General features: G+C 70.6%; 107 protein-coding genes, 1 tRNA gene and 3 pseudogenes (1 of these 111 running past the window's edge). 52 read left to right on the forward strand and 59 right to left on the reverse strand.

Annotated elements, in window-relative coordinates; translation table 11 throughout:
- The 20 genes from QIT00_RS07915 to QIT00_RS08010 form a co-directional block, all read left to right on the forward strand.
- A protein-coding gene (locus QIT00_RS07915; protein WP_282534403.1) for an SDR family oxidoreductase crosses the window boundary here: on the forward strand, positions 1–286 show its 3' end. The gene continues 422 nt to the left of window position 1, outside the view; only the last 286 of its 708 coding nucleotides appear in the window; the start codon falls outside the window, past its left edge; it ends in the stop codon at positions 284–286.
- Between the two features lie 373 nt (positions 287–659).
- Entirely contained in the window at positions 660–1,859 is a 1,200-nt protein-coding gene (locus QIT00_RS07920; protein ID WP_282534404.1) for an IS701 family transposase, read from the forward strand.
- A complete protein-coding gene (locus QIT00_RS07925; protein ID WP_282534405.1) occupies positions 1,856–3,331 on the forward strand; it encodes a maltokinase N-terminal cap-like domain-containing protein in 1,476 nt (491 codons plus the stop codon). Before QIT00_RS07920 ends, QIT00_RS07925 begins: the two co-directional genes overlap by 4 nt.
- A 49-nt stretch (positions 3,332–3,380) precedes the next feature.
- A complete protein-coding gene (locus QIT00_RS07930) occupies positions 3,381–4,808 on the forward strand; it encodes a phosphomannomutase/phosphoglucomutase (protein WP_282534406.1) in 1,428 nt (475 codons plus the stop codon).
- On the forward strand, positions 4,793–5,746 hold the full coding sequence (locus tag QIT00_RS07935; RefSeq protein ID WP_282534407.1) for an NAD(P)/FAD-dependent oxidoreductase: 954 nt from the start codon (positions 4,793–4,795) through the stop codon (positions 5,744–5,746). Before QIT00_RS07930 ends, QIT00_RS07935 begins: the two co-directional genes overlap by 16 nt.
- Positions 5,747–5,873: 127 nt before the next feature.
- The gene (locus tag QIT00_RS07940) at positions 5,874–6,578 is read left to right on the forward strand and encodes an EthD domain-containing protein (protein WP_282534408.1); all 705 of its coding nucleotides are present in this window, start codon (positions 5,874–5,876) and stop codon (positions 6,576–6,578) included.
- 101 nt (positions 6,579–6,679) lie between these two features.
- Positions 6,680–7,516, forward strand: a complete 837-nt coding sequence (locus QIT00_RS07945) for a type 1 glutamine amidotransferase domain-containing protein (protein WP_282534409.1) — start codon at positions 6,680–6,682, stop codon at positions 7,514–7,516.
- A 56-nt stretch (positions 7,517–7,572) separates the two neighbouring features.
- The gene (locus QIT00_RS07950; RefSeq protein WP_282534410.1) at positions 7,573–9,219 is read left to right on the forward strand and encodes a thiamine pyrophosphate-binding protein; all 1,647 of its coding nucleotides are present in this window, start codon (positions 7,573–7,575) and stop codon (positions 9,217–9,219) included.
- Complete coding sequence (locus QIT00_RS07955) at positions 9,212–9,811, forward strand: DJ-1/PfpI family protein (protein WP_282534411.1); 600 nt, start codon at positions 9,212–9,214, stop codon at positions 9,809–9,811. The genes QIT00_RS07950 and QIT00_RS07955 overlap by 8 nt, the downstream gene beginning before the upstream one ends.
- A 5-nt stretch (positions 9,812–9,816) precedes the next feature.
- Positions 9,817–11,664, forward strand: a complete 1,848-nt coding sequence (locus QIT00_RS07960) for an AGE family epimerase/isomerase (protein WP_282534412.1) — start codon at positions 9,817–9,819, stop codon at positions 11,662–11,664.
- Positions 11,661–11,996, forward strand: coding sequence for an STAS domain-containing protein (locus tag QIT00_RS07965; protein WP_282534413.1), 336 nt, complete (start codon positions 11,661–11,663; stop codon positions 11,994–11,996). The genes QIT00_RS07960 and QIT00_RS07965 overlap by 4 nt, the downstream gene beginning before the upstream one ends.
- Positions 11,993–14,149 carry a glycogen debranching protein GlgX gene (gene glgX / locus QIT00_RS07970; protein WP_282534414.1) on the forward strand — a complete coding sequence of 719 codons (2,157 nt, stop codon included), beginning with the start codon at positions 11,993–11,995 and terminating at the stop codon, positions 14,147–14,149. The genes QIT00_RS07965 and glgX overlap by 4 nt, the downstream gene beginning before the upstream one ends.
- A 76-nt stretch (positions 14,150–14,225) precedes the next feature.
- Positions 14,226–14,537 (forward strand): anti-sigma factor antagonist, encoded by a 312-nt coding sequence (locus QIT00_RS07975; RefSeq protein WP_282534415.1) that lies wholly within the window; start codon positions 14,226–14,228, stop codon positions 14,535–14,537.
- A gap of 14 nt (positions 14,538–14,551) precedes the next feature.
- The gene (locus tag QIT00_RS07980) at positions 14,552–15,064 is read left to right on the forward strand and encodes an ATP-binding protein (protein WP_282534416.1); all 513 of its coding nucleotides are present in this window, start codon (positions 14,552–14,554) and stop codon (positions 15,062–15,064) included.
- A 10-nt stretch (positions 15,065–15,074) separates the two neighbouring features.
- Complete coding sequence (locus QIT00_RS07985) at positions 15,075–16,316, forward strand: PP2C family protein-serine/threonine phosphatase (protein ID WP_282534417.1); 1,242 nt, start codon at positions 15,075–15,077, stop codon at positions 16,314–16,316.
- A gap of 71 nt (positions 16,317–16,387) precedes the next feature.
- Positions 16,388–17,155, forward strand: a complete 768-nt coding sequence (locus tag QIT00_RS07990; protein WP_282534418.1) for a MinD/ParA family ATP-binding protein — start codon at positions 16,388–16,390, stop codon at positions 17,153–17,155.
- A gap of 101 nt (positions 17,156–17,256) precedes the next feature.
- A complete protein-coding gene (locus QIT00_RS07995; RefSeq protein ID WP_282534419.1) occupies positions 17,257–19,290 on the forward strand; it encodes an alpha-1,4-glucan--maltose-1-phosphate maltosyltransferase in 2,034 nt (677 codons plus the stop codon).
- A complete protein-coding gene (gene glgB / locus QIT00_RS08000; RefSeq protein ID WP_282534420.1) occupies positions 19,287–21,491 on the forward strand; it encodes a 1,4-alpha-glucan branching protein GlgB in 2,205 nt (734 codons plus the stop codon). The genes QIT00_RS07995 and glgB overlap by 4 nt, the downstream gene beginning before the upstream one ends.
- 23 nt (positions 21,492–21,514) lie before the next feature.
- Positions 21,515–22,000 carry a cation:proton antiporter regulatory subunit gene (locus tag QIT00_RS08005; RefSeq protein ID WP_282534421.1) on the forward strand — a complete coding sequence of 162 codons (486 nt, stop codon included), beginning with the start codon at positions 21,515–21,517 and terminating at the stop codon, positions 21,998–22,000.
- 4 nt (positions 22,001–22,004) lie between these two features.
- On the forward strand, positions 22,005–23,270 hold the full coding sequence (locus QIT00_RS08010; RefSeq protein ID WP_282534422.1) for a cation:proton antiporter: 1,266 nt from the start codon (positions 22,005–22,007) through the stop codon (positions 23,268–23,270).
- Between the two features lie 209 nt (positions 23,271–23,479).
- Here the strand turns inward: QIT00_RS08010 and QIT00_RS08015 are convergent, their stop codons facing one another.
- The 19 genes and pseudogenes from QIT00_RS08015 to QIT00_RS08105 all read right to left on the reverse strand — a co-directional run bounded on the left by QIT00_RS08015 (position 23,480) and on the right by QIT00_RS08105 (position 40,357).
- Positions 23,480–24,100: a GlcG/HbpS family heme-binding protein gene (locus tag QIT00_RS08015; protein ID WP_282534423.1), complete on the reverse strand. Its 621-nt coding sequence runs from the start codon at positions 24,098–24,100 to the stop codon at positions 23,480–23,482.
- 13 nt (positions 24,101–24,113) lie between these two features.
- The gene (locus QIT00_RS08020; protein ID WP_282534424.1) at positions 24,114–25,505 is read right to left on the reverse strand and encodes an FAD-binding oxidoreductase; all 1,392 of its coding nucleotides are present in this window, start codon (positions 25,503–25,505) and stop codon (positions 24,114–24,116) included.
- 148 nt (positions 25,506–25,653) lie between these two features.
- Positions 25,654–26,745, reverse strand: a complete 1,092-nt coding sequence (locus tag QIT00_RS08025) for an IS630 family transposase (protein WP_282534425.1) — start codon at positions 26,743–26,745, stop codon at positions 25,654–25,656.
- A 243-nt stretch (positions 26,746–26,988) separates the two neighbouring features.
- On the reverse strand, positions 26,989–27,285 hold the full coding sequence (locus QIT00_RS08030) for an antibiotic biosynthesis monooxygenase family protein (RefSeq protein WP_282534426.1): 297 nt from the start codon (positions 27,283–27,285) through the stop codon (positions 26,989–26,991).
- Positions 27,286–27,339: 54 nt separating this feature from the next.
- Entirely contained in the window at positions 27,340–28,113 is a 774-nt protein-coding gene (locus tag QIT00_RS08035; RefSeq protein WP_282534427.1) for an SDR family oxidoreductase, read from the reverse strand.
- A 100-nt stretch (positions 28,114–28,213) separates the two neighbouring features.
- The gene (gene mdlC / locus QIT00_RS08040; RefSeq protein ID WP_282534428.1) at positions 28,214–29,866 is read right to left on the reverse strand and encodes a benzoylformate decarboxylase; all 1,653 of its coding nucleotides are present in this window, start codon (positions 29,864–29,866) and stop codon (positions 28,214–28,216) included.
- Between the two features lie 46 nt (positions 29,867–29,912).
- Positions 29,913–30,536, reverse strand: a complete 624-nt coding sequence (locus tag QIT00_RS08045; protein ID WP_282534429.1) for an NADPH-dependent F420 reductase — start codon at positions 30,534–30,536, stop codon at positions 29,913–29,915.
- Positions 30,537–30,548: 12 nt separating this feature from the next.
- Positions 30,549–30,938 (reverse strand): cupin domain-containing protein, encoded by a 390-nt coding sequence (locus QIT00_RS08050; protein WP_282534430.1) that lies wholly within the window; start codon positions 30,936–30,938, stop codon positions 30,549–30,551.
- An 11-nt stretch (positions 30,939–30,949) separates the two neighbouring features.
- Positions 30,950–32,206 carry an MFS transporter gene (locus tag QIT00_RS08055; RefSeq protein WP_282534431.1) on the reverse strand — a complete coding sequence of 419 codons (1,257 nt, stop codon included), beginning with the start codon at positions 32,204–32,206 and terminating at the stop codon, positions 30,950–30,952.
- 48 nt (positions 32,207–32,254) lie between these two features.
- On the reverse strand, positions 32,255–32,707 hold the full coding sequence (locus QIT00_RS08060) for a nuclear transport factor 2 family protein (RefSeq protein ID WP_282534432.1): 453 nt from the start codon (positions 32,705–32,707) through the stop codon (positions 32,255–32,257).
- 22 nt (positions 32,708–32,729) lie between these two features.
- A complete protein-coding gene (locus QIT00_RS08065; protein ID WP_282534433.1) occupies positions 32,730–33,209 on the reverse strand; it encodes a nuclear transport factor 2 family protein in 480 nt (159 codons plus the stop codon).
- 52 nt (positions 33,210–33,261) lie between these two features.
- Positions 33,262–33,963 (reverse strand): SDR family oxidoreductase, encoded by a 702-nt coding sequence (locus QIT00_RS08070; RefSeq protein WP_282534434.1) that lies wholly within the window; start codon positions 33,961–33,963, stop codon positions 33,262–33,264.
- 16 nt (positions 33,964–33,979) lie between these two features.
- A complete protein-coding gene (locus tag QIT00_RS08075) occupies positions 33,980–34,288 on the reverse strand; it encodes a muconolactone Delta-isomerase (RefSeq protein ID WP_282534435.1) in 309 nt (102 codons plus the stop codon).
- A gap of 29 nt (positions 34,289–34,317) precedes the next feature.
- Entirely contained in the window at positions 34,318–35,352 is a 1,035-nt protein-coding gene (locus QIT00_RS08080) for an ankyrin repeat domain-containing protein (protein WP_282534436.1), read from the reverse strand.
- Positions 35,352–35,798, reverse strand: a complete 447-nt coding sequence (locus tag QIT00_RS08085) for a nuclear transport factor 2 family protein (protein WP_282534437.1) — start codon at positions 35,796–35,798, stop codon at positions 35,352–35,354. The genes QIT00_RS08080 and QIT00_RS08085 overlap by 1 nt, the downstream gene beginning before the upstream one ends.
- 124 nt (positions 35,799–35,922) lie before the next feature.
- Entirely contained in the window at positions 35,923–36,399 is a 477-nt protein-coding gene (locus QIT00_RS08090; RefSeq protein WP_282534438.1) for a nuclear transport factor 2 family protein, read from the reverse strand.
- A 47-nt stretch (positions 36,400–36,446) separates the two neighbouring features.
- On the reverse strand, positions 36,447–37,640 hold the full coding sequence (locus QIT00_RS08095; protein WP_282534439.1) for a low temperature requirement protein A: 1,194 nt from the start codon (positions 37,638–37,640) through the stop codon (positions 36,447–36,449).
- 218 nt (positions 37,641–37,858) lie between these two features.
- Positions 37,859–39,079 (reverse strand): glycogen synthase, encoded by a 1,221-nt coding sequence (glgA, locus tag QIT00_RS08100; protein ID WP_282534440.1) that lies wholly within the window; start codon positions 39,077–39,079, stop codon positions 37,859–37,861.
- Between the two features lie 271 nt (positions 39,080–39,350).
- A pseudogene (locus tag QIT00_RS08105) lies at positions 39,351–40,357 on the reverse strand (hypothetical protein).
- A gap of 55 nt (positions 40,358–40,412) precedes the next feature.
- On the opposite strand from QIT00_RS08105, the pseudogene QIT00_RS08110 reads away from it, so the two are divergent.
- Positions 40,413–41,248, forward strand: a pseudogene (locus tag QIT00_RS08110) (DUF5655 domain-containing protein).
- Between the two features lie 374 nt (positions 41,249–41,622).
- Here QIT00_RS08110 and QIT00_RS08120 read toward each other — a convergent pair.
- The 3 genes from QIT00_RS08120 to QIT00_RS08130 form a co-directional block, all read right to left on the reverse strand.
- Entirely contained in the window at positions 41,623–43,443 is a 1,821-nt protein-coding gene (locus tag QIT00_RS08120) for a glycoside hydrolase family 3 protein (protein ID WP_282534442.1), read from the reverse strand.
- A 234-nt stretch (positions 43,444–43,677) separates the two neighbouring features.
- Complete coding sequence (locus tag QIT00_RS08125; protein WP_282534443.1) at positions 43,678–44,478, reverse strand: sugar phosphate isomerase/epimerase family protein; 801 nt, start codon at positions 44,476–44,478, stop codon at positions 43,678–43,680.
- Between the two features lie 326 nt (positions 44,479–44,804).
- Positions 44,805–45,845, reverse strand: a complete 1,041-nt coding sequence (locus QIT00_RS08130) for a LacI family DNA-binding transcriptional regulator (protein WP_282534444.1) — start codon at positions 45,843–45,845, stop codon at positions 44,805–44,807.
- Positions 45,846–46,094: 249 nt separating this feature from the next.
- On the opposite strand from QIT00_RS08130, the gene QIT00_RS08135 reads away from it, so the two are divergent.
- Genes QIT00_RS08135 through QIT00_RS08145 form a run of 3 tightly spaced genes read left to right on the forward strand, consistent with a single transcriptional unit; the run spans position 46,095 to position 49,260 of the window.
- On the forward strand, positions 46,095–47,246 hold the full coding sequence (locus QIT00_RS08135) for a Gfo/Idh/MocA family protein (RefSeq protein ID WP_282534445.1): 1,152 nt from the start codon (positions 46,095–46,097) through the stop codon (positions 47,244–47,246).
- Entirely contained in the window at positions 47,243–48,424 is a 1,182-nt protein-coding gene (locus QIT00_RS08140; RefSeq protein ID WP_282534446.1) for a dihydrodipicolinate synthase family protein, read from the forward strand. The genes QIT00_RS08135 and QIT00_RS08140 overlap by 4 nt, the downstream gene beginning before the upstream one ends.
- A 32-nt stretch (positions 48,425–48,456) precedes the next feature.
- The gene (locus QIT00_RS08145) at positions 48,457–49,260 is read left to right on the forward strand and encodes a sugar phosphate isomerase/epimerase family protein (protein WP_282534553.1); all 804 of its coding nucleotides are present in this window, start codon (positions 48,457–48,459) and stop codon (positions 49,258–49,260) included.
- Positions 49,261–49,557: 297 nt separating this feature from the next.
- Here the strand turns inward: QIT00_RS08145 and QIT00_RS08150 are convergent, their stop codons facing one another.
- Complete coding sequence (locus QIT00_RS08150) at positions 49,558–50,160, reverse strand: DUF937 domain-containing protein (RefSeq protein WP_282534447.1); 603 nt, start codon at positions 50,158–50,160, stop codon at positions 49,558–49,560.
- Between the two features lie 387 nt (positions 50,161–50,547).
- On the opposite strand from QIT00_RS08150, the gene recD2 reads away from it, so the two are divergent.
- A complete protein-coding gene (recD2, locus tag QIT00_RS08155; RefSeq protein WP_282534448.1) occupies positions 50,548–52,791 on the forward strand; it encodes an SF1B family DNA helicase RecD2 in 2,244 nt (747 codons plus the stop codon).
- 220 nt (positions 52,792–53,011) lie between these two features.
- Entirely contained in the window at positions 53,012–54,301 is a 1,290-nt protein-coding gene (locus QIT00_RS08160; RefSeq protein ID WP_282534449.1) for a citrate synthase, read from the forward strand.
- A 602-nt stretch (positions 54,302–54,903) separates the two neighbouring features.
- On the opposite strand, the gene QIT00_RS08165 is transcribed toward QIT00_RS08160, so the two are convergent.
- The 4 genes from QIT00_RS08165 to QIT00_RS08180 all read right to left on the reverse strand — a co-directional run bounded on the left by QIT00_RS08165 (position 54,904) and on the right by QIT00_RS08180 (position 59,351).
- Positions 54,904–57,243: a heavy metal translocating P-type ATPase gene (locus QIT00_RS08165; RefSeq protein ID WP_282534450.1), complete on the reverse strand. Its 2,340-nt coding sequence runs from the start codon at positions 57,241–57,243 to the stop codon at positions 54,904–54,906.
- A gap of 77 nt (positions 57,244–57,320) precedes the next feature.
- Positions 57,321–57,626, reverse strand: a complete 306-nt coding sequence (locus QIT00_RS08170) for a heavy-metal-associated domain-containing protein (protein WP_282534451.1) — start codon at positions 57,624–57,626, stop codon at positions 57,321–57,323.
- 247 nt (positions 57,627–57,873) lie between these two features.
- Positions 57,874–58,071, reverse strand: a complete 198-nt coding sequence (locus QIT00_RS08175) for a helix-turn-helix transcriptional regulator (RefSeq protein ID WP_282534452.1) — start codon at positions 58,069–58,071, stop codon at positions 57,874–57,876.
- Between the two features lie 374 nt (positions 58,072–58,445).
- Positions 58,446–59,351 (reverse strand): sugar phosphate isomerase/epimerase family protein, encoded by a 906-nt coding sequence (locus tag QIT00_RS08180; RefSeq protein WP_282534453.1) that lies wholly within the window; start codon positions 59,349–59,351, stop codon positions 58,446–58,448.
- Positions 59,352–59,502: 151 nt separating this feature from the next.
- Between QIT00_RS08180 and iolC the strand changes: the two genes are divergently transcribed.
- From iolC to mmsA, 5 genes are all read left to right on the forward strand, one after another.
- Positions 59,503–60,504 (forward strand): 5-dehydro-2-deoxygluconokinase, encoded by a 1,002-nt coding sequence (gene iolC / locus QIT00_RS08185; protein ID WP_282534454.1) that lies wholly within the window; start codon positions 59,503–59,505, stop codon positions 60,502–60,504.
- Between the two features lie 183 nt (positions 60,505–60,687).
- A complete protein-coding gene (locus QIT00_RS08190) occupies positions 60,688–61,587 on the forward strand; it encodes a Cgl0159 family (beta/alpha)8-fold protein (RefSeq protein WP_282534455.1) in 900 nt (299 codons plus the stop codon).
- Between the two features lie 29 nt (positions 61,588–61,616).
- Complete coding sequence (gene iolB, locus QIT00_RS08195) at positions 61,617–62,417, forward strand: 5-deoxy-glucuronate isomerase (RefSeq protein WP_282534456.1); 801 nt, start codon at positions 61,617–61,619, stop codon at positions 62,415–62,417.
- Positions 62,414–64,336, forward strand: a complete 1,923-nt coding sequence (iolD, locus tag QIT00_RS08200) for a 3D-(3,5/4)-trihydroxycyclohexane-1,2-dione acylhydrolase (decyclizing) (RefSeq protein WP_282534457.1) — start codon at positions 62,414–62,416, stop codon at positions 64,334–64,336. Before iolB ends, iolD begins: the two co-directional genes overlap by 4 nt.
- A 52-nt stretch (positions 64,337–64,388) precedes the next feature.
- Entirely contained in the window at positions 64,389–65,891 is a 1,503-nt protein-coding gene (gene mmsA / locus QIT00_RS08205) for a CoA-acylating methylmalonate-semialdehyde dehydrogenase (protein ID WP_282534458.1), read from the forward strand.
- 57 nt (positions 65,892–65,948) lie between these two features.
- On the opposite strand, the gene QIT00_RS08210 is transcribed toward mmsA, so the two are convergent.
- On the reverse strand, positions 65,949–66,260 hold the full coding sequence (locus tag QIT00_RS08210; RefSeq protein WP_282534459.1) for a CBU_0592 family membrane protein: 312 nt from the start codon (positions 66,258–66,260) through the stop codon (positions 65,949–65,951).
- Between the two features lie 142 nt (positions 66,261–66,402).
- Positions 66,403–66,837: a GNAT family N-acetyltransferase gene (locus QIT00_RS08215; protein WP_282534460.1), complete on the reverse strand. Its 435-nt coding sequence runs from the start codon at positions 66,835–66,837 to the stop codon at positions 66,403–66,405.
- Between the two features lie 117 nt (positions 66,838–66,954).
- Here QIT00_RS08215 and QIT00_RS08220 point away from each other — a divergent pair, with 117 nt between their 5' ends.
- The 3 genes from QIT00_RS08220 (at position 66,955) to QIT00_RS08230 (ending at position 72,315) form a co-directional block, all read left to right on the forward strand.
- Complete coding sequence (locus tag QIT00_RS08220) at positions 66,955–69,609, forward strand: alpha/beta fold hydrolase (RefSeq protein ID WP_282534461.1); 2,655 nt, start codon at positions 66,955–66,957, stop codon at positions 69,607–69,609.
- Positions 69,606–70,499, forward strand: coding sequence for an ABC transporter permease (locus QIT00_RS08225; protein ID WP_282534462.1), 894 nt, complete (start codon positions 69,606–69,608; stop codon positions 70,497–70,499). The genes QIT00_RS08220 and QIT00_RS08225 overlap by 4 nt, the downstream gene beginning before the upstream one ends.
- A gap of 106 nt (positions 70,500–70,605) precedes the next feature.
- Positions 70,606–72,315, forward strand: a complete 1,710-nt coding sequence (locus QIT00_RS08230) for a hypothetical protein (protein ID WP_282534463.1) — start codon at positions 70,606–70,608, stop codon at positions 72,313–72,315.
- Positions 72,316–72,434: 119 nt separating this feature from the next.
- Here QIT00_RS08230 and QIT00_RS08235 read toward each other — a convergent pair whose 3' ends face one another.
- The 3 genes and pseudogenes from QIT00_RS08235 to QIT00_RS08245 all read right to left on the reverse strand — a co-directional run bounded on the left by QIT00_RS08235 (position 72,435) and on the right by QIT00_RS08245 (position 75,378).
- On the reverse strand, positions 72,435–74,147 hold the full coding sequence (locus QIT00_RS08235) for a YfbK domain-containing protein (RefSeq protein ID WP_282534464.1): 1,713 nt from the start codon (positions 74,145–74,147) through the stop codon (positions 72,435–72,437).
- 187 nt (positions 74,148–74,334) lie between these two features.
- Positions 74,335–74,891: pseudogene (locus tag QIT00_RS38725) on the reverse strand (acyl-CoA dehydrogenase family protein); the annotation flags it as partial.
- A gap of 7 nt (positions 74,892–74,898) precedes the next feature.
- Complete coding sequence (locus QIT00_RS08245; RefSeq protein WP_282534466.1) at positions 74,899–75,378, reverse strand: SCP2 sterol-binding domain-containing protein; 480 nt, start codon at positions 75,376–75,378, stop codon at positions 74,899–74,901.
- A 195-nt stretch (positions 75,379–75,573) separates the two neighbouring features.
- Between QIT00_RS08245 and QIT00_RS08250 the strand changes: the two genes are divergently transcribed.
- A complete protein-coding gene (locus tag QIT00_RS08250) occupies positions 75,574–77,502 on the forward strand; it encodes an AMP-dependent synthetase/ligase (protein ID WP_282534467.1) in 1,929 nt (642 codons plus the stop codon).
- A gap of 120 nt (positions 77,503–77,622) precedes the next feature.
- Here QIT00_RS08250 and QIT00_RS08255 read toward each other — a convergent pair whose 3' ends face one another.
- The 5 genes from QIT00_RS08255 to QIT00_RS08275 form a co-directional block, all read right to left on the reverse strand.
- The gene (locus tag QIT00_RS08255; protein WP_282534468.1) at positions 77,623–78,261 is read right to left on the reverse strand and encodes a class F sortase; all 639 of its coding nucleotides are present in this window, start codon (positions 78,259–78,261) and stop codon (positions 77,623–77,625) included.
- A 226-nt stretch (positions 78,262–78,487) separates the two neighbouring features.
- Positions 78,488–79,111, reverse strand: a complete 624-nt coding sequence (locus QIT00_RS08260; RefSeq protein ID WP_282534469.1) for a hypothetical protein — start codon at positions 79,109–79,111, stop codon at positions 78,488–78,490.
- 175 nt (positions 79,112–79,286) lie between these two features.
- Entirely contained in the window at positions 79,287–79,700 is a 414-nt protein-coding gene (locus QIT00_RS08265) for a VOC family protein (protein ID WP_282534554.1), read from the reverse strand.
- A gap of 305 nt (positions 79,701–80,005) precedes the next feature.
- The gene (locus tag QIT00_RS08270) at positions 80,006–82,057 is read right to left on the reverse strand and encodes a serine/threonine-protein kinase (RefSeq protein WP_282534470.1); all 2,052 of its coding nucleotides are present in this window, start codon (positions 82,055–82,057) and stop codon (positions 80,006–80,008) included.
- 158 nt (positions 82,058–82,215) lie between these two features.
- Positions 82,216–83,979 (reverse strand): serine/threonine-protein kinase, encoded by a 1,764-nt coding sequence (locus QIT00_RS08275; RefSeq protein ID WP_282534471.1) that lies wholly within the window; start codon positions 83,977–83,979, stop codon positions 82,216–82,218.
- A 751-nt stretch (positions 83,980–84,730) separates the two neighbouring features.
- Here QIT00_RS08275 and QIT00_RS08280 point away from each other — a divergent pair.
- The gene (locus QIT00_RS08280; protein ID WP_282534472.1) at positions 84,731–85,291 is read left to right on the forward strand and encodes an HD domain-containing protein; all 561 of its coding nucleotides are present in this window, start codon (positions 84,731–84,733) and stop codon (positions 85,289–85,291) included.
- Here the strand turns inward: QIT00_RS08280 and QIT00_RS08285 are convergent.
- Both QIT00_RS08285 and QIT00_RS08290 read right to left on the reverse strand, forming a co-directional pair.
- Positions 85,279–85,749 (reverse strand): NUDIX hydrolase, encoded by a 471-nt coding sequence (locus QIT00_RS08285; protein ID WP_282534473.1) that lies wholly within the window; start codon positions 85,747–85,749, stop codon positions 85,279–85,281. The genes QIT00_RS08280 and QIT00_RS08285 overlap by 13 nt on opposite strands.
- Positions 85,750–85,783: 34 nt before the next feature.
- Entirely contained in the window at positions 85,784–86,515 is a 732-nt protein-coding gene (locus tag QIT00_RS08290) for an XRE family transcriptional regulator (RefSeq protein WP_282534474.1), read from the reverse strand.
- Between the two features lie 160 nt (positions 86,516–86,675).
- Between QIT00_RS08290 and QIT00_RS08295 the strand changes: the two genes are divergently transcribed.
- The 13 genes from QIT00_RS08295 (at position 86,676) to QIT00_RS08355 (ending at position 93,812) form a co-directional block, all read left to right on the forward strand.
- Positions 86,676–87,038 carry an SCO3933 family regulatory protein gene (locus QIT00_RS08295; protein WP_282534475.1) on the forward strand — a complete coding sequence of 121 codons (363 nt, stop codon included), beginning with the start codon at positions 86,676–86,678 and terminating at the stop codon, positions 87,036–87,038.
- A 2-nt stretch (positions 87,039–87,040) separates the two neighbouring features.
- The gene (locus tag QIT00_RS08300) at positions 87,041–88,396 is read left to right on the forward strand and encodes an FtsK/SpoIIIE domain-containing protein (RefSeq protein ID WP_282534476.1); all 1,356 of its coding nucleotides are present in this window, start codon (positions 87,041–87,043) and stop codon (positions 88,394–88,396) included.
- Between the two features lie 84 nt (positions 88,397–88,480).
- Positions 88,481–88,654, forward strand: coding sequence for a hypothetical protein (locus tag QIT00_RS08305; RefSeq protein ID WP_282534477.1), 174 nt, complete (start codon positions 88,481–88,483; stop codon positions 88,652–88,654).
- A gap of 75 nt (positions 88,655–88,729) precedes the next feature.
- Positions 88,730–89,401, forward strand: coding sequence for a DUF2637 domain-containing protein (locus QIT00_RS08310; RefSeq protein ID WP_282534478.1), 672 nt, complete (start codon positions 88,730–88,732; stop codon positions 89,399–89,401).
- Between the two features lie 19 nt (positions 89,402–89,420).
- Positions 89,421–89,615, forward strand: coding sequence for a mobile element transfer protein (locus QIT00_RS08315; protein ID WP_282534479.1), 195 nt, complete (start codon positions 89,421–89,423; stop codon positions 89,613–89,615).
- A gap of 14 nt (positions 89,616–89,629) precedes the next feature.
- Positions 89,630–89,785: a hypothetical protein gene (locus QIT00_RS08320; protein ID WP_282534480.1), complete on the forward strand. Its 156-nt coding sequence runs from the start codon at positions 89,630–89,632 to the stop codon at positions 89,783–89,785.
- Between the two features lie 20 nt (positions 89,786–89,805).
- Positions 89,806–90,132: a SpdD-like protein gene (locus QIT00_RS08325; RefSeq protein ID WP_282534481.1), complete on the forward strand. Its 327-nt coding sequence runs from the start codon at positions 89,806–89,808 to the stop codon at positions 90,130–90,132.
- A gap of 93 nt (positions 90,133–90,225) precedes the next feature.
- Positions 90,226–90,408, forward strand: coding sequence for a hypothetical protein (locus QIT00_RS08330; protein WP_282534482.1), 183 nt, complete (start codon positions 90,226–90,228; stop codon positions 90,406–90,408).
- 5 nt (positions 90,409–90,413) lie between these two features.
- The gene (locus QIT00_RS08335) at positions 90,414–90,653 is read left to right on the forward strand and encodes a hypothetical protein (RefSeq protein ID WP_282534483.1); all 240 of its coding nucleotides are present in this window, start codon (positions 90,414–90,416) and stop codon (positions 90,651–90,653) included.
- Entirely contained in the window at positions 90,646–90,840 is a 195-nt protein-coding gene (locus tag QIT00_RS08340; protein ID WP_282534484.1) for a hypothetical protein, read from the forward strand. The genes QIT00_RS08335 and QIT00_RS08340 overlap by 8 nt, the downstream gene beginning before the upstream one ends.
- Before the next feature lie 4 nt (positions 90,841–90,844).
- Positions 90,845–92,224, forward strand: a complete 1,380-nt coding sequence (repSA, locus tag QIT00_RS08345) for a replication initiator protein RepSA (RefSeq protein ID WP_282534485.1) — start codon at positions 90,845–90,847, stop codon at positions 92,222–92,224.
- Between the two features lie 23 nt (positions 92,225–92,247).
- Positions 92,248–92,418, forward strand: a complete 171-nt coding sequence (locus QIT00_RS08350) for a helix-turn-helix transcriptional regulator (protein WP_408909740.1) — start codon at positions 92,248–92,250, stop codon at positions 92,416–92,418.
- Positions 92,418–93,812 carry a tyrosine-type recombinase/integrase gene (locus QIT00_RS08355; protein ID WP_282534487.1) on the forward strand — a complete coding sequence of 465 codons (1,395 nt, stop codon included), beginning with the start codon at positions 92,418–92,420 and terminating at the stop codon, positions 93,810–93,812. Before QIT00_RS08350 ends, QIT00_RS08355 begins: the two co-directional genes overlap by 1 nt.
- 177 nt (positions 93,813–93,989) lie before the next feature.
- On the opposite strand, the gene QIT00_RS08360 is transcribed toward QIT00_RS08355, so the two are convergent.
- Positions 93,990–94,062 (reverse strand) — tRNA-Arg (locus tag QIT00_RS08360).
- 197 nt (positions 94,063–94,259) lie between these two features.
- Between QIT00_RS08360 and QIT00_RS08365 the strand changes: the two genes are divergently transcribed.
- The gene (locus tag QIT00_RS08365; protein ID WP_282534488.1) at positions 94,260–95,162 is read left to right on the forward strand and encodes a DUF5655 domain-containing protein; all 903 of its coding nucleotides are present in this window, start codon (positions 94,260–94,262) and stop codon (positions 95,160–95,162) included.
- 221 nt (positions 95,163–95,383) lie between these two features.
- On the opposite strand, the gene QIT00_RS08370 is transcribed toward QIT00_RS08365, so the two are convergent.
- Together QIT00_RS08370 and QIT00_RS08375 are read right to left on the reverse strand one after the other, a co-directional pair.
- On the reverse strand, positions 95,384–96,205 hold the full coding sequence (locus tag QIT00_RS08370; RefSeq protein ID WP_282534489.1) for a hypothetical protein: 822 nt from the start codon (positions 96,203–96,205) through the stop codon (positions 95,384–95,386).
- A gap of 16 nt (positions 96,206–96,221) precedes the next feature.
- Positions 96,222–98,090, reverse strand: a complete 1,869-nt coding sequence (locus tag QIT00_RS08375; protein WP_282534490.1) for an acetate and sugar kinases/Hsc70/actin family protein — start codon at positions 98,088–98,090, stop codon at positions 96,222–96,224.
- A gap of 240 nt (positions 98,091–98,330) precedes the next feature.
- Here QIT00_RS08375 and QIT00_RS08380 point away from each other — a divergent pair, with 240 nt between their 5' ends.
- Positions 98,331–98,627 (forward strand): hypothetical protein, encoded by a 297-nt coding sequence (locus QIT00_RS08380; protein ID WP_282534491.1) that lies wholly within the window; start codon positions 98,331–98,333, stop codon positions 98,625–98,627.
- A gap of 176 nt (positions 98,628–98,803) precedes the next feature.
- On the opposite strand, the gene QIT00_RS08385 is transcribed toward QIT00_RS08380, so the two are convergent.
- The 12 genes from QIT00_RS08385 to QIT00_RS08440 form a co-directional block, all read right to left on the reverse strand.
- Positions 98,804–100,165 carry a DUF317 domain-containing protein gene (locus QIT00_RS08385; protein WP_282534492.1) on the reverse strand — a complete coding sequence of 454 codons (1,362 nt, stop codon included), beginning with the start codon at positions 100,163–100,165 and terminating at the stop codon, positions 98,804–98,806.
- Positions 100,166–100,229: 64 nt separating this feature from the next.
- Entirely contained in the window at positions 100,230–101,345 is a 1,116-nt protein-coding gene (locus QIT00_RS08390) for a DnaB-like helicase N-terminal domain-containing protein (RefSeq protein WP_282534493.1), read from the reverse strand.
- Positions 101,345–102,616, reverse strand: coding sequence for a DNA cytosine methyltransferase (locus QIT00_RS08395; protein WP_282534494.1), 1,272 nt, complete (start codon positions 102,614–102,616; stop codon positions 101,345–101,347). Before QIT00_RS08395 ends, QIT00_RS08390 begins: the two co-directional genes overlap by 1 nt.
- Positions 102,613–103,374, reverse strand: a complete 762-nt coding sequence (locus QIT00_RS08400) for a hypothetical protein (protein ID WP_282534495.1) — start codon at positions 103,372–103,374, stop codon at positions 102,613–102,615. Before QIT00_RS08400 ends, QIT00_RS08395 begins: the two co-directional genes overlap by 4 nt.
- A gap of 325 nt (positions 103,375–103,699) precedes the next feature.
- A complete protein-coding gene (locus tag QIT00_RS08405; RefSeq protein WP_282534496.1) occupies positions 103,700–103,825 on the reverse strand; it encodes a hypothetical protein in 126 nt (41 codons plus the stop codon).
- A complete protein-coding gene (locus QIT00_RS08410) occupies positions 103,822–105,606 on the reverse strand; it encodes a type IV secretory system conjugative DNA transfer family protein (protein WP_282534497.1) in 1,785 nt (594 codons plus the stop codon). The genes QIT00_RS08405 and QIT00_RS08410 overlap by 4 nt, the downstream gene beginning before the upstream one ends.
- A gap of 30 nt (positions 105,607–105,636) precedes the next feature.
- A complete protein-coding gene (locus QIT00_RS08415; protein WP_282534498.1) occupies positions 105,637–106,410 on the reverse strand; it encodes a DUF317 domain-containing protein in 774 nt (257 codons plus the stop codon).
- A gap of 2 nt (positions 106,411–106,412) precedes the next feature.
- Complete coding sequence (locus tag QIT00_RS08420) at positions 106,413–106,925, reverse strand: hypothetical protein (RefSeq protein ID WP_282534499.1); 513 nt, start codon at positions 106,923–106,925, stop codon at positions 106,413–106,415.
- Positions 106,926–106,997: 72 nt separating this feature from the next.
- Positions 106,998–107,855 carry a DUF317 domain-containing protein gene (locus tag QIT00_RS08425; RefSeq protein ID WP_349017165.1) on the reverse strand — a complete coding sequence of 286 codons (858 nt, stop codon included), beginning with the start codon at positions 107,853–107,855 and terminating at the stop codon, positions 106,998–107,000.
- On the reverse strand, positions 107,837–108,193 hold the full coding sequence (locus QIT00_RS08430) for a hypothetical protein (protein WP_282534500.1): 357 nt from the start codon (positions 108,191–108,193) through the stop codon (positions 107,837–107,839). Before QIT00_RS08430 ends, QIT00_RS08425 begins: the two co-directional genes overlap by 19 nt.
- Before the next feature lie 28 nt (positions 108,194–108,221).
- Positions 108,222–109,022 carry a DUF317 domain-containing protein gene (locus tag QIT00_RS08435; RefSeq protein ID WP_282534501.1) on the reverse strand — a complete coding sequence of 267 codons (801 nt, stop codon included), beginning with the start codon at positions 109,020–109,022 and terminating at the stop codon, positions 108,222–108,224.
- Positions 109,019–109,402, reverse strand: a complete 384-nt coding sequence (locus QIT00_RS08440; RefSeq protein ID WP_282534502.1) for a hypothetical protein — start codon at positions 109,400–109,402, stop codon at positions 109,019–109,021. Before QIT00_RS08440 ends, QIT00_RS08435 begins: the two co-directional genes overlap by 4 nt.
- Here QIT00_RS08440 and QIT00_RS08445 point away from each other — a divergent pair.
- Complete coding sequence (locus QIT00_RS08445; protein ID WP_282534503.1) at positions 109,401–109,589, forward strand: hypothetical protein; 189 nt, start codon at positions 109,401–109,403, stop codon at positions 109,587–109,589. The genes QIT00_RS08440 and QIT00_RS08445 overlap by 2 nt on opposite strands.
- Before the next feature lie 464 nt (positions 109,590–110,053).
- On the opposite strand, the gene QIT00_RS08450 is transcribed toward QIT00_RS08445, so the two are convergent.
- From QIT00_RS08450 to QIT00_RS08470, 5 genes are all read right to left on the reverse strand, one after another.
- On the reverse strand, positions 110,054–110,704 hold the full coding sequence (locus tag QIT00_RS08450; protein ID WP_282534504.1) for a hypothetical protein: 651 nt from the start codon (positions 110,702–110,704) through the stop codon (positions 110,054–110,056).
- Positions 110,701–111,462, reverse strand: a complete 762-nt coding sequence (locus QIT00_RS08455; protein WP_282534505.1) for a hypothetical protein — start codon at positions 111,460–111,462, stop codon at positions 110,701–110,703. The genes QIT00_RS08450 and QIT00_RS08455 overlap by 4 nt, the downstream gene beginning before the upstream one ends.
- A 299-nt stretch (positions 111,463–111,761) precedes the next feature.
- Positions 111,762–112,607: a relaxase/mobilization nuclease gene (locus QIT00_RS08460; protein WP_282534506.1), complete on the reverse strand. Its 846-nt coding sequence runs from the start codon at positions 112,605–112,607 to the stop codon at positions 111,762–111,764.
- Entirely contained in the window at positions 112,604–113,029 is a 426-nt protein-coding gene (locus tag QIT00_RS08465) for a hypothetical protein (RefSeq protein ID WP_282534507.1), read from the reverse strand. Before QIT00_RS08465 ends, QIT00_RS08460 begins: the two co-directional genes overlap by 4 nt.
- A gap of 98 nt (positions 113,030–113,127) precedes the next feature.
- A complete protein-coding gene (locus QIT00_RS08470) occupies positions 113,128–113,625 on the reverse strand; it encodes a hypothetical protein (RefSeq protein ID WP_282534508.1) in 498 nt (165 codons plus the stop codon).
- Positions 113,626–113,647 lie beyond the last annotated feature (22 nt).

The following is a 113,647-nucleotide window of genomic DNA, read 5'->3' on the forward strand; positions in this document are numbered from 1 at the left end:
GGACGCGGTACGTGAATCGGGGCTTCCGTACACAGTCGCTCGGCCCAGCTGGCTCACGGACGACGCGGTCGCGGGAGGACGCGTCCGGCTGGAGCAGGACGACCGGGGCGAGGGCTGGGTGTCCCGCAGCGCGGTGGCCGAGGCGTGTGTGCAGGCGCTGTACAACCCGCAGGCCGTGGGCAAGTCCTTCGAGATCTACAACGAGCCGGGTGAGGTGCCCGCCGACTGGACGGCACTGCTCGGCCGACTCAGGCCCGACCGCATGCTCGCGCTCGGGGCCGCGTAGGGCGGTCGTACGTGCCTCCGACCAGGGCGTGCGTACGTCACCTGTGCCGGGCAACCGAGGCTGCTCCGGCCACGCTTGGGCCGACAAGACCTGATCGCGGGGACCCGAGGGTCCCCTGAACGACGAGTGCGGGCACCCTGACCGCCCGCCTCGTCACCGTGCCCGTCGGCCTCCATCCCCCGTGCCGACGGGTCCCCCTGGAACCGGGGCCGGTAGCGGCCCGTAGTGCCTGCCGGCCCCGGTTGCCAGTGCACCGTCCCCGACTGCCGGGCCGACGGCGCGTGTTCGCCCCTGCATCTCGCCGATGAGTTGTCCGGGCGCATGAATCCACCCGGAGAACCGTCCCCCCGAGAAATAGGGAAAGGGCTGAGCCATGTCTGCAGAACCACAAAACGTCCTGCCCGCCGGGATTTCACCGAGAGCCGTATCCGAATTGTTCGAAAGGGCACTCCACACCCTTCCGCGAAGCGATCAGCGCCGCTGGGGTGCGCTGTATGTGAGAAGTCTTCTCTCGGTCGAGGGAAAGAAGACCATGCGGGCCCTCGCGAACGGTGCGGGCGGCTCCACTGAACAGAGCCTGTATCAGTTCATAAGCAAGTCTCCCTGGGACTGCGATCCGATCCGCCGGACGGTGGCGCAGCTCTTCCGGGAACGGACGCAGCCGCGCGCCTGGGTCGTTCATCCGCTGGTTGTCGAGAAAGTCGGACAGCATTCCGTCGGCGTGGAACGGCGGTGGGTGTCTCAAATCCAACGGCTCGTCAACTGCCAGCAGAGCATGAGTACATGGCTGGTTTCCGATCAGGCGAGCTGCCCCGTCGACTGGCGTCTCGCGCTGCCCGAGTGCTGGACGGACGAGCCCGATCTGCGTCGGCGTGCGGCAATCCCGGAGGACGTCGGTGCCTGCCCACCCGAGCAGTGCGCGGTCGGCTCCCTCGCCAAGCTGACCGACACCTGGGGGATGGAGGCCCACCCCGTGGTGATCGACCTGCGGGAGACCGATCCGTCCCCGATCTGCGCGGAGTTGGCGCAGCGCAGGATCCCGTTCGTGGTCCGCGTCGACCCCGCCGCGCGCTTCACCTCCCTCGAGCTTCCCGGGCCGCGCCGCACCGGAATCGGACCGAATGACGCCGTGAACGAGCTGGTCACCGCCCTGAGTTGGAATGCGATGCCCGTGGAGTGGTTCGACCACGGCTCCGAGACGGTGCGGGCCACGGCGATCGGCACCACCAAGGTCCGGCTGCGCCGCCAGGAACTCACGCTGCTCGGCGCCTGGGCCGGACGTGGGCAGCGCACCCCGAGCGAGTACTGGCTGTCCAGCCTCTCCCACCAGCAGCCCGGCACGGTGTTCCGCACGGCCATGCTGAGCCGCCGCGTCGAGCGGGACCTGACGCAGGTGAGCGTGCCGCTGGGCGTACGGGACTTCGAGGGACGTTCCTTCCGGGGCTGGCACCACCACATGACCATGGTGTCGCTGGCGCACGCCGCGACCATGCTGTCCACCGTGCCGCGGGCCGCCACGGCCCGGATGCCCGGAGCAGCCAAGGGCACTACGACGAAGGCGGTCGCCGCATGACCACGACTCCGGCCCGGTACACGGCGTCCGACACCGAGCTCGTCGCAGCGGAGCTGCGACAGCGGCTTCCCGCATGGCTGGTCTCCCGCCGCTGGTTCGAGGGCAAGGACGCCGCGCTGCCCACGGTGGAACCGCTGCTCGTGGAGGAACTGGCCGCCGGCGACGCCACCTTGCTGCTTGCCGTGGTCCGCGCGGGGCAGGACGCGTGGTACCAACTGCTGCTCGGCCTGCGGCACGATCCGGGCCCGCTGCCCGACGAGCTCGCCGACGGACGGATAGGCGCCTGCGCCGACGGACGCGAGCTCTACGAGGCTACGGCCGACCCGGAGTTGATGGGGCGCCTGCTCGACCGGTTGGCCACGGGCGAACCGGCCGACGCCGGCGCCGATGCCGGCTCCCATGCCTCTGTACGGTTCCGCCGCACCCCCGGCGCGCACATCCCGACCGGCCTGCCCGCCGAGCTGAGCACGGCCGAGCAGTCCAACACCTCCGTCGCCTTCGGCGGCCGGATGATGCTCAAGGTGCTCCGGCACCCGGCACCGGGGCCCAACCCCGAGCTGGAGCTGCTCTCCGCCCTCGGGCGGGTCGGCGGCGTACCCAGCGCGGCGCCGCTCGCCTGGATCGAGACGTCCGCGGACCTGCCGGGCGGTGCGACCACGCTCGGCATCCTGCAGGAGTTCGTGCCCAACCGGGGCGACGGCTGGGCCCTCGCCGTGGCCGAGGCCCGCGCCTGCATCGTGGGGGAGTGCGAATCGGTGGCACCGCTCGGCGGCTTCGCCGACGATGCCCACGCGCTCGGCCAGGCCACGGTGCGGGTGCACGCGGCGCTCGCGAGCGGCCTCGGGACCCGTGAGCTCGGCCCGCCCGAGGTGGAGGAGCTGGTCGGCGTCCTGCAGTCGCGGCTGGCGAGAGCGGTCGCGCAGGTGCCGCAACTGAGCGCGTTCGAGAGGAAGTTGGGAGACATCTACCGGGAGCTCGGCGAGGTCGCCGGGCGCGGGGAGCCGCTGCTCGCCCAGCGGGCCCACGGTGATCTCCATCTGGGCCAGGTGCTGCGCGCCGACGACGGCTGGGTGCTGATCGACTTCGAGGGGGAGCCGGGGCGGCCGCAGGACGAGCGCCGGCGGATGCAGCCCGCGATCCGAGACGTCGCCGCAATGCTGCGCTCCTTCGACTACGCGGCCCACCACGCCCTCGCCGACGTGCTCGGCCGGCCGCCGGGCGAGCAGTCGCCGCAGGATCTGCGGGCCACGCGGCTGGCCCGCCGGGCCTCGGCCTGGGCGGTGCACGGGAGGCGGGCGTTCTGTGCCGGCTACGCCGATGCGGGAGGGGTGAACCCGCACGGCCGGCCGGTGTTGCTACGGGCCTTCGAGGCCGACAAGGCGGTGTACGAGGCGGTGTACGAGGCGCACAGCAGGCCCGCGTGGCTGCCCATCCCGATGGCGGCGGTCCGCCGCCTCGCCGGGCGGGCTTGAGTTGCCGCCGCCCGGACCCCACCTGCGACCACGAACACGAAGAGGAGCCATGAGCCCGACACCTGAACCGCACGTGTCATCCGAAGCGCACGCCTCATCCGAAGCACAGGCGTCCGCCGAACCTCGCACCGCCGAGCGCTACGCCGGCCTCGTCAAGGCGTACGACATCCGCGGGATCGTGCCCGAGGAGTTCGACGAGACGGCCGCGTACACGATCGGGGCCACCTTCGCGGCGCTGACCCGGGCGGACCGGATCGCCGTGGCCCACGACATGCGCGGCACCTCGCCGGCGCTCGCCGCGGCCTTCACCGAAGGAGTGCTGTCCCAGGGCGGGCACGTGCTGGACGCCGGTCTCGGCTCGACGGACTACCTGTACTACGTGTCCGGGAGCCTGGACATCCCCGGCGCGATGTTCACCGCGAGCCACAACCCGGCCCAGTACAACGGCATCAAGCTGTGCCGGGCCGGGGCCGTACCCATCGGGGATGGCAGCGGCCTGGAGCGCATCAGGGCCGGGCTCGTGGAGGGCGTGCCCTCGTGCGGCAGGGCCCGGGGAACCGTGATGAAGCTGGGGCTGCTGGAGCAGTACGCGGCGCATCTGCGCACCCTCGTGGATCTCGCCGGCAGCCGCCCGCTGAAGGTGGTCGTCGACGCGGGTAACGGGATGGCAGGGCTCACCGTGCCCCAGGTGCTCGACCATTCCCGACTCGACGTCGTTCCGCTGTACTTCGAGCTCGACGGGACCTTCCCGAACCACGAAGCCGACCCCATGAAGCCCGCGAACGTCGCGGACCTGAAAGCCCGGGTGCTCGCCGAGGGCGCGGATCTGGGGCTGGCCTTCGACGGGGACGCCGACCGCTGCTTCGTGGTCGACGAGCGCGGCGAGGCGGTCGACCCCTCTCAGGTCATCGGGCTCATCGCCGAACGTGAACTGGCCCGGCACCCGGGCGAGGCCGTGGTGCACAACCTGATCACCTCACGGGCGGTGCCCGAGGTGATCGCCGAGGCTGGCGGTACCCCGATCAGATCCCGGGTCGGGCACTCCTTCGTGAAGGCGCTGATGGCGGAGCACGGCGCCGTGTTCGGCGGGGAGCACTCGGGCCACTACTACTTCCGCGACTTCTGGTTCGCGGACACCGGGATGCTGGCCGCGCTGCACGTGCTGGCCGCACTGGGTGAGCAGGACCGTCCGATGTCCCAACTGATGGCCCGTTACCGCAGATATGCCGCCTCCGGAGAGATCAACGTCGTGGTCGAGCACCCGGCGACGGCGCTCACCGAGGTGGCGAACGCTTTCTCCGGGGACCGGGCCGAGATCGACCGGCTCGACGGGCTCACCGTGCGGCTGGCCGACGGGAACTGGTTCAACCTGCGGGCCTCCAACACCGAGCCCGTGCTCCGGCTGAACGCCGAAGGGCCCGAGGCGAGCACGGTCGCCGAGTTGACCGACGAGGTGCTGGCATGCCTCAAGAAGTAGCGCCCGCCGGTCACTCGTCTGCCGACGACGTCGTCGACGCAGCGGTGGTCGGCGGCGGTCCTGCGGGGCTCTCGGCCGCGCTCTGCCTCGCCCGCTACAACCGCGACGTGCTGGTCTTCGACACCGGGCACGGCCGCTCCACCCACCACCAGGTCAACCACAACTACCTGGGTTTCCCCGGCGGGATAGCAACGACCGACCTGCGCAAGCTGGGCGTCGAGCAACTGGGCGCCTACCGCAACGCCCGCGTCGTGCGCCACCAGATCACCGCCGTCGAGGGGGACGCCGAGCGTGGCTTCACGCTGCGCTCCCAGGGGCACGCCTGGCAGGCGCGGACCGTGCTGCTCGCCACCGGGGTGCTGGACCACTTCCCGCACTTCCCGAACTGGCAGGAGTACGTGGGCCGTTCCATGTTCTGGTGCATCGCCTGCGACGGGTACGAGAACCGCGGCCGGAACATCGTCGTCGCCGGGCACACCGACGCCGCGGCCGCCGAGGCGATGCAGCTGCACAGCCTCACCGACCGGGTGCGGCTGCTCACCAACAGCCGCAGCGATGAGATCGGCCCAGTGCTGCGGCGGCGGCTGAGCGCCGCCGGCATCCCCGTCGTCCACGACCGGATCAAGGAGACGGAGGGGGTGGACGGCAGACTCACGGCGCTGCGTACCCGCGGCGGGCTGCGCCTCGAACTCGACGCGCTCTTCTCCGTCCAGGGCGCGACACCGGAGACGGCCCTGGCGCGCGGGCTTGGCGTCGCGCTGCAGCCGTCCGGATACATCCGGGTCGACTCCGAGCAGCGGACCTCCGTCGCCGGTGTGTACGCGGCCGGCGACGCGACCGCGCTGCATTCCCACCAGGTGGCGGCCGCCGTGCACGAAGGCGCCCAGGCCGCGTCCGCTGCCAACTCCTTCCTTTATCCGGCGGAGCTCAAAGCCTAGTTCAGGAAGTACAGGGCTTGTCTTTGCCCGCCGTCGAAGCCACCGCACATGATGGTCGAGCACGTTCCGGAATAGATTCTGCCGCGCGTGTACCCCTTTCGCGCCGCGGACGGAAAAGGAGATTTCAGTGATCCATCAGTTCATTTTTGCGGCGCCCAAGCCGGGAATGACCGCCCAGGAATTCCAGGACTATTGGGTGAACGTGCACGCGGTGAAGTACGCCGCGAAGATCCCGCAGATCAGGAAGTACATGGTCGACACCGTCGTCGACATCGAGGACAACCTCGGTACGCCCGCGCTGCCGCACCAGGGCATCGCGGAGATCTTCCTGGCCAATGGCGAGGAGCAGCTGGCCTCGCTGCAGACCGAGGAGTTCCTACAGGGCGCCCGGCTCGACGAGCCCAACTGGGCCGCGTTCTGGCAGACCATCGTGGTCGACACCAACGCCCACGAGATCGTCCCCGGCCCGGCGCTCAGCAGGGACCAGGACTGGGTCAAGCTCACCGTGCTGATCAAGCGCTGGCCCGGCCTCGCCCTCGACGACTACCGCAAGCAGTCGCTCGACGCGTACGCCGGCGTGGTCAAGGAGACCCCCGGCCTGCGCCGCTACCTGCACGCGCACACCGTGGACGGTGCCTACGTCTTCGGCGAGTCCGGCTTCGACAGCGTCGAGCAGCTCTGGTTCGACGACGTGAACGCCCTGCAGGAGGCGCTGCGTTCGTCGTACTTCACCGAGCAGGTCCAGGCGGCCCGGGACGCGATCGCCGACCCGAAGTACGTCTTCTCCGTCGCCGCGAAGGAGAACTGGGTCATCGGTCCGCAGGCCCGCTGATCCGTCCGCTGATCCGCCCACTGAGGAGGCTGCTGCACCACCGGCGTGCACTCGCGCCGGCAGCGGCTCCGATTCCCGCACCGCATACCGAAGGAGCAGGCGTGGCCAGAAGGAACGCCAAGAAGATCCTCGTGATCCTGTCGGAGTACGGCTACTGGGGCGAGGAGCTCGTCGGGCCCTTGCACCACTTCGACCAGCGCGGTTACGAGACCGTGTTCGCCACCCCCACCGGCAAGCGGGCGCACGCCCTGCCGCCGTCCATGGACCCGGCGTACATCGACCCGCCGCTCGGCCGCTCGGTCACCTCCGAAGAGGTCGCCGAACTGACCCGCAAGATCGACGACTCGGACCGGCTCGACGACCCGATCGACATTTCCAGCTGGGTGCCGGAGCGGCCCTACACCGCGGACGACGACTACCTGCGCAAGCTGGAGGCGTATCACCGCGCGCTCGACGTGGTGGCCGGTGAGCTCGACGAGTACGACGCGCTGCTGATCGTCGGCGGCAGCGGTCCCGTGGTGGACATCGCCAACAACGAGCGCATCCACCAGCTCATCCTGGCCTTCGTCGAGGCCGACAAGCCGGTCGGCGCCGAGTGCTACGGGGTCGCCCCGCTGGCGTTCGCCCGCGACTGGGAGGACCGCAAGTCCATCATCTGGGGCAAGCACGTCACCGGTCACTGCAAGGAATACGACTACAAGGACGGCACCGGATTCCTGGGCACCGATTTCGTCATCGGTCCGCCGCCGTACCCGCTCGAGTACATCCTGCGTGACGCCACGGGCCCCGAAGGCCGCTATCACGGCAACTTCGGCAAGGAGACCTCGGTGATCGTGGACTACCCGTTCATCACCGGGCGTTCGACCCCGGACTCCTATCTGACGGGCGAAAAGGTCGTCGAGGTTCTTGAGGACGGACTGCGTCGCTTCGGCTGGTAATGCCACAGCAACGATCGGCAGGCCAAGAGTGAGACCGGGATCGAGAGAAGGAAGACATGGCCAGGCAGGGTAATGCGGCGATCATCGAGCAGTTCCTCGCCGATGGAATTCCGTTTATGTTCGGCAATCCAGGAACGGTCGAGCAGGGATTCCTGGACGCACTGGAGAACTACGACGACCTCCAGTACATCCTGACGTTGCAGGAGACGGTCGCCGCCGGCATCGCGGACGGATACGCCCGTGCCACCGGACGGCCCGCGCTGCTGCAGCTGCACAGCGGGGTCGGGCTCGGCAACGCCATCGGCATGCTCTACCAGGCCAAGCGCGGCCACTCACCGCTCGTGGTGATCGCGGGCGAGTCGGGCGTCAAGTACGAGTCGATGGACGCCCAGATGGCGGCCGATCTGGTCGCGATGGCCAAGCCGGTCACGAAGTATGCGACCCGGGTCACCGACCCGGGATCGGTGCTCCGCACGCTGCGCCGCGCCATGAAGATGGCCATGACGGCGCCCCGCGGACCGGTCTTCGTCTCCCTTCCGATGGATGTGCTCGACGCGGTCAACACCGAGCCGGTGCTGCCCAGCACGTTCCTCGACACCCGGGCCCTGCCGGTGCCCTCCCTCGTGGAGCAGGCGGCAGAGCTGCTCGCCGGCGCCGAGAGGCCGCTCGTCCTCGTGGGCGACGGAGTCTCGGCGTCGGGCGGGCAGGACGAACTGGTGCTGGTGGCCGAGCAGTTGGGCGCCGATGTGTGGGGCGTGGACTTCTCGGAGGTCAACCTGGATGCCCGGCACCCGCTCTACCGGGGCCAGTTGGGCCATATGTTCGGCGAGGTCAGCGCGGATGTCGTCAAGGACGCCGACGCCGTACTGATCGTGGGGACCTATGTGTTCCCCGAGGTGTTCCCCGTCCTGTCCAGCCCGTTCCGGGACGACGCGAAAATCGTGCACATCGATCTCGACGGCTACGAGATCGCCAAGAACCACCCGGTGACCCTGGGGCTCGTAGCCGACCCCAAGGCCAGCCTCGCGGCGCTCGCCGACGGGCTCGACGAGCGGCTCTCCGCGGAGGACCGGGCGAATGCCGCCGAGCGGCTGGAGGCCCGCCGCCGCGCACAGCCCGACCGGTCGGCCGACGACGGCTCGCTGCTGCACGCGTTCCTGCGCGAACTGGCCGCGCAGGTGCCCGAGGACGTCATGGTCTTCGACGAGGCGCTGACCGCGGCCGGACCGCTCAATGCCCATCTGCCGGGCCGGCTCCCCGGGCACTGGTTCTCCACCCGCGGCGGCTCGCTCGGCGTGGGGATCCCCGGCGCCCTCGGCATCAAGCTCGCCCACCCGGACAAGACGGTGCTCGGCTTCACCGGCGACGGCGGCTCCATGTACACCATCCAGGCGCTGTACACCGCGGTCCGGCACGGCATCGGCGCCAAGTTCGTGATCTGCAACAACCGCAGCTACAAGCTGCTCGACCTGAACATCGAGCAGTACTGGCGCGAGCGGGACATCCCCGAGCACGCGCACCCGACGCCCTTCGACCTCTCGGACCCGGATCTGGGCTTCGCCGAGATCGCCCGCGGCTTCGGGGTCAACGCCCTGCGCGTGGACGACCACGAGCAGGTCACCGAGGCCGTCAAGCGGATGCTCGCGGACGATAAGCCGTTCCTGATCGACCTGCGCACCACCGAAGGGGGAAGCCGTGGCTGACGTACCAGGCCGCGAAGGGGTGCTCTCCGGACGGAAGATCGCCGTCCTGGCCGAGAGCGACTTCTACGAGCCCGAAATCGCCTACTACCAGCGCCGGTTCGCCGAAGAGGGCGCCCGCGTCGACTACGTGACCCGCCTCTGGGGCAATAAGTCGATCACCTTTACGGGCCACGAGTACCGGGCGCCGCTCACGGTGACCCGCAGCCTGGAGGACCTGGACGACCGGGCACTGCGCGAGTACAGCGCGCTCATCGTGCCCTCCGGCATGGTCGCCGACCGGCTGCGCTACACCGAGGACATCGAGCGCCTCGCGCCGGCCACCGACCTGCTGCGCCGGGCCTTCGCCCGCTCCGGAGTGGTCAAGGGGATCATCTGCCACGGCATGTGGCTCGCCTCGTCCATCCCGTACGTCGTGCGCGGCCGCAAGGTCGTCTGCCACAACAACCTGCTCGGCGACGTCCGCAACATGGGCGCCAGCTACGTGGACCAGGACGTCGTCGTGGACGGCGACCTCGTCACCGCGCGCACCGGGGACCACTGCCATCTGTTCGCCAGAACCATCATCGACGAGCTCGTGCTGCGAGGGGCGTGACTGACATGACTGAGACGTCTGACATCGTGAACTTCACGTTCTCCGACACCATCGCGGGCCGGGTGACGGCCTTCGACCGCGCGGCCCGCGTCTTCACCGTGACCACGGCCGACGGGCGGAGCTTCGACATCGCGCTCGACGGGGGCCCGAGTGCGGAGCTGCTGCACAACCTCGGCGAGCCCTACCAGGACGCCTCGGGCCATATCGACGAGCTGCTCGAGGACGGGGCCTTCGTCCTCGCGTACGGCATCTTCTACCCGCACGGCGACGGCCTGCGCTTCGAGGCCAAGCGGCTGATCTTCGTGGGCCGCAACGTCGACGACTACCGCTTCGAGGAGGGCGGCTGGTGGGTGAAGCAGATCGAGGAGATCGCCGCCTTCTACCGCAAGGCCCAGTTCGGCGACGGACCGGTCGACTTCTCCGAGTACCGGACCGAGATCCGGCTCGGAGGTGAGAAGACCGCGAGCCATGTGCAGGAGACCGACACCATCTCCCGCCTCGTCTACGGCATGGCCTCGGCCTTCCTGCTGACCGGGAACGACGAGTACCTGGAGGTCGCCGAGCGCGGCACCGAGTACCTGCGCGAGCATATGCGCTTCGTCGACACCGACGAGAACGTCGTGTACTGGTACCACGGCCTGAGCATCGACGGCGACATCGAGAAGAAGCTGTTCACCTCGGAGTTCTCCGACGACTACGACGCGCTGCCAGCGTACGAGCAGATCTACGCCCTGGCCGGCCCCGTGCAGACCTACCGCGTCACCGGCGACCCGCGGATCAAGAACGACGCCGATGCAACGCTGCGGCTGTTCGACCGCTTCTACCTCGACCCGGAGCACGGCGGCTACTTCTCGCACATCGACCCGATCCTGCTCTCGCCCGAGCACGACTCGCTCGGCCCCAACAAGGCGCGCAAGAACTGGAACTCGGTCGGCGACCACGCGCCGGCGTATCTGATCAACCTGTACCTGGCGACCGGCGAGAAGAGCTACGCCGACATGCTGGAGTACACCTTCGACACGATCGTCAAGCGCTTCCCCGACACCGCGAAGAGCCCGTTTGTGCAGGAGCGGTTCCACAAGGACTGGTCCGCAGATACCAAGCACGGCTGGCAGCAGGACCGGGCGGTCGTCGGACACAACCTGAAGATCGCCTGGAACCTGCTGCGGATGCACTCGCTGCGCCCCAAGGACGCCTACATGGACACGGCCGCCGCCATCGGCGAGACCATGCCCGAGGTGGGCGGCGACCGCCAGCGCGGCGGCTGGTACGACGTGGTCGAGCGGGTCAAGGCCGACGGCGAGGACCGGTTCCGGTTCACCTGGCACGACCGCAAGGCGTGGTGGCAGCAGGAGCAGGCGATCCTTGCCTATCTGATCCTGCACGGCCTCACCGGCCGCGACGAGTTCCGCACCGAGGCCCGGGACGCCCAGTCCTTCTACAACGCGTTCTTCCTCGACCACGACGAGGGCGCCGTCTACTTCAACACCCTGGCGAACGGCCTGCCGTACCTGCTCGGCGTGGAGCGGCTCAAGGGCAGCCACTCGATGTCCATGTACCACTCGGCGGAGCTGTGCTACCTCGCGGCGGTCTACAACAACCTGCTGATCGACGGCCGGCCGATGAACTTCTGGTACAAGCCGGACCCGGCCCTGATCGAGGACCGCGTGCTGCGGGTCTCGCCGGATCTGCTGCCGCCCGGCTCCGTGCGGATCGAGTCTGTCGAGATCGAGGGCGAGCCGCACACCGACTTCGACGCCGAGGGCCTGTTCGTACGGCTCCCCGAGACCTCGGGGCGCGTCAAGGTCAAGGTCCGGCTGTCCGGCACCTCGCGTACGGAGGCGGCCGGATGACGGTGAAGGTGCAGACGCACAACGAGGGTTCCCGCACGGTGATCGTCCTCGACGGGGAGATCAACAGCACCACGTCCGGCGGGCTGCAGGCGCAGCTGCTGCCGTTCATCAAGGCGGGCAGCGAGGTTCTGGTCGACCTCACCGGTGTCTCTTACGTCTCCAGCGCGGGCCTGCGCACGCTGCTGATCGTGCACCGGCACGCCCAGCAGCTGGAGGCCGAGATCACGCTGTCCGGGTTGTCGGAAGAGGTGCGGTTCGTGATGAGCGCGACCGGCTTCCTGGACTTCTTCCGGATCGGCGACGCCACCGAGGGAGAGCGTGCCGGGCGATGAGCGTTCAGGACATGTCCGAGCGGGAGCGCGTCGACGCGTTCCCCACCCGCACCATCGGCGGCTACCGGGTACGGGCGGGGCGCCCCTTCCCGTACGGCGCGACACCGGTGCCCGGCGGCGTCAACTTCTCGGTCTACTCCGACCGCGCCACCGCGATGAGCCTGGTGCTCTTCGAGCGCGGCGCGAAGGAGCCGACCGCGGAGCTGGAGTTCCCCCAGGAGTTCCGGACCGGCAGCGTGCACGCGATGACGGTCTTCGGGCTCGACCTGGAGAACCTGGAGTACGGCTTCCGCGCCGACGGGCCCTTCGACCCCGAGGCCGGCGACCGCTTCGACGCTCGCCGCATTCTCGGTGACCCCTACGCGCGGATCGTCTCGGGCCGCGACGTGTGGGGCGAGGAGCCCGACTGGGACAACGTGTACCCGTACCGCTCCCAGGTGCTGAACGACGACTTCGACTGGGGCGACGACACTCCGCTGCGCATCCCCACCGAGGACCTCGTCATCTACGAGACCCATGTGCGCGGCTTCACCCGCCATCCCTCGTCCGGGGTGCGGGCACCGGGCACCTACGCGGGCCTGCGCGAGAAGATCTCGTACCTCAAGGAGCTCGGCGTCAACTGCGTGGAGCTCCTGCCGGTCTTCGAGTTCGACGAGCTGGACAACCCGCGCACCGACCCGGTCAGCGGCGAACGGCTGCACAACTACTGGGGCTACAACACCGTCTCGTTCTTCGCCCCGAAGGCGGGCTACGCGGCGACCGGACGCTTCGGCATGCAGGCCGACGAATTCAAGTCCCTGGTGAAGGAGTTGCACCGGGCGGGCATCGAGGTCGTCCTCGACGTGGTCTTCAACCACACCGCCGAGGGCAACGAGAACGGTCCCACCATCTCGTTCCGCGGCCTCGACAACGCCACGTACTACATGCTCACCGACCGGGGTGAGTACTACAACTTCAGCGGCACCGGCAACACGGTCAACTGCAACCACCCCGTCGTACGGGACTTCGTCCTGTCCTGCCTGCGCTACTGGGTCGCCGAGTACCACATCGACGGATTCCGCTTCGACCTCGCGGCCATCCTCGACCGGGCCCCGGACGGCACTCCGCTGCCCAACCCGCCGCTCCTGGAGCAGCTCGCCCACGACCCGGTGCTGCGGCACACCAAGCTGATTGCCGAAGCCTGGGACGCGGCCGGCCTCTACCAGGTCGGGCATTTTCCCAACTACGGCCGCTGGTCCGAGTGGAACGGCCAGTACCGCGACGCCGTACGCCGGTTCATCAAGGGCGAGCCCGGTCTCGTCGGTGAGCTCGCCACCCGCATGGCCGGCTCGCCCGACCTGTACCAGGGGCGTACGGCGTCGGCCTCGGTCAACTTCATCACCGCGCACGACGGCTTCACCTTGAGCGATCTGGTCTCGTACAACGACAAGCACAACGAGGCCAACGGCGAGGGCAACGGCGACGGCGCCAACGACAACCACAGCTGGAACTGCGGTGAGGAGGGCCCCAGCGCCTCCGCCCACGTCCGCGACCTGCGGCTGCGCCAGACGAAGAACATGCTGGCCATCCTGCTCACCAGCCAGGGCGTCCCGATGATCCTGGCGGGCGACGAGGCGGGGCGCACCCAGCTCGGCAACAACAACACGTACTGCCAGGACAACGACCTGTCCTGGTTCGACTGGGGCCTGGTCGAGGGGCCGACCGCGAACACCGAACTACTCGAGTTCACGAAGGCGTTGATCGCCTTCCGGCACGCTCACCCGGTGCTGCGCACCGCCGACCATCCGACCGGCGTGGACCGCGTCGGCAGCGGCTACGCCGACGTCAGCTGGCACGGCGTGCAGGCATGGATGCCGGACTGGGCGGAGCACAGCCGGGTGCTCGGCATGATGCGCTGCGGCCGGCACGCCAAGGGCGGCGGGACCGTAGCCGACGACCACATCTACGTGGCGGTCAACGCCCACTGGGAGGCGCACGACCTCGAACTGCCCGGGCTGCCGCCCGGCCAGGAGTGGCACCTCTTCACGGACACCGGGGCGCTGATGTCCTACGGGCTGCACCCGCCGGGGTCCGAGCCGCGCCTGGAGCACCCGGGCCGGTATCACCTGGGCCCGCACTCGGTCGTGATCCTCGTCGGCCGCGCCACGCACTGACCGGCACCCCGCAGGCCGGCGCCGCTGCCGGCAGCACGACCGCAACCCACGTAACCACGCAGAAGGAGGGGCCACTGTGGCTTTCGACGTAAGGCTGAGGGTCAACGAGCGCGTCGCGACGATCGAGCTCAAGGGCGAGCTCGACGCAGGCACTGCCGCCCGCTTCCACGAGACGGTCGACGAGGCCGCCGCCACCGGCGCGATCGAGCTGGTGATCCGCGCCGAGCAGCTGTCCTACCTGGCCAGCGCCGGGCTGCGGGCTCTCGTCTTCGCCCGTCAGAAGATGGGCGACGACGTGCGGATCGCCGTCGTCGGTGCCACCGAGCCGGTCGCCCGCACCATCAAGCTGGCCGGCTTCGACCACAGCATCGACCTCGTCGACGCCTGAGGGGGCACGGAGCGATGGCGTTCGACATAGGTGCCGCGGCCGACCGTCCCGGCCGCTCGGGGCACACCGTCACGACGGCCGACTGCGTCCGGCTGGCGCCGCGGCGGTCACCCGCCGCGCTGCGTATCCCGGCGGAGCTCGCCGTGCTCGACCAGGTCGCCGACTTCGTGCTCCGGCTCGGCCACCGTGCCGGGCTGGAGTCGAACGCCCTCTACCGGCTGCGGCTGGCCGCCGACGAACTGGCGACCAACATCGTCATGCACGGTTACCGGGGGGCCACCGGCGAGATCGCGGTGGACGGCGGCATCGACCCGGACCAGGTGTGGGTGCGCTTCGAGGACGACGCCCCTGCCTTCGACCCGCGCGAGGGCATGCGTGCCCCCGCGCTCGACGTGCCACTCGCGGAGCGGGAGATCGGCGGACTCGGGGTGTACCTCGCGTTCACCTCTGTGGACTGCTTCGCGTACGAGTTGGTGGCCGGGCGCAATGTCAGCACGCTCGTGATGCGTCGCTCGGCGACGCGGTAGATGAGGCGAAATGGAACCGACCAAGGTGCTGGTGCTGGATGAGCGCCGCGACGCGCCTCCAGAGCTGCTGACCGCCCTGGACAAGCTGGGGACCGTTGTACACGTCCGGACTCCGGGTGACGTACTGGCGAAGGAAGTCGGCCAACTGCCCGACACAGACGTGCTGCTGGCGTACGCCGGGCTCTCCCCGCACACAGTCCGGGCCGTGGCCCGGCGGCTTGACGACGAGGACCAGCGCCCCACGGTGGTGGCCTTCGCGGAGCACGACCTGCATCTTCTGGGCAGCCATGTGCACGCGGGATCCGACTACCTCGTGCCGCCCTTCCACCCGGACCTGGTCCGGGCCAGGCTGCGCGACTGCCATGAGCGGGCCACCTTCAGCCGGACGATGGAGGACGTCGCCGCGCATGCCGAACTCCTCAGCTACGAAAGGGAGCTGGAGATCGGCCGGGAGATCCAGATGGGCTTCCTGCCGGACTCGCTGCCCAGCCCGGACGGCTGGGAGATCGACGTCCGGTTCCGCCCGGCCAGGACGGTCGCCGGGGACTTCTACGACGTCTTCGAACTGGTCAACCGGCGCCGGCTGGCCCTCGTCGTCGCCGATGTCTGCGACAAGGGTGTGGGCGCCGCGCTGTTCATGGCGTTGATCCGCAGCCTGCTGCGGCACACCGCCGAACAGAGCGGACTGCAGAGCCTGATCGCCGCCGATCTGCTCGGCGAGGAGACCGACTGGGAGGAACACAGCCGGGCCATTCCAGTGGTGGGCGCGACGCCGCTGCTCAACGCCGTGGTGGGCACCAACAACTACCTGACCCGCAACCACATCCGGCAGGGCTACTTCGCCACCATGTTCTTCGGCGTCCTCGACCCGGTCACCGGCAATCTGGTCTACATCAACGGCGGCCACAATCCGCCCGTCCTGGTACGCGCCGACGGCGGTGACCCGGTGCTCCTGGAGCCGACCGGGCCGGCCGTCGGAGTCATCCCGGACGTCGCCTTCTCCCTGGGCTACGCACAGATCAGCCCCGGGGACACGCTCTTCATCTACACCGACGGCGTGACCGAGGCGCGCTCGGTGCCCGGGCACTTCTTCGGCGAGGACCAGATGATCAAGCAACTCGGCGAGGGGGCGGCCCGCGGCGAAGAGCTGCTCGACCACATGGACGGCGCCCTCAGCGAGTTCGTCGGACCCGCCGAACAGTCCGACGACATCACGATGATGGCCGTCCACTGGCGGGACCCCGAGGCGTAGGCCCTGCGTAGGCCCCGTCCTCCGGATCAGCCCCGTCCCGACCTCGACTCGAGAACTACCGGGTGGAATTCATGTCGCAGATCATCACCGTGCACTCCTACCGAGGAGGTACGGGCAAGTCCAGCATGGCCGCGAACCTCGCGCTGCTCCTGGCCTCCGCGGGCCGCAGGGTTGCCTTGGTGGACACGGACATCCAGACGCCCGCCCTGGACGTCATGTTCGGCGACACGGTGACGACGGTGCCGCGCTCGCTCACCGACTACCTGATCGGGCGCTGCGAGATCGAGGACGCCGCCTATCCAGCCAAGGCCGACGCGGGCCACGACGGCCTCTTCCTGGTGCCGGCCAGGAGCCGGGCCGCGGGCATCAACGAGATCATGGGCCGCGGCTACGACGTGGGGCTGCTGCGGGAGGGCTTCGACCGGCTCATCGACTCACTGGCCCTCGACGTACTGCTCCTGGACACGCACGCCGGGTTCAACAACGAGACCGTCACCGCGATGGCCAGCTCGGACGCGCTGGTCATCGTGACCCGGGCCGACCGGCTCGACCTCGCCGGGGCCCGGGAGACCATGGCGCTGGCCAACCGGCTCGGCTGTCTGCGCCTCAGCGTGGTCGTGAACATGGTGCCGGACGGTGTGGTGCGCGAAAGGCTGCGCGGCGAGGTCGAGTCCGCCTACGACACCCGGCTCACCGCCGTCCTTCCCTACGCCCCCGAAATGGCCTCGCTGGCCGGGGAACGGCTCTTCGCCACCGCCTATCCGCAGCACCCGCTGGTGGCGGGCTACCGCCGGATCATCTCCGAGGTCAGTAACGGCACGAGCGGGATACGCCGTTGAGCCCGGGCCCGCACACGACCCCGTCACCGGGCCCGGCCCCGGACCCCGCCCTCAACCGTGAATCTTCCAGCAACCGCACCCCGGTGCGAGGAGGCAAGAACATGACAGGCACGCCCGCAGCCCGGCGGTTCACCCCGGCCGTCGGCCGTATCCCGATCGAGGAGATACGCCCCCAGGTCGACGCGGGCCGCCGCCCTGCCAGAGCCGTGCCGGGAGAGGTGTTCGAGGTCTCGGCGACGGTGTTCCGCGAAGGGCACGACTCCGTCGCCGCCGATGTCGTCCTGACCGACCCGGACGGTGTCGATGGTCGGCGGATCCCGATGCGGCTCGTCGCCCCCGGCACCGACCGCTACGCGGCGCAGGTCAGCGCGGCACGCGAGGGGGACTGGAGCTACCGGGTCGAGGCGTGGACCGACCCCGTGGCGACCTGGCGGCACACCGCCGAGATCAAGATCCCGGCCCGTATCGACGTGGAACTCGTCCTGGCCGAAGGCGCGTTGCTGTTGGAACGGGCCGCAGCGGGGATCGAGGACGAGCCGGCGCGCGCCGCGCTCGCCGAGACTCGCGACCGCCTCATGGACGACCGCACCACCCCGGAGGAGCGGCTCGCCGCCGCACTGGACCGGGACGTCACTGCGCTGCTCACCGCGCACCCGCCGCGCGACCTGGTCACCGCATCCGCCGAGCTGCCGCTGCGGGTGGACCGCAAGCGGGCGCTGTACGGCGCCTGGTACGAGTTCTTCCCGCGCTCCGAGGGCGCCGTGCCCGCGGTGCAGAACGCCGAGGGCGTACTCGAACCGCCGCGTTCCGGCACGCTGCGCACCGCCGCGGAACGTCTCGACGGCATCGCCGACATGGGCTTCGACGTGGTCTATCTGCCGCCCGTGCACCCCATCGGCACCACTCACCGCAAGGGTGCCAACAACGCTCTCACCGCGGGTCCCTACGACCCAGGCTCCCCCTGGGCGATCGGGTCGCCGGCTGGCGGGCACGACGCGATTCACCCCGACCTCGGCACCCTCGACGACTTCGACGAGTTCGTGGCCCGGGCCGGTGAACTGGGCTTGGAGGTCGCTCTCGACTTCGCGCTGCAGTGCTCGCCCGACCATCCCTGGGCCAAGGAGCACCCGGAGTGGTTCAAGCACCGCATCGACGGCTCCATCGCGTACGCCGAGAATCCGCCCAAGAAGTACCAGGACATCTACCCCATCGACTTCGACACCGACCCGGACGGGTTGCACGAGGAGTGTCTGCGCATCCTGCGGCACTGGATGGCGCACGGCGTACGGATCTTCCGGGTCGACAATCCGCACACCAAGCCGGTGGCGTTCTGGGAGCGGCTCATCGAGGCCGTGCACGCGAGCGATCCCGACGTGCTGTTCCTCGCCGAGGCGTTCACTCGCCCGGCGATGATGCGCAGCCTCGCACGGGTCGGCTTCCACCAGTCGTACACGTACTTCACCTGGCGCAACTCCAAGGAGGAGGTGGAGTCGTACCTCGCCGAACTGGCCGGACTCGACAGCAGCGAGAGCGCGGCCTATCTGCGGCCGAACCTCTTCGTGAACACCCCGGACATCCTCAACGCCTTCCTGCAGTACGGAGGCAGGGCGGCCTTCGAGATCCGCGCGGTGCTCGCCGCGACGGCCGCGCCCACCTGGGGCGTGTACGCGGGCTTCGAACTCTGCGAGAACGTTCCGGCCGGACCCGGCAGCGAGGAGTACCTCGACTCGGAGAAGTACCAGTACCGGCCCCGGGACTGGAAGGCCGAGGAAGCTGCGGGCCACTCGCTCGCCCCGCTGCTGCGCACCCTCAACCAGCTGCGCCGGGCCCACCCGGCCCTGCACCAGCTGCGCAATCTGCACTTCCACCGCACGGCCGACGACGCCGTCGTGGCCTTCTCGAAGCGGCTCGGCGAGGACTGGGTGCTCGTGGTGCTCAACCTCGACCCGCACAGCTGCCGCGAGACGACCGTCTCGCTGGACCTGCCGGCCCTCGGCCTGGAGCGCACCGACACCTTCCAGGTCCATGACGCGCTTACCGGGGACAGCTACGCCTGGGACCGGGATAACTACGTACGGCTCGACCCGCAGCACCGGGTGGCCCACATCTTCACGGACAGGAAGCTGCAGTCGTGAGCCTCGCACCGAACCGCCACATCGCCGCGGCAGCGCCGCACCTGCTCGCCCCCACCGACCTCAAGCGCCTCACCACCGGTGAGGTCAGCGATCCGCACGCCCTGCTCGGCCCGCACCTCAGGTCCGACGGCGTGACCGTGCGGGTGCTGCGCCCCCTCGCGGACGGGGTGTGCCTCACCACGGCGTCCGGCGAGCTGCTCGCCGAGCTGGCCCACGAGGGCGAGGGCGTCTTCTCCGGGGTGCTGCCGGGCCGGGAGGTGCCCGACTACCGGGTCGCCGCGCACTACGGCGAGCACGTCTTCACGTACGACGACCCCTACCGCTATCTGCCCACGCTCGGCGAACTCGATCTGCACCTCATCGTGGAGGGCCGGCACGAGCAGCTCAGGCAGGTGCTCGGGGCCCGCACCTGTGAGCAGGAGTCCGGGTGGGGCCGGGCGCACGGCAGCTCGTTCGCGGTGTGGGCGCCAAACGCGCGCGCTGTGCGGGTGGTCGGCGACTTCAACCACTGGGACGGCAGGGCGCATCCGCTGCGTTCGCTCGGTGAGAGCGGGGTCTGGGAGCTGTTCGTGCCCGGCGTCGGTGACGGCTGCCGCTACAAGTTCGAGCTGCTCACCCCGGCCGGCGACTGGGTGCAGAAGGCCGACCCGATGGCCGCCTCCGCCGAGCCGGCCCCGGGCACCGCCTCCCGGATCTTCACCTCCGACTACACCTGGGGCGACGGCGACTGGCTCGCCGCCCGCGGCGCGACCACCGCCGAGCAGGCGCCGATGAGCGTGTACGAGATGCACCTCGGCTCCTGGCGCCCCGGGCTCGGCTACCGCGAACTCGCCCGTGAACTGCCCGCCTACGTCAAGGCGCTGGGCTTCACGCACGTGGAATTCCTGCCGGTCGCCGAGCACCCCTTCGGCGGCTCCTGGGGCTACCAGGTCACCTCGTACTACGCGCCGATGGCGACCCTCGGCACTCCCGACGACTTCCGCTGCCTCGTCGACGCGCTGCACCAGGCGGGCATCGGCGTCATCGTCGACTGGGTGCCCGCGCACTTCCCGCGCGACGCCTGGGCCCTGGCCCGTTTCGACGGGACGCCGCTGTACGAGCACCCCGACCCGCGCCGCGGCGAGCACCCCGACTGGGGCACCCTCGTCTTCGACTTCGGCCGCACCGAGGTACGCAACTTCCTCGTCGCCAACGCGGTGTACTGGTGCGAGGAGTTCCACATCGACGGCCTGCGTGTGGACGCGGTCGCCTCGATGCTCTACCTCGACTACTCCCGGGCCGAAGGGGAGTGGCTGCCCAACCAGTATGGCGGCCGGGAGAACCTGGACGCGGTGGAACTGCTGCAGGAGATGAACGCCACCGTCTACCGCCGCTGCCCCGGTGTGGTCACCATCGCCGAGGAGTCCACCGCGTGGGACGGCGTCACGCGCCGCACCGACCTCGGCGGCCTCGGCTTCGGCCTCAAATGGAACATGGGCTGGATGCACGACTCGCTGTCCTACATGAACGAGGACTGCGTGCACCGGCAGTACCACCACCACGCGATGACCTTCCCCATGGTGTACGCGTACGCCGAGAACTACATGCTGCCCATCAGCCACGACGAAGTGGTGCACGGCAAGGGCTCTCTGCTCACCAAAATGCCCGGCGACCGCTGGCAGCAGTTCGCCAACCTGCGCGCCTATCTGGCCTTCATGTGGGCCTTCCCCGGCAAGCAACTCCTCTTCATGGGACAGGAGTTCGCGCAGGACGCCGAGTGGTCGCACGAGAGGGGACCGGACTGGGCGGCGCTGCGGCACGCCCCGCACACCGCGGTCCGCGATCTGGTGCGCGACCTGAATCGGACTTATCTCGAGGAGCCGGCCCTGTGGAGCCGGGATGCCGACCCCGCCGGGTTCCGTTGGATCGACGCGGACGCGGCGCAGGACAACGTGTTCTCCTTCGTCCGCCACGACGCCTCCGGGGCGCCCCTGGTCTGCATCTACAACTTCCAGCCCACCGCGCGTCACCACTACCGGGTGGGTCTGCCCGTCGCCGGCAACTGGACCGAGGTGCTCAACACCGACGCGGCGGCCTACGGCGGCAGCGGCGTGGGCAACTCCGGCCGCGTCACGTCCGAACACGTGCCCTGGCAGGGGCTGGAGGCGAGCGCGTCGCTGGTGCTGCCACCCCTCTCCGCTGTCTGGCTCCGCCCGCAATAACCGATCGGAAAGGGGAGCGCACCGTGCCCGCTCCGCGTCTGAGGACCACCCCGCTGCCCGGCATCGGGGTGCAGTACGAACTCACCACCCGACGGCAGGACACGCTGTCGGTCATCGCCCACCGCGACGGCCGGCGCACCCTCAATGTGCACCACGACGAGGACCCCGACTCCGCCGGTCTGTCGCTGCCGCTCACGGCCGGCGAGGCGCTGTCGCTCACCGATGCCCTGCTGCCCGGTCACAACAACCCGAACCTGCTGCACACCAGCGACTTCGGGCTGCTCGCCGAGCGAGTCGTGATCACCGGCCCCTCGTACTGGAACGGCCGCACGCTCGGCGAGACCCATATGCGCACCGAGACCGGTGCCTCCATCGTGGCCGTGATGCGCCGGTCCCACGCGATTCCGTCGCCGGGGCCGGACTTCCGGATGCGCGGCGGCGACACGGTGATCGTGATCGGCACCCGTGAAGGCGTCGACGGCGCGCACGCGATCCTCGAGCGGACGTGATCGCGTGCACTCCGCTGTCTTCCTCATCGAGTTCGGCACCGTCGTACTCGCCCTCGGCCTGCTCGGCCGCTTCGCCGTTCGCCTCAAGTTCTCCCCCATTCCCCTCTATCTCCTCGCCGGACTGGTCTTCGGGCACGGCGGCGTCGTCCCGCTCGGCGGCAGCGAGGAGTTCATCGAGGTGGGCGCCGAGATCGGCGTCGTCCTGCTGCTGCTGATGCTCGGCCTGGAGTACACCGCGGGCGATCTCGTGGGGCATCTGAAGACCCACGCACCGGCGGGCGCCGTCGACTTCGCGCTCAACGCGGTGCCGGGAGCGGCCGCCGCCCTGCTGCTCGGCTGGGGGCCGGTGGCGGCGGTGGTGCTGGCCGGGGTCACCTGGGTCTCGTCGTCCGGGGTGATCGCCAAGGTCCTCGGCGACCTGGGCCGGCTCGGCAATCGCGAGACCCCCGCCATCCTCAGCGTCCTGGTCCTGGAGGACCTGGCCATGGCGGTCTATCTGCCCATCCTCACCGCGCTCCTCGCGGGGGCCGGGCTGGTGGCCGGTGGCCTCACGCTGGCGATCGCGCTCGCCGCCGTGGGCACGGTGCTCCTGGTCGCGGTGCGCTACGGCCGGGTGATCTCCCGCTTCATCTCCAGCGACGACCCGGAGAAGCTGCTCCTCGTCGTACTCGGGCTCACCCTGCTGGTGGCTGGCTTCGCCCAACAGGTGCAGGTGTCCGCTGCGGTCGGGGCGTTCCTGGTGGGCATTGCGCTCTCCGGCGAGGTCGCGGAGAACACCCACCATCTGCTGATGCCGCTGCGCGATCTGTTCGCCGCGGTCTTCTTCGTCTTCTTCGGTCTGAGCACCGACCCGGCGACGATTCCGCCAGTGCTGCTCCCGGCACTCGTCCTGGCGGTGCTCACCACGCTGACGAAGATCGCCACGGGCTACTGGGCCGCCAAACGCGCGGGCATCGGTGTCCGCGGGCGCTGGCGCGCGGGCGGCGCGCTCGTGGCCAGGGGCGAATTCTCCATCGTCATCGCCGGGTTGGCGGTCACGGCGGGCGTCGAACCGGGCCTCGGCCCACTAGCCACTGCGTACGTCCTGCTCCTTGTCGTGATCGGCCCGCTGACGGCTCGCTTCACAGAGCCGGTGGCGCGCAGGGTGATGAACCGGCGGGAGGCAAGGGCGGCTTCGACGCCTGCTTCGGACACGTCGGTGCCAGTGGCTCGTACGGAGGCGGGCGCGCGGGAGCCGGAGAGTGACGACGTGCCTGTGGGCTCGGTCTGAGCTTCCGTCCGCAAGCGCCGGACGGGCAGTCAGCCCGTGCGGCGCTGTCTTCTTGGCTGGGGCTCTCACAGCGAGGGAGCAGGGCCGGCCGAGCAGCCGCGCCGTCGGCCGGTACGACGACGATCGCGGGACGCCCCACGCCGCCGGGCGAGCCGCCCGGCGGCGTGGGGGAGCAGAAGCAGAGAGCGAGGCCCGGCAACTGCCGGGCCTCAGGCGGCGCGGCCCGGGCGCCGGGTCTTCGCCTGGCTCGCCCTCTTCTTGGGGGCCGTCTTCTTGGCCGCGGCCGTGGTCCTGGCTGCCGCTGTGGTTTTGGTGGTACGGGCCGTGGCACTGGCGGTGCGAGGGGCGGATTCCTTCTTCGCCGGGCTCGCCGTCTTCTTGGCCGTACGCGCCTCGGCCTCGCCCTTCACCGCCGCCTCCGCCACCGCCGCGTCCTGTTCCGTCGTGCCGCCGGAGACGCCCACGGCGCCGATGACGGTGCCCTCGGCGTCGGTGATCGGCAGGCCGCCCGCGAACGTCACCAAGCCGCCGTTGGTGGACTCGATGCCGTAGACCGGCCCCCCGGGCTGCGACAGCTCGCCGACCGCGGCGGTCGGCAGGCAGAACAGCGCGGAGGTCTTGGCCTTCTTCAGCGCCCAGTCGATGCAGCCGAGCCAGGCCCCGTCCATGCGGGAGAAGTGCACCAGGTGCCCGGCGGCGTCGACGAGCGCGATGTTCATGCGTGCGTCGAGGGCCCGCGCGGCGGCCACGCCGGCCTCGGCCCTGGACACCGCCTGCTCCAGGGACAACGAAACCGCCGTGACGGTGGTGGTGGAAGTCGGGGAAGTCATCGTGGAACCGCCTTCAGGAAGGAGTGGGGAGCAGCGCGGGCACGGCGCTGAACACGTTGTCCGGGTCGTAGCGCCGCTTGACCTCGAGGAGTCGCTCGGCGCCGCCCGCGCCGAAGCTGGCGAGCGCCCGCTCCCGTTCGTCGGAGCCGAGCAGGTTGGGGTAGCCGCCGGACAGCGCAGACTCGGCGAGCTCGGCCGACACCTGCCGCGCCCACTGGCCGTGCGCCGCGTCCGCCTCCGTGTCGCCCGCCGGCGCCCAGGACGCGGCGATCTCGACAAGGAGGTGGTCCTTGCGCAGCGCGAACGCCGTGTCCGCCGAGGGCACCCGGGCGGCCGCTCCGTGGAAGTGGTGCAGATACAGACCTGAGTACGGCGAGGTCATCCGCGCCGCCGCGGCGATCAGCAACTCGGTGGTGGTGTCCGTGAGTTCCGGCAGCCAGCGCGTCCGCATCTCGTTGTGCCGGCCGTCCACGACGACCGCGTCGAACATGCCGAGCACGTCCTGGTACGCCATCGGGTTCACCTCGCCGAACACTGGTGTTCCCAGCTTCGCCAGGCGGGCCACCGCGTCGTTGCCGAGCGCCGGGTCGCCGCTCCACATCGGGAGGAGGAACAGCACAGGGGTGCCCTCGGGGCCGGTGAAGAACCCGGCCATCACGGTCAGCTCGTCGGGTGCCTCGGCGATCAGCTCCCGGTAGCCACGCAGCACGCTCGACGCCTGGTCGAGCGGGAAGAGCAGCAGGCCGGAGAGGACCGTGGCGCCGGGGTGGACGCGGTAACGCAGGTCGGTGACGACCCCGAAGTTGCCGCCTCCGCCACGCAGCGCCCAGTACAGGTCGGGGTTCTCGGTCGCGTCGGCGGTGACCTCCGTGCCGTCGGCGAGGACGACCCGGGCCGCGAGCAGGTTGTCGGCGGCGAGCCCGTGCAGCCCGCCGAGCAGGCCGTAGCCGCCGCCGAGGGTCAGGCCGGTCACTCCGACCGCCTTCACGGTGCCGACGACCGGCTTGAAGCCGTGCTCGTGGGCACCGGCGACCAGGTCACCGGCGCGTACGCCGCCCTGGGCCGTGGCGGTCGCATCGCTCGGGTTCACGGTGACGCCGCGCAGCTCGGACAGGTCGAGGACGACGCCGCCCTCGCGTAGCGCCCGGCCCGACCAGTCGTGGCCGCCGCCGCGCACCGAGAGCGGCAGACCGTGCTCCCGGGCGATACGGACGGTCATGGCCGCGTCCTCGGCGTCGGCGCAGCGGGTCAGGACGGCGGGGCGCCGGTCGACCGCCCCGTTCCAGATCCGCCGTGCTCCGTCGTACGCCGCGTCCGTCGTCGTGAGGACGGTGCCGCGGACGGCGGCGCGCAGTTCGCGCTCCGCCAACGTGTGACTACGGGGGGAAGCAGGGGAGTTCGTCATCGATCCTCATCGGTCGGTGGTTGCTGGGGAAACGACGGCGAGGGCGCCCGGGCTGCCCGGGCGCCCTCGCGGCGGTGTTACGGAGTTCTGGGCTCTTCGTCACCGGGTGCCCGTCCTCTCGGCGAAGACGTCGCGGTGACGACAGGACCTAGTGACCTGAGTCAGAGATTCGGTGGCAGTAGGCGGCGACTTTGTCGAGGATCTCGTCGGCGGTCTTCGTCCAGACGAAGGGCCTCGGGTGCTCGTTCCAGTCGGTGAGCCAGGCTCTGATGTCGCGTTCGAGGGCTTGGACGGAGCGGTGGACGCCGCGCTTGAGTTTCTTCTGGGTCAGCTCGGCGAACCACCGTTCCACCAGGTTCAGCCAGGACGCGCTGGTCGGTGTGAAGTGCAGGTGGAAGCGGGGGTGCGCCAGCAGCCACCGCTTGATGTCGGGTGTCTTGTGGGTCGCGTAGTTGTCCAGGATCAGGTGAACTTCGAGGTCGTCGGGCACTTCCCGGTCGAGCTTGGTCAGGAACTTCTTGAACTCCGCTGCCCGGTGGCGGCGGTGGAGGGAGCCGATGACCTTGCCGGTGGCGACCTCGAGGGCGGCAAACAAGGTGGTGGTGCCGGCACGGACGTAGTCGTGGCTGCGGCGTTCAGGAACGCCGGGCATCATCGGCAGGACCGGCTGGGACCGGTCCAGGGCCTGGATCTGCGACTTCTCATCCACGCAGAGGACCAGGGCCTTCTCCGGCGGGTCGAGGTAGAGGCCGACGACATCGCGGACCTTGTCGATGAACAGGGGATCGGTCGACAGCTTGAACGCCTGCGAGCGGTGCGGGGCCAGCGCGAACGCCCGCCAGATCCGCGAGACCGTCGACTGCGACATGCCCGTGGCCGCCGCCATTGACCTGGTCGACCAATGTGTCGCGTTCTTCGGTGTCTCCTCCAGCGTTTTGACGATCACCTTCTCGATATCGGCATCGGTGATCTTCCGCGGGACACCGGGCCGCGGTTCGTCACACAAGCCCTCCAGACCGCGGTCGAGGAACCGCCTGCGCCAGGTGCGGACCGTCTCAGGAGCGATCCCGAGACGGCGCGACACCTCCGCGATCGAATGGCCTTCCGCGCACGCCAGGACAATGCGTGACCTCAGGGCCAGCGCCTGAGCCGTCGAACGCCGACGCACCCAACCCTCAAGCACGGCCCGCTGGGCCTCAGTTACAGATAGCGGCGGGATCTTCGGTCCAGGTCGACTCACACCAAACCAACGACAAACCTCTGACTCAGGTCACTAGGCCCTCTCTTTCGGATCTTCCCGGAGTCGCGGGGTCTGGCAAGCCCATCTGCCGCGTTGTCGTCAGTTGCCGACGCTCCGCGTCGCCCGCCGCGCCAGCGGCTGATGTCACAGCATCCTCCGCCTTGCAGCTGCACGCACCTGACCCGGCTCGGGTCACCCGGAAGCCTCTGCCCTCCGGGTCCGGGCCGATCCGAAAGCAGGGACCTAGCGCTCGACCTGTGCGTAACGGCCCGACTGGACGGTGGACTTGTCCACCGAGCTCAGGAAGTCCTGGGTCTCGGGGGCACCGAAGAACGCCTGCATGGTGGCGTCGGCGTCCTCGGCGGTGGCCCAGTGCACGATCACCAGATACTCACCGTCGTCGTTCCGCGTGATCTCCCGGGAGAGGAATCCCGGGCGCTTGCCCATGTAGTCGGCCTCCATTTTCTGGTCAAGCGCTATGAATTCAGCCGGGACGACCCCGTCGCTCAGGTGGAACCTGACGGTCTCGACAGTGCTCATGATGTGCCTCCTGGGTTGCTTGCTTGTCGAAATAGGTGTCGCTCGAGGTGTCGCTCAGGTGAGCAGGGATCCGCCGTCCACATCCAGGACGGCTCCGGTGACGAAGCCCGCCGTCATCGCATAGGTCGCTGCGGCACCGATGTCCTCCGGCAGCCCGACCCTGCGCGCGGGAGTGTTCTTGGCGAACTCCGCGAAAATCTCCCGCCGTTGGTCCTCCGGTACGGAGGACCACATCTCGGTGTCGGTCATACCGGGTCGGATGACATTGACGCGCAGCGGCGCCAGCTCCACGGCGAGCGCCCGGGCCAGCGCCTCCACCCCTGCGAACGCCACCGTGACGGGAATCCGGCCGGCCATCGGCCGTACGGACATGCCGCCGGTGGCGAAGGTGATCGACCGGCCGGCCGCGCCGACTCCGGTCATCCGAAGCGCCGCACGCCGCGCGGCGCGCCATGAGCCCCACAGCTTGCCGTCGACGAATGCGCGGGCCTGTGACTCCTCGGTATCCAGGAACGCGCTGCCGGACGACCCGGGCGAGGCGGTGACCACGAGGTGGTCGAGGGGCCCGACCCGGTCGAAGAGAGCGTCGATCGACTGCTCGTCGGTCAGATCGCAGACCAGTGCGTCGACCTTGGGCGCGGCGCCGGTGACGCCCTCGGTGACCCGGGCGGCGGCGTCCGGGAGCCGGTCGGCGGAACGTGAGGTGACCACGACCGAGGCGGCACCCTGTGCGGCGGCTGAGCGTGCGACCCCGAGGCCCATCCCGCTACTGCCGCCGATGACGACGACGGTGGCGCCTTCGAGCGGTCGCGACTGATGCGTTGTCATGCCTTCCCTTCCATGGGCGTGGAGTTGGGGCGTTGCCGGCGTTCAGGTCGGCGGGACGCGGATGAGAACCCGCCGACCTGAACCGAAGCTGCCGTTCTGCTCAGAGCCGGAACAGGCCGGGGTCGGCGACCATGACGTCGAGCAGCACAGGACCGTCGGCCTGCAGCGACTCCTTGAGCGCCGCCTGCAGGCCCTCGGGAGTCTCAATGCGCTCGCCGGGCACGCCGAAGCCGCGGGCCAGCTGGGCCATGTCGACGCCGCTCAGGTCGTACCCCTTCTGCCAGGACTTCTGGTCCTGGAGGTAGTACTTGAGCGAGAGGTAGCCCGCGTTGTCCGGGATGACGAAGGTGACCGGCAGGTTGTGCTGGGCCGCCGTCCACAGCGAGTGCAGCGTGTACTGCGCGGAGCCCTCGCCGACCACGACGACCGCGCGCCGGTCGGGACGGGCGAGCGCGTAGCCGACGGCGCCCGCGAACGGGAAGCCGAGCGCGCCGCTCGCAGTGGCGAAGTAGCCGTTGTCGGCGCCGAGCGGGATCTGCTCGTGGAAGTCCGCGCGGGCGATCGGCAGCTCCTCGAACAGCACGGCGTTGTCCGGCAGTTCCTTGGAGAGCAGGTGGAAGAGGTATGCCTGGCTGAGCGGGGTCGACGCCTCGGGCACCGCCACAGGCTCGCGCACGGTCTTCAGCTTGACCCGCTTGCGCTTCTTGATCAGTGGCACGAGGCCCTTGACGACCGCACCAGGCGGCGCGACGAAGCTCTCGTTGGCCAGGGTGGCGGCAGCGGCCTGCGGGTCGTCGGTGACGTGCAGGAACGCCACGTCGGGGGTGAGCGCGGGGCGGGGGCTCTTGTCCAGCTCGGCGGGCGCGGTCGAGAACAGGTCCCAGGCCGTGAACAGGGTGAAGGCCGGGCCGCCGAGCACCACGACCACGTCGTGCTGCTCCGAGAGCCGCTGGTTGATCAGCTCGGGGATGGGCGGCAGGACCCCGGCGAACAGCGGGTGGTCCTCGGGGAAGGCGCCGCGGTTCCACACGGGCGCGCCCCACACCCGGGCATTGAGCTTCTCGGCCAGGGCGACAAGGTCGCCGCGCGCGCCCTGGGCGTCCACCGGGCCGCCGGCGATCAGGCCGGGGCGCTTGGCGCCGTCCAGGGCGGCGGCGATGCGCTCCAGGGCCTTCGGCGACGGCTCGACGGCGCTCTCCACCTTGGCGATGCGCAGCGGCTCCGGGTCGGCCGGGCGTACCCAGTCGTCCTCGGGCACGGCCACGAACACCGGGCCCTGCGGGGACTGCTTGGCGATCTGGTACGCCTGGGCGATCATCGCCGGGACGTCCTGCGGGCGGGCCGGCTCACCGGCCCACTTGATGTATGGCTTGGGCAGCTGGGTGGAGTCCTTGGCTACCAGGAAGGGCTCGCCGAGGAGCATCTTGCGGGCCTGCTGGCCGCCGAGTATGACCATCGGAGTCTTGGCGGACGCGGCGGTGTAGACGCTGCCCATGGCGTTGGCGAGGCCTGGCCCGCCGTTGATGATGACCAGCGACGGCTCGCCGGTGGCCTGCGCGTAGCCGTCGGCCATACCGACGACGGAAGCCTCCTGAAGGCCCATCACGAACTTGAACTCGTCCTCGGGCCATGCCTCGAAGAGCTTCATCTCGCTGTGGCTGGGATTGCTGAAGATGGTCGTCAGACCGAGCTGTCGCAGTACGTCCAGTGTTGCGTCACGTACGGTTCGGCCGCCGGATGCGTCCAGTGTCACGGTGAAGTCACTCCTTAAAGGGGAGGGTTGGTGGGACTGCGCCGGCTCAGGCGTCGAGCCGTACGTCGTCGGGGTGGAGCAGCACGTTGAAGACGGCCCCACCGGGCTGCTGGCGTGCGCCACCCGCCACCAGCGCTCCGGTCTCGATCGCGGCGAACCCGAGCTGCTCGATCAGCTCGACGACGAGCCGGTTGGCCTCGGGGCTGTCACCGGCGACGAAGAGGGCCAGGCGCTGCGCCCGCGGGCCGCCCGGCAGCCCGCGGGTCAGCAGCGGCCGGTAGTTCATGGTGTTGACGGCTTTCACCAGCCGTGCGTCCTCGAGGTACCCGGCGATCAGCTCGCTGGACGTGGTCGCGTCCGTCTCCAGCTGGGGATACCGGCCGTCCCGTCCCGGCGTGTAGTTGGTGGTGTCGACTACGACCTTGCCGGCGAACGCGTCAGCCGGGAGGTCCCGGTAGCGGTTGAACGGGATAGCGAGGAACACCGGGTCGCCGAAGGCGATCGCCTCCTCCACGGTGGCCGCACGGGTGTTCTCACCCAGCTCCTTGACGAGGTCGGTGAGCGTGGCCGGGCCGCGTGAGTTGGCGATGGCGACTTCGTGGCCCGCGGTGGTGAGCAGGCTGGCCAGGGTGGAGCCGATCTGGCCGCTGCCGAGGATGCCGATCTTCATGTGCGCTGTCTCCTAGGCGTGGTTGTACTCGTAGGAGCTGCTGTCCGAGGCGTCGGGCACGAACTCGGTGACGACCTCCGCGGCGGCGTGGATGTTGACCATCTGGGCACGGCCGTCACCGGCTGCGGAGAACCGGTGCGGAACACCGGCGGGGACGATGACGATCTCCTCGGGCGTGGCGTGCAGTACCTCGCCACCGGCCTCCAGCTCCACGGTGCCCTCGGTGATCACGAAGATCTCCTCGTACGGGTGCTGGTGACGGTTGGGGCCGATACCGGGGGCCACGTCGACGATGAACGCGGAGACGCTCACGTTGTCGTACTTGGCGCCGCTGAAGATGCGCGCCGCCACCTCACCGTCGATGCGGACGGAGGGCAGGCTGTCCTTCTTGACGATCTGCATGGGATGTCTCCTCAACTGGCGGTGGTGACAAGGGTGTTGTCGGAATCGCCGGCGGTGTCCGGATCGACGTCGGCACTCGGCGCCGTGGTCACGGGTGCCTTCAGGAAGCGGGTGGCCCAGGTGGCCGGCAGGGCGACGGCGCAGATGATCAGAGCGATGAGCGGCACTTCCTCGACACCGCTCGCGGCCACGGCCCAGCCGCCGATCGCGGCACCGGCGGCGATACCGGCGTTGACAGCGGAGGCACCCAGGGTCGCGGCGAGGTCGCCGCCGGGGCCCGCGAGAGAGATCACCCGCAGCTGCAGCGAGGGCACGATGCCGAAGCCGACGAGGCCCCAGGCCGCGAGCGCCACGCCGACGAGCAGCGGGTTGGAGCCGATGAGGTAGAGAGCTCCCAGAGAGAGCACCAGCACGACGTTGCCGACGAGCAGAGTGGCGTTGGCGTTCTTGTCGGCGAACTTGCCGCCCGCGAAGGTGCCGATCGCGCTGGCCACACCGAAGATCAGTAGGAAGGCGCTGACCGCGCCACCGCTGATGCCGGTGACGTCCTCCAGGAACGGGGTGAGGAAGGTGAACGCGGTGAACTGCCCGCCGAGCAGCAGCAGTCCGACGCCGAGCATGGCCAGTACCCGCGGGGCGAATGCGTGCTTGGCCTGCGCGCCCAGACCGCCGGAGCCGCTGCCCTCGACGGAGGGCACCAGGGCCAGCGTGGCGACGAGGGCCAGTGCGCCGAGGATGATGACGCCGACGAAGGCGGCGCGCCAGCCCATGGACTGACCGATCAGAGTGCCGAGGGGGACACCGATCACGGTGGAGACGGCGATACCGCCGAAGACCATGGCGACGGCCTGGCCGCGGCGCTCGGCCGACACCAGACTCGCGGCCACCGCACTGGCCACACCGATGAACAGGCCGTGGATGGCACCGGTGATCACTCGGGCGACGAGGAGCAGTCCGAAGACCGAGGCGAACACCGCGATCAGGTTGCCCACGATGAAGACGGCCAGGGCGAGCAGGAGCAGCGTACGCCGGGGCAGTTTGATGGTCGCCGCGGTGACGATGGGGCCGCCGATGGAGATGCCGAGGGCGTAGGCGGTGACCAGGAGTCCCGCGGTGCCGACGGAGATGTCCAGATCGCCGGCGATCAGATTCAGCACGCCGACGATCACGAGTTCGGCGGTACCGATGGCGAACGCGCCGAGGCCGAGGGTGGCCAACGCGTACTTGCTCCGGGTCTCACTGACCCCGGGCGCGGTGTCGGTGCTCATGAGCGAGCTCCCTCCATTATTCGGAACTGATGGGTGGGACGGAAGCGGTCAGGCGTACTGCAGGCTGAGCCGGCTGATGCGCCCGTCACGGACGTCGAACTCGTAGGTCGCCTCGAAGCCGCCGGGGTCGACGCGGACGAGCAGCGTCGTCCCGCCCTTCTCGGGGGTGGTCTCGAGGATCCGCAGCCTCCCGCCGATCACCTCGGCCTCTGCCCAGTCGCGGATGGCATCCCGGCCGCGGAACTCACGGCTGACGTCGACGGCGACGGCGTCCTCGTGGAAGGCGTCCGCGAGGGCGTCCAGGTCGCTGTCGGCCACCGCGTCCATATAGCGCCGGGTCGCGGGATCGGCCCCGGCGGCGCCGGACTCGGTGTCGCCCTTCTTCTCGGCGGCGGGGGTGGACGTCCCGGCGAGCTTGTCCGGCTCGTCGGGTGTGCTCGAACAGCCGGTGATCAGCAGCGTGGCGGCCAGGGCCGCCGGGATCAGGACGCGGTGTCGCACGGGGGCTCTCCTTGTCCCGAGGTCAGGCATAACTCATGGAAACGCGATGGATGAGCCCGTCCTTCAGGGCGAACTCGTAGTGCGCGCGGAACGCCCCGAGGCCGCCGTTCGCGAATCGCACCAGCACGTTCGAGCCGTTCTCGGCGGGGGTGTGGGCGAGGACGGTCAGTTCGCCGCCGATCACCTCGTCCGAGGCCCAGTCGCGGATCTCCTCGCGCCCGTGGAAGGAGCGGCCCGTGTCACCGGCCTCGCCCTCCGGGTGGAAGGCCCCGACGAGCCGGTCGACGTCCTTGCTGTTCACCGCGTCCACATAGGTGCGGACGGCGGGCTGCAGCGAGTCGAGGGTCTTCTTGTCGTGCTCCTCGGGTGTGGAGCGCATGGCTTCGGTGGTGACGGCCCGGACGTAGTCGTTGCTGAGCGCGGCACCCCCGAGGACCAGCACGGCGGCCACCACGATGACGACGAGGCGGGACCGGCGCGGGCGCCGGACGGTGAGCTTCATCTTGTTCCTCTCTCGTACGTGGCGGAAGCGATGCGGACTGGCGCGGCCGGGGTCACCAGTCGATCGGCCGACGATTGCGGAAGAACCCGCCGCTGGGCCCGGAGTCCGGCAACTGGGCCAGCCACACCGCTGTGTCCGCGCCCTTCTCGACGCTCGTCGGCGCCCAGGACCCGCCCATGTCGGTCCGCACCCAGCCGGGGCAGACCGCGTTGACCTTCACGGACGGGGGAGCGGCCGAGGAAACGACCAGGGTGAGGGCGTTCAGCGCGGCCTTGGAGATGCCGTACGCCGCGGGGGACGGCACGTTGTCCGTCATCGCCCCGAGCCCGGAGGACACATTGACCACCCGGCCGTAGCCCCGCCGCGCCATCGCCGGGACGAAGGCCCGGCAGGTGCGGAAGGCGCCCATGAGGTTCACGTCGAGCGCGTGGTCCAGGGTCTCCTCGCTCATCGAGAGGAAGCCGTCGGTCGGGTAGACACCGGCGTTGTTGACCAGGACGTCGACCTCGACATCTGCGTCGGCGAGGCGCCGCGCGCACTCCCGGACGCTCTTGCCGCTGGTGACGTCCAGCTCCTCGACCCGGATCGTGCCGCCGGCGCCGCGCAGTCCGCGGGCCGCCTCCTGTCCGCGCGCGAGGTCTCGCGCGGCCAGGACGACGTGGAGTCCGGCGCGGCTCAACTGGCGGCAGGTCTCCAGGCCGATGCCCCGGTTGCCGCCGGTGACGAGTGCGGTGCGGGCGTGCTGCCGGCTCATCTGCGAGGGCTCCCCGTCACACCTTGTAGCGCTGCTTGACGTCCTCGGCGAAGCCGAGGTAATCGCGCAGCGGCCAGACCTCTTCGAACTCGAGGTATTCGCGCATCGGCAGCCGCCCGAGGGCGGTGCGGTCCAGCTCCTCGGCGTCCGGCGAGTCGATGATGGCGATGACGCGCTTCTGCGCGGCCACCTTCCAGATCCCCACGCAGAAACCGGAGTCCACGGTCTCCTGGGCGTGGACGGCCTCTTCCTGCTCGACCTCCCACAGCTCGTCGAGGGTGATCCGGCCCTCGTGCTTCCACTTCATCTGGACGTAGAAGAGCATGCGTCAACTCCTGTTCGGGGTAGGATGATTCAGGCTGCTGCGCGGTCCCGGATGAGCCCGGTGAGCGAGTGCTCCGCCCCGAACACCTCGACGGCCAGGTCGAGCGGCGTCTTGCCGTCGTGACCGACCAGGTCGAGCCGGGCGCCGGCCTCGACGAGGGTGCGGGCGCACTCCTCGTAGCCGTGCCAGAGCGAGTCGTGCAGCGGCGTGTAGCCGTTGGTGGCGCCCTGGAAGTCCAGGTCGGTGCCGTCCTGGCGGACCAGGTCGGCGGTGATGCCGGCGTGGCCGTTGTAGACGGCCTTGTGCAGCGGCACGGCGCCGAAGGTGGGCTCGACCGCGTTGACGTCGGCGCCGGCGTCGAGCAGCAGGCGGACGATCTCGGCGTGCCCGTCGCGGGCGGCCACGAGGAGCGGGGTGTGGCTGTCGTTGAAGCTGCCCAGGTCGGGGGAACGCTCGTCGACCTTGGCGCCGTCGGCGAGCAGCTTGCCCGCCAGCTCGGTGTTGCCCTCGGCGGTGGCGGCCATCAGCTGCTGCCGGGCCACGGCGGCGGCGTCGCGCTCGCGGCGGGCGTTCAGGTGCCGCTCGGCCTCGAGCAGCTTGTCCTTGCCGAAGGTGTTGACGTTCAGCTCGTACTCGAAGTGCTGCTCGAGCGAGAAGCCGTAGTGCGTGTAGACCTTCAGGCTCGCGCCCTGGCCGAGCAAGTACTCCGCGATGTCCGGGTACTTGTACCAGAGGGCGTCCATCAGGGCGGTGTGCCCGGTGGTCGGGGCCACGGCGTCCACGAACGACCCGGCCTCGACCAGCGCGCGGACGACCTCCAGGCTGCCGCCCTGGCACGCCTTGTGCAGTGCGGTGGCGCCGGCCCTGCGGTCCGCGGTGTGGACGTCGGCACCGCCGCGGATCAGCTCGCGCACGGTGGGCGCGTCGGCCTGCCCGGCGGCGATCATCAGGACGGTGAGCCCGGTGGTGGTCTCGCGCGTCGAGGCGTCGGCGCCGCCCGCGAGCAGCTTCTCGGCCTCGGCCGTCTCTCCGCGCCGTACGGCGGCGATCAGCTGGGCGCTCATCAGGACGTCACCTCGGCCTTGTTGTCACCGCGCAGGGCGCGGATGATCTGCGAGGGGTCCGTGTAGGACTTCCAGCGGACGATGTGCCCGTCCCGGACGGTCAGCCACTGGATGAACTCGATCTCGAATTCCTGGCCGGTCTCCTTGACCACGGACACCTCGTGGATGACGCCGGCGGCCTGGTCGCCCTCGACCACCAGGTTGATCAGCTTCTCGACCTTCACGTCCGCGGTGCCGGTGAAGACCTTCAGGGTCTCGAGGACGGCGTCGCGGCCTCGGACCGTGCCGATCCACTTCATGTCGTCGTTGTAACCCGGGACCGGGCTGTAGTTGATCCACTCGACATCCTCGGCGAGGGTGTTGAGCGCGGTCTCGAAATCGCCGCTCGTGAGCGCGTCGAACCAGCGCTCCACGACTATTCGGGTCTCTTCCGTGAGCTCACTCATGCGCTCTCCTTGAGAGGGTGGCATTCCAAGACGGTGGGCATTTCCGGTGCAGCCCATTTCCCGGCCATCATGGTGTGCGTTTCGAGGCGGCCCCAAGAAAGGCCAGTTGACTTTCTGAGGTCTTTCAGTCCGCCGCTGATTCGGCGCCGGTGCGCTGCCCTTCGGGCGTCATGATGTGGCGATTTCCCTCGGACCAGCGCGCCGTCATCACCATGGCGGAGATGCGCCAGCCGGAGGCCGTGCGGGAGAGGGTCCAGCGGTACTGCCCGCCCAACGTCCAGTGCGGGCCGCCCAGTTCGTTGGGCAGCCGGTGCACGGCCTGGAACATCGCGGTGCAGACCGCCTCGTCGCCCCGCACATCCACCAGGAAATTGCTGATCAGATGCTGGGTGGAGGAGAGGTTGCCGAGCAGTCCCGACCAGGCGGCGATCACCTCTTCGGTGGAGACCGTCGACGGCTCGCCGCCGTTCAGGCTCGTGTAGTCGAGCAGCACCTTGTCCGCGAACACCCCGTACAGGGCGTCCCATTCACGTTGGTCGACGTACCAGGCCACCCTGGTGCAGGTCTCGATGACGTCCAGGCGGTCTTCCAGCGAACTCATGCCCATCTCCGTTCCCGTTCCTGCTTCGATTTCTGTTTCTACGGCTGTCAACAGGTGTGCGCCATCTGTTTGGTCCACCGGTGCTCGATGAACAGCGCACTCACAATGAGCGCCCCGAGTACGAACACTTCGCCCACGGCGGCCCCGAAGCGCCCCACCGGAATGGCGGCGGCGGACAGAAGGGCAGCGGCCAAATGGAATCTCTGCGGGCCGATCTTGAGAATTCTGTGGAACCAGGCGATGCCCACGAGGTACAGCGCGACGCCACCGGCGAGCGCGAACGACGGCGCCGGCGCCAGCTGGCCGAAGGGGTGCGCGATCGTCTTCTTCACGGCCGCCGCGATCAGAATCAGCCCGAGCAGCATCGGCACATGGGCGTAGAAGAAGGCCGACAGCGCCATCCGGGAGCGCGTCAGGGCGTCCTGGCGCTCTAGCGCCCGCTCGGCCCTGCGGGCCTTCTCCGACTCGTCGAAGTACACCCACCACAGGCAGGCCGGGATGACGAAGATGAGGACGGCGGTTGTGACCACGGAGAGACCGGCCTGGCCGCCGTTGGTGCCGATGCCGAGCGCCAGGAACGAGTCGCCGAGAGCGATGATCATCAGCAGTCCGTGCCGTTCCACGAAGTGCCCCGGCTTCAGTTCGAACCCCGAGACGCCGGTGATCATCGGCGCCACCACTTCGAGCACCACGGCACCCGCCCAGCACGCGTATGCCACGGGCCCCTCCAGGAACCCCGCCCAGATGATCAGCAGTGCGGCCACCGCGTGGAACGGCGCGATCCGCAGCATGTTGCGGGCCGCCCGCGGACCGCTGAAGGCGAAGAGCGCGGCGTGCACGGAGACGATCAGCAGATATCCGACGCCGAAGGCGACGCCGTCACCGTTGAAGGCGTTGGGGGTGGCGAGACCGACGACCAGGAAGGACGCCATCCCGAGCAACAGCAGCAGCCGGTGCCGCTTCTTGTGCGGCGGAAGATGGTTGGTCAGCCAGGCGTAGCCGCCGTACATCCACCACAGCAGCCAGAAGATCAGCAGTACCCGGAGCAGTCCGGTCGCGCTCATATCCCGGCTGAATACCCGGGCCAGCTGGGTGAAGTTGAAGACGAATGCGAGATCGAAGAACAATTCGAGGGTGGTCACCCGCGTTTCGGCGGACGGCTGCCCTGAATTCCCGGACGGCTTGTCCGGTTCTTCTGCGGGAATCTCCAGAGTGCTGCTTGTCGCCGTGGCGTGAGACATGCGCCGAAGGTAAGGGCGGGCACCGTGGCCCGGTCAAAGGGTTCCGTGGGACATCATGAGGTCCGCAGATCCGCCGGGTCGCGGATACGAGTCGAATCCAGGTGGACTTCATGAAGTTCCGGGGGATGGAGGATGCGCCGGGGTCGCGGACACGGCTCGACCTCAGGTCGATCGCATACGTCTCCGCGGCCCGCGACAGGCAGCCAGGGCCCCGGGGTTCAGTGCCCCAGCAGACCCCGGTAGATCTCCCGCACCCGGCGCGCGGCCTGCTCCCAGCCGAACTGTTCCTCGGCCCGCGCCCGGCCGGCCTTCCCCATGGTCCGGGCCAGTTCGGGCTCGGCCAGCAGCCGGTTCACGGCCGCCGCGAAGTCATCGGCGAACCGCTTCGGGTCGCGCGGCGTCCCGGTGCCGTCCTGCTCCTGCTCCACGGGCACCAGAATCCCGGTCTCGCCGTCGGCCACCACCTCCGGGATACCGCCCGTGGCCGTGGCGACCACGGCCGTCTCGCAGGCCATCGCCTCCAGATTGACGATGCCCATCGGCTCGTACAGCGAAGGGCAGACGAAGACGTCGGCGTGCGTGAGCAGCTGCCGCAGCGAGACCTGGTCGAGCATGCCGTCGATGCGTACGACACCGCTGCGCACCCGGCTCAGCTCCTCGACGAGGGCGGCCGTCTCCGCGGCGATCTCCGCGGTGTCGGGCTGCCCGCAGCAGAGCACGAGCTGGGCCTCCGGGGTCAGCCTGAAGGCCGCGCGCAGCAGTTGGGGCAGCCCCTTCTGCCGGGTCACCCGGCCCACGAACAGCACGATCGGCCGGTCCGGGTCGATGCCGTACCGCTCGAGCGCGGCGGTGCCGCGGTCGGGCCGCTGCACGGTGGTGTCGATGCCGTTGTGCACCACGTGGACCCGCTCGGGGTCGACACCCGGGTAGGCCCGCAGAATGTCCTCGCGCATCCCGCGCGAGACCGCGACCAGAGCGTCCGCGTGCTCCAGCGCCGTGCGTTCCACCAGGGACGACAGCGCGTACCCACCGCCCAACTGCTCGGCCTTCCAGGGCCGCAGGGGCTCCAGGCTGTGGGTCGTCACCACGTGCGGGACGCCGTACAGCGTCTGCGCGAGCCCGCCCGCGGCATTCGCGTACCAGGTGTGGCTGTGCACCAGATCCGCCCCCGCGCAGTCCGCGGCCATCGGCACGTTCACGCCGAGCGTGCGCAGCGCGGGGTTGGCATCGTCGGGCAGCCACGGCTCCTGGTACGCCGTGACTCCTTGCTCGGTGCGCGGCTCGCCGAAGCAACGCACCTGCAGATCGACCAGGCCCCGCAACACCTTGGACAGCTCCGCCGCGTGCACCCCGGCGCCGCCGTAGACATCCGGCGGAAACTCCTTGGTGAGCAGATCGACGCGAATTCTCGACGACTCGGCGGACGGCTGTGCATTCATGGGGACTTCCTGACGTCGGGTGCCTGTCATTTCTGTTTCCGGGCAGCACGACGGCCCATGACCCGTCATGGGATAGGGACAGATACAGGTGGCCATCATGCGCCCGACCGGGCTGACGAGGGGCCCGCGGCAAGCACTGCAGCGGGAATTCGAGTGATCGCCGCGGGCCCCTCTCGCGCACGTTATCGAAATGCACAGGAAAACGCTCCGGGCGCAGCGCACCCGGAGCGTTCCACGTCGGCGAGAGCCGAGGAGCTCTCACCCCTGCTGTTCAGTCCTGTTCGGGGGCGGCCCGGCGCAGTGTCGTGATGCAGGTGGCGAGGGCTTCCTGGAGGGCTTCGAGGCGGGTGAGCATGTCGGACTCGTAGATGTCGTCCAGGTCGGCGGCGTCGTCGAGGGTCAGCTCCTCGAAGACCTTCGTGGCCTTCTGCAGGCTGCTGTAGAACTTGGTGCGGCGCTCCTGGACGCGGAGTTCGGGGTTCTCCTCCAGGTGCGGGTGACGAGCTCCTTGACGGTCGTACGCCTCCGCCGCCCACTCGCCCGTGTCCTCGTCGTCCAGCTCGTCGATGAGGGAGAGGTGGCGGTCGGCCTCCGCGCGGAAGTCGGCGGGGGCGTCCAGGGTCCGTCCGGCCGGGGTCTTGAACTGGCCGTTCTCGGCGATCTGGCGGACGTAGCCGATGCGGTCGGCCGCCTTGGACTCGGTCGCCACCGCCTTCTTCAGCTCGCTGCTCCGGGTGATGTCGCGGGCCAACTCGGCCTGCAGCGCCGGGTCTTCCCTGACGCGGTCGAGGAGTGCGTGCCGGGCGGCCCGGGCGGTTCCCGGGTCGGCCATGATCGCGGCGCGCAGCGCGGTGGGGTTCTCCGCGACCTCCAGCGCCTTGGTCGGGCGGATGCCCTCGGCCTCGGGGGCGGCCGTGATCGCGGTGCCGCGAACGGAGGCCGCGCTGGAGCGGGACGTGTAGTAGCTGAGCCAGACGTCGGCGTCCGGGAGCGCGATGTCCTCGCCCGGCGCCAGCGCCTCGAACTGCGGGACGAGGCCGTCGTCCGCGGCCATGTCCCAGGCGCGGTAGTAGCGCATGACCCGCTCCGGCGAGCACTCCGCCAGCCCCGCGAACTCCTTCGCGGAGATGTCTCGCCCGCCGCCTGGCCGCCGGGGCGCACGCTGCGCGCCACCTTGCGGTCGAAGGCCCAGCCGCCGGTACGTGCGTACGCCCCGAACTCGCGGGCGTCCCGCGCCACGGCTTCCGGCACCTCGGCCGTCTCCGGCGCCTCGGCCACCTCGGCCGCCGGTTCGGCTGCCTCGCCGGCGGGTGCGGACGGGACGGCCGACGGCGTGGCTTCTTCGGACGGGGTGCTGGGCGTCCGTTTCCTGGCATCGGAGTACCAGACCGGCCCCTGGCACCGGGGGCGGATCGACAACCTGGGGCTCGACGAGAACGGCAGCCCGGTGGTGATCGAGTTCAAGAAGGGCTCAGACAGCGGGGTGATGTCCCAGGCGGTCTCCTACCTGTCCTGGTTGGAGTCGGCGCACCACGAGTTCGAGGCGCTCGTGCGGAAGGTGCTGGGGGCGGAGGCCGCTGAGTCCGTCGACTGGCGTCGTCCGCGGATAATCTGCATCGCGGCGGGCTTCTCGCACCACGACCGGGTGGCGGTGCAGAGGTTGCCCGAGCGGATCGACCTGGTCCGCTACCGGATCTTCGACGGTGGCCTGCTGGGACTGCTACTCGTGGACTCCGCGACCGGCTTCCCGAGCGCTGCCTCGTCTCGCCGGGGCCGGGAGCGGGCACCCGTGGCGGACAGCGTGCCGACGGCTTCGGCGATCTCTCCGCCTGCGGGTGGCGGAGCGGTGCCGGAGTGCCTGCGGCACCTGTACGCGGAATTGGACGAGGCATCACGGCGTGGGGCGAGGTGGAGGTGGCGTCGCTGCGGCACTACTTCGCCTACCGGCGGTTGGTGAACGTGGCGTCGGTGATCTTCCGTCCGAAGCACGGGGCGATCCTGGTGTACCTCAGACTCGACCCGGACACGGTCGAGCTGGAGGAGGGCTTCACCCGGGACATGCGCGGCATCGGACACCTCGGGACCGGCGACCTGGAGGTCCGCATCGTCTCGGCAGCCGACTTGGAGAAGGCGGCGCCGCTGATCCGGCGGGCGTTCGAGGCGGCCTGACGTAACAAGAGGGGGGGGGGGGGGGGGGGGGGGGGGGGGGGGGGAGGGGGCCCCCCCCCCCCCCCCGGCGCGCCCCCCCCCCCCCCCCCCCCGGCACCCCCCCCCCCCCCGGACCGCCGGACACCCCCCCCCCCGGCGCCTCGTTTGGCCACCCCCCCCCCCCCCCCGGCCCCCCGCGGGGGGGGGGGGGGGGGGGCGGGGGCCCTCGCCCCGCCCCCCCGACAGGGGCGCGGCTGTGACATTTGCGGCTCCGCCGCGGGGCGCGACCAGCCACGACGGCGCGGCAGACGAACGACGAAGCGGGGTCCGGGCCGCAGCCCCGAGGCCGCTGCAAGCTTTCGGGAAGGGGCGGGGAGGGGAGGAACAGGCCGCGCCTAGTACGACAGCCCGTACCCGACCGGATACAGCACGCGCCCCGGATCGTCCGCTCGCTGCACCGGAACCGGCAGCCGCCCCTCCGGTTCGGCCCGCCCGGCGATCACCCGCGCCGCCGCACGCAGCTCCGTGTCGGTCCAGGAGTACGCCGCCAGGTGCGCGGCGACCTCCGGCAGCTGAGCCACGTCGTACGGGTTGCGGATGGCGACCGCGACCACCGGGACGCCGGTCGCGCGCAGCCGCTCCACGAGCGTGCGCTGGGAGCTGCTCGCCGTCACGTTGTACGTCCCGACGACCACCGCGTCCCTGCCCGCGGCCGCCGCCACCGCCTCGTCGATCTTCGCCGCGGACGGGGCCGTACCCGTGGACAGCGCGGTGGCTGTGAAGCCGAGCCCGGTGAGGGCGTCGGCGAGGACCGTCGTCGGCGGTCCCGTGGTCCCGGACGGGGAGGCCGGGTCGGCGCCGACCACGAGGACATCGCGCTGCCCGCGGGGTGAGAGGGGCAGCAGCCCGCCCTCGTTGACCAGGAGCGTGGTCGTGCGCTCGGCGATCCGGTCGGCAGCGGCGCGGTGCGCGCGGGTGCCGACTTCGCGCTCCACGCGCGCGTGCGTGACGTACGGGTTCCGGAACAGGCCGCGGCGGGCCTTGAGTTCGAGGATGCGCAGGATCGATTCGTCGAGCCGCTCCTCGGTCAGCTCGCCGTCCTTGACCGCCTGGAGCACCGCGTTCCACGCGACCTCCGGTTTCGGCGGGTTGAGCAGCTGGTCCACGCCCGCGTTCAGGGCGAGCACCGGGACCCGGTCGTCCCCGTACTTGGTGCGGACGCCCTGCATGCCCAGGGAGTCCGTGACGACCACACCGTCGTAGCCGAGCTGTTCGCGCAGGATGCCGGTGAGGATGGGCGCCGAGAGTGTCGCCGGGTCCTCGGCCGGGTCGAGCGCGGGGACCACGATGTGCGCCGTCATGACCGAGTCGATCCCGGCCGCGATCGCCGCCTCGAACGGCGGCGCGTCGAGCCGCTGCCACTCCTCGCGCGTGTGGTGGATCGTCGGCAGCGAGTAGTGGCTGTCGTCCTTGGTGTCGCCGTGCCCGGGGAAGTGCTTGCAGGTCGCGGCCACTCCACCGCTCTCGTACCCCTCGACCTGCGCCTCGACGAGCCGCGCGACGGCCTGCGGGTCGGAGCCGAAGGAGCGTACGCCGATCACGGGGTTGGCCGGGTTCACGTTCACGTCGGCGACCGGCGCGTAGTTCTGCCGGATGCCCATCGCGGCCAGCTCACGCCCCGCGATCCGGGCGGCCTTGCGGGCGTCCGCGCGTGATCCGGAGGCACCGAGCGCCATCGCGCCGGGCACGAGGGTGGCGGGTTCGCCGACCCGCGCGACGATGCCGTGCTCCTGGTCGGTGGAGATCAACACCGGTACGCGGGACGGCTGCCGGAGCGCGGCGCGCTGGATGCCGTTGGACAGGTCGGCGATCTGGTGCGGCTCGCGGGTGTTGTGCGCCCAGCCGAAGTAGATGATGCCGCCGACGCGGTACTTGGCGACCAGCTCGGCGGCGTTGCGCACGCCCGCCTCTTCCAGGTTCTTGTCGACGTCGGCCTGGTCGGGCTCGGTGGCGGAGTGGCCGTAGACCCGCATCACGAAGAGCTGGCCGACCTTCTCCTCCAGGCTCATGCGGTCGATCAGGGAGCGCAGGGCGGTGCGGTTCACGGTGCTCTCCTCCGCCGCGTGCGCGGAGCCGGCGCCCACCGCGACGGCGGCGGCGGAACCGGCGGTGGCGGCGAGCAAAGTACGTCTGGAGGTGCGGAGGCGATCGGACATGTCGCTCCCGAGACTCGGAGCCCGAGACCGCGCACGTCCGGCGTCCGTGGACCGCGCGGCCCCGGACTGGTGAAGGAAACTTCCGGGAGGTTACGGATAGTCGGAAAGTTTCTTACGGTCAAGACACTGCTCTGAAACCGGTACCACGCACGCGTGGAGCCGGATTTTGAAGCGCAGAGCTTGCGGGGGAGGTTGCTCCCGACCGCTCCCGACCGCTCCCGACCCCCGCGCCCCTCAAGCCGACTCGTTGAGCAACCGCACCAAGTGCTCGCGCCCCGCGGCGAGTTGGTCTAGCAGCGGGGCCGCCTCCGGGCACCAGCGGGCCTCGTACTCCCAGCACAGCCAGCCGTCCCAGCCCTCGCGGCTCAGCAGCTCCACGCACTCCGTCAGCGGCAGCACGCCCGAGCCCAGGGCGAGCGGGGTGGTGTCGGCGGCGGAGGCGATGTCCTTCACCTGGACATAGCCGAGATACGGCGCCAGGGCGGCGTACGACGTCGAGGGCTGCTCGCCGGCGAGCCAGGTGTGCATGACGTCCCACAGGGCGCCCACGTTGAGGTGTCCGACCGTGCCGAGCACGCGCGTGGCGGCGGCGCCCGTGCGGTGCGAGTCGTGCGTCTCCAGGAGGATGCGCACGCCGACGTCGGCCGCGTGCTCGGCGGCGAGTCCCAGGCGGCGCGCGGCCGTCGCGTCCGCCTCCTCCGGGCGCTGCTCTTCCGTACCGCCGGGGAAGACCCGCACGTACGGGGCGCCCAGGTCGCGGGCCAGCTCGCACAGGTCACGCAGCTCCGCGAGCACCGGCTCGTCCGCGCCGGGCGCCGCCACGCGCACGTACCCGGCGATTCCCAGGACCTCCACGCCGGAGGCCTTGAACTCGGCGGCGGCGTCAGCCCGTTCGGCCTCGCCGAGCCCGGTGTGCACCGGCTCTTCGGCGTGCGCGCGCAGCTCGACGCCGTGGTACGCGTGCGTGGTGGCGAGGCGCAGCACGTCGGACAGCGGGAGTCCGGGCACGCCGAGGGTGGAGAAGGCCAGCTTCACGGCGGGCTCCTGAGGAGGTGGGGGGGGTGGTTTGGGGCGGCTTCGGTCTGGCTCGGGCGGACCGGCCCGGACGGCTCTGACAGACCTGGGCGAAGGGCTGGGGCGGGCTTCGACGGACTTGAGCGAAGGACTGGGACGGACTTGGACGGACCGACTTGTGCGGACCGGGATGTGGGACCGGCTTGTGCGGACCGGGATGTGGGACCGGCTTGTGCGGACCGGGATGTGGGACCGGCTTGTGGGACCGGCTTGTGGGACCGGCTTGGGCGGACCCTAGAAACCCGCCCCCGCTCCGTCAAGGCTCGGAATCCGGTCGTACGGGGTCCTCAGGCCCGCCCGGTCGACCCTCGCACGACCAACTCCCCGGGGATCGTCGCCACGCCCCCGGACGGCTCCTTCTCGCGGCCCATGGCGATGCGGCCCGCCCGCGCCGCCGCCTCGGCCAGCGGCAGTCGCACCGTCGTGAGGGCGGGCACCGCGTCCACGCTGAAGGGCAGGTCGTCGAAGCCGGCCACCGAGACGTCGTCCGGGATGCGCCGCCCCGCCTCGCGCAGCGCCGCGCACGCGCCGAGCGCCACCGTGTCGTTGGCCGCGACGATCGCGGTCAACGCGGGCTCCCGGCGCAGGAGGTCGACGGCGGCCGCGTGGCCGGTGGCGCGGTCGTACGGGCCGTGCAGGGTGAGCTCGGCGCCGTTCGGCAGGCCCGCGGCGGCGAGGGCGTCCCGGTGGCCCTCCAGGCGGTGCCGGGTCGTCGTGCGCTCCTCGGGGCCCGCGATATAGCCGATCGTGCGGTGGCCGAGCAGGAGCAGGTGCTGAGTGAGCGTGCGGCCGCCGCCGCGGTTGTCGAAGCTGAGCGCCACGGCGCCGGTCTCGGGCGCGGGCGGCCGGCCGCAGAGCACCACGCGCGTACCGGCGTCCGTGAGCCGCTGCAGCTTCGCGTTGAGCGCCGCCGCGTGCTCGGCGTCCTCGATGGCCCCGCCGGTGATGACGACGGCCGCGGCGCGCTGGCGCTGCAGCAGCGTCAGATACGTCAGCTCGCGCTCGGGCGAGCCGCCGGTGTTGCACACCACCGCGAGCCGCTCCCCGCCCGCGCGTCCACCGGGACCGCCGATCTCGGACTGCACGGCACCGGCCATGATCCCGAAGAACGGGTCGGCGATGTCGTTGACGAGGATGCCGACCAGGTCGGAGGTGGCCGCGGCGAGCGAACTCGCGGGCCCGTTCAGGACGTAGTCCAGCTCGTCCACCGCGCGCAGCACACGTTCCCTGGTGGCTGCCGCCACCGGGTAGTTGCCGTTCAGGACGCGGGAGACGGTGGCGGGGGAGACCTGGGCGCGAGCCGCCACGTCCGCCAGGGTCACGGTCATCTGCACGCCTCCGAGGGCTCTCTTCGGTTCCACCGCCGAGCGGGTCCCGCAACGAACCGGAAAACCGGCACCACGCGCGCGTTCCGCCCGCAGTCGGCGGCGGTTCGGCGCTCCCCGTGGGGCACTTCGCCCGGCCCCCTTGTACGGGGCTTGTCAGGCAGGCTAGCTTTTCCCCGGATAGAAAGCGCTTGCTATGGTGCTTTCTGTAGCTCCCGCCTTCAACGGGGACCGGCGTACGGAGGGACTTTCGTGACACGTAAGACGGTGCGTATCGCCATGAACGGCGTGACCGGGCGGATGGGTCACCGCCAGCACCTGGTCCGCTCGATCCTCGCGCTGCGCGATCAGGGCGGCCTCGACCTGGGCGACGGCACCGTGCTGTGGCCCGAGCCGGTCCTCGTCGGCCGCCGCGCGCACGCCCTGAAGGCGCTCGCGGACGAGCACGGCCTTGAGCACTGGACGACCGACCTGGACGCGGTGCTCGCCGACGACACGATCGACATCTACTTCGACGCGCAGGTCACCTCCGCCCGCGAGGAGGCCGTCAAGAAGGCCGTCGCCGCCGGAAAGCACCTCTACATAGAGAAGCCCAGCGCCACCACCCTTGAGGGCGCGCTCGAACTGGCCCGCCTCGCCGACGCCGCGGGCATCAAGCACGGCGTCGTCCAGGACAAGATCTTCCTGCCGGGCCTGCTGAAGCTGAAACGCCTCATCGACGGCGGCTTCTTCGGGCGCGTCCTGTCCGTGCGCGGCGAGTTCGGCTACTGGGTCTTCGAGGGCGACTGGCAGGAGGCCCAGCGCCCGTCGTGGAACTACCGCGCGGAGGACGGCGGCGGCATCATCGTCGACATGTTCCCGCACTGGGAGTACGTGCTGCACGAGCTGTTCGGCCGCGTGAAGTCCGTACAGGCACTGGCCGCCACGCACGTGCCGCAGCGCTGGGACGAGCAGCGCAAGCCCTACGCCGCGACCGCCGACGACGCCGCGTACGGGATCTTCGAGCTGGAGGGCGGGGCGATCGCGCAGATCAACTCCTCCTGGACGGTGCGGGTCAACCGCGACGAGCTGGTCGAGTTCCAGGTCGACGGCACCGAGGGCTCCGCCGTCGCGGGCCTGCGCAACTGCCGCGCACAGCACCGCTCGGCGACCCCCAAGCCCGTGTGGAACCCGGACATCCCGGTCGCCGAGCGGTTCCGCGACCAGTGGCAGGAGGTGCCGGACAACGGCGAGTTCGACAACGGCTTCAAGGTGCAGTGGGAGCTGTTCCTGCGCCATGTGGTGCTCGACGAGCCGTACCACTGGGACCTGCTCGCCGGGGCGCGCGGCGTGCAGCTCGCCGAGCTGGGCCTCAGGTCCTCGGCCGAGGGCCGCCGTCACGACGTGCCGGAGCTGACCCTGTGACCCTCCTGCTGCCCACCGAAAACGGTGGCACGCGCGCGTACGTCCCGCGGACCGAGCCGTTTCGCCCGTCCGGATCGGCCCCGCTCGCCTCCCGCACGGTGTTCTCCGCGGCCCACGTCGTGGCCGATCCGTACGCCGACACCTCGCCGGACGGGCCCGCCGCCGTCGACTGGGACGCCACGCTCGCCTTCCGCCGCCACCTGTGGTCCCACGGCCTGGGTGTGGCCGAGGCGATGGACACCGCGCAGCGCGGCATGGGCCTGGACTGGGCGGGCGCGGCCGAGCTGATCCGGCGCTCGGCGGCCGAGGCGAAGGCGGTCGGCGGCCGCATCGCCTGCGGCGTCGGCACCGACCAGCTGACCGGTCCCGGCGGCCACTTCGACAAGGCCGGGCAGACCGCCCTGAGCGAGGTCCTGGGCGCCTACGAGGAGCAGCTCGCGCTCGTGGAGGGGACGGGCGCGCAGGCCATCCTCATGGCGTCCAGGGCCCTCGCGGCGACAGCCCGCGGCCCTGAGGACTACCTCGCGCTCTACCGGCGGCTGCTGCGCCAGGCGGCCGAGCCGGTGATCCTGCACTGGCTGGGCCCCATGTTCGACCCGGCGCTCACCGGCTACTGGGGCTCCACCGACCTGGACGCGGCCACGGAGACCTTCCTGGAGGTCATCGCCGCGCACCCGGACAAGGTCGACGGCGTCAAGATCTCGCTGCTCGACGCGGACCGCGAGATCGCCCTGCGCCGCCGCCTGCCGCAGGGCGTGCGCTGTTACACGGGTGACGATTTCCACTACCCGGAGCTGATCGCGGGCGACGCACGCGGCTTCAGCCACGCCCTGCTCGGCATCTTCGACCCGCTCGGGCCGCTGGCGGCGGATGCGGTGCGGGTCCTCGACACGGGCGACATGGAGGCGTTCCGCAAACTCCTCGACCCGACCGTGGAGTTGTCCCGCCATCTCTTCGAGGCGCCCACCCGCTTCTATAAGACAGGTGTCGTGTTCCTCGCCTGGCTCGCGGGTCACCAGCGCCACTTCACGATGGTCGGCGGCCTCCAGTCGGCCCGCTCCCTGCCGCACCTGGCCAGGGCGTACGAACTCGCCGACGGGCTCGGCCTGTTCCCTGAACCCGACCTCGCCGAGGCCCGGATGAGGTCCCTCCTCGACGTGTACGGAGTCGCCCGGTGACCGTCGACGTGACCCGCTTCAGCATCAACCAGATGACCGTGAAGCAGCTGCCGATCCCCGAACTTGCCGAGGCGTGCGGAGAGTTGGGCGTCACGGGTGTCGGCCTGTGGCGCGAGCCGGTCGCCGAGTACGGCCTCGACGCCACCGCCAAGCTGGTGCGCGAGGCCGGTCTCACGGTGACGACGCTGTGCCGGGGCGGCTTCCTCACGGCGATCGACCCGCACGCGCGCGTGCAGGCGATCGACGACAACCGCCGCGCCGTCGACGAGGCCGCGACGCTCGGCACCGATACGCTCGTCCTGGTCTCCGGCGGCCTGCCGCCCGGCAGCCGCGACCTGCACGGCGCCCGCGAACGCATCGCCGACGCCCTGTCCGAACTCGGCCCGTACGCGCGCGAGCGCGGCGTACTCCTGGCTGTCGAGCCGCTGCATCCGATGTACGCCGCCGACCGCTGCGTCGTCTCGACGCTCACCCAGGCACTCGACCTGGCGGAGCGCTTCCCCGCCGACGAGGTGGGCGTCTGCGTGGACACGTACCACTTGTGGTGGGACGACCGGGCCCCAGCGGAGGTCGCACGCGCGGGGGCGGCCGGGCGGCTCTTCGCGTACCAGCTCGCGGACTGGACGACACCGCTGCCCGAGGGCGTACTGAACGGGCGCGGTCAACTCGGCGACGGCTCCGTCGACTTCCCCGCATGGCACGCGCGCGTGGCCGCCGCGGGCTACACGGGTCCGGTGGAAGTGGAGCTGTTCAACGAGGAGTTGTGGGCACGAGACGGCCGGGAGGTGCTGGCCGAGACGCTGGAACGGTTCAGGGCGGTGGCGCGGGCGCGCTGAGCAACGCCCTGAGCACGGGCGCGCTGAGCAACGCCCTGAGCACGGGCGTGCTGAGCAACGCCCTGAGCACGGGCGCGCCGAGCAACGCCCTGAGCACGGGCGCGCCGAGCAACGCTCTGAGCACGGGCGGGCTGGGCGCGGGCGGCGCGCCGAGCACCCGCCCGCCGAGTACACGCCCGCCGAGTACACGCCCGCTGAGCACACGCCCGCTGAGCACAGGCCCGTTGAGCACAGGCGCGCCGAGCACACGCCTGCTGAGCACACGCCCGCCGAGCACGGCCCCGCTCCCGGTCGCTGCTACTTCTTGCCGCCGAGGATCTGTCCGAGGAGCTCGCCCAGGTCGAGCCCGCCGCCCGGCTGGCCCTGCGCGGCTCCGGGCTGCTGCCCTTGCGCTGCTCCGGGCTGCCCTGAGGAGGGTGCCGCTCCGGGCGATGTGGCGGCCCCGGCCTGCTTCTTGGCGCCGGCCGCACGCTTGGCGAAGACGGTCAGCAGGACCGGGACGAGCATCTCGATGCCGCGGGCGACCGTGGGCGCGGGGATGCCGGTCTTCCTCGACACGGCCTGTGCGACGGGTCTGCTGAGCTTCGATAGGACGCCGGCCATCATGCCGCCACCGAGCAGCCCGCCGAGCCCGCCGCCGAGCGTCGAGACGCCCTGCAGGGTGTTGTCTCCCGCGGCCTCGTCGCCCGCCTCGTCGAGCGCCTGCCGCACCTCGGCGGCGCCTTCGGAGCTGCCCTCGGCGCGTTCCTGGAGCCCGCCGGAGAGCGCGGAGACCGTGTCGCCGACGAAGCTCTTCGCGGTCCGGGTGTCGGCGTCCGGCCCGAGGAGCCCGGCGAGTTCCTGCAGCTTGTCGTCCCCGAGCTCGTCCAGGACGTCCTTTTCGATGGAGTTCTCACTCATGCCGGAAACGCTACGTCCGGCCCTGTTCGACGGCATGTCGACGCAGACGCCCCCCCAGCCGCCGATGCCCGCAGTTCGCCGCCCGTCCCCGCACAACCCTTCCGAGCCGACGCGGGTCCTACCGGACGTCAGGGCCCGGAGGGGGATCCGGGGGGCCGGGGGGGATCCGGGGGTTCCGGTGCGATCCGGGGGGATCGCGGCCCTGAGCTGAGGGGGAGACGAGGGGGCCCGGCCGGGGGGCCGGGCCCTCGAAGCCTTGCCGCGCCGGAGATTCCGTGCCGAGCCGACGCCGGTGACTCCACCGCCGACGACCGTTGTCCACAGGCGGCCGAGGCAGGTTATCCACAGGCTCGGCGGACTGTCCGAGCTCGGCGGTAGCGTCAGAACATGTCGAAAGCGGCGGGGAGCCCGACAGCGGGCACGGCAAGGGGTCTGACGGCGGTCGAGGGCGTCCTGGAACGCATCACGTACGCCAACGAGGAGAGCGGTTACACGGTCGCGAGAGTCGACACGGGCCGCGGCGGCGGCGATCTGCTCACGGTCGTCGGCGCGCTGCTCGGCGCGCAGGTCGGGGAGTCCCTGCGCATGGAGGGCCGTTGGGGCTCCCACCCGCAGTACGGCAAGCAGTTCACGGTGGAGAACTACACGACGGTCCTGCCCGCCACCATCCAGGGCATCCGCCGCTATCTCGGCTCGGGCCTGGTCAAGGGCATCGGGCCGATCTTCGCCGACCGCATCACGCAGCACTTCGGCCTGGACACCCTCGACGTCATCGAGCAGGAGCCCAAGCGCCTGATCGAGGTCCCGGGCCTCGGCCCGAAGCGCACGGAGAAGATCGCCGCGGCCTGGGAGGAGCAGAAGGCCATCAAGGAGGTGATGGTCTTCCTGCAGAGCGTCGAGGTCTCCACGTCGATCGCGGTGCGGATCTACAAGAAGTACGGAGACGCCTCCATCTCCGTCGTCAAGAACCAGCCGTACCGCCTCGCGGCCGACGTCTGGGGGATCGGCTTCCTCACCGCCGACCGCATCGCCCAGGCCGTCGGCATCCCGCACGACAGCCCGGAGCGCGTCAAGGCGGGCCTGCAGTACGCGCTGTCGCAGTCCACCGACCAGGGCCACTGCTTCCTGCCCGAGGAGCAGTTGATCGGGGACGCCGTGAAACTCCTCCAGGTGGACACGGGCCTCGTCATCGACTGCCTCGCCGAACTCGCCGGTGAGGAGGAGGGAGTCGTGCGCGAGCAGGTGCCGGGCCCGGCAGGGGACGGGCCGGTGACAGCCGTCTACCTGGTCCCCTTCCACCGGGCCGAACTCTCCCTGTCCGCCCAGGTGTTGCGACTGCTGCGCACCGAGGAGGACCGGATGCCCGCCTTCCAGGACGTCGACTGGACGAAGGCCCTGGCCTGGCTCGGGCAGCGCACGGGCGCCGAACTCGCCCCGGAGCAGGAGGAGGCGGTGAAGCTGGCCCTCACCCGCAAGGTCGCCGTCCTCACCGGCGGGCCCGGCTGCGGCAAGTCCTTCACGGTCCGCTCGGTCGTCGAGCTGGCCCGCGCCAAGAAGGCCAAGGTCGTCCTCGCCGCCCCCACGGGCCGCGCCGCCAAACGCCTCGCCGAGCTCACCGGCGCCGAAGCGTCCACGGTGCACCGCCTGTTGGAGCTGAAGCCGGGCGGAGACGCGGCGTACGACAGAGACCGTCCCCTGGACGCGGACCTGGTGGTGGTCGACGAGGCGTCGATGCTCGATCTGCTGCTCGCCAACAAGCTGGTCAAAGCAGTGCCGCCCGGCGCCCATCTGCTCTTCGTGGGCGATGTCGACCAACTGCCCAGCGTCGGCGCGGGCGAGGTGCTCAGAGACCTGCTCGACGAGACGGGGCCGGTGCCCGCGGTGCGCCTCACCCGGATCTTCCGGCAGGCGCAGCAGTCCGGCGTCGTCACCAACGCCCACCGCATCAACTCCGGTGCGCCACCGCTCACTCAGGGCCTGAAGGACTTCTTCCTCTTCGTCACGGAGGAGACCGAGGAGGCCGGGCGGCTCACGGTGGACGTCGCGGCCAGGCGCATTCCGGCCAAGTTCGGACTCGACCCGCGGCGGGACGTCCAGGTGCTCGCCCCCATGCACCGCGGCCCGGCCGGTGCCGGCGTGCTCAACGGCCTGCTCCAGCAGGCGGTGACACCCGCGCGGCCCGACCTGCCGGAGAAGAGATTCGGCGGCCGCACGTTCCGCGTCGGCGACAAGGTCACGCAGATCCGCAACAACTACGAGAAGGGCACAAACGGCGTCTTCAACGGCACCGTCGGCGTCGTCACCAAACTGGACACGGACGAGCAGCACCTCACGGTCCTGACCGACGAGGACGAGGAAGTGCCGTACGAATTCGACGAACTGGACGAATTGACCCATGCCTACGCGGTGACGATCCACCGCTCGCAGGGCAGTGAGTATCCAGCGGTGGTGATTCCGGTCACCACCGGCGCCTGGATGATGCTCCAGCGGAACTTGCTCTACACCGCTGTGACGCGGGCCAAGAAGCTGGTGGTTCTGGTCGGTTCGCGCAGGGCGCTCGGCCAGGCGGTGCGCACGGTCTCCGCCGGACGCAGGTGCACGGCGCTTGACCACCGGCTTCGTGGGAACTGACGATGCGCGGGTGCACTGGTTGATCGATCATTTCGGTGGCAAAGGTCACGAGGGGGTTCCGGAACCAGGGCGAAGGGGGCAGGATGAGCAGGCTGGCGGCACTGAGTGCCGTCAATAGGCCCAATGGTCGACCCCGAGTGCACTCTCCAGGGCCAAATGGGGGATGGTAGAGACAGTCAGGGCACCTCGAAGAAGAGGCACTACGTCGGTGAGGGATGACGTGAGCGACAACTCTGTAGTACTGCGGTACGGCGATGGCGAGTACACCTACCCGGTGATCGACAGCACCGTCGGCGACAAGGGCTTCGACATCGGGAAGCTCCGCGCCCAGACCGGTCTGGTGACCCTCGACAGTGGGTACGGCAACACCGCCGCCTATAAATCCGGTATCACCTATCTGGACGGCGAGCAGGGCATCCTGCGGTACCGCGGCTACCCGATCGAGCAGCTGGCGGAGCGCTCCACCTTCCTCGAGGTGGCGTACCTGCTGATCAACGGCGAGCTCCCCACCGTCGACGAGCTCTCCGCCTTCCGCGACGAGATCACCTCGCACACGCTGCTGCACGAGGACGTCAAGCGGTTCTACGACGGATTCCCGCGGGACGCGCACCCGATGGCCATGCTGTCCTCGGTGGTCTCCGCGCTGTCCACGTTCTACCAGGACAGCCACAACCCGTTCGACGAGAAGCAGCGTCACCTGTCGACGATCCGCCTTCTCGCCAAGCTTCCGACGATCGCGGCGTACGCGTACAAGAAGTCGGTCGGCCACCCGGTGGTCTACCCGCGCAACGACCTCGGTTACGTCGAGAACTTCCTGCGCATGACGTTCTCGGTGCCGGCCGCCGAGTACGACCTGGACCCGGTTGTCGTCTCCGCGCTCGACAAGCTGCTGATCCTGCACGCGGACCACGAGCAGAACTGTTCGACGTCCACCGTGCGCCTGGTCGGCTCGTCGCAGGCGAACATGTTCGCCTCGATCTCCGCCGGTATCTCCGCGCTCTGGGGCCCGCTGCACGGCGGCGCCAACCAGTCCGTCCTGGAGATGCTCGAGGGCATCCAGGCCTCCGGCGGCGATGTCGACTCCTTCATCAACAAGGTGAAGAACAAGGAGGACGGTGTCCGCCTGATGGGCTTCGGCCACCGGGTGTACAAGTCCTTCGACCCGCGCGCGAAGATCATCAAGGCTGCCGCGCACGACGTCCTGTCCGCTCTCGGCAAGTCCGACGAGCTGCTCGACATCGCGCTCAAGCTGGAGGAGCACGCGCTCTCCGACGACTACTTCGTCTCGCGCAACCTCTACCCGAACGTGGACTTCTACACGGGTCTCATCTACCGCGCGATGGGCTTCCCGACCGAGATGTTCACCGTGCTCTTCGCCCTCGGCCGGCTGCCGGGCTGGATCGCCCAGTGGCACGAGATGATCAAGGAGCCGGGTTCCCGCATCGGCCGCCCGCGCCAGATCTACACGGGCGTCGTCGAGCGCGACTTCGTCCCGGTCGAGTCCCGCTGACCCGGAGCCTCACCGACTCCTCGCCGCGAAGCCCGGAACCCGAATACTCGGAACCCGGCACCTGGCACCCGGCACCCGGCACCCGGATACAGAGAAGCGCCCCGCGACCGGTCCCCCCACGGGCCGGCCTGCGGGGCGCTTCCCTTTGTCCCCGGTTCGGATTCCCCCCACGGGATCCGGCCGGGCGTCCAAGAGTGCTGCGCCGAGCACACGTCGCGGTCCGCCGGGACGCGTACGTACGGGAGGGCCGCTCAAAGCTCCCCGGTGCACGTGCCCCGGCCAACGCTCTCCCCAGCGCCCTGGAGCGCGGGGATACCTCTGCTGGAGACGTCCCCCAAGACATCCCCAGACGGACAGGAACGCCCCCCAAGACGTTCCAGCCATCGCACTCTTAGACCTGCGAGACCCCCAAATGGTTACGTGCGAATCTCTGTGATCTACGTCTCCCGCATATGTCCAGCTACATACACAAGGGCCCCGATTGGATGATCGGGGCCCCAGAGTAAGGGGATTGTGGGGGGTACGTGAAGGTCTTCACCGAGTCTTCTCGCACCCCGAGACGACTGCCCTTTCGCTGAGACGCGCCCGCTACGGAATCGGGCTCAGCGGAAGGACTTGAGCCGCAGGCTGTTCGTCACCACGAAGACCGACGAGAACGCCATCGCGGCGCCCGCGATCATCGGGTTGAGCAGCCCGGCCGCGGCGAGCGGCAGCGCGGCGACGTTGTAGCCGAAGGCCCAGAAGAGGTTGCCCTTGATCGTGCCGAGGGTGCGGCGGGAGAGCCGGATCGCGTCGGCGGCCACCCGCAGGTCTCCGCGTACGAGGGTCACGTCGCCCGCCTCGATCGCCGCGTCCGTGCCCGTGCCCATGGCCAGGCCCAGGTCGGCGGTGGCGAGGGCGGCCGCGTCGTTGACGCCGTCGCCGACCATGGCGACCGTGCGGCCGGCCGCCTGGAGCTCGCGGACCGCGGCCACCTTGTCCTGCGGCAGCACCTCAGCGCGCACCTCGTCGATGCCGACCTCGGCCGCCACCGCTTCCGCCACGGCCCGGTTGTCGCCGGTGAGCAGTACCGGGGTCAGCCCGAGGGCGCGCAGCTCGCGCACCGCCTCGGCGCTGGTCTCCTTGACCGCGTCGGCGACGGTCAGGGCACCGCGTGCCACACCGTCCCAGGCGACGACCACGGCGGTACGGCCACGGGCCTGCGCCTCGGCGAGGGCGGCGGACAGCTCGTCGGGCAGCGCGATCCCGGACTCGGCGAGCAGCCGGGCACGGCCGGCCAGCACGGTGTGGCCCTCGACGGTGCCGCGCACGCCGAGCCCCGGGACGTTGACGAACGCCTCCGGCGCGGGCAGCGGCGCATCGTCTGCGGCCTGAGCGGCCTGAGCGGCCTGAGCGCCCTGCGCGACGGCCCGGGCGACCGGGTGCTCGGAGGCGTGCTCGACGGCGCCCGCGTACCGCAGCAGTTGCTTCTCGTCGGTGCCCTCGGCCGCGTACACGTCGTGGAGTTCCATGCGGCCGGTGGTGACGGTTCCGGTCTTGTCGAGGACGATCGTGTCGACGCGCCGGGTGGACTCCAGGACCTCGGGGCCCTTGATGAGGATGCCGAGCTGCGCGCCGCGGCCCGTACCGACGAGCAGGGCCGTGGGTGTGGCCAGGCCGAGCGCGCACGGGCAGGCGATGATCAGCACGGCGACGGCGGCGGTGAAAGCGGCGGCCGCGTCGGCCGTCAGGCCCAGCCAGGCGCCGAGGGTGGCGGCGGCGATCAGCAGGACGACGGGTACGAAGACGGCGGCGATCCGGTCGGCGAGGCGCTGCACGGCGGCCTTGCCGCTCTGGGCGTCCTCCACGAGCCGCGCCATCCGGCCGAGTTGGGTGTCGGCGCCGACCCGGCTCGCCTCGACGACGAGCCGGCCCGAGGTGTTCACGGTGGCGCCGGTCACCGCGTCGCCCACGGTGACGTCGGCCGGCACGGACTCGCCGGTGAGCAGGGACGCGTCCACGGCGGAGGAACCCTCGACGACGGTGCCGTCGGTGGCGACCTTCTCCCCGGGCCGTACGACGAAACGGTCGCCGACGCGCAACTGACCTGCGGGGACGCGTACTTCGCGGCCGCCGCGCAGGACGGTCGCGTCCTTGGCGCCCAGTTCGAGCAGGGCCCGAAGGGCGGCGCCCGCCTTCCGCTTGGCGCGGGCCTCCAGATAGCGGCCGAGCAGGATGAACGTGACGACTCCGGCGGCGACCTCCAGATAGAGGGTGCCGGAGCCGTCCGTACGGGACACGGTCAGGTCGAAGCCGTGCCGCATGCCCGGCATTCCGGCCGTGCCGAAGAACAGCGCCCACAGCGACCAGCCGAAGGCGGCGAGGGTGCCGACCGAGACCAGGGTGTCCATCGTGGCCGCGCCGTGCCGGGCGTTGGTCCAGGCGGCGCGGTGGAAGGGCAGCCCGCCCCAGACCACGACGGGCGCGGCGAGGGTCAGCGAGAGCCACTGCCAGTTGTCGAACTGCAGCGCCGGGATCATCGCCATGAGGACGACGGGCAGGGCGAGCACGGCGCTGACGAGCAGCCGCCGACGCAGCGCCCCGCTCTCGCCGTCCTCCGTCTCGCCGTCCTCCGTCTCGCCGTCCTCCGCCTCGGCGGGTACGGCTTCGGCGGCTACGGCTTCGGAGTCCGCCACGGGTTCCGGTTCCGGCGGGGTGATCTCCTCGGCGGTGTAGCCGAGCTTCTCGACTGTGGCGATCAGGGCGCTCAGCTCGACGCCGTCCGCGTACGCCACCTTCGCCTTCTCGGTGGCGAGGTTCACGGAGGCGAGCACTCCGTCCAGGCGGTTGAGCTTGCGCTCGATCCGGGACGAGCACGAGGCGCAGGTCATCCCGCCGATCGCGAGCTCGACCTCGGAGCTCTGGGGGGTGGTCTCGGGGTGCTCGGTTGCCGTGTCAGTCATGGCAGGTCACGGGGTTCTCTTCGTCGGCCGGTATGGAGGGGGTGCGGGGCCCGGCGCCGGGTCCGGGCCCCGTGGGGTCAGGCGCGACCGGTCAGCTCGTACCCGGCCTCGTCCACCGCCGCCCGCACCGCGGCCTCGTCGAGCTCGGCCTCGGAGACGACGGTGACCTGGCCGGTGGCGGCGACGGCCTTGACGGAGGTCACGCCCGGCAGCTCGGAGATCTCGGCGGAGACGGCGCCCTCGCAGTGGCCGCAGGTCATCCCGGCGACCTGGTAGACGGCGGTCACGGCGCCCTGCGGGGCCGCGGCCGCGCCGTCCCCGTGGCAGGAGCCGGAGGGGGAGCAGCAGGAGCCGGTCGTCTGGGTCTCGGTCTGGGTGCTCATGTCGTTCTCCTCGTCGAGGGCGTCGTTCGGAGCCGCGGCCGCCGGCGCGTAGCGTCGAGGATGGCGCTGCCCAGGTCGCGGCACAGGAGAGCCGGCTGCCTGTACGGCCCCTCCTGACACTCCCGACTGTATACCCCTAGGGGGTACTTTTCCAAGCCGTGGACGCGCGAAGGCCCCCGCGCGGTCTTCGCGCGGAGGCCTGGGGAAGGGGCGAGGGTCTGACGAAGGGGGCTGCCCAGAAGGCGGGCTACTCTCTGCGCCCCCGGTTGCTCGGCCTGCTGGCCACCCAGGCGCGGATGGTGTCCGCGTACCAGTAGGGCTTTCCGCCCTCCACGTGGTCGGGCGACGGCAGCAGTCCGTGCTTCCGGTAGGAGCGCACCGTGTCCGGCTGGACGCGGATGTGCGCGGCGATGTCCTTGTACGACCAGAGCTTGCGGTCGGTCATCTGTGGTACCTCCCTGTCCGCGCACAGTGGCGGCCCGGGGGAGCCGTCGGGGGAGCTGAGCGCGAACCGGCATGCAGTCAGCCTGTGCCCGGCGAGCGACACTGAGTGACCGTCAGGGAGGGGCTGTTGAGCGGGTGTGACGGGAAACCCGGGTTCCTGAGACATGTGTGACGGAACGGGAACTTTGGTGACGTGAGTGATGCATTGGGCGGGCGGGGCGTCCTTGCGGAAAGCCCGCGTATGTGGTCAAGGCGCGCGCCCCCGGCGCGTGGTGGTACGCGGTTGCGCCCCGCGCGCCCCGCCCGCCCCGCCCGCCCCGCGCGCCCCGCCCGCCCCGAGCGCCGCGCGCACCCCGAGCGCCCGGCCGTACGCGGTCAGGCGCCGCAGCCGCGCAGATAGCTCCGGGTGCGGCGGGCGATCGGCAGCGGCTGCTCGGGAGGACACGGGTACATGTCCTGCTCGACGATGGCGAACAGCTCGACGCCGAGTTGCTGGGCGGCGTCCAGGACAGGCGCGAGCGCGGGCACCCCGGAGGGCGGCTCGCACATCACCCCGCGGGCCACGGCGGGCCCGAAGGGCAGTTCCTCGGCGCGGACGGCCGCGAGGATCTCCGGGTCGACCTGCTTGAGGTGCAGGTAGCCGATGCGTTCCCCGTACGTCTCGATCAGCTTGAGGTTGTCCCCGCCGCAGTACGCGTAATGCCCGGTGTCCAGGCACAGGGAGACCAGGTCGGGGTCGGTGGCGTCGAGGAACCGGGCGACGTTCTCCTCGGTGTCGACATGGGTGTCGGCGTGCGGGTGCACGACGATCCGCAGGCCGTACCGCTCGCGCAGCTCGCGCCCGAGGCGTTCGGTGCCGTCGGCCAGTTGGCGCCACTGCTCGGCGGACAGCTCGCGGTTCTCCAGAACCTCGCCGGTCTTGTCGTCGCGCCAGAAGGCGGGGATGACGACCAGGTGCCCGGCGCCCATGGCGCGGGTCAGCTCGGCCACGCGGGAGACGTGCTCCCAGGTCTCGTCCCAGACGGCGGGGCCGTGGTGCAGTCCGGTGAAGACAGTGCCCGCGGAGACGCGCAGACCGCGCCGCTCGGTCTCGGCGCGCAGGAGCTCGGGGTCGGTGGGCAGATAGCCGTACGGGCCCAGCTCAATCCAGTCGTAGCCGGACTCGGAGACCTCGTCGAGGAAGCGCTGCCAGGGGACCTGGCGGGGGTCGTCGGGGAACCAGACGCCCCAGGAGTCGGGGGCCGAGCCGATGCGGATACGCGACATTCGCGGCAAGGTCATGTCCGTCAGCCTCAAGGCGTCCGGAGAGCGCTGTCAAGGCATGGTCCACGCATGGTCCGAATGTAAGGACAAAGTGTTGACAGGGGTGGGGGCGGGGGCTAGACCTGGGGGGTGTCTCCCCAGGGCGGCGTCGGCGGAAGGGGCATCGAGGGTGACCGGTCCGAGCGAAGCGCGACAGCCGTACGACGAGCCCCACCCGACCGATCCGTACGACCTGATCACCATGGGCCGGATCGGCGTCGACCTCTATCCGCTGCGGACCGGGGTGCCGCTGTCCGACGTCGAGACGTTCGGGAAGTTCCTCGGCGGCTCGCCGTCCAACGTCGCGGTGGCCGCGGCCCGGCTCGGGCGGCGTACGGCTGTCGTCACCCGCACCGGCCAGGACCCCTTCGGTACGTATCTGCGCCGGGAACTGCGGGAGTTGGGCGTCGACGACCGGTGGGCGACACCGGTGCCCGAGCTGCCGACGCCCGTCACGTTCTGCGAGATCTTCCCGCCCGACGACTTCCCGCTGTACTTCTACCGGCAGCCCAAGGCGCCCGATCTCGCGCTGCGCGCCGAGGAGTTGGACCTCGACGCGATCCGCCGGGCGCGGATCTTCTGGATGACCGGGACCGGCCTGTGCGAGGAGCCGAGCCGCACGGCGACGCTCACCGCCCTCGCCCACCGCGCCAAGGCCGCCACCACCGTCTTCGACCTCGACTGGCGCCCCATGTTCTGGGCGGACGGCCCCGAGGCGGCCCGCCCGTACTACGCGGAGGCGCTCGCCCACGCCACCGTCGCCGTCGGCAACCTCGACGAGTGCGAGGTCGCCACCGGCCTGCGTGAACCCGAGGCCGCCGCCCGCGCCCTGCTCGCCGCAGGGGTCGACCTTGCCGTCGTCAAACAGGGCCCGAAGGGCGTGCTCGCCCTGGACCGGTCGGGCGCGCGCGTCGAGGTGCCGCCGGTACCCGTGGAGGTCGTCAACGGCCTGGGCGCGGGGGACGCGTTCGGCGGCGCGCTCTGCCACGGGCTGCTCGCGGGCTGGCCGCCCGAACGCACGATGCGGTACGCCAACGCCGCGGGCGCGATCGTCGCGGGCCGCCTCGCCTGCTCACCCGCGATGCCGTACGCGCACGAGGTCGAGGCCGTCCTCGAAGGGGGCGCGCGATGAGCACGAGGCGAGCGGCCGACGGCTTCGCGGTGGAACGGGGCGCGCGATGAGCACGAGGCGAGTGGCCGACGGCCTAGGGTGCGCGAGACCACGAGGCGAGCGGCCGACCGCCCCGCGGCGGAAGGGGCGCGCGATGAGCACGAGGCGAGTGGCCGACCGCCCCGCGGCGGAACGGGGTGCGCGATGACCACCGGGCGGCGGTCCGTCGACCCCGCCGCGCTCGCCCGCACCCGGGCCCGGCACCCCGAGGCCGTGGCGGAGGCCGCCGCGCGCCGGGTGCGCAGGCCGCTGCTCGGCGACGAGGGGCGGCTGCTCATCGTCGCCGCCGACCACCCGGCGCGCGGCGCGCTCGCGGTCGGGGAGCGGCGCTTCGCCATGGCCAACCGGACCGACCTCCTCGAACGGCTCTGCCTCGCCCTGTCCCGGCCCGGCGTCGACGGAGTGCTCGCCAGCGCCGACGTCCTGGACGACCTGCTGCTGCTCGGCGCGCTCGACAACAAGGTCGTCATGGGCTCCATGAACCGCGGCGGACTCGCCGGTTCCGCCTTCGAACTGGACGACCGCTTCACCGGCCACACCCCCGAGGACCTGCGCCGCCGCCGTTTCGACGCGGGCAAGCTGCTGCTCCGTATCGACCGCGACGACCCCGCCTCGCTCACCACCCTGGACGCCGCCGCGCGCGCCGTGGCCGCGATGGCGGAGCTGCGCCTTCCGGTGTTCGTCGAGCCGTTCCTGTCCCACCGGGTCGACGGGCGGCTCTGCAACGACCTGTCCACGGAGGCGGTCACCACGGCCATCGCCGTCGCGTCGGGCCTCGCGGGCAGCTCCGCGTACACCTGGCTGAAGGTCCCCGTCACCGACGAGCCGTACGGCACCGCCCGCGCCCTGGAGGCCGCCACGCTGCCGGCCGTCCTGCTCGGCGGCGACGTGCACGGGCAGCGCCCGCAGGAGACGTACGAGCGCTGGTGCAAGGCACTCGAACTGCCGACCGTGCAAGGGCTCGTCGTGGGACGGTCGTTGCTCTACCCGGCGGACGACGACGTGGCGGCGGCCGTCGACACGGCGGCCGCGCTGCTTCGGTGAACCCGGCAGCACACGGAAAGGACCACCTGATGCATCTACCGGCGGGCAGCGCCGCGAACGGCCCGTACGCCCTGGACATCGACCCGGAACGGGCCGGATGGACGTACGCCGCCCTGCGGATCCTGGAGCTGGGGCCGGACGGCTCGCACTCCTTCCGCACCGGGGACAGCGAATGGATCGTGCTTCCGCTGAGCGGCGGCTGTACGGTGCAGACGGACGGTGAACTGCTCCAACTCACCGGCAGGGAAAGCGTGTTCAGTGGGCCGAGCGACTTCGGTTATCTGCCGCGCGACGCCCACGCCCAGATCGCCTCCGGCGCGGGAGGCCGCTTCGCCCTGGCAGGAGCGAAGTGCGAGCGTCGACTCCCCGCCCGCCACGGCCTCGCGCCGGAGGTTCCCGTCGAGGAGCGCGGCAGCGGACAGTGCGCCCGCCAGGTGCGGAACTTCGCGGCCGCGAGCGTCTTCGAGTGCGACCGGCTGATCGCCGTCGAGGTGCTCACGCCCGGCGGGAACTGGTCCTCGTACCCGCCGCACAAGCACGACGAGCACCGGCCCGGCGTCGAGTCCGAGCTTGAGGAGATCTACTACTTCGAGATCGACGGTCCGCACGGCCTCGGCTACCAGCGCGTCTCCCCGTCCCGCCCCGGCGGCACCGACCTGCTCGCCGAAGTCCGGGGCGGTGACGCGGTGCTGGTGCCGGACGGCTGGCACGGGCCGTCCATCGCCCAGCCGGGGCACGACATGTACTACCTCAACGTGATGGCCGGACCAGGCGCCGAGAGGGAGTGGAACATCTGCTTCCACCCCGACCACCAGGAGGGCTACCGATGAGCACCACGAACCGGCCGGACACCGTCCGGCTGACCGTCGCCCAGGCCCTCGTCCGCTTCCTCGCCGCCCAGCACACCGAACGCGACGGCGTACGGCAGCGGCTGATCGGCGCCACCTGGGGGATCTTCGGGCACGGCAACGTCGCCGGGATCGGCCAGGCACTCGTCGAGTACGGCGACCTCATGCCGTTCCACCAGGGCCGCAACGAGCAGGCCATGGTGCACGCCGCCGTCGGCTACGCCCGGCAGTCGCGGCGCCTGTCCACGCACGCGGTCACCACGTCCATCGGCCCTGGTGCCACCAACCTCACCACCGGCGCCGCTCTCGCCACCATCAACCGCCTCCCCGTCCTGCTGCTGCCCGGCGACACCTTCGCGACCCGGCCCGCGGACCCGGTCCTGCAGCAGCTCGAAGTGCCGTACGCGGGCGACGTGTCCGTGAACGACTGCCTGCGCCCCGTCTCCCGCTGGTTCGACCGGGTCACCCGCCCCGAGGCCCTGATCCCGGCCGCGCTCGCGGCGATGCGGGTCCTCACCGACCCGGCGGAGACGGGCGCGGTCACGCTCGCGCTGCCGCAGGACGTGCAGGTGGAGGCGTACGACTGGCCGGTCCGGTTCTTCGAGGAGCGGGTCTGGACCGTGCGCCGCCCGAGCCCCGACCCCCGTGAACTGGCCGACGCGGTACGGGAGTTGCGCGCCGCCCGCAGGCCCCTGATCGTCGCCGGGGGCGGCGTCCGGCACAGCGGGGCCGAGCACGCGCTGCGCGCCCTCGCCGACGCCACCGGCATCCCCGTCGCCTCGACCCAGGCGGGCAAGGGCGTGCTGCCCCACGACCACCCGGCCGACGTCGGCGGCATCGGCCACACCGGGACGGCCACCGCGGACGCGCTGGCCCGCGCGGCGGACCTGGTGGTCGGGGTGGGGACGCGGTGGTCCGACTTCAGCACTGCGTCGGCGACGCTCTTCGAGAACCCGGACGTGCGGTTCGTGAACATCAACATCACCGGCTTCGACGCGCACAAGATGAGCGGCGCCACGGTGGTGGGGGACGCGCGAGTCACCCTGCAGCGCCTGCACGACGAGCTGCGCGAGCAGACCAGAGACGGCGAGCGGGTGCCCGCCCACCACGTCGACCTGCCGTACGAAGCCGCGTACACAGCCGCCAAAGTCACCTGGGAGGACCAGGTCTCCACTGCCTACGCCGCCCTCGAACCCGCCGCCCGCCCCACCCAGGCGCAGGTCCTCGGCGCGCTCGACGCGCTGGTCGACCACCGGGACGTACTGATCAACGCGGCGGGCTCCCTCCCCGGCGACCTGCACAAGCTGTGGCGGGCCCGGTCCCCGCACCAGTACCACGTCGAGTACGGCTACTCCTGCATGGGCTACGAGATCCCAGCCGCGCTCGGCGTGCAGCTGGCCGACCCGGGCCTGCGGGTGTGGGCGCTCGTCGGCGACGGCACGTATCTGATGATGCCCACCGAGATCGTCACGGCCGTGCAGGAGCATCTGCCGATCAAGGTGGTGATCCTGCAGAACCACGGGTACGCGTCCATTGGCGGGCTCTCCGAGTCCGTGGGCGCCGAGCGGTTCGGCACCGCCTACCGGTTCCGGGCGCCCGACGGCTCGTACACCGGAGCGCCGCTGCCCGTGGACCTCGGGGCGAACGCGGCCTCGCTCGGGATGCGGGTGCTGCGCCCGAAAACGGTGCGTGACCTGCGCGAAGCGCTGGCGGAGGCGCGCGTGTCCGACGTACCCACATGTGTCTATGTGGAGACGGAAACGGCCGACACTGTGTCGGGCGTGCCGCCCGCGCAGGCGTGGTGGGATGTTCCTGTGGCCGAGACCGCGAGCCGCCCGGCGGCGGTCCAGGCACGTGAGGAGTACGACCGGCAGGCACGCCTCCGCCGCCGCCACCTGTAGGCGTGTGCACGCGCGCCGCCATCCGTGAGGAACCGCAAGGGAGCTGTACGCCATGACGAAGACCGTTCACCACTGGATCGGCGGCAAGACCGTTCAGGGCACGTCGGGTAACTCCGGCCCGGTCACCGATCCGGCGACCGGCGAGGTGACCACCCGCGTCGACTTCGCCTCCCTCGCCGAGGTGGACGCCGCGGTCGCCGCGGCCAAGGCCGCCTACGCGGACTGGGGCCAGTCCTCGCTCGCGCAGCGCACCGCCGTCCTTTTCAAGTTCCGCGGGCTGCTCGACGCCAACCGGGACGCGATCGCCGAGCTGATCACCGCCGAGCACGGCAAGGTGCACTCGGACGCGCTCGGCGAGGTCGCGCGCGGCCTGGAGATCGTGGACCTGGCGTGCGGGATCACCGTGCAGCTGAAGGGCGAGCTGTCGACCCAGGTGTCCAGCCGCGTGGACGTGGCCTCGATCCGCCAGCCGCTCGGCGTGGTCGCGGGCATCACGCCGTTCAACTTCCCGGCGATGGTGCCGATGTGGATGTTCCCGCTGGCCATCGCGTGCGGCAACACCTTCATCCTGAAGCCCAGCGAGAAGGACCCGTCGGCCTCCCTGAAGATCGCCGAGCTGCTCGCGGAGGCCGGGCTTCCGGAGGGCGTCTTCAACGTCGTGCACGGTGACAAGGTCGCCGTCGACCGCCTCCTTGAGCACCCGGACGTCGCCGCCGTCTCCTTCGTCGGCTCGACCCCGATCGCCAAGTACATCCACACCACCGCCTCCGCCAACGGCAAGCGCGTCCAGGCGCTCGGCGGCGCCAAGAACCACATGCTGGTCCTGCCCGACGCCGACCTGGACGCGGCCGCCGACGCCGCGGTCTCCGCCGCGTACGGCTCGGCCGGTGAGCGCTGCATGGCGATCTCCGCGGTCGTCGCGGTCGGTGACATCGCCGACGAGCTCGTCGCCAAGATCCGCGAGCGCGCCGAGAAGATCAAGATCGGCCCGGGCAACGACCCGACGTCCGAGATGGGCCCGCTGATCACCGCCGCCCACCGCGACAAGGTCGCCGGTTATGTGCGGGGCGCCAAGGAGCAGGGCTGCGAGGTCGTCCTCGACGGCACCGGCCACTCGGTCGAGGGCTTCGAGAACGGCCACTGGATCGGCCTGTCCCTGCTCGACCGCGTCCCGGTCACCGCCGACGCGTACCAGGACGAGATCTTCGGCCCGGTCCTGTGCGTGCTTCGCACCGAGACGTACGAGGAGGGCCTGGCCCTCATCAACAACTCGCCGTTCGGCAACGGCACCGCGATCTTCACCCGGGACGGCGGCGCCGCCCGCCGCTTCCAGCTGGAGGTCGAGGCCGGCATGGTCGGCGTGAACGTGCCGATCCCGGTGCCCGTGGGCTACCACTCCTTCGGTGGCTGGAAGGACTCGCTCTTCGGCGACCACCACATCTACGGCAACGACGGCACGCACTTCTACACCCGCGGCAAGGTCGTCACCACCCGCTGGCCCGACCCGGCGGACGCCCCGACCGGCGTCGACCTGGGCTTCCCGCGCAACCACTGACCACCGGCGCACAGCCCCCGACCACAGTGCGTGGCCGGGGGCTGTGCCCTGTGTGCGTCAGTGCGCGACCTGGGCGCAGGCGCAGGTCGTGGTGGTCGAGTCGGTGGCGCGGCCGCTGCGGACCTTGGCCAGCTCCAGCTGTCGGCGGGCCAGCGAGGCGGCGGCGATCACGATCCACGCCGTCTCCAGGAGGATGATCCCGGTCTGCTTGCCGAGCACCAGCGAACCGGCGAGCATCACCGAGGACTCGGTGAGCAGCAGGACCGGGTAGACGCTCTTGCGCGGGTGGATGGTGCCGGTGGAGAGCAGCGCGAAGGTCGTGATCATCATCAGCGCCGCGGCGATCTGGACGTACTCGAAGAACAGCATGGTGCGGGAAGCTGCCTTTCAGGGTGAGCAAGCTTCCCGCCTGCAATGGGGCCGCACCCAGGGATCGCTCCCGGAACGCGGCGCTCTGTTCGGTGCCTCCAGTAAGCCCGAGGCGCAGGCGCGGAGCAAGGGACTCTCGCCCTCAGCTTGAACGCCGTTCAAAATCCCACACCAGTACGGCACACCCGCCCGCGCCCACCGCCCCCGTCGCGCGGTACGTCGCCAGGGCACCGGCGTTGTCCAGGTCCACGCCGACCCACAGGTCGTAGCAGCCCCTCTCCTCGCAGAGGGCGGTCAGCGCGGCGATGAGGGCGCGGGCGATCCCGCGGCGCCGGTAGGGCTCGGCCACGCCCAGCTCGTACAGGCACATCTCGACGCCCTTGTCCGGGTGCAGCATCTCGATGCCTGTGATGAAGCCGACCGGCCGGTCATCGGCGTACGCGAGGAACATATGGTGACCGGCGGCGGACAGGAAGCGCTCGGCCCATTCGGGGCGCGCCGGGGAGTCGAACAGCGGCCCGGCGGCGGTGAGTTGGTCGACGGTGGTGGCGCGGCGGATGTCGTGCGGCGTCGGCATACCGGATTCGTACCACGGCTGCGGTACGCGGGATCCGCCGTCTACGACCGGGGGAGGTGACGAGGTTCCCCCTGCCGGGTGCCCCGGCTGTCAGACCTCGCCCGTACGGTGGAACGCATGCAACGAGACACGTCAGGGCCGAGGCGGCTCCGGGCCCGGCTGCGCGGACGGCGGCTGCTCGCGGTGGTGGCCGCCGTCGCCGTGCTCGCCGGGGGCGGCGCGGCCACGGCCGTCGCCGCGGGAGACGACGGACCCGCGGTGCACCGCGAGGACCGGGCGCTGCCCATGGGCGGCGGAGTGCGCGTCGACACGTCGTACTTCACGGCGGGGGACGCGGACACGAAACGGCCCGCCGTGCTGATCGGGCACGGCTTCGGCGGCAGCAAGAGCGACGTCAGGGCGCAGGCCGAGAAGCTCGCCGCCGAGGGGTACGCGGTGCTGACCTGGTCCGCGCGCGGCTTCGGCAAGTCCGGCGGCAAGATCGGCCTCAACGACCCGAAGGCCGAGGTCGCCGACGCCTCCCGGCTGATCGACTGGCTGGCGAAGCGCCCCGAGGTCCAGCTGCAGGGCGAGGGCGACCCGCTGGTCGGCATGACCGGAGCCTCGTACGGCGGCGCGGTCTCCCTGCTCACGGCCGGGCACGACGAGCGCGTGGACGCCATCGCCCCCGCGATCACGTACTGGAACCTGGCCGACGCCCTGTTCCCGAACGGCGTGTTCAAGAAGCTGTGGGCCGGAATGTTCCTGTCCACCGGCGGTGGCTGCCGGGCCTTCGAGCCGCAGCTGTGCGCCATGTACAACCGCGTCGCCGAGAGCGGCAAGCCGGACGAGAAGGCCCGCGAGCTCCTTCAGGCCCGCAGCCCGGCCGCCGTCGGCGACAAGATCGACGTACCGGCCCTGATCATGCAGGGCCAGACCGACTCCCTGTTCCCGCTCTCCCACGCCGACGCCATGGCCAGAACCATCGGCGACAACGGCGCGCCCGTCGCCGTCGACTGGATCGCGGGCGGACACGACGGCGGCGACCTGGAGGCGAGCCGCCTGGAGTCCCGCGTCACCGCCTGGTTCGACCGGTATCTGAAGGACGACAAGTCCGCCGACACCGGCAGCCCGTTCCGGGTCACCCGCTCCGGCGGCGTCGACTCCACGGACGGCCGCACCCAGCTGCGCGGCGCCACCGACGCCGAGTACCCGGGCCTCGACCACGGCCGCCGGGACGTCGCCCTGCGCGGCGGCACCAAGCGGTTCGAGAACCCGGCCGGGGCCAGCCCGCCCGCGATCTCCAACGTCCCCGGCCTCACCGGGAACTTCACCCAGCTGTCCTCGCTCGGCCTCGGCGGCCTCTCCACCGACTTCCCCGGCCAGCACGCCGCCTTCGAGTCGGCCCCGCAGAAGTCGGACCTGCACATCACCGGCACACCCACGGTCGACCTGCACATCACATCGAGCCGTCAGGACGCGGTCCTCTTCGGCAAGGTCTACGACGTCGGCCCGGACGGACGGCAGCGCGTCCTGCCCTCCCAGCTCGTCGCGCCGATCCGGGTCGAGGACGCCAAGGGCGGCAAGGACGTGGAGCTCACGCTGCCCGCCATCGACCACGAGATCCGGGCCGGCCACCGGCTGCGCCTCGTCCTCTCCTCCACCGACCTCGGGTACGCCTCACCGGCCGCCCCCGCCACCTACACCGTGACGCCGAAGAGCGACCTGCACGTGCCCGTGGTGCCCGAGCTCACCACCGCGGCCACCCCGCTGCCCGCCTGGGTCTGGTGGCTGCCCCTCGGCGCCCTGGCCCTCGCGGGCGGGCTGCTGCTCACCGCCCGTCGCCGCACGACCCCACCGGCTCCGGACCCGACGCTCGCCGAAGTCCCGCTGCAGATCACGGACTTGAGCAAGAAGTACGGCAAGTCGGACAGCTATTCCGTACGCGACCTCTCCTTCCGCGTCGAGAAGGGCCAGGTCCTCGGGCTGCTCGGGCCCAACGGCGCCGGGAAGACCACCACCCTGCGGATGCTGATGGGCCTGATCGCCCCGGACGGCGGCGAGATCCGGCTCTTCGGGCACGCCGTGCGGCCCGGCGCGCCCGTGCTCTCCCGGGTCGGCGCGTTCGTCGAGGGCGCGGGCTTCCTGCCGCACCTCTCGGGCCGCGAGAACCTCACGCTGTACTGGGCGGCGACGGGCCGTCCGGCCGAGGACGCGCACATCGACGAGGCCCTGGAGATCGCCGGGCTCGGCGACGCCCTCGCCCGCGCGGTGCGCACCTACTCGCAGGGCATGCGGCAGCGCCTCGCCATCGCCCAGGCCATGCTCGGCCTGCCGGACCTGCTGATCCTCGACGAGCCGACCAACGGCCTCGACCCGCCGCAGATCCGCGAGATGCGCGAGGTGATGATCCGGTACGCGGCGCAGGGCCGCACCGTCATCGTCTCCAGCCATCTCCTCGCCGAGGTCGAGCAGTCCTGCACGCACCTCGTCGTCATGGACCGCGGTCGGCTCGTCCAGGCCGGTCCCGTCGCCGAGATCGTCGGCTCCGGGCAGACCCTTCTGGTCGGCACGGAGCGGGAGTTGGAGCCGGTCCTGGTCGAGAAGATCGACGCTCTGGAGGGCGTGCAGTCGGCCGTCGCCGCGGAGGGCGGCGTCCTGGTCCGGCTCGACGGCGCCCCGGTCGCCGAGCTCCTCGCCGAACTGGTCCGGCTCGACGTCCCGGTCACGAGCGTCGGACCGCACCGAAGGCTGGAGGACGCCTTCCTGACCCTGATCGGAGGACCGGCATGAGCGGGACGACGACCGTGACCGGCGGCAAGGGCCCGGGTGCCGCCGTGGACGCCGCACCCGGCTACCGCGCCGGGCGGACCCTGCCCCTGCGGGTGGAGCTGCGCCGCCAGCTCGGCCGCCGCCGCACCCTGGTGATGGGCGCGGTCCTCGCGGTCCTGCCGCTGATCCTGGTCGCCGCCTTCGCCATCGGCGGCACCCCGGAGGCCAGCGCGCGGCGCGGGGCGACGCTCATGCAGGTCGCCACCGAGTCCGGCGCGAACTTCGCCGCGACCTGCCTGTTCGTCTCGGCCGGGTTCCTGCTCGTGGTGCCCGTCGCGCTGTTCTGCGGGGACACGGTCGCCTCCGAGGCCAGCTGGTCCTCGCTGCGCTATCTGCTCGCCGCGCCCGTGCCGCGTGCCCGGCTGCTGTGGAGCAAGCTCGCGGTCGCGCTCGGCCTGAGCGCCGCCGCGATGCTCCTGATGCCCCTGGTCGCGCTAGCGGTCGGTACGGTCGCGTACGGCTGGGGGCCACTGGAACTGCCCACCGGAGGAGGCCTCGCGGCCGGAGATTCGGCGCTGCGGCTCCTGGTGGTCGTGGCGTACATCTTCGCGTCCCAACTGGTCACCGCGGGGCTCGCGTTCTGGCTCTCCACGAAGACCGACGCACCGCTGGGCGCGGTCGGCGGCGCCGTCGGCCTGACCATCGTCGGCAACGTCCTGGACGCGGTCACGGCCCTCGGCGACTGGCGGGACGTACTGCCCGCGCACTGGCAGTTCGCCTGGATCGACGCCCTCCAGCCCACCCCGGAGTGGGGCGGCATGATCCAGGGCACGGCGGTCTCGGTGACGTACGCGGTGATCCTGATCGCGCTCGCTTTCCGCGGCTTCGCGCGCAAGGACATTGTGAGCTGAGCCCACGAACGGGTGGCCCGGGCCGGGCCACCCGTTCGGCGTACGACCCGGGGCGCTCCCGGTGTGCCCCGGTTCGGCACAGGGCCCGCGCCGTCAGGGTGCAGCCATGGCAACGACGGCACCTCTCGTGGACACCCGCAGGCAGGCGACCCCGGTGCGGCGCCGACGAGGGCGGCGGCTGCTCCGCCTGCTGCCCGCGCTCGCCCCCGCCCTCGCGATCCTCGTCGCCGGGTACCAGCGCCGCTGGATGTCCGACGACGGTCATATCTACGTCCGCACGGTCCGGCAGATCCTCGTGGGCAACGGACCCGTGTTCAACCCGGGCGAACGCGCCGAGGCGTCCACCGGCACGCTCTGGCAGTGGCTGCTCGCCGCCGCGGGACTGCCCGGCTGGGACATCGCCACCGCCGCGGTGTACGGCGGACTGCTGCTCACCGCCGCCGGGTTCGCCCTCGCGGGCCTCGGCTGCCTGCGCCTGTACGGCCACTTGTACGGCCACCAGTACGGCAGCCGGTACGGGACGTCCCGCGCCCTGCCGCTCGGCGCGCTCACGCTGCTCGCGTTGCCGCCCGTCTGGGACTTCGCCACGTCCGGCCTGGAGACCGGGCTCGCCACCTGCTGGCTCGCGGGCGCCTGGCTGCTCCTGACCACGGCGCCCACCACCCCCTGGACCAGCGTGGTCCTCGGCCTCGGCCCGCTCGTCCGCCCCGAACTCGGCCTGGTCTCGGCCGTGTTCCTCGCCGCCCAGTGGCTGACCGTACGGCCCGGCCCCCGCCGCACCCTCGCCGGACTCGGCGCGGCCCTCGCCGCCCCGGTCGCGTACGAGGTGTTCCGCGCGGGCTACTACGGCCACCTCGTGCCGCTGCCCGGAGTCACCAAGGAGGCCTCGCGGAGCTTGTGGGCCCGCGGCCTCGGCTACCTCGCCGATCTCACGGGCCCGTATCTGCTCTGGCTGCCCGCCCTGTTCATCCTCGCCGCGCTGCTCCCCGCCCGCGCCGCCGGACCCCGCACACCCCTGATCCCCACCCTCGCGCCGGTCGTCGCGGGCCTGCTCTGCTGGGTGTACGTGATCAAGGTCGGCGGTGACTTCATGCACGGGCGGATGCTGCTGCCCGGCCTGTTCCTGCTGCTGCTCCCGGTCTTCCTGGTCCCCGCCACCCGCCCCTGGACCCTCGCCGCGACGGCCACCGCGGTCTGGGCCGTCCTCTGCGCGGGCTTGCTGCGCACTCCGTACGAGGGCGGGTTCGGGCCGGACGGTATCGCCGACGAGCGCGGGGTCTACGTCCAGCAGAACGCCGACCCGCACCCTGTGCACCACACCTTCGCGGGCGCGGACGGGCACGCCGCGTACGGGGAGTCGGCGCGTACGGCTGCGCCGCTCCGGCTGCTGCTCGGCCCTGTGTCGGTGGCCGGGGGAGCGCCCACGGTCACCGGTGTCCACAACGTCCTCGGCATGAACGGCACCGCGGTCCCGCTCTCCGGCGCCGCCCTCGACCGGATCGGCCTGGCCTATCCACTGGCCGCGCACTCCGAGCGGCGGCGCGGCGGGCGGGTCGGGCACGACAAGCAGCTGCCGGTGGAGTGGATCGTCGCGGACCGGGGCGCGGGCGAACTCCCGCCCGGGGCCGACCCGTCGAAGGTCGCGGCGGCCCGACGCGCCCTCGGCTGCCCGGCCCTCGCGGACCTGCGCGCGGCGGCACGCGCGCCGCTGACGCCGAGGCGTTTCGTCGACAACCTCACGGGCGCGTGGACCCGAACGACCTTCCGCTTCCCGAACGATCCGGTGGCGGCGGAGGGGAAGCTGTGCGGGCGGTGAGGGGCCTTTCGTGCCCCGAAAGGGGCGCGGGGAACTGCGCGACCAGCCACGACGGCGCGGCACCCGAAAGACAGCGCCGCAGGCTTTCGGGAAGGGGCGGGGAGGGGAAAGGACCCGCCCTAGCCCCGCAGCTCCGCCGCCTGCCGCACAGCCGTGGCCAGCCGCCGCACATCCGCCTCCGCCGGATCATCCGACCCGCCCGCCAACCGATCGGCGTGCTCGGACAGTTCGGCGAGCGACATCCGCCCGGGCAGCGGCGTGAACCGATCCTCGCCGGAGCCGGAGCCGGAGCCGGAGCCGGAGCCGGAGCCGGAGCCGGAGCCGGAGCCGGAGCCGGAGCCCGCAAGCGCAGGCTCGGGGCAAGAGGCGGTCGGGTCGTCGTAAGGGCACCCGGACGGCTCAGGCCGATACGAAGCCGCCCGCAGCGCGTCCGCGAAGTACGCCGCGACCGCGCTCACCTGGAAGCCCCGGTCCGCTCCGTCCCACAGCGGCCGCCCGAGCTGCTCGGCGCTGATCTTCTGTGAACGCTCGTGTGGCGTACGGGACTTGGGGTCCTGCCAGCGCACATGTGCCGTCGCCACATGCCCGTCGCCGGACCCCGCGCCCTCCTTCAGCCGTACCGCATAGAGCGCCGTCACCGAGTGGCCGGGGCCGACCTCGCCGCCGTCGACCCGGTCGTCGCGGAAGTCCTCGTCGGCGACCTGCCGGTTGTCGTAGCCGATCAGCCGGAACTTGTCGACGGTCTTCGGGTCGAACGCGACCTGCGCCTTGGCGTCCCGGGCGCGCAGCTCGATGTGCGCGGGCAGGTCGTCGCTGAACACCTTGCGGGCCTCGGCGGGATCCGAGACGTACGTGGTGTGACCGTCGCCCTTGTCCGCGAGTCGCTCCATCAGCGCGTCGCCGTAGTCGCTGCCGACCCCGACGCCGAAGAGCGTGATGCCGTGCTCGCGGCGGGCCTCGGAGATCCGCTCCAGGATGGTGTCGGCGCTGGTCGCACCGGTGTTGGCGAGCGCGTCGGAGAGCAGCACGACCCGGTTGGTGGCGCCCTTCGTGCGGCCCTCGACGGCGGTGTCGTAGCCGGTGCGGATGCCCGCCTCCAGGTTGGTGGAGTCGGTGGGCTCCAGGCCGTCGACCGCCGCGTGCACCCGGTCGCGGTCGGCGTCCTCGGCGAGGCGGGTCATCGGCAGTACGGTCTCGGCCTCGTCGCTGAACGTCACGATCGCCACGGAGTCGTCGGCGCGCAGCCGGTCCGTCATGATGCCGAGCGACTCCTTGACCAGGTCGAGCCGGCCGGGCTCGGCCATGGAGCCGGAGATGTCGATGACGAACGTGAGCGCCGCGGGCGGCCGCTTCGCCGCGTCCGCGGACTTGGTGGCGAGCCCGACCCGCAGCAGCGACCAGTCGTCGCCCGCGGCGCCGGGCGCCTTCGCGCCGTCGACGTTCACGGAGATGCCGTTGCCCTTCGGCTGCGGATAGTCCTGCCGGAAGCTGTTGACGAACTCCTCGGGCCGCACGGTCGACGGGTCGGGCAGCCGCCCCTCGCCGAGGGTGCGCCGCGCATAGCCGTACGAGGCGGTGTCCACGTCCAGGGCGAACGTGGAGAGGTAGTCCGGCGGTGGCACGAACTCCCGCCCCTCGTCCGACTCCCGCTGTCCGTCGGGCCGTTCGGACGCGGCGGGAGCGGGCAGCGCCTCACCCGATCCGCCCGGCCGCTTGGCCGCGCCGGAGTCCGACGCGCTGTTCGTGCCCCCGCCCGAGCACCCGGTGAGCAGCACACCCCCGAGGGCGAGCCCCACCACCCCCTTGCGCACCCAGCCATCCCCACGAGCCATGTCCGGCCGCCCCCTTCAGTCGTCCAGTTCCTGTGACTGTGACGCGGAAGGGGGCGTATCGGACCGGCCGTCAGAGTTGCGGATCGGTCACAGAATCAGCCCGTCCGGCGTTTGAGGACGAGCCCGCAGGGCGAAACGGGGGTCCGGGGGCGGAGCCCCTGGGCATCGAGCCACGCCCAGGGCGCCTGATGGGCCGCCCGTACGCCTCGCGCTCCCCGGCGTAGTCGAGGCCGTACTCGTACGCGGCGCGCGCGATGCCGAGCGCCTGCCGCGCCGACCGTGGGGCGGCTCACCTCGAACGTGGCCGTCGCGGCCTGCGACTTGGCCCCGGCGGAGCCTTCCCGTACGCGGGCGAGCGGGGCGGCACGATGAACGCGGCCTGGCCGCGGGCCCCGAGCTCCGGGTCGACGGAGGCGACGACGACATGCACGTTCGCGATGCCGCCGTTGGTGATCCAGGCGGGACCCTTCCCCAAGTTCTCCACTACGTTCGAGCAGGGGAGACCTCAATGGCCAACTGGTCCGGCGTACCGGACGAGAAGATCCCGGCGACCGCGAGCGAGGTGCCGGACAGCGCCATGCCGATGCCCGCGTCGCCCCAGAACAGCTCCTCGTTGGCGATCTGCAGCGAGATGCCGCTGGGGTCGCCGAACAGGTCGGCCAGGGACTCGAATCCGGCGAAGCCGTGCACCCAGTCCTTCAGGTCCTGCTGTTCCTCGGTCAGTCCGAGGGAGGAACCGGCCACACGGGCCTCACGCCTTCGGGATGTCGAAGTAGCGGGTGAGCCCGGCGGCGAGCGCGACATCGCCCGCGATCCTGAGCTTGCGGGTCATGAACATCGTGACCGGGTTGGCGTTGCCAGACACCAGCTTCAGGAACTCGGCGTCGCCCAGTACGAGCGTGACGCGCGGCTCCGCGTCCGAGCGGCCCTCGGTGACCGTGCAGGTGCCGTCCGCGATCCGGGTCTCGTAGACCGCCTCGCTGTCGCCGCCGCCCACCTTCCAGCGGATCAGCGCCTCCAGGCTGCCCGCCGTCTCCGGCTTGAACTGCCGGCCCATGCGGCCGAACACCTCGGCGAGCACCCGGGCGCGCAAGGGCTGGTCCCGCGCGATCTCGTTGATCTGCTTGCCGGACAGGCCCTTCACGATCTCCGCGAACTCCTCGGGCGATACGCCCGCGAAGTCCAACTCCGCCAGATTGTCAAGGTTGTTCGGGTTCCCGCTGCTCGCCATGGAAGCCTCCAGCCTCCTCGCTCATCACTGAACACAATCCTTACTCGCGAGTAAGCTTACTCGGAAGTCAGACATCCGCCAGCCCCATTGATTTCTGCTTACGCATCGGTAAGTTGACGAACACGTAAAGAACTTGCACCGCAGCACGGCACGGAAGCGAACAGCACCGCACGCACGCCGACAACGGAGCCGACCATGGGCGTACGCAAGGATCTGAAACGGGCGAAGCAGCGCAGCGACCTCGCGGCTCGCGTCCATACGGAGCTGATCAGGGAGGACGGCGTCGTCCGCGAGGTGCGCACCGCCGCCTTCGACACCGCCTCCGCCACCGGCACGACCGCCGACATCCCCTTCACCAACGCCGCCGAGGCGCCCGACGCGGTGGTCCTGCGCCGCAAGGAGGCCGGCACCTGGCGTCCCGTGACGGCGTCGGCCTTCGCCCGCGAAGTCACCGCCGCCGCCAAGGGGTTGATCGCGGCGGGCCTCGAACCGGGCGGCCGCGTCGCCCTGATGTCCCGTACGCGCTACGAGTGGGCCGTGCTCGACTTCGCGATCTGGGCGGCCGGCGGCCAGACCGTACCGGTCTACGCCACCTCGTCCGCCGAGCAGATCGCGTGGATCGTCGAGGACTCAGGGGCTCGCTTCGTCATCGCCGAGACCGAGGAGAACGCCCGTACGGTACGGGCCGCCTGTGCGTCGATGGGTGTGTCGATGGGTGATCAGCCCAGGTTGTGGGAGCTGGACTCCGGCGCGATCCTCGAACTCGCCCGCCTCGGCCGGGACGTCGACGACGCGGAGGCGGACAAGCGCCGGGCCGCGCTCACCCCGGACACCATCGCGACCGTCTGCTACACCTCCGGCACCACCGGCCGCCCCAAGGGCTGCGTCCTCACCCACGGCAATCTGCACGCCGAGGCCGCCAGTACCGTCGAGCTCCTGCACCCGATCTTCAAGGAGGTCACAGGCCAGGTCGCCACGACTCTCCTCTTCCTGCCGCTCGCGCACATCCTCGGCCGGGTCATCCAGGTCGCCTGCATGCTCGCGCGGATCGAGGTCGGCCACTGCCCGAGCATCAAGCCCGATGAACTCCGCCCCGAACTGCGCTCGTTCAGGCCCACCTTCGTCGTCGGCGTCCCGTACCTCTTCGAGAAGATCCACGACACCGGCCGCGCCACCGCCGAGAAGATCGGCCGCGGCTCCTCCTTCGAGCGCGCCGACCGGATCGCCGTCCGCTTCGGCGAGGCCTACCTCGACAAGTTCCTCGACCGGGGCAAGGGCCCCTCGCTCGGCCTCTACCTCGCCTGGGCGCTGTACGACCTGCTCGTCTACCGCCGCGTCCGCCAGGAGATCGGCGGCAGGCTGCGCTACGCCATCAGCGGCGGCTCCCCCCTCGACCGCCGCCTCAACCTCTTCTTCTACGCCGCCGGAATCATCGTGTACGAGGGCTACGGCCTGACCGAGACCACCGCCGCGGCCACGATCATCCCGCCGCTCGGCCCACGCCCCGGCACCGTCGGCCTGCCCGTCCCCGGCACCTCGGTACGCATCGCCGACGACGGGGAGGTGCTGATCAAGGGCCCCATCGTCTTCGGCTCGTACTGGAACAACCCCGACGCCACCGAACAGGTCCTGGACGGCGGCTGGTTCGCGACCGGGGACCTCGGGGCGCTCGACGACGACGGCTATCTGCGGATCACCGGCCGCAAGAAGGACATCCTCGTCACCAGCGGCGGCAAGAACGTCTCACCCGCCGTCCTGGAGGACCGCCTCCGCAGCCGCCCGCCCATCGGCCAGTGCATCGTCGTCGGCGACAATCGCCCCTTCGTCGGCGCCGTCATCACCCTCGAACCCGACGCCGTCGAACACTGGCTGGCCGTCCGCAAGGCGCCCAGGGACACCCCCATGTCCGAGGTGATCAAGGACCCGCGGATGCTCGCCGAGGTCCAGAAGGCGGTGGACTACGCCAACGAGGCCGTCTCGCGGGCCGAGTCCATCCGTAAGTTCGCCGTCGTGGAGGGCGAGTTCACCGAGGACAACGGCCTGCTCACGCCCTCGCTGAAGATCAAACGGCACGCGGTGGCGCGCGCGTACGAGCAGCAGATCGAGGTCCTCTATGAGTCCTGAGGCCGCTGCCGGGGGAGGTGGAAGTAGTACAGGCTGTGGGGGCTGTGGGGGCTGTGGGGGCGGTTACGGCACCCAGATCCTGCTGCACACCCTGCCGCGTGAGCGAGGGCTCCCGGCCGGCTATTTGACGCCGGTCAGGCGGGCGTAGACGACGGTGTTGCCCTGGTAGGTGCCGGTGGACTGGGAGTACGCGCCGCCGCAGGTGATCACCCGCAGCTCGGGCCGGTCGGACTGCCCGTACACCCGCGCGTCCGGGAACGCGTCGCCCGGCACCAGCTCCACCCGGTCGACGGTGAACACCGCGGTACTGCCGTCCTCCCGGTCCACCTCCACCGTGTGGCCGGCCCGCAGCGCGCCCAGGTCGTAGAAGACGGCGGGCCCGGTCGCCGAGTCGAGGTGGCCCGCCGTGACGGCCGTGCCCGCCGAACCCGGCGTCGTACCGTCCTGGAACCAGCCCGCCACCTGCGGCAGATTCCCCGGCGGCACATCGAGGGTGCCGTCCGGGAGGAGCCCGAGGGCGATCAGCGGCGCCTCCACATGGATCGCCGGGATCCTGATCCGCACCGGCCGGGACACCGGCAGCGCCTCGATCGTGCCGCCGGCCGCGTCCGCGCTCGCCGCCGCGGAGGGCGGCCGCGGCGGCTGCGCCTGCGCCCGCACACCGTCGGCCATCAGCCAGGCACCGACCAGCACACCGAGCGTGGTGAGCCCCGCGAGCGGAGCCTTGACACGGGGCAGGGGGCTGTACGAGGAGACCACGGGCTCACATCCGTAACTGAGAGGTGGACGGCGGGCTGTGGGGGGGGAGGGGGCGGAGAGGAGGTGCGCGGGGCTGGTGCCCGCCGCTTTCGCGCGGCTCGGGGGACCGCCGCTTGCGCGGGGCAGGTCCGGCGCGACAGCGGCGGACGCCGCCGTTCAGCTGGGGCTGCCGCGAACGCGGCGGACGCCGTTCAGCTGTGGCCCCCGCGACCGCCGCGGACGCCGTTCAACTGTGGCCCCCACGACTGCGGCGCCGGCGGATCAGCCACGCCCCACCGAGTCCCGCGGTCAGCGCGAGCGCCGCACCTCCGGCGATCCGCACCGCGGTGTCCTCCGGTGCGCCACCGCCGAGACCGCCTCTGACCTGGCCGCTCGGAGAGGTGGGGCTGGCGGTCGGGCTGGTGGTCGGGGTCGGGGAACTCACGGTGACCCGCTTGGCTCCGGCGGACGCGCCGCCCGTGCAGATCACGGCCACGGTGTAGCTGCCGGGGCTGACGCCCTGCCACGAGGCGCTCTTGCTGGTGCCGCCGCCCGCGAGGTCCACCTGCTCGCCGCCGGCGAAGCTGGCGCTCCCGTTGCCCATCAGCGAGGCCTTGCCGCCGCTGGGGCAGGAGGTGGTGGTGACCTGGACCGTCGTACCGGTCGCGGTGACATTGATCTGGGTGGGTACGACCAGGGGGCCGGACGCCGCGAGGGCGGGACTCGCGACGAGGGCGAGCGGCGCGGCAACAGCGGCGATGAACAGGCCGGAACGCGGGAAGCGGGGCGAGCGGGGTGAACTGGGGGAGCGGGGTGGGCTGGGGGAGCGGGGTGAGCGGGGGGAGCGCGGGGATATTCGGCTCGTACGCATACGCATGTCCTCCACCGAAGCCCGGGAGGCGGCACCCCCAAGGTGCCACCGGATCAGGGAGGTCCCGTGCTCCGTGTCACCGAGCCAAAGCGCTCGGCGCCCCTCGCGCACGCGGGGGACGCCGAGCGGTGGCTGTGCGGGTGACGAGCGTCAGCCGGATGGCGGCACGGAGGGTCTAGGCCGACTCGTCCTCCGTGTCGAACTCCGTGTCGAAGGTGTACGGCGCGGAGATGACCTCCATGCCGTGGCCCGCGGGGTCCATGAAGTAGACGCCGCGGCCGCCGTGGTTGTGGTTGATCTCGCCCGGCTGCTTGCCGTGCGGATCGGCCCAGAACTCGATCCCGGCCTCCTTGATCCGCGCGAAGACACCGTCGAACTCCTCCTCGGTGACGAGGAAGGCGTAGTGCTGGAGCGTGATCGACTCGGCGGGGATGGACGCGAAGTCCAGGGTGACGCCGTTGCTCGTGGCGACGGGGACGAACGGTCCCCACTCCGTCCCGGTCTCCAGACCGAGGATGTGGGCCAGGAATTCGGCGGAAGCCCGGTTGTCACGGGCGTGAATGATGGTGTGGTTGAACTCGACCGACATGGTGGGAATGCCTCCAGAGGCACTCACGGGCACCTCCACGCTCACCCAGCCGGTGACCAACGCGCGATGCCGTGCCGGGGATGGTAGGCCGACGGTTCCCGGCCGTCCACCGGTTTCCGGGCGTGCACCGGGTCTTGGGCGTGCACGCGTTTTCGCCGTTCACCGGTTTTCGGGCGTACGGGGTTGGCCAGGGCCTGCCCCTCGGACCGGTGTACGCGGGCGGGTGCCGCTCGGACCGGTGTCCGCGGGCGGGTGCCGCTCGGACCGGCGCACGCGGGCGCGTGCCGCTCACGCCCGCGTGTACGTCAGCACCGATCCTCCGTGAACTCCCGCACCAGACGGCCGTTCTCCTCCCGCAGCGTCGACGAGTCCCCGGTGACGCACGCGCCCGAGGAGGCGGCGCGGTCGACGTCGGGCGGGGCGAGGCGGACGGTGTCGTCGGCGTCCCGGCCGCCGGTGGAGACCAGGCCCATGCCGGCCTCGCAGTGCTCGCCGGCGCCTTCGGAGACCAGCCTGGCCGCCGGGCTGCCGACCGCCTCCTGCGTGACGGTCATCCGCTGCGTGCCGCCGTTCGCCAACTGCCGCTGCCAGGTGCCGAGCAGCTCGTCGGGCAACCGCTCGGGGCCGCTGATCCGGTGCAGTACGGCCGTGCGCCCGGCGGCCTCCCAGCGCAGCGCGTCCTTGCCCTCGACGACCAGGGTGTGCGCGCCGAGCGCCGAGCAACTGCCCTCGGGCACACTGCCGACCACCTTCGTGTCGAGCCGCAGCGAACTGCCGCCCGAGGCGCGGCCCGCGAGCTTGCCGTCGCTCTTGCACTCGTAGTTCCGGCCGAGGCTGATGCTGTTCGCCACGACCTCGCCGTACTGGCCCTCGCTGATCTCGAACCGCCGGAACTGGCCGCTCGGCCGCCCGTCCCGCTCCACCTCGCCGGCCCAGGTGCCGACGAAGCCGTGCGGTACGTCGGAGGCCGAGCCCTTGCCGGGCCCGCCGGAAGGCTCACCTCCGCCGAGCGGCGGCCATCCGGCGGCGGACGCGGCGACCACGGCACCGGCCACGACGGCCGCCCCGGCGAGGGCGAGCTCCAGCTTCCGGGCAGTGCGCTTCGGGCGCTGCTCCGCCGACTTCAACTGATGCGCGGAACCGCTCCGTTCGGCCCACTCCGGCTGCTGCGACGCCTTCGGCAACTGCACTGTCCCCGGCTCGACGTGAGCGGGGGCGGGGGCGGGAGTGGGGGCGGGAGTGGGAGCGGAGGCGGGGGCCGGGTCGGGAGAGGGCGCGGGGGCGGAAGCCGAACCGGAAGTGGAACCGGAAGTGGAGGCCCCGGAAGTAGGAGTGGGCGCGTGGACCGGCGCCGTGATCGGCGGGGTCGCCGTCGCGCGCGGCGGGGTGTCGGTGTCCAGCAACCGCACCGCGCGGCGCCCGAGTTCGGCGATGAGCTGGGCGGGCAGCCAGGGCGGCGCCGACGTGCCGGTCGCGACCGGCTGCACCTGATCGATGACGTCCTCGGGCCGCGTCCGCGCCGCCGGGTCCTTGGTGAGGCAGCCCGCGATCAGCGACCGCAGCGGCTCCTGGATCCCCGTCAGGTCCGGCTCCTCCTGGGCGATCTTGAACATCACGGCGTGCACCCCGCCGGCCCCGCCGCCACCGAACGGCGCACACCCGGTCACCGCGTACGCGAGCAGGGCGCCCATGCAGAACACATCGCTGGCCGGGGTCAGTTGCTCGCCCCTGATCTGTTCCGGCGACATGAAGCTGGGCGAGCCGACCACCATCCCGGCGCTGGTGAGCGTGGTCTCGGGCACCGCGTCCAGGGCACGCGCGATGCCGAAGTCGATCACTCGCGGGCCGTCGATCGTCACGAGCACGTTGGACGGCTTGAGATCCCGGTGCACGAGCCCGGCGCCGTGGATGTCGAGCAGCGCGCTGGACAGTCCGTACGCCAGGGTCCTCACGGAGTGCTCGGGCAGCGGTCCGTGGCCGCGCGGGGAGACGACGTGCTCCAGGGACGGCCCCGCGATGTATCCCGTCGCGACCCAGGGCGTGTCGGCCTCGGTGTCGGCGTCGAGCACGGGCGCCGTCCACCGGGCACCGACCCGGCGGGCCGCCTCGACCTCCAGGCGGAACCTCTCCCGGAACTCCGGCTCCGCGGCGAGCTCGGCCTTGATCAGCTTCACGGCGACGGTGCGGCCGCCCTCGGAACGCGCCAGGTAGACCCGGCCCATGCCGCCCGTACCGAGCACGTCGAGCAGACGGTACGGCCCGATCCTGCCGTCCCTGTCCCCGTCGCCGTGCCCGTTGCCGTCCCCGTCACGCGCGGACGCGGCCCCGCCCGGTACTCCCGCCGCGTGCCCTGCCATGTGCTCTCCCTCGGATCGTCCTGCCACTCCACTCTGTGTCACGAAGGTCACGAGTCGGCCGCCGAGTGGCTTCTGTTTGATGGGCGTCTTGATGGGCGTCTCGATAGGCGTCTTGACGGGCGTCGGGACGCGGCGTCTCGCTCGGAAGGCCAGGTGACTCAGGTCCGACTGCGCAGCGCCGCCCAGGTGTTGGGCCCCACCATGCCGTCGGCATCGAGTCCCTTGGCGCCCTGGAACTTCTTCACGGCGGCTCTCGTGTCCTCCCCGAACTGGCCGTCCACACCGGCGCCTCCGATGCCGTACCCGCGCTTGCTGAGCACGCACTGCACCTGCACGACCCGCTGTCCCTTGTCGCCGAAGCGGGTGAGGGCATTGCCCGAGTAGTACGTGCACTGCTTGATCCACGGCGGCGTCGGTCTGGTCGGCTTCGGCCTGGTGGTGGGCGGTCTGGGCTTCTGGCTCTCCTGCCCGCCCGGTCTCCCGGAGGCCGTACGGGTGGGGCTCGCGGGGCGGGTGCTCGACGCTCCGGAACTCGGCGCACCGTCCCGGCCGCCCCCGTCCGCGCCGGGCGAGCTGCCGCCGGGCGCGGTGCCGGACGCGGACGGTGAGGTCAGCCCGGACTCGCCCGACTGCCCAGGGGAGTCGGAGGCACTCACCGAACCGGCCGGCGCGGGCCCGGCCTCGCTCTCCGGCTCGCCCGGCCGGGTCATGAGGAACGCGGCCAGGGCGACGGCGACCACGGCGAGCGAGGCCACCACGGCGAGACGCACGCGCCGCTTGCGCCCCCTCCCGGACGGCTCCCCGCGCACGCCGGTCTCCCGCGGCAGCGTGCCTCCGGGCGGGGGGACGGGCCCGGGCGAGGCCGCGACGGACGCGGGCGACGGCGGGAAAGCGGCGGGCGCGGGCGCCTGACCGGGGGCGCCCGCCCCGATCCCTGCTCCCGGCAACCGCAGCTGCACGGTCCCGTCCACCGGCACCTGGCTCAGTACGTCGTACGCCTCCCGCCGCGCCGCCACCTGCGCGTGCAGCGGCTCGTGCCACCGCCCCGGCCAGGGACGGGCCGCCGCGGCCTCGCTCAACCGGCCCGGGGTGGGCCGCCGCCCGGGCTCCTTCGCGAGGCAGGCGGAGAGCAGATCCGCCAGGCCCGGGTCGACGGAGACGAGTTCCTCTATGACGTCCGCGTACGGCTCCTCGAACGCGACGCGGTGCATGACGTCCACCCCGGTGCCGTCGCCGAACGGGGCCCGGCCGGTCGCCGCGAAGACCAGGGTGCAGGCCAGCGAGAACACGTCCGAGACGACATCGGCCCGCCCGTCCCGCAGCCGCTCCGGCGACATGTACGCGGGCGTGCCGACCGCTTTGCCGGTCGTGGTGATCGAACTGGCGTCGGCGGCCTGCGAGATCCCGAAGTCGATGACGTACGCACCGTCCGTGCCCAGGATCACGTTGGACGGCTTGAGGTCCCGGTGCACGACCTGGGCGGCCGTCAGCTCGTCGAGCGCCCGGCCCAGTTCACCGACCAGCCGCCACACCCCGCTCGCCGGCAGCGGCCCGAACTCCTGCACGGCCTCGGACAGGTTCGGCCCCGGCAGGTACTCGGTGGCCATCCACAGCAGGTCGGAGTCGAAGCCGGTGTCGAGCAGCCGCGGCGCATGCGGACTGCGCACGCGCGCGAGGACAGCGGCCTCCCGCTCGAACCGCCGCCGGAACTCCACACTCTCCGCGTACTCGGGCCGGATCACCTTGACCGCGGCCAGCCGCTCCCCGCCGTGCGCCGTGGGCCGCGCGAGATAGACCCGCCCCATACCGCCACTGCCGAGCAGGCCCAGCGGGACATACGGCCCGATCCGCACCGGATCCCCGCTCCGCAGCAGTCCGGCCCCGGCCATCCCCAGCGCCGCTTCCGCGTCCCGCCCCGCCATGACACCCCCGCGCCCTCGGCTCCTCCCACCGATGCGCGAGGCTATCGCAGCCGACTGACATCGCCCGCCGCCGATCCGAGCGCTCGCGCATCGCGTGCGGGGCCGACGCGCAGACCGGGCAGCGGCCCCAGGGCTCACGGCCCCAGGGCTCACGGGACCAGCAAAAAGCCCCTCCCGAAGGAGAGGCGGTGGAAAGCGCCCCCGGCAGGACTCGAACCTGCGGCCAAGCGCTTAGAAGGGCCCCGTGCGCTTCCGCGGCAATAGGGCTCTGACCAGTGGGGGAGTGCCCACTCTCTGCGCTGTGATCGGCTACGTCGACACGTATTCGACAGGGCCGTGATCGCGGCTGCTGCGCACGCGGTCGGTGGAGCGGCTTTGGGCTGGAGCTGCTTTGGGGCGAGTGATCTTGGCCCCGTAAGCTTCCGGCGAGTCGGGCAGTCAGTGGACCTGCCCGTTAAAGCACGACGTTGGGGCCAAGATCTTCGAGGCTCGCCCCAAAGTGGCTGCCTAAAGCCGTGGAGCCGACCGCCCCAGCCACAGCGGGGTTCCCCACCTTCTGCCCGCAGCACGCGAGCGCGCCGACGGGCGCGGCCAGCCGGGGCGGAGACATGAGGCAGGCCGCGCCGCACAGGCGGCGCGCGCCCGCGCCGTGCGCGGGCCTTGATGAAGTAGGGAAAGTCTGTCCGCGCCAGACACCGTGGCTGACAAGCCGGGCTGTCGGCTGACGTCACCCTCGGCTACGGTGCGATTCATGCCCTCAGCACTCGACACACCTCAAGGAGCGGCCGAGCTGGCCGAGTCTCTGTTGCCCCCGCTCGGGAACCGTTGGCTGCACACGCAAGCAGTTGCGGCCCGTGCCCGCGAAGCGTCGGCGGCTGTGCCTGAGGGCGAACGTGATCTCCTCGTCGCCGCGGCCTGGCTGCATGACATCGGGTATGCCCCCGAGCTCCGGCAGACCGGGTTCCACCCGCTCGACGGCGCACGTCACTTGGAGGAATCCGGCGCACCGCAGCGGCTCGTGCGTCTGGTGGCTCACCACTCCGGCGCGGTGTATGAGGCAGAGCAGCGCGGCCTATCGGCAGAGCTTGCCGTGTACGAGCGGGAGGATTCGCCGCTTCTGGACGCACTGATCTACGCGGACATGACCACCGGCCCCGCCGGTCAGTCCTTCGAGTTCGATCGCCGCATGGACGAGATCTTGGAGCGGTACGAGCCAGGCAGCGAAGTCCACAACGCGATCACCAAGGCCCGGCCGTATCTCGGGGCCGCTGTCGAGCGGACGCTTTCCCGCCTCGCCGCTCAGCCGATGTAGGGCTCTCGCTGGCCGGCCAAGCCGTGATCGATCCGCATGCGCATCGACGGGTGGATGTTCAGCTCGTCCAGCCTCCCAGGTGCGACGAACGCAACTTCCTTGCTCTCGCTGCTCGTTCGCAGCGAGCCTCCGATGATCTGGGCCGTGAAGCAGATCGAGAACTGTTGCCGGACTTCGCCGTCGTCGTACGCCATGACGTGTGCCGGATTCGTGTAGAGCCCGACCAGGCCGGTCACCTCGACGTCGAACCCGGTCTCTTCCTTCGTCTCCCGAACCGCCGCGTCGGCAACCGACTCGCCCACGTCGACACCGCCGCCCGGCAGTGCCCACAGATCGTTGTCGGTCTTGTGGATAAGCAAGATCTCCCCGGCGTCGTTCAGCGCAACCGCCGTCACTGACGGCACGATGCTGTTCGCCTTAGGGGCGTTCGGGTCGTTGACATAGTCGATCCTGGCCATAGCAACAGCGTCGCACGTCCCCCGCGGGTGACGTCTAGGCCGTGCGGCTCCGCTCCCACGCGTAGTCGAAGCTCTTCATGTAGTGCCGGAAGGTTCGGGCTCCAGGGAGGTACCGGAAGTGCAGTACCGGGTTCTGTCCGGCGGGAGCTCCCAGGACGTGCGGATTGACCAAGACGTCCTCGTCAAAGCGGTAGATCGAGTTGTAGAGGATCGTGTCGTGAAGCCGGACATCGACGCCGGGTGTTGTCGTGGCGGGTTCGAGGTAGCGCCGCGTGATCCGGGCCCGCGCGGCCAGATCCTCTCCGATCCCTTCCTCTTCACCGCGCTGGCGGATCATCTGCGAGTCAGGGTCGCCCAGCAGGATCCGAACCGCAGCGCCGTTCTTGGCCTTCTGGGCTAGCTGGTCCGGCAGGTCCGGGTGGCTGTCGAACAGAAAGAGGCCTGCGTACACGAGGATTTCGACGTGGCTCGTCGCCTTCTCGATGAGCGACGACCACAGCCCTGTCGGAACGGCACCTCGGTGCGGGTAGTACGTGACCAGCTCGGACGTGCTCGCCGCCTCGGTCTGCTTCTCGACGGTCGGCCAGAGGTAGACCTCATCGACCCCCAGCAAGCTCGCTGTCTTCCAGCGGTGTCCACGGTGCGGGGTGCGGTCCTTGGTGATCCAGCGCTCCACGCTCTTCGGATCCACCCCAACGTGATCAGCGACGGACTGGATTGTCTCGTCACTCGCCGAAATCGTCGCGCGTAGGCGGTCGTTCGCCATGAGGTGCCCTTCCCCTAGGACGTCCGGGACGTTTTGACGGTACCTCAGACGTCCCTAAACGTCCATACGGACCGTGATACGTCCACCACCTTCTGCGGTCTCCTGATCTCATCGCCGCAACGGCGGCGCTCAACTCCAGCAAGGATCAGGAGACAAGACGATGCGTCAGATTCCGGTCGACACCTCCGCCGCCACTGTGATGGCGGCCAAGGCTCCGCAGCCGAAGGTGAAGGATCGGCGTACCGGTGAGATCGCTCAGGACGCTGAGACCGGCGCGCAGTTGATGACCGTGGACGTGATGTTCGCGGTGAACGACGAGGTCGAGATTCTGTCGGTGACCGTGCCCGAGCCGGGCATCACTGGTGAGCTTCAGATGGGCACCCCGGTTGGGCTCACCGGGTTGATTGCCCGGCCGTGGGAGAACGAGTTCAACGGGCAGAAGCGGCACGGGATCGCGTTCCGCGCGGTGGCCGTGACGTCGCTGGCCGCGGCTGCTTCCGCCTCGAAGCCGAAGGCGGCCTGATCATGGACTGGTTCCTGGTCGTGCTGGTGCTGGTCGTTGCTGCCGCGGGGCTGCTGCGGTGGCGGCGTCCGGCCTGGTACTGGATGACCTTCGGGGTCACCCTCGCTGGGTTGCGGGTCCTGGTCCGCTACGGCTCGGTCATGGATGCGTGCGGCTTGACGGTCCCGCCCGCCCGGTGGCGGCTCACACTGGCCCGCCTGGGCAATCGTCCGGTGCCGGGGCCACGTGCCCCGCGGGTGCTGCGGCTGCGGCCGACCCGGACGGGCCTGGTGCTGCGGATCAAACTCCGTCCCGGTCAGGACGCGTACGACGTAGCGGCGTCCACGGACCGGCTGCGGCACTCGTTCGGCATGTACGGGGTGTCTTCCCGTGAGCTGCGCTCGGGTGTCGTGGAGATCGCGATGACCGGCTATGACGTACTGAAGCGGGTGCAGCTGCCTGCCCGTGCAGAGCGGTCCGCGGTACGAGTCCCGGTCGCTCTGCGCGAGGACGGTGCGGTGCACTACCGCGACTACCGCCGCGTCCCGCACGCCCTCACCCTCGGTGCCACGGAGTCCGGCAAGTCTGTGTATCAGCGTGGCCTGATCGCTGAACTCGCTTCGCAAGACGTGGCGTTGGTCGGCATCGACTGCAAGCAGGGGGTCGAGCACGCTCCTATGGCCCGTCGCTTCTCGGCTCTCGCCGACAACCCGGACTCGGCCGAACTGCTGCTGGCCGCGCTGGTCGAGCACATGCAGGACGTCTACCAGCTGATCCGGGCACACCAGCGGATCAGTGCGGACACCCTGGATGCGGAGATCGCCGCCGACATCTGGGATCTGCCCGAGGACCTGCGGCCGGTGCCGGTCGTGGTCCTGGTCGATGAGGTCGCCGAACTCGCCCTGTTCGCCTCCAGGGATGAGGAGAAGCGGCGGGACCGGATCATCACCAGCCTGGTCCGCCTCGCTCAGCTGGGCCGTGCGGCGGGGGTGTATCTGGAGATCTGCGGTCAGCGCTTCGGCTCGGAACTCGGCAAGGGCATCACGATGCTCCGGGCCCAGCTCACCGGCCGGACCGCGCACCGCGTGAACGACGAGACCTCGGCGAACATGGCCTTCGGCGACATCGCCCCGGACGCCGTACTCGCCGCGATCCAGATCCCCACCGAAACACCCGGCGTCGCCGTGGCCGCGGACATGGCCGGTGGCTGGTCCCGCATCCGCGCCCCGCACACCACGCTGCGGCAGGCCGTGAACGCCTGCAACCGGCACGCGCACTGCACCCCGGAACTGCCCCACCTGGCCGCGTTCAGACCAGAGCTGCCGCACCTGAATCCGGTGCCCGCCCCGGCCGTCGAAACCGCTCCGGTCGCGGCCTGATCCCTCCTGCATCACCGGTCGGCGTGACCGTCTCGCGCCACGTCCCTACCCCTCCCATGCCCGAAACCGAAGGGAGTCCCGCTTATGGCCACACGCAAGAGCCCCGCTCGTAAGCCCGTTCCGGCTCCGTGCAAGCCCTGTCACGGCACCGGAGAGGTCCCCGTGAAGGTCCGGGTCGGCCGCTCCCACCGTGTCGTGGGCGAGCAGACCGGCATGTGCCTGAAGTGCTTCGGCACCGGCCACGCCCCCACCGACTAGCCCGCCGGGATGGGGCGGCCGGACATGTGGTCCCCGCCCCGTCCTGGCCCAACACCCCGATGGAGGTGACCCGTTATGGTCCGCTCGATCCGCTTCGATGCCGTGCTCGTTCAGGCCGTGATCGCCGGTGCCCTCTCGTTCGCACATCTTCAAGAGGTTGCTGCCGCGGCCGGACAGACCGGCTGGAAAGCCTGGGCCTACCCGATCTCGGTGGACCTCCTGCTCGTGGCCGCCTGGCGTCGTCTGCGGCACGGTGGCCCCGCTCGGCTGGCGTGGTGCTGGTTCGTGATCGCGCTGGTCGCCTCGCTCGGCGCGAACGTCGCTACCGCCGGATTCCTCGACCTTCAACACCCGCCCGCGTGGCTGCGGTTCGGGGTAGCCGGTTGGCCCGCGCTCGCCTTCCTCGGCGGAACGCTCCTCGCCCACTCCGCTCACGACCGCGAGGCGGCTGTGCCGGCCGAACCGGCACCCGCGCCCGACCTCGAATCCGATGCCGAACCGCGCCGCGTGACTGACCCCGTACCGACCCCCGAAACGGCACCGGCTGCTGTCGACTCCGGCGACCCGATTCCGGCGCTTCCTGTAGCGGAACCGATCGCTGTCCCCGCTGCCCTGGTGACGCACGCCCGCAAGGTCGCCGACGACCATCACGCCCGCACCGGCAACCAGATCGACACCGACACCCTCCGCGCCCGCCTCGGCGTCCCGGCCCCGATGGCCGACGCGATCGCCGTCCAACTGGCCTGACAAGACAAGGAGATTCGCCATGCCCTCCCGTGACTTCTTCCACTCCGTGATGCAGATCGGCCCGGTCCAGATCGGCACCCACCGCGACCGCCGCGGCCACACCAAGCACGCCGCGGTGTGCACCAACGACCGCTGCGGCTGGTCCGCCGACTACTCCAGCCAGTCCGCCGCACAGCTCGCCGCCCGCACCCACCGCTGCCGCATCGCTCACTGACCGGAGGACTCGTCATGCAAGTTCCGCTCTGGCTCGCGCTGCTCGCCGTTGGCTACCTCGGCTGCAAGCTCTTCCGCCCGCCCGTCTGGCTCATCGCGATCTTGCTGCTTGGCGGCTACCTCCTCGCCGACAGCCTGTTCGCCCCCGTCATCGACACCGCCGTCAAGTAACCCGCGAAGGGAGAAGCCCCATGCTCCGCCCGAAGATCCCGGTCAACGACCAGCCGACCGGCGAGACGATCCCGCTTACCGGCACGGCCCTGGACCACCAGCCGCAGCCCCCGACCCCGGCGCCCACGCCCGTCGCCCCGGCGGCGTCTGCCCGGCCCGCGGTGCAGCTCACGCCCGGCTCGCTCGCGCTCCTCGTCGGCGGCGGCACCGCTGCGGTTCTCGTCGTCGGTGCGGTGCTGGTCTCGATGCTCCTCGCGGTCGCGATCACCGCCGGTTCGCTCGCCGTGACCGCGCTCGTCGTGCGCTCGCTCATGAACGACCACGCCAGCGGCTCGAAGCGTTTCTAAGCGGCCCCCGGAGCGGCCTCGGTCGCCAAACTTCCGCCGCTCCGGGCGCCTGACCTCTTCCTGATCCAACGGACCCGAAAGGGAAGTTCCATCATGGCCCAGCACAGCCTTGCCCGCGTACGCATCTGCCGCGACTGCGACGGCTTCGCCACCGTCACGATCACCACCGGCACCCGCAACCCGGACGGCACCCGCGCCACCCTCACCGCCAGCTGCCCGACCTGCAAGGGCCACGGCACCACCAAGGCCCTCGCCCTCGTCCCGGCCGGGCGGTGACCAGCATGCAGAACATCACCATCTCGACCCACCTCGAAGCGGACACCGGCTTCCGCGTCACGCCCTTCGCGAAGCCCCACCCGTTCGTCTGCCTCCGCCTTGAGGGCGAGTTCAGCGAGATCGCGCTACTCGCCGCTCCTGGCAGCGCTGAGAGCCTGCGCCGCCTGGCTACTGCGGCCATCGAAGCTGCTGAGGCTCTGGACGCCATGGCCGACGAGGGGCCGGAGGTGACCGGTCGTGACTGACCTCACCCCCACCCCGGACCGGCCCGGCCTCCACATCAGCAAGCCCTCCCCCTCCACCCCGGCCACCGCCTCGGCCGTCTGCCACTGCGGCGCCACCGCCACCGCGAACGGCGACAACCAGGTCAAGGCCCTGGTCGACGGCTGGACCACCAACCACGGCCCCGCCCACCAGCAGACGGGCCGGTGACCCAATGACCGACACCGCCACCCTGGCGAGTCTCGACCCGACCACCCTCGGCGATCTGCTGAGGGTGGCTTCGGCCGACGACTTCGACCGCTGGCAGGACCAGATCCGCCGCACCGGCGGCTGCGCCGACCCGATCCACCTCACCGGCTGGACACTGACCAAGGACAAGACGACCGGCGAGACCCTGCACCACTACTCCACCGGTTCCGAGCCGGGCGGCCGCCTCCGGGTGGCCTGCGGCAACCGCCGCGCCTCCCGCTGCCCGTCCTGCGCCTGGACGTACGCGGGCGACACCTACCACCTGATCCGCGCAGGTCTGGCAGGCGACGACCGCCGAGACGTCCCGAGCACGATTCGGGATCACCCTCGGGTCTTCGCCACGCTCACCGCACCGTCCTTCGGCCCGGTCCACAACCGCCCCGACTGCGGCACCTGCCGCTGCGGTACCCGTCACACCCCGGACGACCAAGCCTTGGGCACCGCCCTCGACCCCGAGACGTACGACTACGAGGGAGCTGTCCTCTTCAACAACCACGCAGGCGACCTCTGGCACCGCTTCGCCAACCGGCTCCGCCGGGAGATCGCCGCCCGCGCCGGGATCACTCAACGCGAACTGAAGGAAACCGCCAGGCTCTCCTACGGCAAAGTCGCCGAGTTCCAGAAGCGCGGCGCCCTGCACTTCCACGCCGTGATCCGCATCGACGGCCCGGACGGCCCCGAGACCCCGCCCCCGCACTGGGCGACGGTCACCCTCCTCACGGACGCGATCCGATCCGCAGCGACGCACGCCTACACATCGGTCTCCGTCCCGGCCGCCGCCGACCAACCCGCATGGACCTTCCGCTGGGGCCGACAGCTGGACATCCGCCCGGTGAAGGCCTTCGGCGACGGCTCGGACATCACCGAACAGGCCGTGGCCTCATACGTCGCCAAGTACGCCACCAAGGCAGCAGAGAACACCGGCACCCTCGACCGCCGCATCGGCGAACTGGCCGAACTCGACCGCCACGACATCCCCGACCACACCCGCCGCCTCATCGAAGCCTGCAAGCAACTCGACCCGCTCTACCCGGACCGCCGCCTCTGGGCCTGGGCCCACATGCTCGGCTTCCGCGGCCACTTCTCCTCCAAGTCCCGGCGCTACTCGACCACCCTCGGCGAACTCCGCCAGGCACGCGCCGACTTCCGCGCCGCACAGGAACGCGAAGCCCTCGGCCTCGAAGATCGCGAACCGAGCACGGTCCTCGTCTTGTCCGACTGGCAGTACGCCGGGCACGGCCATACCCCCGGCGAATCCGCCCTCGCCGCCACGATCGCCCGCGGCCTCCAACTCAACCGCGACACCGCCCGCGAAGCCCTGCTCAGTGAAAGGAGCACCGGATGACGACCGCCCTCCGATCACGCGCGATGCTTACTCTCGCTGAGGTCTGCGAAGAGCTGAGCATCTCGCGCTCGACCTTTTACGACTGGCGCGCCAAGCGACGTGCTCCGCGTTGCCTCAAACTCCCGAACGGCGACCTCAGGATCCGGCGGAGTGATCTCGATCACTGGCTAGACGACCGTGAGGACGCTGCCTGATGGAGACGACGTACGACGTCAAGGTGTACAAGATCCTTACGTACAAGGGTGCCCGCAAAACCACGTACACGGTCCGCTGGGTCGTAGCTGGCAAGCGCTGGCGTGAGCCGTTCGACACGGTCGCGCTCGCTGAGGGCTTCCGCTCCGAGCTGATCCAAGCGACGGGCAAGGGCGAGGCGTTCGTCATCGCCACGGGGCTGCCGGTGTCGCACCGCTCCAAGTCGGCGTCCATGAGCTGGTACAAGTTCGCCGTGCAGTACGTGGATGCCCGCTGGTCTCAACTTGGTGGCAACAGCCGCAAGAACACCGCCAAGACGCTCACAGCGGCCACGATCGCTCTGCTTCGCACGCAGCCAACCCAGTTCGATCCCGTGGCCGTACGCACGGCTCTACGTGAGTGGGCGTTCAATGCGAATCGTCGGCAGGACGCCTCACAGGACGTGGTGACCATCCTCCGGTGGGTAGAGCGGAATTCGCTCCCTGTCTCGTCCTGGGAGGACGCCGAGAAGGTTGACGACGTCCTACAGGTCATGGATACACGGCTCGACGGCAAGCAGGCCGCGGCCTGGTCTCGCAAGCGCCATCGCCGGATCCTCAACGTGGTTATGAAGTACGCGATCAGGCGTCGCATCCTGCGAACCAACCCGCTCCCCAAGGGCAAGGAAGCGACGACCACGACGAAGACAACGAACGCCGTGGATAAGCGCTGCCTGATCAACCCTGGGCAGGCGGCCGGACTGCTCGGCTGGGTTCGTCAGAGGCCTCGGGGTGGCAAGCGACTGCATGCGTTCTTCGCGGTCATGTACTACTGCGGGCCTCGCCCGGAAGAGGCTGTAGCCATGCGGGTGCAGGACGTGAGCCTGCCTGATGCCCAAGCAACTGACCAGTGGTGCGAACTGCTGATCCATACGGCGACTCCGGAAGTCGGCAAGCAGTGGACAGACTCGGGAGAGATCCATGAGGAGCGCGACTTGAAGGGCCGTGCGGAAGGGGACACTCGCACCGTCCCCGGGCATCCTGCTTTGACGCGCATCCTCAGGCAGCACATCGACGACGAAGAGCTCAAGCCGGGTGATCTCTTGTTCCAGGGCGAGAAGAGCGGCATTCTCGCGGGCTCTGTCATCCGTCGTGCCTGGCGTAGCGCGCGCAAGGCGGTGCTGCCCCTGCATGTCTTCGAGTCACCTATGGGCAAGCGCGTGTACGACCTTCGGCACACGCGCCTGACGAAGTGGCTGAACGATGGGATCCCACCCGCACAGGTAGCCGAGTGGGCAGGCAACGGCGTCCCCGTGCTGCTTGCGATCTACGCTCGATGCGTCGACGGCCAGCTGTCGGACCTGAAGAAGCGGCTCGAAGCGGCTGGGGACCTCGAAGACCTCCCCGCCGCCGACTGATCCGCCGCCAAGAACTTCGACACGTATTCGACACGGCGACCCGCAGAAACCCGGTGACAGCCGGACAGCCCCGGACCCGCCCCGTGATCATCGGGGGAGCGGCCGGGGCTTCTGCACGTGTGCGCAATGGGCCTCTGACCAGCAAAAAGCCCCTCCCGAAGGAGAGGCGGTGGAAAGCGCCCCCGGCAGGACTCGAACCTGCGGCCAAGCGCTTAGAAGGCGCCTGCTCTATCCACTGAGCTACGGGGGCTGACCTGCGTATAAGCAGCTTCCGGGCGCTTTCCCCCAGGTCGCGGGGGACGCATGGGGGAATCGCGGATTCCCGGTGCCGGGGGACGCGAGCGCTCCCCGATCGGGGGCATCACACTATCTTCACGCCCCCGAAGCCTCTCGTGGAAACAATCCCGCACCTCGTCGGCGTTAGTGATCTCCGAGCCGAGGAGGAAGGTGTCGGGCCTGAAGTTGTTTCGCACGGACACGACGAATAGCGGCATGACGGAGGTCATGCCGCGTCTTGCTGAGGTCGAAGCCGATGTGCAGGGTCTCGTCGAGACGCACATGGAGACGCTGCTGGGCGTCCGGTTCCTGGCGAGCGAGTACAGCACCGGACCGGTGCTCGGGGGCCGGATCGACTCGCTCGGGCTGGACGAGAACGGCTCTCCGGTCATCGTCGAGTACAAGCGCGGCACGGATGCCGGCGTGATCAATCAGGGCCTGTTCTACCTCTCGTGGCTGATGGACCACCGCAGAGAGTTCGAGCATCTCGTCCGCGACCGGCTCGGGGCCGCCGCTGCGGGCCAGGTGGTGTGGAGCGCGCCCCGGGTGATCTGTGTGGCCGGCGACTTCACCCGCTACGACGTGCACGCCGTGCGGGAGCACCGGCGCAGCATCGACCTGGTCCGATACCGCCTCTTCGGCAGGGACCTGTTCGGTCTGGATCCTGTGGCCTCTGTCCGCGGCCGGCAGTCGCAGGACAAGCCGCTCCGCCCAGGTAGGACGGCCCCGCACGCGGCAACGGGCGGCGACCGCACAGCCGCTCTGGACGAACTGGCCGACGCGGTCGATGAGGTGCTGCGCGGGCTGGGGGACGACGTGAACCGAGTCCAGCGCAAGCAGTACCGGGCCTATCAGCGGCTGCAGAACCTCGCGTGCGTCTGCCCGCCGCAGAAGACCAAGCTCCTTGTCTACCTCAAGGCCGCCCCGACAACGGTCGACCTTGTCCCCGGCTTTACGCGGGACGTGACCGGCCTCGGTCACCACGGCACGGGCGACCTGGAGGTTCAGTTGCGCACCGAGCGGGACCTGGAGCGCGCTCAGGCCCTGTTCCGGGCCAGCTACGCGGCAGCCTAACGGCAACCGGAAGCAACTCCGTTCTGGTTGTGGAGTGGGTCTTCAGCGGCGCCTTTCGTCGAGCGGGCAGGTCGTGGCGGTGGAGTACCCATGATGCGGTGGATCGCCGGTTTGGCTAACCGGCGATCCACCGCTATGTTGCCGCGCGATCCTCTTCGATTCCGCCCTCTGAGCTATCGGCTCGGATGCGCTGCTTTCGGTCGTAGCAGCTGCTTCGGCGCTCAACCGGGTAGCGGGACACCGGACCCTCGGTCGTCGCCGGTAGAGCCGGTGAGCATCAGCTGCAAGCAGTGCACCTGCTGCTCAACGAGGTACGCCGGAGCGATCAGGTGTTGAGGCGGCAGCCGAGGATCGCAGGAGCCCCATGCGGCCTGCCGGGACGGGTCAAGTGGGGCGTTCGGGTGCCACTCGAAGTCCCATCGGAAGGCCAAGCCTGTCGCCTCCGCACGGTCCCAGAGGGCTTCGGCGTCGGTCACTGCTCGCTCGACGCTGCTGGACAGTTCCGAGCTGTGAGCGAGGTCGAGGCCGAGCGCCTCCTCGACCGCGTCGCGCGCAGGCCGTGCCTGAAACAGCTCTTGGGTGAGAAGGCTGAGGAAGTACAGGCTGGCGGGCTGGTGTCCAGGCAGGTGCCAGCTGGCCAGGGCGACTTGGTGTGCGAGTGCCAGGAGGCGTTGCTCGACGAGAGTCTGGTAGTCGCGGGCGATGAGCTGGTGTGCGGCATGAGCTTGGGAGGGCAGGTCGTCTCGCTGTCGCGTGCTGGCTGCGAGCATGGCAGCCTGCCGCTTCTCCAGGCGCTTGATCTGGGCGAGAGCGTTGTCCAGCTCGCCCGAGAGCTGGTGCAAGCGTGCGACCGCGGCGTTGTGCCCGCGCCGCAGTTCGCCTTCGCATAGTTCCAAGGCGGAGAGGCGCTGACTGCCGATATCGATCTGGCCCTGGAGTCGCGCACACCCTCGGCAGTCCTCCTGCTTGCCAGCTTGCGGGCGGGGGAGGGGAGGGTGGGCGCTGTCGTTCTTCTGGGAGAAGGGGCGGTTGAGGAAGGACACGGTGTCTCCCAAGAGTTCAGTAGTCGGAGGCGAAGTGCAGCGTCGTGGAGACCTCCGCGCCTGTCCTTTCGACGACAGAGCGGACCTTGATCTCCGTCTCCCCGAAGCTCAAGTACAGGTGTGTGCCTCGATCGGGGAGGGCGTACTTCATCACGGTGCTGAGATCCACACTGAGCTTGCCGATGAACTCGCAACCAGGGTCGGTGACGTATCGGGCGTCCTTCTCGGTGGTGGCGAAGAGCGCATGGTTCACAGTGGAACGGCCGGGACAGATCGGCACCAGAGACTCCATGATCTCTTCGCCGGTATCCACTACATCCCCGATCGTCACCAGCTTCGCGAAGCGACGGCTGCAGCGGGCGAGTCCTTCCGAGTCGATGAACCGCAGCTTCTCTGGGTCCTTGTCTGGGTCGAAAGGGGGTGCGATGGCCACGCCATAGGTGTAGCGGGCTCGCCGGGCACGCGTTTGAGGTGCGTAGGCGAAGTGCACTGCGCCGTGGAGAACGGCAGCTCCCGGATCGGGCGGCAGCAGCACGTGGGCACGGCCTGCGAGGTGGTCCTTGAGGGAGTGCTGCAGGTAGGGGGAGTTGCTGAACCCGCCGGCCATCAGGACGACGGGCATGGTTGCTGCTGGGGCCTGGCCGCCGATCTCGTCGAGCTGATCATCGACAAGGTCGAGCACCTCCGACACCGCGGTGTCGAAGACGTCCTTCATCTCCTTCGGGGGGATGACGATGTAATCGGTAACGCCGCGCTGTTTGCGGGCGATGCGTTTGCGGACCGAAGCCCCGAGCTTTCGGTCGATGGCGGTGGGGATCGGCAGGTACAGGTCTTCCTCGGAGTCCGGACCGAAGCTGAGTTTCCCGCGCTCCCAGTCTTCGCACAGATGCAACATGGCCTCGGGCGCTTCCTGCCGCAGCTGTTCGACGAGTTCGGGCTTCCCGAAGCGGTCGGCGAGGATCCGGTCCTCGAAGCGGCGGTTGAGCTCGTTGGACCCGTGCTGAGCACCGTTGACGAGGCCCACCTCGACCATGCGCCCGTGCTCGTCGTTGCGGTAGGCGGCAAGGTCCACCGTGCCCCCTCCGCCGTCGACTACCAGGATGAGACGCCCGGGCGCCGCCAGATCCCTGGCTGACTTGGTGTCGCTGCCCGGTGCCCTGGCCCCGCTCACGCGGGCGTAGTGCACGGCCGCTTCGGGCTCCAGGGCCAGGATGAGGCGCCCGTCTTCCTTGGGGAATCCGGCCGCTGCAGCGCACCGTCGAACCAGGTGCTTGGTCCTGTCCCCGAAGATGGCAGGCACAGTGATGCACCAGCGGATGTCCTCCTCCAAATACCCGCTGACCGTGACCTGTTGCAGCGCTGCCTCGCGGATTCGAGAGAGCAGCGCGGTGGTGAGCATCTCCGCCTCACTGGGCGTTTCTCCGAGCGTGAACCCGTGGAGATCTTCCACCCGTTCGTCGTCATCGTCGCCCGTTTCGTCCTCCTCATCGGAGTTGGGCGCGGCCCCGAGAGGCGTATTGCCCTCTTCCGTCGGCTGTTCGGCGGGCTCCTGACGTGCATTGGAGGCGGCAGTCCGCGGCTCTTGGCGGTCATGGTTGTGCATCAACTGCATCTTGAAGGCGGCCCGGTACTTGTGGTTGATCCCGCTCAGATGCGTGAGTGCCCGCTCTCGGGCCTCGAAGCCCCAGGTGACCGCCTCGTCGCTTTCGTTGAGGAGCAGTGCGGAGAGGTTCTTGACCGAGGCGACGGGTTGGCCCGGCCATTGCGTGAAGAAGTGGATGGTGCGCTTCTTGGGATCATCGTTCTGCTCGTCGATGACGGCCCAGGCGAACCCGCTTGCGAAGGTGCCGAGGTCGATCCCGACGACGACCAAGGGATCGGACATTGCACTCCAGTAGAGATGAGGCCCATATAGGGGCCGACTTTCCGCTCCTCGGCAGCAACGAGAGCGGCTTACTGGGAAGACATATCCGCTGCACGCCCAAAATGGGCCAGTTCGCGACCTGGCAGTAAGTATGGTTCGCCGCGACGGCCCACAATAGGCAGGTAATATTTCTGGTGAAGGCTGCCCAGAAATGGGCATGTATATTTCTGGGCAGCCGATACACCAGAAGGAGGCCACAGCATGGGTGGCAATGGGGAAGCATCCTGCCGTCCCCCGGAGTCGGATTTGGCCCTCGGAAGCCTCGCCCGCACAGCGAAGGCGTCGCTCACTGCCAGAGATTCGGCGGCTCCGACGCCACACTCCGATGGCCGTGAAGAAATGCCCGTTGTTGAAAAACTCCGCGCCTATGGGGAACAGATGGCCAGGCGGAATGACCTGATCCGCGAGGCCGACGCCGACGGTATTGAAGAGGCGAGAATTGCGCGGCTGATGGGGCACTCCCGTACTACCATCCGCACTGTCCTCGGGCGCAAGTGACCACCATCCGCCCAGGCGACCCCGGGACATGGCCAGCGATCCGTTGCCTGCCTCGCTTCGTTCCACTCGTGCAGGTGCAAGGTGTCGGACAGCGAGAGCCTCTGACTGATCAGAAGCCCGGGCCGTAGGAGCTTCCTGCTGCTGGCTGATGTTGCCGCCCAGCCGTGTGCTGGTGCTTAGCGTGAACGGCCGGCCGCGCGGCTCGCCGCGACCGTCGGCGGGATGGCGCCGAGGTTCTTCGTACGTTCATGCTTCGCGGTCAGGCAATCACGATTGCCGGTTCCGTGGGCGAGGGCCTCGGAGAGATCGGCCAGCAGCGAACTCGGGGTGTGCGGGGACGCGGTGATGGCCCAAGTAGGCCGGTCCGGACCAGAGCCAGCCCAGATGGTCCAGGTGGCCAGGTTCTGACTCGCGTGCTGTGCGGCGAAGGCGTCGAACTGGACGCCCGCGTCCCCATCGGGGGACGTCCAGCGGATCCATCGACCATCCACGGTGTGCTTCCATCCGGCGTCGGAGAGCGGCTGGGTGGCTGCGGTGACCATCCTCTCGTCCACCAGGGCGCCGATGACGGTGTCCCAACCGTCGCCGTCGGCGAGGTGGGTGAGCAGATCCTGCAGCACCGGGGCCGGGGTGGTGTCGGTCGCGGTGAGGACCCACATGCGGTCGGAGACGGGTGTCTCGTAGGCGGCTACGGTCCATGCGGTCTCGTGGGCGGGGGCGTCGTGGATGCGCTCGATACGCAGGGTCTGCGACTCGTGGATGGCGTGAGTTGTCTCATCCGACCAGGTCCGCCACTTCTCGAACTCGCCGTGCGCGTCGAGGAACGTGTCGAGGAGCGCGTCGTGGTCGCCGGCATCGGCCAGGTAGACGGGGACGATCTCCGGCTCCGGGCGGGAGGGTTCGGACTTGGCCGTGGTGACGTCGACGACGGAGCGGGCTTCGACGGCGGCGCGTTCGGTGTCGGTCAGTGGCGCCGGGCCGGGGCGCATCTCGGCCTTGTGGGCCTTCTCGAAGGCGAGCAGGGCCTGTGCGGGTGAGTCGAAGGTGTCGGCGACCTGGCGCAGGTGGTCCTCGCCGTGCAGGTAGACGGACTTGCCGCCTCGGTGGAGGTATGTGCCGACCGCGACGGTGGTGTGGCCGTCTTGGGCGTGGGCGTGGATGAGGAGCTGGCCGTGGCGGATGTCGTCGTGGATCTTCTGCGCCTGATTGGAGACCTCGCGGATTTCGCTGCGGGTGCACCACGGCATCGGATGGCTCGCCCAGGTCCATTCCTCTTCCATGGCCTCCTGGAGCTGGGGGGTGATCTCGACGGTGATGCCTTCAGCGATCAGGTGCTTGGCTGCGTCGTCGGCCCAGTAGGGCTCCTCGTGATCGATGCGGGCCAGGACCAGGACGTTAGTGGCGGTGACGCTCCAGTCGGCAGCCTCCAGAGCCATGAGAGCAACGCGGGCCTGCGTGCCGGTCAGGACGGCGGTCACGGCGCTCGGGTGAGTGGGGTGGGTGTCGAGGCGGACGTGGGCGTCGACGGCGGGAGTCACGTGGGGGTCTCGTCTCTTCTGCCGGTGGCCGGGCCTGCGGGTCCGGCCACCGGTGTACGCGGGGCTATCGGGTTACTCGTGTGGACCGGGCGGCGTGCGCGGCCGTGGTGGTCGGCGGGCCGGCGCGGGTGGTGGGAGCGGGCCGCCGCTGTGGCGGGGTGGCTCCAGTGGCGTGCTGCCAGCGGGTGCGGACGGCGGCGATGTCGGCGAGGGCGCGGCGTGCGCCGACTACGAGCTGGAACGGAGTGTTTGCCGGATCGCTGGCGTACGCCTCGATGCGTCTGCCGGCGTGCTCGGCCGCGGCCAGGAGGGAGCGCTGCAGGGCGCGCTCGCCCCAGCGCTCGACGGAACCGGCCGGTTTGGCCAGCATGCGGAGGACCTCGCCGGGTTCACTTCCGTTGTCCAGCAGGCCGCGTTGCTGTGCTTCCCATAGGACCGTGACGGGGTCGACGTGCTCGTTGCGGCGGGCTAGGGCGGTCAGGCACTGCCACAGGCCGGCGTGCAGCGGCAGGGTGAGGTCGTCGGGGAGTAGCCACCGGACGGCGTCGATGTTGGAGGGGTAGGCCGTGGCGGTGGCGAGCAGGATCTGCTCCTCCTCGACGGCCTCTGCGGGGTCGGGCGCGGGGGGTGGCGGCGGTGCTGTGGTGCGGGGCAGCACGCCTGCGCGTGGCGGGAAGCGGTTCGCGATGTCGTCCACGACCGCGGCGAGCGCGTCGGCCTCGGCGAGCACCGTCTGGACGGCGTATGGGAGGGAGTCGTCGTGGACGGTGTGGACGAGGCGTTCTGCGGCCGTCTGCAGGTGGCGGCGGGCGTGCTCGGCCTCGACCATCCGGGCATAGGCAGGGGCGTGGCTGGGCCAGGGGCAGACCTGGACGAGGGTGTGCAGGTAGGAGGCGGTCAGCCCGCGCGCCTGCCCCCGGCCCGTGGTGAGCACTAGGTCGAGCCACTTGGTGTTCTTCGCGTGCTCGGCGGGGTCGGGCCGCGGCAGGGTGGCGATCGCGGCGTACAAGGCGGCGTGCGCGGCGGTGGAGAAGGAGTCGGCGGCGATGCCGCTCACGTCGTCCACACGGTGTGGGTCGAGGAGGAGGGCCCCGAGGAGGGCCTGCTCGACGTGGAACACCGGCTGGGGCGGTGCGATGGCGTCGAGGTCGTCTTCGTCGGGTTCGGGGGCGTGGGGCATCAGGCGGCGAGGGTGAAGTCGTCGGGGTCGAGGGCGACGTCGAGGTGCGGGGCGAGGAGGTGGCCGGCGAGCAACGGGGGCACTGCGTTGCCGATCTGGGAGAACTGCTGGCCCTTGTTGCCGGCCCAGGGGAAGTCGGCCGGGAAGGTCTGCAGGAGGCCGGCCTCGCGGGCGGTGATCCGGATCGGCTCGGGAACGGCCGGCGCGTCGGTGTCCTTGGCCGAAGGTGCGGCGGGTTCGGCGACCCAGGTGCACTCATTCGCGCGGTGCCCGAAGAACAGCGTGCCGGCCGGTTCCTGGATGGATCGGACAGTGGCGTTGGCCTGGTTGTTGCTGCGCAGGGACCAGGACCAGCGCTTGGCCTCGCCGGTGAACGTCGGCGCCGGAGCGTCGGCGACACGGTTCTCGCGTGTGCCGTGCCGGGGCGCCCATCCCGCGCCTTCACGACGGGATTGCAGGACCACCCCGTCCGGTCGGGGCATCCATGTGCCGCGCTCACGAGCGTCGGACAGCGTCTTGCGGGAGCCCGACGGGAACGGTTCGGGCCCGCCACCGGGCCCGCCACCCGCGCAGACGGTGGGGACGGGCCGGTCGGTCGCGCCCCATCCCAGGGCTTCGACCATGCTGACCCAGCGGGCGCGGCCCGGACCGAACAGCGATTCAGGCTCTGCGAGTTGAGCGTGCGTTGGCATGGGCGGCTGAGCGGTTCGGAGGCGGGAGGCCAGAAGGATCGCCCGCCTCCTGGTCTGCGGAACACCGAAGTCGGCCGCGTTGAGGATCCCGTACCAGACCGAGAACCCCCACCCGCGCAGAACGGCCGCGTACTGCTTCCACAGGGGCAGGACGTCCGGTACTTCCTCCATGGCGACCCAGTCCGGCTCGCCGGCCGCGTTCAGGGCGTACAGGTAGCGCATCGGCTCGGCGGCGAGCAGGGAGCGCTCGTCGTGGCACGCGGCGAGGAGGCGTTCGCGGGTGTCGCGGCCAGCGGCCAGGTCCTCGACCGCCGCGTGCACCAGCGGCTGGTCGAGTAGGCCGAGGCGCTTGCCGGCCATGCTCCACGCCTGGCACGGTGGAGAGGCGATCACACCGCTGGTGCGGCCGACGAACGGCCAGGTGGGATACCTCGCCACGTCAGTCCGGATGGTCAACTGCCCAGCCGCCGCACGGGTTTTGCACGCCCACTGGTCCCATTCCAGTCCGACGTCGCGCATGCCGAGGACGTGCAGTGCCCTGCTCCAGCCGCCCGGCCCCGCGAAGAGGTCGAGTATCACTTGGCCAGCCCGAAGTCGTCCTGCTTCAGCGCGTCGGCGTCGCCACGGCACGCCCAGGGCGAGCAGCCGTCCTCGACACCGTTCTCCAGGACGTCGGCCTCGTCCGCGCTGATCCGCTGGGCGGCCCGCTCGGCTGCGGTGACGTGGTCGATCGGTGCCTCGCTAAGTGGCACGCGGGAGCGGTGCAGAAACGCCTCCCCGAGCAGTCGGCTGCCCGACGCATTGGCACGGGCATTACCTTGCCGGATGGCTGAGTCGAATTCGACGACGTCCGCCCACTCGGACGGAGATGTGTCCCTGATATGCCTCCACTGCGCATTTCCGTGGAACGGGCATCCCAGGCAACTCGACTTCGGCGTATCGGCGAGACCGAGCGAGGTCAGGTACCGCACGCAGTCGGCCCTGCTCCACGACATGTCCAGAAGGGGATGCCGGTTGCGCATGTACTTGACGTCCGCGTCCTTCGCGCGATGAAATTCGTCCGTGGAGATTCCTACCCACTGTTCGGCGAAGACGCCCTTCGGAATGCGGGCGGGGTAGGGGTATCCGAGCAGTTCGCGGACCTTCTGCTTTATCGGTTTTACCTTATATTCGCCGGTACACTGCCGTCGGGTCATTCCAGGTCGGCCGTCCTGATTTAGAATGTGGAGCGGCATGGATGCGAACCGATGATCCGGATTTAGTGCGTCGTCGCGGATATTTCCGGCAGACACGCGAATTACAGGTATTCCCGCGGGCTCGGCTATCTCCTCTTTCATTCGGTCAAGGTGTGCATAGACCGCTTCGGGTTCCCATCCGGTGTCGGCGAAAATCGCGTAGTCGACCCTGGGGAGAATGCCCTTGGCTGACAGGGCAAGGAGAGTGCTGGATTGAACTCCCGCGCCGAGGGAAAGGGCGCGGAATCGGAGCTGATCTGAAATGGGCTGTCCTGGGTATAGGGAAACGGGAGAGCCTGTGCCCGCATCGCGGCAGTCGCGTCAGTGGCCGGGGAATTCCGGCCGGTGGCGGGTTATGGCCGGGCACAGGTCGGGATGTGGTCGAGGAGGTCGGGGGCCGGCTCGAGGAACTGCTGCAGTGGTCCGATCAGGACGACCTGCCGACGGCGAAGATCTGCCTCACGGGCGGCGGGTGGTGGCGGTGCCAGGTCCACACGAAGTCCTCGACCTGGCGTGAGCGGACCGGCACCAAGTGCAGCGGGGCGTCGCTCACACGGCCTTCCCGAAGTCGGTCTGCCTTGGCTTCGCGACGGCGCGGGCGGTGATCGCCTGCGACGCGCGGGCGGACGCTGCGGACAGTTCCTCCGCGCCGGGCTCCCGGTACCACGGCCGAAGGTCGAGCATGGCGGCGCGCATGCCAGTGGCAAAGCAGAGAGCGGTGCCCTTGGGCAGCGCGCGGATCGCGTCGGCGGGCAGGATCCGCTCCTGCCGCATTGACACCGACGTGCTCTTGCCGGACTCCGAGTGCGACGTGGACGTGGTTTCCACGTCGTGGTCGCCGATCAGGCGGGACAGCTTGTCGGCGAAGTCGGGGTCGTCGATACCGCTTCCGATGACCTTGACGGTCGACGCGGACCACATGGCGTCCATGCCCGCGTCCCCCCACACCTTTTGGCCCTGGCGGTACGACTGGAGGATGGTGATCGGGATTATCCCGCGGCTGCCGAGGTGGGAGTACAGATCCGGGAGGTCCGAGATTTTGCACACATTGGCGGCCTCGTCGAGGATCGCCAGCATGGGCGGGTCCAGGCGCCCGCCTGCGCGTTCGGCCTGCGCGGTCGCGGCCCGCATCACCGAGTCCGCGCACGCGGCGATCAGCGCCGAGGCGCCGCCCCCGCCGTCCTTGCTGAGCAGGAACAACGTGCCGGAGGACGTGACGAACTCAGCGGGTCGGAATTCCGCTACGTCCTTCTGCGGGGTGACCCACGCAGCGATCTCCGCGTTCAGGAGGGCGGCGGCGTACTGCCGGGCGGTCTCGTAGATGCCGTCCCTCGTCTCCGGGGGGCCTTCCACCGTGCCCTTGAGCTGGGCGGCGACGGCGGTGAAACCGTGGTCGCGCAGGATGTCCAGCGGGGTGCGGTCGGCGGGGAAGGCAAGCCACTGCATGATGTCCGTGATCGGCCGCTCGTCGAGCGCTGCGGCCAGCAGCAGTTGGGACAGGATGTTGCTGCCGGCCTTCGACCAGAAGTCGCCCTGCTGGGAGGCGTCCACCGAGGCGGCGAGGAAGTGTCCGGCGAGCCGGTTCGCGCCGTCCAGGGTTTTCGCGGAGGCGAGGGGGTTCCACCACATCTCGCGGGCGGCGTGCGCGATCTGCTGCGGGTCCATGGTCCATACCGTCCCCGCCCGGGCCCTGGCCTCGTAGGCGGTGGTGAAGGCGTCGCCGGCGGCCTTGTTCGACGTCAGCAGGACCGGGCCGGGCGCGCCGAGCATGGAGGGGATGGCGAGTGAGGTGGTTTTGCCGGATCGGGGGGCCATGATCGCGACGGCAACGTCTTCAAACCCCATGCGTACTTCGTGGCGGCTGCCCTGCAGGTTGCCGAGAAGGATGCCGGTGTCCTTCGCGTCGATGTGCTTGGTGTCCTTCAGGCTGGGGCGCAGGGAGCGGGCTTTGTCGGTGATCGCCTTGGCCATCAGCGGCTCGATGTCCCGGGCCTTGGCCATGTCGGTGATCTTCTTCCGCCCGCCGCGCCGGTTCTTGTGACGGGCCCACAGGAGGCCCGCCCCCGCCGCGAGGGCGAAGAACACGAGGACGGGGACGATCTGGGCGCCGATCAGCAGGGACGTTTCTCCTGCGGCGGGCCAGACCTGCTCGGGATGGAGCAGGGCCTTGGTCGGCTGGTACGGGGCCCAGCTGGTGCCGGTGAGGGAGGCGGTGATGTTGCCGGCAAGCCAGGCCAGGTGGGCGAGGGGGACGACGACGGCGAGTACACCGAGCAGGAGACGCAGGACGAGGTCGTATCCGTCGGTGTGGTTGCTGGAGGAGGAAGGGGGCAAGGGCTACGTGCTTCCGGGCGGGGAGGAGGGTTAGCGGGTGCGGCCGTGCCGGGGCGGCGCCTGGGGCGAGGGGATCGCGACCGGCGCCGTGGCGGTGTGCCGGGCGGCGAGGGAGCGGACGCGGTCTTCTAGCGCGCCGGCGACGTATACGGCAGGTACGTCGATGAACTGACGGGTGACCACGTCCGGGTCGAGCGTCGGCAGGCTGCACCCGCTGTCGATGCGGTGCACCGGCTTCGGGTCGGCCAGCGCGTCGGTGAACGCGGCGACGAGAGGTGGCGGGGTGTGAGCGCCGAAGCGGGCTTGCCAGACCTCGTGTGTGCCGAGGGTGACGCTGGCGAACCAGGCTCCAGGGTCAGCCGGTGTTCCCAGCCGCTCGACGTATGCCGTCTTGTCGGGCGAAGCGAGGCCGCTGTCGCCGTACGGTGTCCAACCGTTTTGCCGGAGTGCCCCGTACGGGTCGCACAGCGCATCGGTGTCGGGGGCCGGATCGGTGAGAGCGTCGGTGACCGCTGCGATCAGTTCGACGGGGGTCCGGGCGCCGAAGCTCGCGTACCAGGCGGGCTGGTTCGGTTCGGCAGAGTGGAGCAGGTTCCACCACTGGTCGTCGGGATCGGGCTCGAGACGCAGGAGCGCCTTCTGGTCGGGGCTGGAGAGCAGGACACGCGGCATCAGCGGGTCGTCGCCGTAGCTCCATCCGCAAGCGCGGTGGAGGGGGACGGTGATCCAGGCGGGATCGCCCCCGCCGGCGAGGTGGCGCGGGGTGATGAAGTCGACCTCGACGGTCTCGGGAGCCGGGGGCATGGTCACTTCCGTGCCGCGGTTCGCTGGGCGGGTGCGAGGGCCGGTGTGGGGACGAGCTGCGAGGGGGCCTTGCGGGCTGCGGTGTTGATCTCCCGGAGCGCTTTGCCATGGGTGGCCCAGTCGTCGAGGTAGCTCCACGATTCGGCGTGGCGTTCGGCGAGGGCGTCGTCGAAGTCCGGTGTGCCGGGCTTGGCCGTGGCGGGGAGGGCGTCGCGGGTGAGCAGCCACTGCTCGTGCAGTTCGTCGAGTCGGTCGAGGGCGTCCCGTAGGACGCCCAGCTGGTAGACCCAGCGGCTCTGGACCATGTCCTCCGGCAGCCGGGTCAGCTGGGTCTCGGCCGTGGCCAGCAGGTGTCGGGCGCCGTAGCGGACCGTCTCGAACGCCTCGGCGGTGTCGGCGTCGCGTTGACTCGCGCGCAGGCCGTAGGCGTCGTTGTCGTGGGGCCAGCCGTCGAGGTCGGTGTGCTCGTCGGAGTAGGCGTCCCAAGCGTGGAGGATCTTCTTGCTGTCGCGCACGTAGTGGTCGAGGTGACGCAGGGAGTCGCGGTGTGCTCGGTGGTCTCGGGAGATGGGAGAGGTCCTGTCGGTTCAGCGGCGAGCGGCAGGCTGCGCGGTGCTGGCATGGGCCGGGGCGGTCACGTGGTTCTTCTGCTGGCGGCGTGCGGAACGGGCTTGCGCGCGGAGCGCTTTGACGCGTGTGGTGTGCGCGTCGACCGTCTGCTGCGGAGTGAGCGGGCTGGGCTTCTGCGTCACGCCGTAGGTGGCGGTGCGGTCGAACAATCCGCGTTGCAGCGGCGCGGGGTCGGTGAGCGCGGTGACGAAGGCGGTCACGAGGCGCTCGGGCGTGTAGCGGTGGAAGGCGGCGTGCCAGAGGTGAGTGCCACGGCTGCCGATGTCAGTGGGGAGGTCGCGCGCTTCGATGTGCCAGGCGACGGGCACCTGTTCGCGCCACGGCACCGTGCCCGCGCCCTGCTCAGGGAGGCGCTCCACCTTGCAACTCGGATGATCGCTGTAGGCGATTCCGCGGCCGTCGATGAGCCAGCCTGCCGCATCCAGCTCGCCCAGTGGACTCGTTGATCCGACAGGCGCTTGGGCGACGAGCGCGTCGGTGAGGCCGGCGAGCACTTCGGCAGGGACGTGCTCGCCGAACTCGGCGTACCAGCCGAGTTTCCTGCCGGCGGGCTCGGCCCGTAGCCGCCACCATGCCGAGGTGCGCGACTGCGGATCGAACTGGAGCCGGTAGCGAAGATCGGGACTCACCAGGACGATCTCGGCGCTCAGGGGATCGGAGACCGTGTTCCATCCGGCGGCGGCCAGACCGTGGGTGACGTGCCGGGCGTCGCCGGGGCCAGCGAGGTGACGGGGGCTGGTGTCGTACGGGATCTGCGTGGCGTGTTTGTCGGCGAAGGCGGCGAGCTGCCGTTCGCTCAGCGGCACCAGCAGCACCCCGCCTCGTTCGTGGGCGAACTGCCGTACAGGGCGCGGAGATCGTCTAGCACGTAGTGGAGGGTGTGCTGGTCGGCCAGTTCCCACGCGGCCGTGCGCAACTCGGTGATCAGCAGGTCGGCCTGCGTCGTACGCGGTGTGGCCGGGTTCTCCTGCACGGCGCGGGCGAGGGCGCGCAGGGTGTCGGCGAACTGGACGGGCAGGCCCGTGTACTCGTCGAGGAGGGGCTCGACGAGGGCGAGCGCCTCAGCGGGGTCGGGGTTCTCCCGCAGGTAGTCGGTGAGGTCCGCGAGCGTTTCGGTCAGGGTGTGGATGGTGTCCGGGGTGAGTGCGGGCATCGGGCTCCTCGGGGCGGGGGTGTCGCGGTCAGCGGCGGGTGCGTGCGCCGCCGGCCGGGGTGTAGGGACTGGCGCTGGTGCGCGGCCCGGTGCTGCGGGCGCTGTTGCGGGCCCAGGTGGCGGCTCGGCCGGCGGTGATACGGGCCTGCTGCCATGCGCTGAGCTGGGAGGGCTTCACGGATACCGACCAGGTGCGGATCTGGGCGCTCATTGGTACGCGTCCGCGCGGACGCATCACGGGGTCCGGGCTGGCGAGTTCGGTGGAGAAGGCTTGCATCAGATGCATCGGGGTGTTCGGCGTGAAGTTGGCCGTCCAACCGTTGCCCTGCTTGTCCTTCGCACCGGTCCACCACATCGCCCCGTCGACGCCCTGGTGGTACTGCATCCACGCGCTGCCGTCGGGGCTGGTCGCCATGTAATGCTCGCCCTCGAGACGCGTGTGCCAGTTCTGCTCCTGCAGAGGTGCCCAGACGTTGGGGGCGTGGGCGGAGCGGAGACGGGTGAGGGCGTCGGTCAGACCGGCGACGATCTCCACCGGCGTCTGCTGGCCCAGGTGCACCGACCACTTACCGTTGGTGCCGTCTGCTTGGCCGTGGATGGTCCACCCGCCGGGACGGACGTAGGGGGCGTAGGCGACGCGGACGGTACGGTCCGGGCTCTCCATGAACAGAGGGCCGCCCGACTTGGACTTGTCCCGCCAGCCCGAGGCGCGCAGGAACTCCGAGATGTGCCGGACGTCGCCGCCGCCGGCCAGGGCACGGGGCTGGACGAGGTAGTGCTGCTCGGCCTGCTCTCCCTGCCCCCATCCCTGCCACTGCTTTTTCCTCACCGGCGCCGCCGGACGACGAGCGGTGCGGGTGCCGGTGGCTTCGCCGCTGTGGCAGCGGGCTGGGTGCTGACGTGCTGCAGAGTGTCTTTGTGTTCGTCCAGGTCGAGGGCGATGTCGTGCAGTTCGTTCGAGGCACGGCCCAGAGCGAGCCAGACCTCCGCGGGGAGCGCCCCTCGCTCCGCCTGGTCCTTGGCGAACACGCTGCCGGTGACGACGAGATGGGTAACGCCGCCGAGGACTCCGGTGTCCGGGTCAAGAACGCGGGCGATGACTTGCGCGGCCTGGGGAGGGGGAAGCTGCGAGAGGTGGTCGGCGAGCTGGCCGAGCTGGTGGGTGATCTCGTCGGCCAGTCTCACCGGGTAGGGGGCGGGGTGGGACATGCTCCTCCAGATCGGTGGACGGTCAGTGGTGGTGGCGCTGTCCGACGCGCTGTGTCTCGGCGAGGACGGCTTCCGGGCGGGCGCCGGCCAGCGGGGAGGTGTGGTCGGGGCCGGTCGGAATGCAGGCGCGCAGATAGCGGCGGAAGAGGGCCGTGGCGAGTCGGGGCTTGAGCCGGTTGCTGATTGATGGGGGCGTGCGGGTTGCTACGGGTTTCTCCGATTTTCGGGTGGTGAAGTGGGCGGTCCCGGCGCGGTGCGGGACCGCCCAGGCGCCTTACGGGGTGCGGCGGGCCGGAGTTGGAGGAGAGGGGGAGCCGGACGGTGCCGCACTTGCTGCTGGCAAGCGGCTTCGTCGAAGACGTCGAGCGTGCAGTTGACCTTGTACCCGGCCACCAGCAGGGTGGGGATGGCGTGGGTAGCCAGCCGCTTCTGCTCGTCGGCGTCGAGGTGTTCGGGCACGGTGTGCCAGATGTAGAGCGGCGCGTCCTGGGGTAAGCGTGGTGCTCCGAGCCGAGGCGTTCCAGCAGGTCGTGGGGCTAGGCGGGGGCGTCGGTCGGGGTATCGGTGTGGATGGTGGTCCTCAGGGCCTTGATGTAGATCTCGACGTCCGTGCCGTATCTGCGGCCAGGTTGGCCATGTGGTTCTGCGGTGTCAGCGGCGGCGGGATGACGCGGGCTGGGCGCGGCCCGGCGGTTGCGGGGCAGCGACCGGCCGCTGCGCGGGGCGCGCGGTGTGATTGCGGGCGTGGAGGATGGCGCGCGCGGCCTCGCTCATGGAGGTGGCTGTGCTTCCGAGCCGTGCGATGGGGTCGGGTCTCCCGGCGGGCGCGGCCTCTTGGAGGTCGCTGGCGGTGATCCAGGCGCGGACGACGACTTCTCTGGCGAGGGGCAGCAGCCCGTGGACGGGGGCCGCGATCTCGGTCAGGACGTCGGCCACCTCGCTGCTGGTTGTGGCGGCTGCTGCCCGCTCGGCGAGCCCCGTCAGATAGCGCACGGCGGCCTCACGTTCACCATCCGGTGCGACCAGCATGTTCAGCGTGGGGTCGAGGTGGACGCTGTGCCCGGCGGCGAGCAGGGCGTGCGAGGCAGCGGTCGCCTTCCGGCGCTGCTGCTCGGCGGGCAGGCCGTGCGGGAGCCGGTGGTAGTCCCCGCGCGGCCCGGAAGCGGAGCGGAAGCCGCCGGTTCGCTGGAGGATGTACGCGGCCTTTTCGGTGCCGCCGATGGCGACGACCAGGTCGGTGTTGGGGTCCTTGGTGATGGTGACGTACTCCAGCACCCAGAAGTCGGGCTCCGTCTGCTTCACCGATACCGGGTGGTCGGCGTGCGGGGGCCGGCCGGGACGGGCGGCACGGACGCGGGCGCGGCGGTGGGCGCGGTCCGGCCTGCGGGGTGCTGGAGGGCGGTGCCGATGCCGAGTGCGTCGAGGCGCGGGCCGATCTCGCGCAGGGCGCGGGCCTGGGCCTGGGTGTCGTCACCGCTCAGGCAGTAGATGCCGCTCTGCGGGTCCTGGGCGAAGCCGTGGGAGGTGAGGACCGCGCTGGCGCGGTCGTCGGCGGGGGTGGTGGCGATGCTGCCGTCTGGCTGCCAGGTCAGGACGATCCGGTCCGGCTGGGAGGGCTGGATGCCGCCCAGCGCGTAGTGGCGGACTTGGGCGAGAGCGCTGTCGTAGCGGGCGAGGAGGTCGCCGACGACCTGCTCGGCGCTCAGGAACGGGTCATCGGCCAGGGCGATGCCGTTGGGCTCGGGGACGGAACGGTACGCCGCGTCGGGCAGGGCCGGCGGGGCGATAGCGGCGATGAGGAAGCCGTCGCGCTCGTCGTGCCGGTCCAGAAGGACGAGCTGTGCGCCGTCCGGTCGGCTCAGGACGGCGGCCTGCTGCAGGGGGTGCTCGGCGAGGGAGGCGGCGACCAGGTCCAGGTCCCAGATCCGGTCGGTGAGTTCGGCGAGGTCGTCCTTGGCTTCGGACGGCAGGTGGGTACTGGTCCAGCTGCCGGGGAGTTCGCCGGCGAGGACGTCGGCGTACGAGGCGAGGCGCTCGGAGGTGTCGTGGTGGTCGGGCATGGGTCCTTGGGCGAGGTGGGAGTCAGCGGCGCAGTCCGGCGGCGAACGGGGTCAGCGGGGCCGCAGGGGGCGTGTCGGGCAGGCGCACATGGCGGACCGCTCGCGCTCGGTGTGCGGAACCTTCTTGGTGCACGTGCTGCGGCCGGGGCGGGACATGCAGGTCGGCGAGCTGGTTGCGACGCGGGCGACGTAGGGGCCCCGCTGCGCTGAGTGGCGCCGCTCCTGGCGAGGAGTTCGTCGGAGTACGTGTCGCGGCGGATGTCTGGAAAGCGGTCGGTGCGGGCGAGGAGAGGTTTCTCCTACGGCGATCGGTGGGCGTTGTGCCGGAGGGCGGCCGGGGCCAGGACGGCACGGGGCTGGACCAGGCCGGTTGCCGTGGTGTCCAGGTCCTGCTGGATGGCGTGGAGGCGGCGGGCGATCAGCTCCAGACGGTGTGCCGCATCGGTACTGGCGGCCCCCGGCTGGCGGGCGATCCGGTATGAGGTGCTTTCGACAAGTTCGCGCACTGCGGCTAGCGGGCCGTCCTGTTCGTCGGCGAGCTGAGTGAGGATGGCCGCGAGCTGGGCCGACGCAGTGAGTGCCGCGCGGACGGCAGGCCGTGTTGGGAGGTCGGATCGGACGGGAATCAAGTTGAGGTCCTGTTCGATGCGACGCGCCTCATGGGTCAGGCACTGCAGTCTGTCCGCGGGAAGAGCGTGCCAGGTGCCGTCGAGGTGGAGCAGATTGGCGATCAGGTCGAGGCGACGGGGCTGGGCCTGAACGGCGATCCACCGGCAGCCGTGCTCCGTGCCGGGGATCTCGATGCCGGCGGCCCGCGCGAGCCGGTGTGCGACCTCGGTCCACTCCGGTCCGCTCAGGTCGCGGTCGTCCGGGTGCAGGCGGACATCGAGGTGCAGGATCGCCCGCGGTCCGTCGTCGGGGCCGACGGCGAACGGGTGCTCCAGGAGGGCCTCTTCGAGGTGCTCGGCCCACTGGACGGACGTCCAGGTCTCCTGCTCGTCGTCCAGGGTGAAGTAGTCCAGGCCGGGCCAGTGGGCGACGATCGTGTGCTCCGTCAGACCCTCGTTCGGTGAGAGCGGCCGACCCAGCGCTTCTTCGAGCGGGTGGTGCGGCGTGTGGGTTCGCTCGTGCAGGCGGGGGATCACCGGCCGCTCCGGATGTCGGCGATGTGGACGAGCTGGCCGAGGGCAGTGGTGGTGTACCAGCCGCAGTCGATCACCGCGTCCTGGTCGGCGAACCGCGCGAGGAGGGTGTCCTCCATGGCCCGCAGGTAGACCAGGCAGTCCGGGCAGCGGCGTGAGAGGTGCACGAGGTAGCGGGGGTGGGCGGTGACGTAGGACTGGGTGCCGCCGGTCGCATCCCGCAGCCGCCACCCGTCCTCGTCGGTCGGGGTATGCCAGGACAGGGCGACGACCCGCATTGCGTCACCCCAGAGTTCTCCGTCGGCGACCCCTTTCAGGACGACGACGGTGTCACCGGCCTGGAAGTGTGCGTGGGTGACGTCCCGGTCGGGGGTGAGCGGGTCGGGTGTAGGTGCGAATGCTGTGGTGGGCGGGGGTTGGGACATGAGTCCTTCCGCGTGATTGCTGGCGGGGTGGGAGCATCAATAGTCCGGAGGAACGCCGGTTTGGCTAACCGGCGTTCTCCGGCTATGTTGCCCCGCCGTCAGCGGAACGGATTCTCTGTCCCGCGGTCCGATTCACTGGCCGCGTCGAGGAGTTCGAGCAGGTCAGTGCCGTCGGCGTCGCGCTGGTCGATCCACCATCCGGCACGGGTGATGCCTCGGGCCTTCTCCTCCAGCTCCGCCCAGTCCGCCTCGTCCCACGTGCCCTCGACGACGAGCGCGGTGTGCGCGGCGGTCATGAGCTGGTGGCGGGAGCGCCCGCCCCAGTCCAGGACCTTCTCTGAGCCCTCCAACTCCGGCATGTCGAACTGCTTCGCCCACGCGACGGCTGCCTCCTGCTCCTCGGCTCGCTTGGTCGCGAGCCACTCCTCCTTGGATTCGGAGTCGGCGTCGCGCGCCGCCTTCCAGCAGTCAGAGCAGTCCTTCGACGCGAGCCAACGGGCAAACCCCGCCCGTTGGTCGGCAGGACGATTGGTCAGGTCATGATCCACGCTGTGGGAGCAGGCGTGCTCCACGGTCCAGTGCGTACGCACGGCCATAATTCGATCTCCTCAAAGGGGT

The sequence above is a fragment of the Streptomyces luteolus genome, assembly GCF_029968015.1.
In the GTDB taxonomy this organism is placed as follows: domain Bacteria; phylum Actinomycetota; class Actinomycetes; order Streptomycetales; family Streptomycetaceae; genus Streptomyces; species Streptomyces luteolus.

Excerpts from the sequence above, each read along its gene's own strand:
- QIT00_RS08270 (WP_282534470.1), bottom strand. The coding sequence starts at position 82,057 with ATGGCAGGGCACGCGGCGGGAGTACCGGGCGGGGCCGCGTCCGCGCGT.
- iolD (WP_282534457.1), top strand. The coding sequence starts at position 62,414 with ATGAGCACCACGAACCGGCCGGACACCGTCCGGCTGACCGTCGCCCAG.
- repSA (WP_282534485.1), top strand. The coding sequence starts at position 90,845 with ATGACCGACACCGCCACCCTGGCGAGTCTCGACCCGACCACCCTCGGC.
- QIT00_RS08230 (WP_282534463.1), top strand. The coding sequence starts at position 70,606 with ATGGCAACGACGGCACCTCTCGTGGACACCCGCAGGCAGGCGACCCCG.
- QIT00_RS08295 (WP_282534475.1), top strand. The coding sequence starts at position 86,676 with ATGCGTCAGATTCCGGTCGACACCTCCGCCGCCACTGTGATGGCGGCC.
- QIT00_RS08065 (WP_282534433.1), bottom strand. The coding sequence starts at position 33,209 with ATGAAGCTCACCGTCCGGCGCCCGCGCCGGTCCCGCCTCGTCGTCATC.
- QIT00_RS08250 (WP_282534467.1), top strand. The coding sequence starts at position 75,574 with ATGGGCGTACGCAAGGATCTGAAACGGGCGAAGCAGCGCAGCGACCTC.
- QIT00_RS08310 (WP_282534478.1), top strand. The coding sequence starts at position 88,730 with ATGGTCCGCTCGATCCGCTTCGATGCCGTGCTCGTTCAGGCCGTGATC.
- QIT00_RS07985 (WP_282534417.1), top strand. The coding sequence starts at position 15,075 with ATGGAACCGACCAAGGTGCTGGTGCTGGATGAGCGCCGCGACGCGCCT.
- QIT00_RS08235 (WP_282534464.1), bottom strand. The coding sequence starts at position 74,147 with ATGGCTCGTGGGGATGGCTGGGTGCGCAAGGGGGTGGTGGGGCTCGCC.
- QIT00_RS08260 (WP_282534469.1), bottom strand. The coding sequence starts at position 79,111 with ATGCGTACGAGCCGAATATCCCCGCGCTCCCCCCGCTCACCCCGCTCC.
- QIT00_RS07980 (WP_282534416.1), top strand. The coding sequence starts at position 14,552 with ATGGCGTTCGACATAGGTGCCGCGGCCGACCGTCCCGGCCGCTCGGGG.
- QIT00_RS08175 (WP_282534452.1), bottom strand. The coding sequence starts at position 58,071 with ATGACCGACCGCAAGCTCTGGTCGTACAAGGACATCGCCGCGCACATC.
- glgA (WP_282534440.1), bottom strand. The coding sequence starts at position 39,079 with ATGAATGCACAGCCGTCCGCCGAGTCGTCGAGAATTCGCGTCGATCTG.
- recD2 (WP_282534448.1), top strand. The coding sequence starts at position 50,548 with ATGTCGAAAGCGGCGGGGAGCCCGACAGCGGGCACGGCAAGGGGTCTG.
- QIT00_RS08030 (WP_282534426.1), bottom strand. The coding sequence starts at position 27,285 with ATGAGCACTGTCGAGACCGTCAGGTTCCACCTGAGCGACGGGGTCGTC.
- QIT00_RS08305 (WP_282534477.1), top strand. The coding sequence starts at position 88,481 with ATGGCCACACGCAAGAGCCCCGCTCGTAAGCCCGTTCCGGCTCCGTGC.
- QIT00_RS07925 (WP_282534405.1), top strand. The coding sequence starts at position 1,856 with ATGACCACGACTCCGGCCCGGTACACGGCGTCCGACACCGAGCTCGTC.
- QIT00_RS08070 (WP_282534434.1), bottom strand. The coding sequence starts at position 33,963 with ATGAGCCGGCAGCACGCCCGCACCGCACTCGTCACCGGCGGCAACCGG.
- QIT00_RS08380 (WP_282534491.1), top strand. The coding sequence starts at position 98,331 with ATGGGTGGCAATGGGGAAGCATCCTGCCGTCCCCCGGAGTCGGATTTG.
- QIT00_RS08015 (WP_282534423.1), bottom strand. The coding sequence starts at position 24,100 with ATGACTTCCCCGACTTCCACCACCACCGTCACGGCGGTTTCGTTGTCC.
- QIT00_RS08165 (WP_282534450.1), bottom strand. The coding sequence starts at position 57,243 with ATGACTGACACGGCAACCGAGCACCCCGAGACCACCCCCCAGAGCTCC.
- QIT00_RS08400 (WP_282534495.1), bottom strand. The coding sequence starts at position 103,374 with ATGAAAGAGGAGATAGCCGAGCCCGCGGGAATACCTGTAATTCGCGTG.
- QIT00_RS08190 (WP_282534455.1), top strand. The coding sequence starts at position 60,688 with ATGACCACCGGGCGGCGGTCCGTCGACCCCGCCGCGCTCGCCCGCACC.
- QIT00_RS08465 (WP_282534507.1), bottom strand. The coding sequence starts at position 113,029 with ATGTCCCAACCCCCGCCCACCACAGCATTCGCACCTACACCCGACCCG.
- QIT00_RS08020 (WP_282534424.1), bottom strand. The coding sequence starts at position 25,505 with ATGACGAACTCCCCTGCTTCCCCCCGTAGTCACACGTTGGCGGAGCGC.
- QIT00_RS08220 (WP_282534461.1), top strand. The coding sequence starts at position 66,955 with ATGCAACGAGACACGTCAGGGCCGAGGCGGCTCCGGGCCCGGCTGCGC.
- QIT00_RS08330 (WP_282534482.1), top strand. The coding sequence starts at position 90,226 with ATGGCCCAGCACAGCCTTGCCCGCGTACGCATCTGCCGCGACTGCGAC.
- QIT00_RS07950 (WP_282534410.1), top strand. The coding sequence starts at position 7,573 with ATGGCCAGGCAGGGTAATGCGGCGATCATCGAGCAGTTCCTCGCCGAT.
- QIT00_RS08130 (WP_282534444.1), bottom strand. The coding sequence starts at position 45,845 with ATGACCGTGACCCTGGCGGACGTGGCGGCTCGCGCCCAGGTCTCCCCC.
- QIT00_RS08050 (WP_282534430.1), bottom strand. The coding sequence starts at position 30,938 with ATGCAGATCGTCAAGAAGGACAGCCTGCCCTCCGTCCGCATCGACGGT.
- QIT00_RS08440 (WP_282534502.1), bottom strand. The coding sequence starts at position 109,402 with ATGTCCCACCCCGCCCCCTACCCGGTGAGACTGGCCGACGAGATCACC.
- QIT00_RS08245 (WP_282534466.1), bottom strand. The coding sequence starts at position 75,378 with ATGGCGAGCAGCGGGAACCCGAACAACCTTGACAATCTGGCGGAGTTG.
- QIT00_RS07930 (WP_282534406.1), top strand. The coding sequence starts at position 3,381 with ATGAGCCCGACACCTGAACCGCACGTGTCATCCGAAGCGCACGCCTCA.
- QIT00_RS08225 (WP_282534462.1), top strand. The coding sequence starts at position 69,606 with ATGAGCGGGACGACGACCGTGACCGGCGGCAAGGGCCCGGGTGCCGCC.
- QIT00_RS08210 (WP_282534459.1), bottom strand. The coding sequence starts at position 66,260 with ATGCTGTTCTTCGAGTACGTCCAGATCGCCGCGGCGCTGATGATGATC.
- QIT00_RS07920 (WP_282534404.1), top strand. The coding sequence starts at position 660 with ATGTCTGCAGAACCACAAAACGTCCTGCCCGCCGGGATTTCACCGAGA.
- QIT00_RS08090 (WP_282534438.1), bottom strand. The coding sequence starts at position 36,399 with ATGAGTTCGCTGGAAGACCGCCTGGACGTCATCGAGACCTGCACCAGG.
- QIT00_RS08320 (WP_282534480.1), top strand. The coding sequence starts at position 89,630 with ATGCAAGTTCCGCTCTGGCTCGCGCTGCTCGCCGTTGGCTACCTCGGC.
- QIT00_RS08075 (WP_282534435.1), bottom strand. The coding sequence starts at position 34,288 with ATGCTCTTCTACGTCCAGATGAAGTGGAAGCACGAGGGCCGGATCACC.
- QIT00_RS08455 (WP_282534505.1), bottom strand. The coding sequence starts at position 111,462 with ATGCCCGACCACCACGACACCTCCGAGCGCCTCGCCTCGTACGCCGAC.
- iolB (WP_282534456.1), top strand. The coding sequence starts at position 61,617 with ATGCATCTACCGGCGGGCAGCGCCGCGAACGGCCCGTACGCCCTGGAC.
- QIT00_RS08280 (WP_282534472.1), top strand. The coding sequence starts at position 84,731 with ATGCCCTCAGCACTCGACACACCTCAAGGAGCGGCCGAGCTGGCCGAG.
- mmsA (WP_282534458.1), top strand. The coding sequence starts at position 64,389 with ATGACGAAGACCGTTCACCACTGGATCGGCGGCAAGACCGTTCAGGGC.
- QIT00_RS08080 (WP_282534436.1), bottom strand. The coding sequence starts at position 35,352 with ATGAGCGCCCAGCTGATCGCCGCCGTACGGCGCGGAGAGACGGCCGAG.
- QIT00_RS08335 (WP_282534483.1), top strand. The coding sequence starts at position 90,414 with ATGCAGAACATCACCATCTCGACCCACCTCGAAGCGGACACCGGCTTC.
- QIT00_RS08470 (WP_282534508.1), bottom strand. The coding sequence starts at position 113,625 with ATGGCCGTGCGTACGCACTGGACCGTGGAGCACGCCTGCTCCCACAGC.
- QIT00_RS08095 (WP_282534439.1), bottom strand. The coding sequence starts at position 37,640 with ATGTCTCACGCCACGGCGACAAGCAGCACTCTGGAGATTCCCGCAGAA.
- QIT00_RS08145 (WP_282534553.1), top strand. The coding sequence starts at position 48,457 with ATGACCGTGAAGCAGCTGCCGATCCCCGAACTTGCCGAGGCGTGCGGA.
- QIT00_RS07990 (WP_282534418.1), top strand. The coding sequence starts at position 16,388 with ATGTCGCAGATCATCACCGTGCACTCCTACCGAGGAGGTACGGGCAAG.
- QIT00_RS08325 (WP_282534481.1), top strand. The coding sequence starts at position 89,806 with ATGCTCCGCCCGAAGATCCCGGTCAACGACCAGCCGACCGGCGAGACG.
- QIT00_RS08315 (WP_282534479.1), top strand. The coding sequence starts at position 89,421 with ATGCCCTCCCGTGACTTCTTCCACTCCGTGATGCAGATCGGCCCGGTC.
- QIT00_RS08085 (WP_282534437.1), bottom strand. The coding sequence starts at position 35,798 with ATGAGTGAGCTCACGGAAGAGACCCGAATAGTCGTGGAGCGCTGGTTC.
- QIT00_RS08035 (WP_282534427.1), bottom strand. The coding sequence starts at position 28,113 with ATGACAACGCATCAGTCGCGACCGCTCGAAGGCGCCACCGTCGTCGTC.
- QIT00_RS07960 (WP_282534412.1), top strand. The coding sequence starts at position 9,817 with ATGACTGAGACGTCTGACATCGTGAACTTCACGTTCTCCGACACCATC.
- QIT00_RS08415 (WP_282534498.1), bottom strand. The coding sequence starts at position 106,410 with ATGCCCCCGGCTCCCGAGACCGTCGAGGTCGACTTCATCACCCCGCGC.
- QIT00_RS07995 (WP_282534419.1), top strand. The coding sequence starts at position 17,257 with ATGACAGGCACGCCCGCAGCCCGGCGGTTCACCCCGGCCGTCGGCCGT.
- QIT00_RS08350 (WP_408909740.1), top strand. The coding sequence starts at position 92,248 with ATGCTTACTCTCGCTGAGGTCTGCGAAGAGCTGAGCATCTCGCGCTCG.
- QIT00_RS08390 (WP_282534493.1), bottom strand. The coding sequence starts at position 101,345 with ATGCCCCACGCCCCCGAACCCGACGAAGACGACCTCGACGCCATCGCA.
- QIT00_RS08180 (WP_282534453.1), bottom strand. The coding sequence starts at position 59,351 with ATGACCTTGCCGCGAATGTCGCGTATCCGCATCGGCTCGGCCCCCGAC.
- QIT00_RS07935 (WP_282534407.1), top strand. The coding sequence starts at position 4,793 with ATGCCTCAAGAAGTAGCGCCCGCCGGTCACTCGTCTGCCGACGACGTC.
- QIT00_RS08430 (WP_282534500.1), bottom strand. The coding sequence starts at position 108,193 with ATGCCCGCACTCACCCCGGACACCATCCACACCCTGACCGAAACGCTC.
- QIT00_RS08300 (WP_282534476.1), top strand. The coding sequence starts at position 87,041 with ATGGACTGGTTCCTGGTCGTGCTGGTGCTGGTCGTTGCTGCCGCGGGG.
- QIT00_RS08275 (WP_282534471.1), bottom strand. The coding sequence starts at position 83,979 with ATGGCGGGGCGGGACGCGGAAGCGGCGCTGGGGATGGCCGGGGCCGGA.
- QIT00_RS08170 (WP_282534451.1), bottom strand. The coding sequence starts at position 57,626 with ATGAGCACCCAGACCGAGACCCAGACGACCGGCTCCTGCTGCTCCCCC.
- QIT00_RS08120 (WP_282534442.1), bottom strand. The coding sequence starts at position 43,443 with ATGTCCGATCGCCTCCGCACCTCCAGACGTACTTTGCTCGCCGCCACC.
- QIT00_RS07965 (WP_282534413.1), top strand. The coding sequence starts at position 11,661 with ATGACGGTGAAGGTGCAGACGCACAACGAGGGTTCCCGCACGGTGATC.
- glgX (WP_282534414.1), top strand. The coding sequence starts at position 11,993 with ATGAGCGTTCAGGACATGTCCGAGCGGGAGCGCGTCGACGCGTTCCCC.
- QIT00_RS08355 (WP_282534487.1), top strand. The coding sequence starts at position 92,418 with ATGGAGACGACGTACGACGTCAAGGTGTACAAGATCCTTACGTACAAG.
- QIT00_RS08215 (WP_282534460.1), bottom strand. The coding sequence starts at position 66,837 with ATGCCGACGCCGCACGACATCCGCCGCGCCACCACCGTCGACCAACTC.
- QIT00_RS08045 (WP_282534429.1), bottom strand. The coding sequence starts at position 30,536 with ATGAAGATCGGCATCCTCGGCAGCGGCCAGATCGGCTCCACCCTGGCC.
- QIT00_RS08290 (WP_282534474.1), bottom strand. The coding sequence starts at position 86,515 with ATGGCGAACGACCGCCTACGCGCGACGATTTCGGCGAGTGACGAGACA.
- QIT00_RS08375 (WP_282534490.1), bottom strand. The coding sequence starts at position 98,090 with ATGTCCGATCCCTTGGTCGTCGTCGGGATCGACCTCGGCACCTTCGCA.
- QIT00_RS08055 (WP_282534431.1), bottom strand. The coding sequence starts at position 32,206 with ATGAGCACCGACACCGCGCCCGGGGTCAGTGAGACCCGGAGCAAGTAC.
- QIT00_RS08285 (WP_282534473.1), bottom strand. The coding sequence starts at position 85,749 with ATGGCCAGGATCGACTATGTCAACGACCCGAACGCCCCTAAGGCGAAC.
- QIT00_RS08265 (WP_282534554.1), bottom strand. The coding sequence starts at position 79,700 with ATGTCGGTCGAGTTCAACCACACCATCATTCACGCCCGTGACAACCGG.
- QIT00_RS08445 (WP_282534503.1), top strand. The coding sequence starts at position 109,401 with ATGCTCCTCCAGATCGGTGGACGGTCAGTGGTGGTGGCGCTGTCCGAC.
- QIT00_RS08150 (WP_282534447.1), bottom strand. The coding sequence starts at position 50,160 with ATGAGTGAGAACTCCATCGAAAAGGACGTCCTGGACGAGCTCGGGGAC.